94 protein-coding genes and 1 CRISPR repeat array are annotated in these 94,015 nt (G+C 27.5%); of the genes, 21 read left to right on the top strand and 73 right to left on the bottom strand.

Annotated features, from left to right (window positions below; all coding sequences use genetic code 11):
- Nucleotides 1-40: 40 nt before the first annotated feature.
- A CRISPR array of direct repeats spans nt 41-894; the repeat unit is 36 nt; unit sequence ATCTACAATAGTAGAAATTAAAATATGCTTTCAAAT.
- Between the two features lie 154 nt (nt 895-1,048).
- From cas2 to pnp, 16 genes are all read right to left on the bottom strand, one after another.
- The gene (gene cas2 / locus IMK15_RS01135) at nt 1,049-1,321 is read right to left on the bottom strand and encodes a CRISPR-associated endonuclease Cas2 (protein ID WP_046328601.1); all 273 of its coding nucleotides are present in this window, start codon (nt 1,319-1,321) and stop codon (nt 1,049-1,051) included.
- A gap of 4 nt (nt 1,322-1,325) precedes the next feature.
- The gene (gene cas1, locus IMK15_RS01140; protein ID WP_192941580.1) at nt 1,326-2,318 is read right to left on the bottom strand and encodes a type V CRISPR-associated endonuclease Cas1; all 993 of its coding nucleotides are present in this window, start codon (nt 2,316-2,318) and stop codon (nt 1,326-1,328) included.
- Nucleotides 2,315-2,872, bottom strand: coding sequence for a type V CRISPR-associated protein Cas4 (gene cas4, locus IMK15_RS01145; protein WP_192941581.1), 558 nt, complete (start codon nt 2,870-2,872; stop codon nt 2,315-2,317). The genes cas1 and cas4 overlap by 4 nt, the downstream gene beginning before the upstream one ends.
- 3 nt (nt 2,873-2,875) lie before the next feature.
- On the bottom strand, nt 2,876-6,622 hold the full coding sequence (cas12a, locus tag IMK15_RS01150) for a type V CRISPR-associated protein Cas12a/Cpf1 (RefSeq protein ID WP_192941582.1): 3,747 nt from the start codon (nt 6,620-6,622) through the stop codon (nt 2,876-2,878).
- A gap of 150 nt (nt 6,623-6,772) precedes the next feature.
- Nucleotides 6,773-7,861: a M20 metallopeptidase family protein gene (locus IMK15_RS01155; protein ID WP_192941583.1), complete on the bottom strand. Its 1,089-nt coding sequence runs from the start codon at nt 7,859-7,861 to the stop codon at nt 6,773-6,775.
- 62 nt (nt 7,862-7,923) lie between these two features.
- Entirely contained in the window at nt 7,924-9,228 is a 1,305-nt protein-coding gene (locus IMK15_RS01160; protein WP_192941584.1) for an aminopeptidase C, read from the bottom strand.
- A 12-nt stretch (nt 9,229-9,240) separates the two neighbouring features.
- Complete coding sequence (gene tgt, locus IMK15_RS01165) at nt 9,241-10,389, bottom strand: tRNA guanosine(34) transglycosylase Tgt (RefSeq protein ID WP_046328551.1); 1,149 nt, start codon at nt 10,387-10,389, stop codon at nt 9,241-9,243.
- Nucleotides 10,390-10,396: 7 nt separating this feature from the next.
- Nucleotides 10,397-12,544 (bottom strand): RelA/SpoT family protein, encoded by a 2,148-nt coding sequence (locus IMK15_RS01170; RefSeq protein ID WP_226869148.1) that lies wholly within the window; start codon nt 12,542-12,544, stop codon nt 10,397-10,399.
- A gap of 5 nt (nt 12,545-12,549) precedes the next feature.
- A complete protein-coding gene (locus IMK15_RS01175) occupies nt 12,550-13,296 on the bottom strand; it encodes an IclR family transcriptional regulator (RefSeq protein WP_046328549.1) in 747 nt (248 codons plus the stop codon).
- A gap of 107 nt (nt 13,297-13,403) precedes the next feature.
- Nucleotides 13,404-14,273, bottom strand: coding sequence for a prolipoprotein diacylglyceryl transferase (gene lgt, locus IMK15_RS01180; RefSeq protein ID WP_192941586.1), 870 nt, complete (start codon nt 14,271-14,273; stop codon nt 13,404-13,406).
- The gene (locus IMK15_RS01185) at nt 14,270-15,112 is read right to left on the bottom strand and encodes a D-alanyl-D-alanine carboxypeptidase family protein (protein WP_192941587.1); all 843 of its coding nucleotides are present in this window, start codon (nt 15,110-15,112) and stop codon (nt 14,270-14,272) included. The genes lgt and IMK15_RS01185 overlap by 4 nt, the downstream gene beginning before the upstream one ends.
- Nucleotides 15,105-16,019, bottom strand: a complete 915-nt coding sequence (locus IMK15_RS01190) for a tetratricopeptide repeat protein (RefSeq protein ID WP_192941588.1) — start codon at nt 16,017-16,019, stop codon at nt 15,105-15,107. Before IMK15_RS01190 ends, IMK15_RS01185 begins: the two co-directional genes overlap by 8 nt.
- Complete coding sequence (locus IMK15_RS01195; protein WP_192941589.1) at nt 16,016-18,631, bottom strand: cation-translocating P-type ATPase; 2,616 nt, start codon at nt 18,629-18,631, stop codon at nt 16,016-16,018. The genes IMK15_RS01190 and IMK15_RS01195 overlap by 4 nt, the downstream gene beginning before the upstream one ends.
- A 10-nt stretch (nt 18,632-18,641) precedes the next feature.
- A complete protein-coding gene (locus IMK15_RS01200; protein WP_046328545.1) occupies nt 18,642-19,166 on the bottom strand; it encodes a hypothetical protein in 525 nt (174 codons plus the stop codon).
- Nucleotides 19,159-19,716, bottom strand: coding sequence for a CDP-diacylglycerol--glycerol-3-phosphate 3-phosphatidyltransferase (gene pgsA / locus IMK15_RS01205; RefSeq protein WP_046328544.1), 558 nt, complete (start codon nt 19,714-19,716; stop codon nt 19,159-19,161). Before pgsA ends, IMK15_RS01200 begins: the two co-directional genes overlap by 8 nt.
- Nucleotides 19,700-21,895, bottom strand: coding sequence for a polyribonucleotide nucleotidyltransferase (pnp, locus tag IMK15_RS01210; protein ID WP_046328543.1), 2,196 nt, complete (start codon nt 21,893-21,895; stop codon nt 19,700-19,702). Before pnp ends, pgsA begins: the two co-directional genes overlap by 17 nt.
- A 159-nt stretch (nt 21,896-22,054) precedes the next feature.
- Here pnp and uppS point away from each other — a divergent pair, with 159 nt between their 5' ends.
- The 5 genes from uppS to IMK15_RS01235 are packed head-to-tail and all read left to right on the top strand — an operon-like array spanning nt 22,055 to nt 28,384.
- Nucleotides 22,055-22,756, top strand: coding sequence for a polyprenyl diphosphate synthase (uppS, locus tag IMK15_RS01215; RefSeq protein WP_192941590.1), 702 nt, complete (start codon nt 22,055-22,057; stop codon nt 22,754-22,756).
- Complete coding sequence (locus tag IMK15_RS01220) at nt 22,743-23,531, top strand: phosphatidate cytidylyltransferase (protein ID WP_192941591.1); 789 nt, start codon at nt 22,743-22,745, stop codon at nt 23,529-23,531. Before uppS ends, IMK15_RS01220 begins: the two co-directional genes overlap by 14 nt.
- Complete coding sequence (locus tag IMK15_RS01225) at nt 23,516-24,823, top strand: hypothetical protein (RefSeq protein ID WP_192941592.1); 1,308 nt, start codon at nt 23,516-23,518, stop codon at nt 24,821-24,823. The genes IMK15_RS01220 and IMK15_RS01225 overlap by 16 nt, the downstream gene beginning before the upstream one ends.
- 1 nt (nt 24,824) lies before the next feature.
- Nucleotides 24,825-25,898 carry a hypothetical protein gene (locus IMK15_RS01230; RefSeq protein ID WP_046328540.1) on the top strand — a complete coding sequence of 358 codons (1,074 nt, stop codon included), beginning with the start codon at nt 24,825-24,827 and terminating at the stop codon, nt 25,896-25,898.
- Nucleotides 25,899-25,915: 17 nt separating this feature from the next.
- Complete coding sequence (locus IMK15_RS01235; RefSeq protein ID WP_192941593.1) at nt 25,916-28,384, top strand: glycogen/starch/alpha-glucan phosphorylase; 2,469 nt, start codon at nt 25,916-25,918, stop codon at nt 28,382-28,384.
- An 8-nt stretch (nt 28,385-28,392) separates the two neighbouring features.
- On the opposite strand, the gene IMK15_RS01240 is transcribed toward IMK15_RS01235, so the two are convergent.
- A complete protein-coding gene (locus IMK15_RS01240; protein WP_192941594.1) occupies nt 28,393-29,292 on the bottom strand; it encodes a nucleoside hydrolase in 900 nt (299 codons plus the stop codon).
- Between the two features lie 152 nt (nt 29,293-29,444).
- Between IMK15_RS01240 and IMK15_RS01245 the strand changes: the two genes are divergently transcribed.
- Nucleotides 29,445-30,710, top strand: coding sequence for a hemolysin family protein (locus IMK15_RS01245; protein ID WP_237224003.1), 1,266 nt, complete (start codon nt 29,445-29,447; stop codon nt 30,708-30,710).
- Here IMK15_RS01245 and IMK15_RS01250 read toward each other — a convergent pair.
- From IMK15_RS01250 to IMK15_RS01410, 33 genes are all read right to left on the bottom strand, one after another.
- The gene (locus tag IMK15_RS01250) at nt 30,703-32,244 is read right to left on the bottom strand and encodes an ATP-binding cassette domain-containing protein (RefSeq protein WP_192941595.1); all 1,542 of its coding nucleotides are present in this window, start codon (nt 32,242-32,244) and stop codon (nt 30,703-30,705) included. The two genes, IMK15_RS01245 and IMK15_RS01250, sit on opposite strands and share 8 nt — an antisense overlap.
- Nucleotides 32,231-33,622, bottom strand: a complete 1,392-nt coding sequence (locus IMK15_RS01255; protein WP_192941596.1) for an ABC transporter ATP-binding protein — start codon at nt 33,620-33,622, stop codon at nt 32,231-32,233. Before IMK15_RS01255 ends, IMK15_RS01250 begins: the two co-directional genes overlap by 14 nt.
- Before the next feature lie 252 nt (nt 33,623-33,874).
- Nucleotides 33,875-34,153: an HU family DNA-binding protein gene (locus tag IMK15_RS01260; RefSeq protein WP_046328534.1), complete on the bottom strand. Its 279-nt coding sequence runs from the start codon at nt 34,151-34,153 to the stop codon at nt 33,875-33,877.
- A 26-nt stretch (nt 34,154-34,179) separates the two neighbouring features.
- Nucleotides 34,180-34,380 carry a preprotein translocase subunit SecG gene (locus IMK15_RS01265; RefSeq protein ID WP_046328533.1) on the bottom strand — a complete coding sequence of 67 codons (201 nt, stop codon included), beginning with the start codon at nt 34,378-34,380 and terminating at the stop codon, nt 34,180-34,182.
- Nucleotides 34,381-34,388: 8 nt separating this feature from the next.
- Nucleotides 34,389-35,141 carry a triose-phosphate isomerase gene (gene tpiA / locus IMK15_RS01270; RefSeq protein ID WP_192941597.1) on the bottom strand — a complete coding sequence of 251 codons (753 nt, stop codon included), beginning with the start codon at nt 35,139-35,141 and terminating at the stop codon, nt 34,389-34,391.
- Between the two features lie 92 nt (nt 35,142-35,233).
- Nucleotides 35,234-36,034 (bottom strand): Cof-type HAD-IIB family hydrolase, encoded by an 801-nt coding sequence (locus tag IMK15_RS01275; RefSeq protein WP_192941598.1) that lies wholly within the window; start codon nt 36,032-36,034, stop codon nt 35,234-35,236.
- Between the two features lie 15 nt (nt 36,035-36,049).
- Complete coding sequence (locus IMK15_RS01280; protein WP_226869149.1) at nt 36,050-36,820, bottom strand: LCP family protein; 771 nt, start codon at nt 36,818-36,820, stop codon at nt 36,050-36,052.
- A gap of 52 nt (nt 36,821-36,872) precedes the next feature.
- Nucleotides 36,873-37,421, bottom strand: a complete 549-nt coding sequence (locus IMK15_RS01285; RefSeq protein WP_192941599.1) for a PTS transporter subunit EIIB — start codon at nt 37,419-37,421, stop codon at nt 36,873-36,875.
- A gap of 16 nt (nt 37,422-37,437) precedes the next feature.
- The gene (dnaN, locus tag IMK15_RS01290; protein WP_192941600.1) at nt 37,438-38,547 is read right to left on the bottom strand and encodes a DNA polymerase III subunit beta; all 1,110 of its coding nucleotides are present in this window, start codon (nt 38,545-38,547) and stop codon (nt 37,438-37,440) included.
- Nucleotides 38,534-39,367 carry an RNA polymerase sigma factor RpoD/SigA gene (locus tag IMK15_RS01295; RefSeq protein WP_046328529.1) on the bottom strand — a complete coding sequence of 278 codons (834 nt, stop codon included), beginning with the start codon at nt 39,365-39,367 and terminating at the stop codon, nt 38,534-38,536. The genes dnaN and IMK15_RS01295 overlap by 14 nt, the downstream gene beginning before the upstream one ends.
- A 9-nt stretch (nt 39,368-39,376) precedes the next feature.
- Nucleotides 39,377-40,372 (bottom strand): NAD(P)H-dependent glycerol-3-phosphate dehydrogenase, encoded by a 996-nt coding sequence (locus tag IMK15_RS01300; RefSeq protein WP_192941601.1) that lies wholly within the window; start codon nt 40,370-40,372, stop codon nt 39,377-39,379.
- Nucleotides 40,373-40,380: 8 nt separating this feature from the next.
- The gene (gene plsY / locus IMK15_RS01305; protein WP_046328527.1) at nt 40,381-40,971 is read right to left on the bottom strand and encodes a glycerol-3-phosphate 1-O-acyltransferase PlsY; all 591 of its coding nucleotides are present in this window, start codon (nt 40,969-40,971) and stop codon (nt 40,381-40,383) included.
- Nucleotide 40,972: 1 nt separating this feature from the next.
- The gene (gene rlmD / locus IMK15_RS01310) at nt 40,973-42,331 is read right to left on the bottom strand and encodes a 23S rRNA (uracil(1939)-C(5))-methyltransferase RlmD (RefSeq protein WP_192941602.1); all 1,359 of its coding nucleotides are present in this window, start codon (nt 42,329-42,331) and stop codon (nt 40,973-40,975) included.
- Nucleotides 42,325-43,485, bottom strand: coding sequence for a M20 metallopeptidase family protein (locus IMK15_RS01315; RefSeq protein ID WP_192941603.1), 1,161 nt, complete (start codon nt 43,483-43,485; stop codon nt 42,325-42,327). Before IMK15_RS01315 ends, rlmD begins: the two co-directional genes overlap by 7 nt.
- Before the next feature lie 76 nt (nt 43,486-43,561).
- On the bottom strand, nt 43,562-43,963 hold the full coding sequence (locus IMK15_RS01320; protein ID WP_192941604.1) for an ImmA/IrrE family metallo-endopeptidase: 402 nt from the start codon (nt 43,961-43,963) through the stop codon (nt 43,562-43,564).
- Nucleotides 43,960-44,343, bottom strand: a complete 384-nt coding sequence (locus IMK15_RS01325) for a helix-turn-helix domain-containing protein (protein ID WP_052727659.1) — start codon at nt 44,341-44,343, stop codon at nt 43,960-43,962. Before IMK15_RS01325 ends, IMK15_RS01320 begins: the two co-directional genes overlap by 4 nt.
- A gap of 79 nt (nt 44,344-44,422) precedes the next feature.
- Nucleotides 44,423-47,434 carry a pullulanase gene (locus tag IMK15_RS01330; RefSeq protein WP_192941605.1) on the bottom strand — a complete coding sequence of 1,004 codons (3,012 nt, stop codon included), beginning with the start codon at nt 47,432-47,434 and terminating at the stop codon, nt 44,423-44,425.
- Between the two features lie 198 nt (nt 47,435-47,632).
- Nucleotides 47,633-47,956 carry a hypothetical protein gene (locus IMK15_RS01335; protein ID WP_192941606.1) on the bottom strand — a complete coding sequence of 108 codons (324 nt, stop codon included), beginning with the start codon at nt 47,954-47,956 and terminating at the stop codon, nt 47,633-47,635.
- Between the two features lie 5 nt (nt 47,957-47,961).
- Complete coding sequence (gene rsmH / locus IMK15_RS01340) at nt 47,962-48,876, bottom strand: 16S rRNA (cytosine(1402)-N(4))-methyltransferase RsmH (protein WP_046328523.1); 915 nt, start codon at nt 48,874-48,876, stop codon at nt 47,962-47,964.
- Nucleotides 48,877-48,884: 8 nt separating this feature from the next.
- Nucleotides 48,885-49,319 carry a division/cell wall cluster transcriptional repressor MraZ gene (gene mraZ / locus IMK15_RS01345; RefSeq protein ID WP_226869150.1) on the bottom strand — a complete coding sequence of 145 codons (435 nt, stop codon included), beginning with the start codon at nt 49,317-49,319 and terminating at the stop codon, nt 48,885-48,887.
- Between the two features lie 127 nt (nt 49,320-49,446).
- On the bottom strand, nt 49,447-49,893 hold the full coding sequence (locus IMK15_RS01350) for a GNAT family N-acetyltransferase (RefSeq protein WP_192941607.1): 447 nt from the start codon (nt 49,891-49,893) through the stop codon (nt 49,447-49,449).
- A gap of 43 nt (nt 49,894-49,936) precedes the next feature.
- On the bottom strand, nt 49,937-50,311 hold the full coding sequence (gene rplQ / locus IMK15_RS01355) for a 50S ribosomal protein L17 (RefSeq protein WP_046328520.1): 375 nt from the start codon (nt 50,309-50,311) through the stop codon (nt 49,937-49,939).
- A gap of 22 nt (nt 50,312-50,333) precedes the next feature.
- Nucleotides 50,334-51,290, bottom strand: a complete 957-nt coding sequence (locus tag IMK15_RS01360) for a DNA-directed RNA polymerase subunit alpha (RefSeq protein ID WP_046328519.1) — start codon at nt 51,288-51,290, stop codon at nt 50,334-50,336.
- A gap of 47 nt (nt 51,291-51,337) precedes the next feature.
- Nucleotides 51,338-51,925 carry a 30S ribosomal protein S4 gene (gene rpsD, locus IMK15_RS01365; RefSeq protein ID WP_046328518.1) on the bottom strand — a complete coding sequence of 196 codons (588 nt, stop codon included), beginning with the start codon at nt 51,923-51,925 and terminating at the stop codon, nt 51,338-51,340.
- 26 nt (nt 51,926-51,951) lie between these two features.
- Entirely contained in the window at nt 51,952-52,338 is a 387-nt protein-coding gene (gene rpsK / locus IMK15_RS01370) for a 30S ribosomal protein S11 (RefSeq protein WP_046328517.1), read from the bottom strand.
- Between the two features lie 22 nt (nt 52,339-52,360).
- Nucleotides 52,361-52,726 (bottom strand): 30S ribosomal protein S13, encoded by a 366-nt coding sequence (rpsM, locus tag IMK15_RS01375; protein WP_046328516.1) that lies wholly within the window; start codon nt 52,724-52,726, stop codon nt 52,361-52,363.
- Between the two features lie 157 nt (nt 52,727-52,883).
- Nucleotides 52,884-52,997 (bottom strand): 50S ribosomal protein L36, encoded by a 114-nt coding sequence (rpmJ, locus tag IMK15_RS01380; protein ID WP_046328515.1) that lies wholly within the window; start codon nt 52,995-52,997, stop codon nt 52,884-52,886.
- 13 nt (nt 52,998-53,010) lie between these two features.
- Complete coding sequence (infA, locus tag IMK15_RS01385; protein WP_192941608.1) at nt 53,011-53,229, bottom strand: translation initiation factor IF-1; 219 nt, start codon at nt 53,227-53,229, stop codon at nt 53,011-53,013.
- A 101-nt stretch (nt 53,230-53,330) separates the two neighbouring features.
- Nucleotides 53,331-53,816 (bottom strand): deoxycytidylate deaminase, encoded by a 486-nt coding sequence (locus IMK15_RS01390; protein ID WP_192941609.1) that lies wholly within the window; start codon nt 53,814-53,816, stop codon nt 53,331-53,333.
- Nucleotides 53,816-55,003, bottom strand: coding sequence for an exodeoxyribonuclease VII large subunit (xseA, locus tag IMK15_RS01395; RefSeq protein ID WP_192941610.1), 1,188 nt, complete (start codon nt 55,001-55,003; stop codon nt 53,816-53,818). The genes IMK15_RS01390 and xseA overlap by 1 nt, the downstream gene beginning before the upstream one ends.
- The gene (uvrB, locus tag IMK15_RS01400; protein ID WP_192941611.1) at nt 55,003-56,964 is read right to left on the bottom strand and encodes an excinuclease ABC subunit UvrB; all 1,962 of its coding nucleotides are present in this window, start codon (nt 56,962-56,964) and stop codon (nt 55,003-55,005) included. The genes xseA and uvrB overlap by 1 nt, the downstream gene beginning before the upstream one ends.
- Entirely contained in the window at nt 56,964-58,226 is a 1,263-nt protein-coding gene (locus tag IMK15_RS01405) for a glycoside hydrolase family 10 protein (RefSeq protein WP_192941612.1), read from the bottom strand. The genes uvrB and IMK15_RS01405 overlap by 1 nt, the downstream gene beginning before the upstream one ends.
- Nucleotides 58,223-58,831: an O-methyltransferase gene (locus IMK15_RS01410; RefSeq protein WP_192941613.1), complete on the bottom strand. Its 609-nt coding sequence runs from the start codon at nt 58,829-58,831 to the stop codon at nt 58,223-58,225. The genes IMK15_RS01405 and IMK15_RS01410 overlap by 4 nt, the downstream gene beginning before the upstream one ends.
- 104 nt (nt 58,832-58,935) lie before the next feature.
- On the opposite strand from IMK15_RS01410, the gene IMK15_RS01415 reads away from it, so the two are divergent.
- From IMK15_RS01415 to IMK15_RS01480, 14 genes are all read left to right on the top strand, one after another.
- The gene (locus IMK15_RS01415) at nt 58,936-59,142 is read left to right on the top strand and encodes a helix-turn-helix transcriptional regulator (protein ID WP_046328509.1); all 207 of its coding nucleotides are present in this window, start codon (nt 58,936-58,938) and stop codon (nt 59,140-59,142) included.
- A 9-nt stretch (nt 59,143-59,151) separates the two neighbouring features.
- On the top strand, nt 59,152-61,056 hold the full coding sequence (locus tag IMK15_RS01420) for an alpha/beta hydrolase family protein (RefSeq protein ID WP_192941614.1): 1,905 nt from the start codon (nt 59,152-59,154) through the stop codon (nt 61,054-61,056).
- 17 nt (nt 61,057-61,073) lie between these two features.
- Entirely contained in the window at nt 61,074-61,550 is a 477-nt protein-coding gene (tpx, locus tag IMK15_RS01425) for a thiol peroxidase (RefSeq protein WP_192941615.1), read from the top strand.
- A 118-nt stretch (nt 61,551-61,668) separates the two neighbouring features.
- On the top strand, nt 61,669-62,295 hold the full coding sequence (locus IMK15_RS01430; RefSeq protein ID WP_192941616.1) for an ABC transporter ATP-binding protein: 627 nt from the start codon (nt 61,669-61,671) through the stop codon (nt 62,293-62,295).
- Entirely contained in the window at nt 62,292-63,227 is a 936-nt protein-coding gene (locus IMK15_RS01435) for an L-lactate dehydrogenase (RefSeq protein WP_192941617.1), read from the top strand. Before IMK15_RS01430 ends, IMK15_RS01435 begins: the two co-directional genes overlap by 4 nt.
- A gap of 53 nt (nt 63,228-63,280) precedes the next feature.
- On the top strand, nt 63,281-64,606 hold the full coding sequence (glmU, locus tag IMK15_RS01440) for a bifunctional UDP-N-acetylglucosamine diphosphorylase/glucosamine-1-phosphate N-acetyltransferase GlmU (RefSeq protein ID WP_192941618.1): 1,326 nt from the start codon (nt 63,281-63,283) through the stop codon (nt 64,604-64,606).
- Between the two features lie 19 nt (nt 64,607-64,625).
- Nucleotides 64,626-65,603 carry a ribose-phosphate pyrophosphokinase gene (locus IMK15_RS01445; protein ID WP_046328505.1) on the top strand — a complete coding sequence of 326 codons (978 nt, stop codon included), beginning with the start codon at nt 64,626-64,628 and terminating at the stop codon, nt 65,601-65,603.
- Nucleotides 65,596-66,192, top strand: coding sequence for an L-threonylcarbamoyladenylate synthase (locus tag IMK15_RS01450; protein ID WP_192941619.1), 597 nt, complete (start codon nt 65,596-65,598; stop codon nt 66,190-66,192). Before IMK15_RS01445 ends, IMK15_RS01450 begins: the two co-directional genes overlap by 8 nt.
- On the top strand, nt 66,179-66,637 hold the full coding sequence (locus tag IMK15_RS01455; RefSeq protein ID WP_192941620.1) for a viral A-type inclusion protein: 459 nt from the start codon (nt 66,179-66,181) through the stop codon (nt 66,635-66,637). Before IMK15_RS01450 ends, IMK15_RS01455 begins: the two co-directional genes overlap by 14 nt.
- Nucleotides 66,638-66,659: 22 nt before the next feature.
- Nucleotides 66,660-67,694 (top strand): GspE/PulE family protein, encoded by a 1,035-nt coding sequence (locus IMK15_RS01460; RefSeq protein ID WP_192941621.1) that lies wholly within the window; start codon nt 66,660-66,662, stop codon nt 67,692-67,694.
- Nucleotides 67,672-68,268 carry an HAD family hydrolase gene (locus tag IMK15_RS01465; protein WP_192941622.1) on the top strand — a complete coding sequence of 199 codons (597 nt, stop codon included), beginning with the start codon at nt 67,672-67,674 and terminating at the stop codon, nt 68,266-68,268. Before IMK15_RS01460 ends, IMK15_RS01465 begins: the two co-directional genes overlap by 23 nt.
- The gene (gene truA, locus IMK15_RS01470; protein ID WP_192941623.1) at nt 68,259-68,978 is read left to right on the top strand and encodes a tRNA pseudouridine(38-40) synthase TruA; all 720 of its coding nucleotides are present in this window, start codon (nt 68,259-68,261) and stop codon (nt 68,976-68,978) included. Before IMK15_RS01465 ends, truA begins: the two co-directional genes overlap by 10 nt.
- Complete coding sequence (locus IMK15_RS01475) at nt 68,968-69,405, top strand: GNAT family N-acetyltransferase (protein WP_192941624.1); 438 nt, start codon at nt 68,968-68,970, stop codon at nt 69,403-69,405. Before truA ends, IMK15_RS01475 begins: the two co-directional genes overlap by 11 nt.
- Entirely contained in the window at nt 69,405-70,013 is a 609-nt protein-coding gene (locus IMK15_RS01480) for a class I SAM-dependent methyltransferase (protein ID WP_192941625.1), read from the top strand. The genes IMK15_RS01475 and IMK15_RS01480 overlap by 1 nt, the downstream gene beginning before the upstream one ends.
- A 32-nt stretch (nt 70,014-70,045) precedes the next feature.
- On the opposite strand, the gene ybaK is transcribed toward IMK15_RS01480, so the two are convergent.
- The 3 genes from ybaK to IMK15_RS01495 form a co-directional block, all read right to left on the bottom strand.
- On the bottom strand, nt 70,046-70,513 hold the full coding sequence (ybaK, locus tag IMK15_RS01485) for a Cys-tRNA(Pro) deacylase (protein WP_192941626.1): 468 nt from the start codon (nt 70,511-70,513) through the stop codon (nt 70,046-70,048).
- Complete coding sequence (locus IMK15_RS01490) at nt 70,510-71,379, bottom strand: metal ABC transporter solute-binding protein, Zn/Mn family (RefSeq protein ID WP_192941627.1); 870 nt, start codon at nt 71,377-71,379, stop codon at nt 70,510-70,512. Before IMK15_RS01490 ends, ybaK begins: the two co-directional genes overlap by 4 nt.
- 126 nt (nt 71,380-71,505) lie before the next feature.
- Nucleotides 71,506-72,819, bottom strand: coding sequence for a Na+/H+ antiporter NhaC family protein (locus tag IMK15_RS01495; protein ID WP_192941628.1), 1,314 nt, complete (start codon nt 72,817-72,819; stop codon nt 71,506-71,508).
- 412 nt (nt 72,820-73,231) lie between these two features.
- Here IMK15_RS01495 and IMK15_RS01500 point away from each other — a divergent pair, with 412 nt between their 5' ends.
- Nucleotides 73,232-74,542, top strand: coding sequence for an NCS2 family permease (locus IMK15_RS01500; RefSeq protein WP_192941629.1), 1,311 nt, complete (start codon nt 73,232-73,234; stop codon nt 74,540-74,542).
- Nucleotides 74,543-74,605: 63 nt separating this feature from the next.
- Here IMK15_RS01500 and IMK15_RS01505 read toward each other — a convergent pair whose 3' ends face one another.
- From IMK15_RS01505 to IMK15_RS01600, 20 genes are all read right to left on the bottom strand, one after another.
- Entirely contained in the window at nt 74,606-75,193 is a 588-nt protein-coding gene (locus tag IMK15_RS01505; protein WP_192941630.1) for a dihydroxyacetone kinase subunit L, read from the bottom strand.
- A 9-nt stretch (nt 75,194-75,202) separates the two neighbouring features.
- Nucleotides 75,203-76,189, bottom strand: coding sequence for a dihydroxyacetone kinase subunit DhaK (locus IMK15_RS01510; protein ID WP_046328492.1), 987 nt, complete (start codon nt 76,187-76,189; stop codon nt 75,203-75,205).
- 12 nt (nt 76,190-76,201) lie between these two features.
- A complete protein-coding gene (locus IMK15_RS01515; protein WP_046328491.1) occupies nt 76,202-76,858 on the bottom strand; it encodes a class II aldolase/adducin family protein in 657 nt (218 codons plus the stop codon).
- Nucleotides 76,855-78,189 carry a PTS galactitol transporter subunit IIC gene (locus IMK15_RS01520; protein WP_046328490.1) on the bottom strand — a complete coding sequence of 445 codons (1,335 nt, stop codon included), beginning with the start codon at nt 78,187-78,189 and terminating at the stop codon, nt 76,855-76,857. Before IMK15_RS01520 ends, IMK15_RS01515 begins: the two co-directional genes overlap by 4 nt.
- A 13-nt stretch (nt 78,190-78,202) precedes the next feature.
- Complete coding sequence (locus IMK15_RS01525; RefSeq protein ID WP_046328489.1) at nt 78,203-78,481, bottom strand: PTS sugar transporter subunit IIB; 279 nt, start codon at nt 78,479-78,481, stop codon at nt 78,203-78,205.
- 12 nt (nt 78,482-78,493) lie between these two features.
- Entirely contained in the window at nt 78,494-78,949 is a 456-nt protein-coding gene (locus IMK15_RS01530; protein ID WP_046328488.1) for a PTS sugar transporter subunit IIA, read from the bottom strand.
- Nucleotides 78,950-78,963: 14 nt separating this feature from the next.
- Nucleotides 78,964-80,991, bottom strand: coding sequence for a BglG family transcription antiterminator (locus tag IMK15_RS01535; protein WP_192941631.1), 2,028 nt, complete (start codon nt 80,989-80,991; stop codon nt 78,964-78,966).
- Between the two features lie 145 nt (nt 80,992-81,136).
- Entirely contained in the window at nt 81,137-82,426 is a 1,290-nt protein-coding gene (locus IMK15_RS01540; protein WP_285162442.1) for a ClC family H(+)/Cl(-) exchange transporter, read from the bottom strand.
- The gene (locus tag IMK15_RS01545; RefSeq protein ID WP_192941632.1) at nt 82,423-83,370 is read right to left on the bottom strand and encodes a transglutaminase domain-containing protein; all 948 of its coding nucleotides are present in this window, start codon (nt 83,368-83,370) and stop codon (nt 82,423-82,425) included. The genes IMK15_RS01540 and IMK15_RS01545 overlap by 4 nt, the downstream gene beginning before the upstream one ends.
- An 18-nt stretch (nt 83,371-83,388) precedes the next feature.
- Entirely contained in the window at nt 83,389-83,850 is a 462-nt protein-coding gene (locus IMK15_RS01550) for a COG2426 family protein (RefSeq protein ID WP_046328486.1), read from the bottom strand.
- Between the two features lie 49 nt (nt 83,851-83,899).
- A complete protein-coding gene (locus IMK15_RS01555) occupies nt 83,900-84,886 on the bottom strand; it encodes a class II fructose-bisphosphate aldolase (RefSeq protein WP_046329245.1) in 987 nt (328 codons plus the stop codon).
- A 107-nt stretch (nt 84,887-84,993) separates the two neighbouring features.
- On the bottom strand, nt 84,994-85,728 hold the full coding sequence (pflA, locus tag IMK15_RS01560; protein ID WP_046328485.1) for a pyruvate formate-lyase-activating protein: 735 nt from the start codon (nt 85,726-85,728) through the stop codon (nt 84,994-84,996).
- 62 nt (nt 85,729-85,790) lie between these two features.
- Nucleotides 85,791-88,025, bottom strand: coding sequence for a formate C-acetyltransferase (gene pflB / locus IMK15_RS01565; protein WP_192941633.1), 2,235 nt, complete (start codon nt 88,023-88,025; stop codon nt 85,791-85,793).
- A gap of 185 nt (nt 88,026-88,210) precedes the next feature.
- On the bottom strand, nt 88,211-89,578 hold the full coding sequence (locus IMK15_RS01570; RefSeq protein WP_192941634.1) for an ATP-binding cassette domain-containing protein: 1,368 nt from the start codon (nt 89,576-89,578) through the stop codon (nt 88,211-88,213).
- Nucleotides 89,571-90,266 carry an energy-coupling factor transporter transmembrane component T family protein gene (locus IMK15_RS01575; protein WP_192941635.1) on the bottom strand — a complete coding sequence of 232 codons (696 nt, stop codon included), beginning with the start codon at nt 90,264-90,266 and terminating at the stop codon, nt 89,571-89,573. Before IMK15_RS01575 ends, IMK15_RS01570 begins: the two co-directional genes overlap by 8 nt.
- Nucleotide 90,267: 1 nt before the next feature.
- The gene (locus IMK15_RS01580; RefSeq protein ID WP_192941636.1) at nt 90,268-90,861 is read right to left on the bottom strand and encodes an MptD family putative ECF transporter S component; all 594 of its coding nucleotides are present in this window, start codon (nt 90,859-90,861) and stop codon (nt 90,268-90,270) included.
- Between the two features lie 162 nt (nt 90,862-91,023).
- Nucleotides 91,024-92,226, bottom strand: coding sequence for a dicarboxylate/amino acid:cation symporter (locus IMK15_RS01585; protein ID WP_192941637.1), 1,203 nt, complete (start codon nt 92,224-92,226; stop codon nt 91,024-91,026).
- A 70-nt stretch (nt 92,227-92,296) separates the two neighbouring features.
- Nucleotides 92,297-92,971, bottom strand: a complete 675-nt coding sequence (locus tag IMK15_RS01590) for a DNA alkylation repair protein (protein ID WP_046328479.1) — start codon at nt 92,969-92,971, stop codon at nt 92,297-92,299.
- Between the two features lie 37 nt (nt 92,972-93,008).
- Entirely contained in the window at nt 93,009-93,515 is a 507-nt protein-coding gene (locus IMK15_RS01595; protein WP_046328478.1) for a GNAT family N-acetyltransferase, read from the bottom strand.
- 109 nt (nt 93,516-93,624) lie between these two features.
- On the bottom strand, nt 93,625-93,885 hold the full coding sequence (locus tag IMK15_RS01600) for an ATP-binding protein (RefSeq protein ID WP_046328477.1): 261 nt from the start codon (nt 93,883-93,885) through the stop codon (nt 93,625-93,627).
- Nucleotides 93,886-94,015: the final 130 nt, after the last annotated feature.

The raw sequence follows: 94,015 nt of genomic DNA on the forward strand, positions 1-94,015 counted from the left end.
ATATGCTTTCAAATGTTTCATTTGAAATGGGAGAAGTAATATCTACAATAGTAGAAATTAAAATATGCTTTCAAATCCATATCTTAACTCACGATTAGTATTATATCTACAATAGTAGAAATTAAAATATGCTTTCAAATTTCCCTTAACTTAGGTAGTAATGCTCATCTACAATAGTAGAAATTAAAATATGCTTTCAAATTCAAGCCCATACAACTATTTTTTAGCAAATCTACAATAGTAGAAATTAAAATATGCTTTCAAATCTGCGACTTGTGAAGCAACATTTCCCAATCTACAATAGTAGAAATTAAAATATGCTTTCAAATTTAATCTTTGTTGTAAATCTTTAGCAATCTACAATAGTAGAAATTAAAATATGCTTTCAAATTTCCTTCTTCTTTTTCGTACCAGTCCAATCTACAATAGTAGAAATTAAAATATGCTTTCAAATGTTATTACTATTAATAAATCTATTTTCATCTACAATAGTAGAAATTAAAATATGCTTTCAAATAGGTAGAACAACATTAAGATACTACTAATCTACAATAGTAGAAATTAAAATATGCTTTCAAATAAACACTTATAATGAGCGAAACAGTACATCTACAATAGTAGAAATTAAAATATGCTTTCAAATCTGGTAGTTACAATTTGCTTTTTATTATCTACAATAGTAGAAATTAAAATATGCTTTCAAATCTTTTTGCTTATTTAACCTTTGTGTGTTATCTACAATAGTAGAAATTAAAATATGCTTTCAAATAGCTGAAATCTCGGCTCAGTGATAACTATCTACAATAGTAGAAATTAAAATATGCTTTCAAATAGTTGATATTTTAGCTATATTTTTTAATCTACAATAGTAGAAATTAAAATATGCTTTCAAATCCTCCAATGTGATACATCAATAATTACTTGGCTTACACGACACATATTTGCAAACCTTTTTTTTTTGCATTTGAGAGATTTGATTTTTTCGCATTTTAAAAATATTAACACCTTGATTTACAATTTTGAAAGCACTAATATATTATAGCACATATCAGACAAAAAGTATTGATTTTTCATCATTTTCTGCATATCCATATCTAAAAATTTTACAATTTTTAGATAAATTAAATATGTAAACCGAATCTGACTGGTCAAACATTTTCTTATATTTATTATTTATTTCTAAAATTATATTATTTAAAACTGATTGTGCATTATCAATTTCAAACACAGAATACTGAATTCTGTGTCCAAATTTACCTAAAAATTTTGAAAATACTCTTCTTTTTTTATCATTTGATATATCATAACTTATTATAACCATACTTTTATTTCCTAATTATATATTTGGTATATTCTTCTATACTTTTTTCTTTCATAAATGATCTATAAAAACTTTGTATAAAATAAAATATACATTCTTTTTCTTGATCTAGTAATTCATAAAATACTTTAATATATTTTTTATTGCATTCAAATTTTAAAATATATTTATTATCAATTTTTTTAAAATCTTTTTCACTAAACTGTTTTAAATGTATAGATTTTTTTATTTGTGAATCAATTAACGGTCTAAATGGCTCAATTAAATCACATATCAGTGATTTTCGCATATAAAATTGTCTATGTAAAAACCCAAAATAAGTATCAAATCCATAAATCGATACAATTGAATCTATAAAATTAAATAGTACTGTATATCCTATATCTAATATACTATTGATGTAGTCTGATTTAATTCTAGGCATTCTTTTTGAAAAATCTAAATCCTCAAATAAATACTTAAAATATATTTTAGAAACACTTCCTTCATATCCCATAAGAATATTTATTTTACTTAATTCTATTTCATTATTTTTTATATACAATTCAGATAACTTCATAAGTATTTTATCCATATTCTTTATATCTTTTTTCATTTCATCTGATTTTTTTCTAAAACTTTTTAATATACTAATTTGATTTTCAATTTTATTAATTATTAACATCTTGCCTATATCTATCTTATCATACAAATATTGCTTATTCTTTAATTGAGTATTACCTTCTATACCGAAAGAAATAATTGAATATATTTTGAATGTAATTGTCATTAAAACTATATGAAATCCAAACTTTTTAGTTGCTTTAATTAATGGTGTGGTTAATGTTGTATCCCCTATAATATATATACAAAATATATTATAGCAACTACATTGAACTTTAACTTTTAAATCTTTATCTTTTATAACAATATTAGAATTTAAAATACTTATTTTATCTCCTTCAGTTGAAAAAACAAAAATAGTCTTTTTTGCATTAAATATTGGAAAACTTATCATAAAAGACTCCTATCGCATGAAAATGAATATATACATTTTTCACATTTGCTTTTATTATTCGGAAAATATTTTCCCATTTCAAATGAATTTATATTATTTACAATCTCTTCAAATTTAGAAAACATTTCAACATCATCTTTAGGAAGTTTAATATCATATTTCTTATTATCACTTATTGAATATATTTGAAGTTTTTCAACTTTGTAACCCATTTCAATCATGCAAAAATATTGTGCATATAACTGAAAAATATATCCATCATAAATTTCTGAAACTTTATTTTTTCTCTCAATTAATATCATTTTACTCTTATCATAAATATCAATTTTCCCAGTCAGATTATATTTTTCTGAATATACATCTAGTGATGTTATTACATCCTTTCTTGTGGAATATGTATTACTATCTATTGTTTTATGAGCAAATTTACCATTAATTTGATAGTCCATTTGATACATTATAGTGTCCATATCTCCATATAAATTATGAAAATATATGGAGATAGGACAAAAAATATAATCATTTAAATTGGATATTTTTATTGCATTTTCCATTTTTTATCTTCCTTGAATAAATTTCAACCAATCTTCATTACTTAAAAATTTAAATTTACCGTTTTTGTTTAAGTTATCAATCATCAATTTACCTTTTAGTGCAATATTATATGCACCATTTAAATCTGCATCTTTTGGAGTTAGCTCATTAGATTCTTGTGTCATAAAGAATTTGCCATCTTTATTTAATACTGGAGATATAATATAATCAACATCTTTATTTTCATTTCTCATTTTATTTGCTAATTCAAATATATAATAAACTTTTTTATATATTTTATTTTCTAATATATCTTGTTTTAGATTATCAATATTTAAATAATCAATACCACTTTTACTTAAAATATCTTTCATTTCTTGAGTTATGTCTAATGTAATATATTTTTTATCTTTATATATTATTCTTTCACCATTAGTATATATTCTCCATTCTTTCTTTGTGACATTTTTTACTGTCAAATTAAAACTACTCTTTGATAAATTAATATCAAAATAGAACATATCTTTTTCTTTATCATAAGATATTTTATCAATAGCTTTTACTATAGATTCTTCATTATTATTTGATTTTTTTATAATATTTGCATAACCTGTAGTAGGATCTATTTTAGAAGTATATGCTGGATTAGTATAAATTATTATACCTTGTTGAGATACAACTTTAGTAACATTTTTCAATTCTGGTGTTAATTGAAATGCATTTCTAAGTCCTCCCTTTTCATTTTTATCATAATTTTTAAATATTAAGAAATTCAATTTTTCAATTAAAGCTCTTTCGAATTTTTGATATATTTGTTTATCAACTTTTTTTCTTGAATTCTTAAAGCCACCATTTAAATCTTCTAATGTTATGACAGCATTATATTCAATAGCAAGCTTTACTATTTCATGAACTACTGCTGATAAATACCCTGATTTCAAATCCTTTATTTTACCAATTTCACTCCAATTTTTCTTCGCATTATCTCTTTCTTTAGATTTTATTTCTAATTTTTCATTATAATCAACGTTATATTTATCTGATGACTGTATAACGTTCATTTCTTTTTGTAATATAATTTCTCCATTTTGATTTATTATACAAAGACTTATTAAATTTCTTTCACCCCTATCTATACCTATCACATTATATTCATTACAATCCTTTATTTCATTTATAATATTTTTATTAACATTTTTATTTTGTGTTTTTTTATTTAAAGTTATTGGTAGATAAAATAGAAATTTATTTTCAAAATATCTTTTATCCTTTACTATTTCATGGGTAGCTACTTTTATTTCAAGATTTTTTATATTATTTTCTTCAAGTAATTTTGAATAATCTTCATTATTTTTTACTTTTTCGCAAATTTCAATATATACACTATCTGGTATAGTTTTTCTTATACCATTATCCAAATATGTTTTATTTACTAATTTTTCTCCTTTATTGTGAACTATTTTAGGTTTAGATGATGCTATTCTATAAAAGACTTCTGTATTTCCATTTAATTTAAAAACTGGTTTCTTTAAATTTTCATCTGTAAATAGTTCTTCAAAATACATAGTATGTAAATTTTTATTCCCTGTACTGTATGCTGAAAAATCTTTATTATATATTTGGAATAAATATAGATTTTTTTCTTTAACAAGTTTTTTTATTTTATCTTCATCTATATTTACAAATTCTAAAAAGTAAGCTTTTTCCTCTGCATCAGAATAAAATTCCTCTAAATTTTCATACAAATTACTTTCTTTTAACTTTAAAATTTCTTTCTTTGCCTTTTCAAATGATTTATATTTAAGTAAAAATTCTTTACAAAAATCTATCCATTTTACTAAAGATTCTTTTTTAAACTTATTCCCTTTTTTATGTTCCTCATTGTTGTACAACTTTCTTATTTCTGGTGTTATCTCTAAAGGTTCATTGAAATTTTTGCTATCATTTAAAATAACGCTTTCATTTTCTGAAGCATTTTTTACACCATTCATACTAACACTGCATCCAGTTATTGTTTTACTTAATGAATTTTGTGCATAATAATTCATTTTATAGAATCCTGTATCTACACTTGACAAATACTCTTTTTCTTCTATTTTAGACCCATGCTTTAAAATACCTAAATAATATATCCATCTATCACCATTTCTCTTTCTAAACAAAATAATACTATAATCTTTTTCTTTATTTTTATGCCATCCTTCTCCAAGTTGATAATTAGAAAAATTTAATTTCATCTTGTTTTCTATAACTTCTTTTTTTGTAACAAAATTTCTTACCTTATTTAAAACTTTATATGAATATTCAAAAATTTCAAAATTTTTATTTAATATATTATAGAATTCATTATTTATTTCAATTTCATCAGTATTAAAGTCTTTTATAAGTCTACATAAATCATTTATTGATTCTAACATTCCTTTTATTTTCAAAACTTTTTCTTCATTATTTTTAAATTCTATTTTATTATCAATATTTCTATATTTTTCTATAGTTATTTTCACATTTTCTACGACACTACATATATTTTCTCTTATGTAATCTATAATAAGTTCTTTATGTTCTTTTGTTAAATTCTCAAAAATAAAGCTTAAATTAAAACTTTTAATTCCTTTTTCTTTTTCTTTATTTTCTAAATTTGGAATTAATTTTTTAATTTCTTTTTTACTTAATATACCTTTTTCAGTCAAAGATTGTTCAATCAGCATATTAATTGAATTATAATCCCCCAATTTTCTATTACTAATCTCGTTTAATTTCTTTGTTGATATATATATACCTTCAAAATTTTCTAAACTAATTTTTAAAAATTCTTCTTTTAATTCTTCAATATTATCCATACTAATACTATCTATAAAATCATCAATTATTTTTATTACAGATTCAGGTGTTGATAATATTTCATCAACAAATGATTTTGTATCTTCTTCAGTCAAAATTTGTTTGTATAAAGAATTAAATACATTTAGTTTATATTTATATTTTTGATTTATTTCATTTATTAATTCATTTAATCCTTTAACTTTTTCACCATTTTCTTTTGAATAACCTGATAATAAAGTATTATATTTTTCTATATCTACCTGCTTTAAATAACTATTATATTTACTTACATCAAATAAATTATCCATAGTTTTTTCATCAAATTTATTTTCATTTAAATATTTCATTATTTTTTCATCTTTTTTTAATTTTTCGTATAATTCAACATTTTTTGAATATTTTTTAAAATTGTCTATTATCCTATAAATTGCTGATGCACCTTTACCTTCTACTTTAAATATATTTTCTCTATTTTTAAAATATGTTGTAAAATATGTTGTTTTTTTGTTAAATTTTTCTACTTTTCTTTTGTCATCTTCATTAAAATCTGGGCTTTCTTTTATCTTTTCTATAAATCTTCCTGAAAATATACTCACTTTTTTGTCTTTATCTTTAATTTCTGTATGCTTTAAAAAAATTTTCTCAATTTCTTTTTGTAATAATTTAATCTTTTCTTCTATTTCTTTTTTTTCCCTATTTAATAAAGCACTATATAAATCCTTCCAATCAACACTTATTTCTGATAAGATTTTATCTAAAACTTTTAAATAATATTTATTCATTACTTCTTTTGCTTCAAAACTACTATCATACAAGTCTTTATCTTCGTCATAAATAGATTCCATAAAATTTTTTAATGTATCTCCTTGTGGTTTTAATTCAAATCTTAATGTCTTCATTAAAGGAAATTCGTTTTTTATATTTTTTAATTCAAATTTTTTATTCATATTTTCCTCCTATTTTTTTCTTACACATATTATACCCCATTCTCCCCTTATTTCAATACTTTTATGTGTTTTTGTAAACTTTTGAATAAACATTATAATATATAATAAATAAAAAGACCTAGAATCCTTTAAAAATTCTAGGTCACATTTTTATCCTTTTGCAATACATTTAAATAGCCTTATTCCATCCTCTATTACATCATCATTAAATTTGTAATTTTCGTTGTGTATACTTGGACCATCTCCTGTCCCTAACATGAAAAATAGTGATGGACAAAATTTCTTGTAGTATCCAAAATCTTCACTCGCTCTAATAGGCTCGCTCATTTGCATATACTCTACACCATATTTATCTAATACTTTTAAAGTCTTGTTGCATAGGTCAACATCATTATTTGTTTCTGGAAAATCATCATATATTTCATATGTATAGCTATAGCCATCTTCTTTCATTTCTTTAATCTTTTTAATTATTTTCTTCATATCTTTATCACTTGCTGCACGTATAGTTAATGATATTTCACCACTCTTAGGTGAAACACCAAAATTAAGTTTACCCATAGATAAATTAATGATAGTAACTAATACTAAAGATTCAAAATCTAGATCTTCAAATTTACTACTTTTAAATCCAATATACTTTGATAAAGGCTTAACCCTTTCAATGATTTTTGAAATTGCATAGCTGGGATTTAATCCTTTTTCAGGTTCTGATGCATGGGTTTGTATACCGTTTATTTTAATTCTAAGACCTAGTGATGCACATTGTATACATCCTTTACGGTAATATGCTACACCTTTTTTGAAATTAGGCATATTATGTAAACCATATATTTCATCTATGGTATTATCTTTGAATAACTTATCGCATAATTTTGCTCCACCACCATTTTCTTCAGCTGGTTGAAACAAAAATATCACATTATTTAAAGGTCTATCTTCTTCTAGTGCCATAATAGTACCGCACATAATTGCTGTATGACCATCATGTCCACAACCATGAAACATTTCATTTTTTGAATTCATAATAGCATCATGGTCCGATCTAAAAGCAATAGTCTTAGTAGGATTTAAACCTTTCATTTTGGCATAAAACCATCCATCTTCTTCTACAATTTCAACATTTGTATTAGCACGTAAAAAATCCTTGATTAATTTTTGTGTTTTGACTTCATGATGTGCAATCTCAGGACATTTATGTAATTCTTTTCTAAATTCAATTATTTTATTAATATCCATCATTACCTCCAAAAAAATGCTAAAAAGCTAGCAAACTTACATTTACTAGCTAATTTAATATATTAACCTAATGGATCAAAGTAATCTAATTTTATTACTTCCTTATCCAATCCATCTTTAAATTCATCTGAAATATATTTCTTATCTACAACAACTGAGTAATTGTGATCATCAAACCATTTATCTGACATAGAGAATATACCTTTTTTACCTACTTCATCTCCCCAGCTATTTTCAACTTCCCACATTAATGGCTTACCTTCATCATCTAAGTCTACACCAACAAAAGTCATAGCATGTGTCATATATGCTGAATAGTTTAATAATCTATCTACCTTAGAAAATTCTCCTAATTGAGTTAATGTTTTATCATAATTGTATAATTCACTGTCTAATATACCTAATTTTCTATCTGAACTTTGTCCAACATCGCAACCAAACCATACAGGTGCACCATCTTTAATTGATGCTATTGTGACTTTTTTTAGCTCGTCTATAGTTACATTTAGGAATTTACTTGGACCATATTCTATTACTGAGCAACTATATGGTAATTCATACATTCTTCCCTTCATATGTTCTTCTCTAGGATCTGCTACCAATTCAACCTTACTTAACAAATCATCTTTTGCATAAAGTTCCATAAATTCTTTAGGAGTAACATCTTTTATTCTAACAAATTTCTTGTCCTTATCTCTATATTCATATGTAAATTTCTTAGGTGGCATTCCTAATGCTTTAACACAAATATTATATACTTGGTATAGAGTATTATCTTTAATCTTAGATATTTCTTCAGATGTTTTTGCTTTTCTAATTAAACAAGCAGCCCTTTTTAATCTAACATCTAATACTTCATTTAATATATCAGTATTTGATGAATGGAAAGTTTCTGGCATAACACTTTTTGGTACTACACCATACTTAGTAGCTAATCCTACAAAAAAGCTCCAATATCCTCCATCAGATACACACATACTCATAATATGTTCAACTAATCTATCTCTTACAGGTAAATCTTTTGTTTCAATAATATATTCTAAGTATGTATTAGCCTTTTCCATTTTATCAAAAAATTGTAAATATGCTTGTGAAAATTCAAATGTTTCTACATTTAACTTTTCCATAGTATTAACTCTTAGAACGTTTAATGCTGAGAACATCCAACATCTTCCTGATCTTTTTTGATTTGTAATTTCACCTTTTTTAGTTTCATCTGAAAAGACAAATTCATGTTTTTTTACAACTTCTTTTCTTAAACTCGCTTCATTTATACCAACATTAGTAATTGCATCTTGTATTACTAAGTTTGCTTCATTTCCAAGGTATTTACCTTCAAATTTTTCTAATAATTCTTTATTTATCATATTCCCTCCTCATTATTTTACAATAGGTTTAATCCAGTCACTATTAGACCCCATAGTATAGTTTTTAATAAATTCTTCCTTGTATTCCTTAAATCTACCTTCTTCTATGGCTTTTCTAGCTTCTTTTACTAGGTTTAACAAGAACCATAAATTATGGTATGTTGCAAGTCTTTGTGCAAGGACTTCATTAGCTTTAAATAGATGTCTAATATATGCTCTAGTGTAATTTTTACATACATAGTTATCTGAAATATCTAGTGGTCTTGGATCTCTACTATATTTTTCATTCTTTATTACCAATCTACCATATTTTGTAAATACTGTACCATGTCTTCCTATTCTTGAAGGATGAACACAATCCATCATATCTACACCATGTTCAATTGCTTCTAACATATCTAGAGGCTCTCCAACACCCATTAGGTATCTTGGCTTATCTTTTGGTAACTTAGGAGTAATATATTTTAATATTCTATACATATCTTCTGTAGGTTCACCTACTGCTAATCCTCCTATTGCATACCCTGAAAAATCGTCATTTGTTTTATATAGTTCATTGAAGCAATAGTCTCTTAAATCTTCGTATATACCTCCTTGAACTATTGCAAATAGACCTTGCTTATCCTTATTTCTATTTGCATCTATACATCTTCTAGCCCATCTAACTGTTCTATTAATAGAGGGTTCTAGATATTCTCTTGTTGATAACCCTGGTGGGCATTCATCTAGCACCATCATAATATCACTCCCCAGATTATTTTGTATTTCTATAGATTTTTCTGGTGAGATAAAATGCTTTGAACCATCTAGGTGTGAGCTAAAATATGCTCCTTCTTCTGTTAACTTTCTTCTAACCGCCAAACTAAATATTTGAAATCCCCCACTGTCAGTTAGTATAGGTCTATCCCAATGCATAAATTCATGTAATCCACCAAATGTATTAATCAATTCATCTGTTGGTCTTAAATGTAGATGATAGGTATTTCCTAATATTATTTCTGCTCCAATTTCTTTTAGTTCTTCTGGTGTCATTGTTTTAACAGTTGCCTGTGTTCCAACAGGCATAAATATTGGAGTTTTAATATCTCCATGTGGTGTATGTATTATTCCACATCTAGCATTCCCATCTGAGTATAATAATTCGTATCTTACTGGTAACATAACTCTCCTATATTACTTCTACTACATCTTTTATAGATAGTAGATTCTTTCTTAATTTTTCAAAATTATCTTTATTTTTTATCATTATTCTAATAGTCATTACAGCATAATTCTGTCCATTTTCTTCTTTAGAAACAGTTTGCATAAAGACTATATCTAACTTATGTTCGTTAATAATTCTAATTATATCGTAAAGTAAACTTTCACGATTTATTGATTTAACTTGGAATGAATATTCATATTTGCAATTTGAAACTTGTAAAAGTTTTTCATCCCAATATACATCTATTTGTCTATCTGGATCTTTTTTTATTAGTTCAATAATATTCTTACATTCCTTATTGTGTATAACAATACCTCTTGTTTTTGTAATATATCCTGCAATTTCTACACCTGGTAATGGATTACAGCATTTTGCAAAATTAAACATAGTATTGTCTGAACCTGATATTTTAACACCAGATTTATTTTCATTTTTTGTTGCATATTTATTTGCGTTTTCTATAACCTCTTCGACAATATTTTCATAGTCAGTATCGTCATTTTTAGGTTTAAATTTTTGAATAAAAGTATTTAAATTAAGACTATTTGTTGCAAACTTATAGTACAGATTATCAATAGTAGATATATTATACTTTTTCATGTATAAATACACTATTTCATCATCTTCTAATTCCTTGAATTTCAATCCTATCTTTGAAAATTCTTCTTCTAATAGCTCTTGTCCTTCTTTTACTTTGTTTTTAAATTCTAAATCTTTGAACCATTTTTTTATCTTAACTTTAGAGCTATTATTATTAACCATATTAATCCAGTCTTTTCCTGGACCGTTAGTTGCTTTTGATGTTAGTATTTCTACCTTATCTCCATTTTCTAACTTTTGATCTAGTGGCACTATCTTATCATTAACTTTAGCACCTATTGTCCTATATCCTATTTGTGTATGAACTTGAAATGCAAAGTCTAATGCTGTTGAATCTCTATCAAGTTCCATTACATCACCCTTAGGTGTAAAGACAAATATGGTTTCATTTAGGACTTCCCCAGTTACTTCATGGGCAAAATTACCATCTATTATCTTCTTTACAGCTTGATAATACTTTTCATTTTTATCCTTAGTTTTCTTTTCCTTATACTTCCAGTGTGCAGCTACACCTTCTTCAGCAATTTCATGCATTTGTTTTGTTCTGATTTGTATTTCGACTTTTTGGTCTTTTGTATACTCTATTGTAGTATGTATAGATTGATAACCATTAGTCTTTGGTGCTGCGATATAGTCTTTGAATCTACCTGATACTGGAACAAATTTACCATGTACTATTCCAAGAACCATGTAACATTCTTCATCTTTTTCAACTATTACTCTAATTGCTATCAAATCCATCAATTCAGCAAATTTTTTATTCTTTTCTGTTATCTTTTTATATATGCTATATAGATGTTTTGGTCTACCAGTTACCTCAGCTTTAATATGATATTTTTCAAGCTCCTTTTTTATTACTTCTATAATTTCATTAGTTATTTTTATTCTTTCAGCTCTTTTAGTATTAACTAACTCTTTCATTTCATAATATGCTTCTGGATTTAAGTATCTAAAACTAATATCTTCTAATTCAGATTTTATCTTAGACATACCTATTCTATGTGCAATAGGTGCAAAAACATCAAGACATTCTTTTGATTTTTCTATTTGTTTTTCTGGTGTTTGATATTTCAATGTTCTCATATTATGTAGTCTATCTGCTAATTTAATTATGACTACACTAATATCTTTTGACATTGCAACAACCATTTTACGTATATTTTCAATTTGTTTACCTTGCTTTTTAGGTAAATTTCTTAATTTTGTTACACCATCTACTAAAAGTGCAACTTCTTTCCCAAAACTATATTCTATATCCGTTATCGTAATTAAAGTATCTTCAACTACGTCATGTAAAAGTCCCGCTACTATCGTATCAGTATCCATTTTCAAATCAACTAAAATTTGAGAAACTTCCAAAGGGTGTATAATATATTCTTCACCACTTTTTCTATATTGTCCTTTATGAGCTTCTCTTGCTAGAATATATGCTTTCTCTATTTTGTTCATATCTAATTCTTTGTTTAGTTTACATTTTTCACAAAGTATTTCATATGCATCTTTTTGTAACATAATGATCATCCTTCTATTATAGTTGATATTTCTTCCTTACATTGTTTTAATTTTTCAACATAGTATGCTTTACCTTTGGTATCATCTAATGGTATAGATATACTAATAGCTCCTACAATTTCGCCACTTAACGTATGTAGTGGTACACCTATACAATATACCTCTAGCTTGTATTCCTCATACTCTGTAGAATATCCATTCTTTCTAATTCTTTTTAAATCTTGTAGCAATGTATCATAATTAGTAATTGTTCTTGATGTGTACTTTATTATCTCAGTATCGTTCCAAATTTTTCTAATTTTTTCTTCTGGTAAATATGCAAGTATTGCTTTACCTGATGCTGTACAGTACATTGGTGCTCTTTTACCTATTTTTGTTTGACTCATTACTTCACCATTTTTTAGTGGTGTATATTTATCTATATACAAAATTTGCGAACCATCTTGTATTACAAGATGAATAACTTGTTCAATTTCATTTGCAAGTTTTGTAATTATTCGTTTTGCTTGAGTTATGAAGTCAAATCTTTGTACAACTCTATTACCTAATCTAAACATTTTAAATGTTAGTGCATATTGTTTGTTAGGCAGTTGTTTTATATATCCATTTTCTTTTAAAGCTTTTACTATTCTAAATACAGTTGCCTTATTAAGCCCTGTTTTTATGCTAATCTTAGTCAAACCTATAGTTTCTTGTTGCGATACTACTTCTAGTATACATAATGCTCTGTCTAGACTTTGTAATGAAGACATAGTTTGATCCCTCCAACGAATTACTTACCATTACAATATCATAAAATGACTAAAAATGCAATAAAAATAGGAGCAAAAGCTCCCATATACTCTTCTAATATTTAATACTATTTTGATTTTTTTCTATTTATTACACTTATTCCTATTATTCCTACTATTATCATTATTATACTAATAATATATGGCATCTTTATACCACAAAGCATTAAATCTTCTGCTCTAAATGTACTTACAAATATTCTAATTACTGCGTACATTATTAAGTATATGAATGATAATATTCCTTTTTTATATCCTTTTTTTCTAAAATAGAACCATAGTAGGAAAAAGGCAATAAGGTTAAGGATTAATTCATATAGCATAGCTGGATGTAGTGGACAAGTAGGAAATTCCATACCTGCTGAAGTATTTTCAGGAAATACTACACCCCATGGAACGACTGGTTTAAACTTCATTTGTTCTTTTAAAGGTAAGCTATTATACATTTGCCACCATTTTGTAAAAGTACCAGTAAATATTACTTTTAATGGTGTAAATGTAGGTACACCATGTATTTCTCCATTTGCAAAATTTCCTATTCTACCTAATGCTTGCCCAAGTATAAGGGGAGAAACTGACATATCAGTTAGTGCAAAAAAAGATTTTTTCTTTATTTTACTAAATATCATTATACCTATTAATCCACCTATTATGCCACCATGTATAGCAAGTCCACCTTTCCATACAGCTGGTATATCTAATAGATTATTACGATAGTATTCAAATCTAAGTAATACATAGTATATTCTAGCACCTATAAGGCCTGAAAATAGGGCAGTAAATGCAAAATCTTCTACTAATTTTGGATCATCTATTCCTCTTTTTATAGCGACATCATCTCTTTTTGCAAGGAAAATTGCTGTGAATAACGCTAATATATACATAAGACTATATATCCTTAATTCAAAACTTCCTATTCTAAATAGATATGGTCTCATTTTAATCCTCCTAATTCTTTAAATACAGCCCTTGTCAAATCTATTCTATGACTTGGTTTATCTGAACCTAATATTATTTCATATAGTTCTTTTTGGTTGTTGTTATAGTAAATACAAATATTATACTTTGAAGCATTATGAAATCCTGTTTTTATACCCTTTACATTTTCTATTACACCTAGTAAATTATTTGTATTCTTTATTTTCTTATCCCCTACTTCATCATACTTTCTTGACACTATATCTTTTAATATTGGATAATTATTTATTAAATATTTTGATAATACATACATATCTCTTGCACTACCAACGTCCATACCCGTATTTGTATACTTTGGTGGTAAACCATATGATGTAAAATATGTAGTATCTTTTAAACCAATTTCTTTTGCTTTTTTATTCATAAGATCTATAAAGTTTGGAGAAACATAGTCTTGTAACGCTTTAGCTGCTGCATTAGTTGATCTAATTAGCATTAGTCTTAATAAGTCATATACTGTGTATTCTTCATTTTCTTTTAGCTTTACACCATAAGGTATTTGTGAAACTTCTTTTGTAATACAAACCTTATCATCTAAATTTTTAACATTATCCATTACAACTATTGCTGTCATCATCTTAGTTAATGATGCTAAAGGTATTTTTTTATCTATATTATCACCTACTAGTATTTTATCATTATCTGCTAATAGATATGAAAAATATATATCATCATTTTCCATTTTTAGATATGATAAGCCTTCAGTATATTTACAGCTATTCTTATCATATAGGTCACATCTCAATTTAGAATATGAAATAGTAGACAATATGACTAAAAAACATATCCATTTATTCAACGTTATAACTTCCTTCTCTATTATTATTTATTTCTTTAATAAATCTTTTTGCTTTAGCATCTCCATTTTTTACAGCAATATTTAGCCACTTATTTGCTTCATCATAATTTTTAATATTTGCATAGCAAACTCCTATGCTTATAGCGACTTCCTTATTACCTCTAGCATATTGTTCTTTTAAGTGCTTGATTGCTTTTTGAAAGTCCCCAGTGTTATATGCTATAACGGCTAGCTCATAATTAGCTTCTTTTTGCCCATTGCTATTAGCAATTTCAAACCACTTACTAGCATTTTTTATATCTCTTAACTTTACATATTCATATGCAGTATACAAAGATGCTGATTTCATACCATTTTCATATGCCTTTGAAAAATTATATGATGCTTTTTGATGATCGTTTTTTTCACTAAATTTAGCAGCTAGTTTGTAGTAGTAAATTGCAAGATAATCTCTTTTCTTAGGACTTTCATTTAATTTATCTATATACACCTTAGCCTTATCAAGCATATTCTTGTTTAATAACTCTACTATTTTTAATTTTAAAACCTCGTCTATATTTTTCTTTAAACCTAAATCTATATATTTTTCCATTTCCTTGATATTATTTTTGTCCTTATAGTATTTAATAGACATTAGTATAGCCTCAGAATTTCCAGTCTTTGCAAGATCTAAAAAGTTTACTTTTTTATCATTTGTTGGAACTTCTTCTTTTTTCTTACTTTCAACATTTTCTTCTTTTTTGTCATTAGTTAAACTTTCGACTACTTTTGACTCCATATTTCCATTTTTTAAAATTTCAACTGGAACAACTTTTTTATCATCTTTTGGTACATCACTTTTATCATCATATTTTTTACAACCTACTATGAAAAATATCAGTGATGCAATAAATATATATTTTCTCATCTTTCTTTTTGAACCTTTTTTATTATTTCATTTAATATTAATGGTATTATTACAAATAGGACTACAATATCAAAATCAAAGAAGTTTAAATTTGTAACACAAAATGCTTCAGCTAAAAATGGTATTTCAGTTAAGGCTATTTGTAATACTATCCCTACAATTAGAGAAATATTTAAATATTTATTCTTAAATATTCCTACCTTTAGTACACTTTCTCTGTCACTTCTCATTGTAAATGCATAACATAATTGAGAAATTGTAAGGACTATAAACGACATTGTTCTTGCATACGCTAAATGATTGTATGGTATAGAATTAATGTCCGATAATATATTTAAGTCTATTCCCTTTTCTTTTAGACCTATATAAAAGGCTAATAAAGTTAATATCCCTATAGACATACCTCCTACTATTGTTCTAAGTAATGCCCCATGTGAGAAAAAGTGTTCATTTTGTGGTCTTGGTTTTTCACACATAACATCTGTAGATGCTGGGTCTACACCTAGTGCCAATGCTGGAAGCGTATCTGTAATTAAATTTATCCACAATAACTGTGTTGCAATAAGTGGTAGTGGCCATCTTAATATTGTCGCTACAAAAATAGAAGTAACTTCTCCTAAATTACATGATAATAGGAAGATTATAGCCTTTTTAATATTGTTATATATATTTCTACCTTCACTAATTGCAGTTACTATTGTTGTAAAATTATCATCGGTTAATATCATATCACTAGCACCCTTAGCTACATCAGTACCTGTTATACCCATACTTACACCAATATCTGCTATTTTTAAAGAAGGTGCATCATTTACACCATCACCTGTCATAGAGACAATATTACCTAATGATTTTAGTGCTTTTACAATTCTTACCTTATGTAATGGTGAAACTCTTGAATATACCTTATACTTACTTACAATTTCTTTCATTTGTTCATCTGTATACTCATCTAATTTTTCACCCATTATACATTCATCTATATTACTTGCTATACCTAATTCTTTCGCTATTGCAAAAGCTGTGTTTTTATGATCTCCTGTTATCATAACTATATTTATACCAGCTTTTTTAGCTTTGATTATAGAGTCTTTAACTTCTAATCTTGGTGGATCTATCATACCAACTATACCTACTAATACTATATCTTTTTCAAAATCTGAAGCTGGTATTTTTTTATCGGTCTTTTTGTATCCACTTGCTAGAACTCTTAATGCCTTGTCAGACATCTCATTTGACTTATTTACTATTCTTTCTTTTATATCTTCTGTCAACTCTTCTTCTCTACCATTTATTAGAACTTTAGTTGATACTTTAAGCAAGCTATCTAATGCTCCCTTAACATATACAACATAGCCCTTATCTACAGTATTTAAAGTAGAAGCCATTTTTCTATCTGAATCAAAGCTAAATTCATCTATTCTTTTTTCTTCTTTTTCTAATTCTTCTTTTATCTTTTCATTCTTTATACCATATGCAATTAATGCTACTTCTGTTGGATCTCCAAGTTCTTTACCGTCTATAATAGTTGCGTCTGAAGATAATACCATAGATTTTATTAACATATCTTCAGTATTATCAAAAGTAAATGTATCTACTACTGTCATCTTATTTTGTGTTAATGTTCCTGTTTTATCTGAACATATATAGTTAACAGAACCTAGTGTTTCAACAGCAGGCATCTTTTTAATTATTGCATTCTTCTTAGACATTCTTGTAACACCAAGAGCTAGAACTATTGAGATTATAGCGACTAAACCTTCTGGTATAGCAGCTACTGCTAAACTTATTGAAGTTATTAGCATATCAACAATATTTCTGCCTTGTATTGTTCCTATTACAAATATTAATATGCATATTATTATCGCAATATATCCAAGATATGCACCTAATTTATTCATTTTTTTCTGTAATGGTGTTTGTTCTTCTTTTACTTGTAACAATTTTGCTATATGACCTATTTGTGTGTCTGTACCTGTTTTAACTACTACACCTTTAGCTCTACCATAACTTACTAATGTTGACATAAAAGCCATATTTGTAATATCTGCTAATTGTGTATTTTCGCTTAAAATATCATCAGCATTTTTTTCAGCTGGAACTGATTCTCCAGTAAAACTACTTTCATCTATTTTTAAGCTCATAGTTTCTATTAATCTTAAATCAGCTGGTATAACTCTACCAGCTTCTAATAATACTATATCTCCTTTAACCAAGTACTTTGACTCAATTTCTACTAATTTAGAATCTCTTAAAACAACAGCCTTAGGGCTAGTCATTTCTTTTAAAGCATTTAATGACTTTTCTGCTTTTAACTCTTGCACTACACCTACTACAGCATTAATCAAAACGACTATAAGGATAATTACTGCATCAGTTATTTCCTTATTCACTACTACAGTAATGACAGCAGAAACTAGCAATACATAAATCATTACATCATTTATTTGTTCAAATAAAAGTTTAAGTATAGATTTTTTCTTTTCTTCTTCCAGCTTATTATATCCATATTTTTCTAATCTAAGCTTGGCTTCATCACTTGTTAAACCTGTATTTTCATTAGTTACAAGTTCTTCTAAACACTTATTCTTATCTAAATTAAAATATTTCAACTATATCTCCTTAATTTTCTCTAAAAATCTGTATTGTTTCTAATAGGTTAATTAAAATATATGGAATTATATAAAATGTAGTTATACCTAATACTGATGGTGTTAAAAGTACTAGTATTGTTCCTAAATATCCAAACCCTATATTTATTCTAGTATACGCATCTTTTACTTCTATTCCATTATTGGCTAATAGGACTTTTTTACCTAATTTTAATAATATTGTTGCAATTAGTATAAAATATGCAAATAACCATACTTTTTTCATAGCAACTAGAGGTAATAATATACAAAGTATAATCACCTTATCTGATAAGTCGTATAGCATTTGGTCATAGAAATTAACAATATTTCTTTGTAAAATATTCATTTCTTCTAATACATATACAACACCAGCATAAAGTAAGTATAGGATTGTAAAAATTCCAACAATTATTCTTGTTGATGAGAATATAGTATATGTTGATACAAAGTCTAACATTACTATAAATACTGGTAATAGTATTAAATCTATCAATTTAAATATTTTACTATCCATTTATCTCTCCTTTTAAATACTCAGTTGCTTTAATATGATAATCTATTCCTGATATTACAGTTAATATCATAGCTGGTATCATCAATATATTATTTACTACCTTGTATGCAGGTAATATTATTATTAATACAATAGTTACCATTACAACTACTGTTTTAATCTTTCCTAACATAGATGCACTCATTACACCGTAATTATTCTTAGCTAATTGTAATCTTTCATATGTTACTACTATTTCTCTTATTAACATAACTAAAACAATTAATGAACTTAACTTACCATATTTAACTGCTACGAATAAGAAAGAGAATGTTAATAGTTTGTCAGCTATTGGATCTGTTAATTTACCAAAATCTGTAACTGTATCAGTTTCTCTTGCAATTTTTCCATCAAAATAGTCTGTTATACATGCAACCACAAAGATTATAAGGGTTAGTATAGCAAAAATAATTGAAAAAGGAAAATTTAATTTAAATCTTAGTGAAGCATTAATAATTAATGGTATTATTAAAATCATTCTAAGACATGTTAACTTATTTGCTAATGTCATCAGCTTCCAACTCCTTATTTACTTTTTTCATACTTAAGCTAAATTTATCATTTTCAATGTTTATAACCTTAACATTTACAATTTGTCCTTCTTTTAATACATCTTCAACATTTTTTACGTGCTTATCTGAAATTTCTGATATATGTAATAGTCCTTCTTTACCTGGTGCTATTTCAACAAAGGCACCAAATTTAGCAAGTTTAACAACTTTACCTTCATATTCTTTATTTAACTCAACAGTCAATGTATATTTCTTAACTAATTCTAGAGCTCTATTCATCATATCCATATCTTTTCCAAATATGCTTACTCTACCATCATCTTCTATATTAATATCTACACCAGTTTCTTCGATAATAGCCTTAATAGTTTTACCTGCTGGTCCTATTAATACAGCAATTGTACTAGGATCTATTCTTAAATTAATTATCTTAGGTGCATTTTCTGCTAATTGTTTTCTTGGTTCAGGTATTTCTGCTTCCATTATGTCTATAATATTAAATCTTGCTTCATGTGCTTGTTTTAATGCAATTTTCATTATATCTTTTGTTATACCCTTAATCTTAATATCCATTTGTATTGCTGTAATACCTTTTTTTGTACCTGCAACCTTAAAGTCCATATCTCCTAAGTGATCTTCTAATCCTTGTATATCAGTTAATACTGTATAATTATCTTCTTCCTTTATTAGTCCCATAGCAATACCTGCAACAGTTCCTTTAATAGGTACACCAGCTGCCATTAATGCAAGACATCCACCACAAATTGATGCTTGTGATGATGAACCATTAGATTCTGTAATATCTGAAACAACTCTTACTGTATATGGAAATTCATCTTCTGTTGGCATAACAGCTTTTAATGCTCTTTCAGCTAAATTACCATGTCCTAATTCTCTTCTTCCTGGTGCTCTCATAAATCCTGCTTCACCTACTGAATATGGTGGGAAGTTATAGTGTAATATGAATTTCTTTCTCTTTTCTTCATCTAGACCATCAACTATTTGTTCATCATCTTTTGAACCTAGTGTTACAGTAGCTAATGATTGAGTTTCACCTCTTGTAAATAGTGCTGAACCATGTGGTACTGGTAAAACATCTACTTGTGCACTTATAGGTCTGATTTCATTTATTTTTCTTCCATCTGGTCTATATTTTTCATAAATTATTAAGTTTCTAACTATTCTTTTTTCCATTTCATGATAATATTTACCAAATTCTTGTTCATAATATTCTAAATTCTTTTCATTGTCTTTATTTAACAATTGGTCAATTATGTCCGATAATTCTTTTTCTTGCATTTTTTCATTTGCAATTTCTCTTGCCATTTTTTCTCTAAAAATTCCTAGCAATTCTTCACCTAAATTATCTACTGCTTCTTGTTTTTCTAATTTACCTGGAACTAATATAGCTTTTTTTAGTTCTTTTTCATAACCATCAAGAAATTCTACAACTTTTTCATCAAATTTAATTTCTTCAACTTCAAGTTTTTCTTGACCTATTTCATCTATTATCTCTTTTTGTCCCTTACATATTTGCTTTATTTGTTCATGACCAAACATTATAGCATCCAACATTTCATCTTCACTAACTTCATTTGACCATGCTTCAACCATGGTAATAGCATCCATTGTACCTGCAACAGATAAATATATTTTACTTACTTCTTGTTGTTCTTTATTTGGATTTAATACATATTCTCCATCTATATATCCAACAGTAACTCCAGCAACTGGTCCTTCAAATGGTATATCTGAAATACCTAGTGCAAGTGATGCACCTATTGTTGCTAGATTTTCTGGCATATTTACTCCATCATATGAAACAGTGTTAATAACTACATGAACAGCATTTAAAAAGCTTTCTGGAAATAGTGGTCTTATTGGTCTATCTACTAATCTTGAAATTAATATTTCTTCTGTTGATGGCTTTGATTCTCTTTTTACAAACCCTCCTGGAAATTTACCAGATGCATAAAATTTTTCAATGTAGTCAACAGTTAGTGGAAAGAAATCTTGACCTGGTTTTACATCTTTTGATCTTGTTGCAGTTGCTAATATTGTTGTCTTACCACAAGTTAATAGCACTGCTCCTCCAGCTTGTCTTGCAATTCTTCCTGTATTAACTTTTAATACCTCGTTTCCTAATTTAATTTCGAAATTTTTTTCATTTTCAAACATTTTTCCTCCTTCTTTCAGGGGCGTAGTAAATAACATTGCAAGCCTTGAAAAAGGATTCCAAAATTACTTACTACATACAACCCCTTATATTGCATTTTATCATATTTCAACTAGCAAATTCAATATTTTTTTGCTATACTACAGTGAGGAAGTGAGATAATGGAAAATTTAAAAATACCAACTAGTATAGCTATAATTATGGACGGTAACGGTAGATGGGGATTACTACATAAAAATAGTAGAACTGAAGGACACAAACAAGGTGTAATTGCACTTGAAAATATTATAAAAATCTGTATAGAATTAGGTGTAAAAACTTTAAGTGTCTATGCTTTTTCTACTGAAAACTGGTCTAGACCTAAACTTGAAGTTAATACATTAATGTTTTTATTTAAAAATTACTTGATTAACAAAAAAGAAACTTTGAATGAACAAGGCATTAAACTTTTAGTTAGTGGTTCAAAAGAAAAAATCCCTAGCTATTTACTAGAAACCATAGAAAGTACATGTAAGTATTTAGAAAACAACGAAAAACTTACACTAAATATTTGCTTTAATTATGGTGGTAGACATGAAATAGTTGATGCAGTTAATTCATTATTAAACGATGGTTATACAAAAATAACTGAAGATGATTTATCAAATAGAATGTACAATAACATAAATAGCCCTGATCTTGTTATACGAACTGGTGGTGATTTTAGAATAAGTAATTTTATGCTTTGGCAAATTGCATATTCTGAACTTTACTTTACACCTTGTTTATGGCCTGATTTTGGTAGAGAAGAATTCTTAAAAGCTATTTATTCTTATCAAAAAAGAGACAGACGTTTTGGAGGTTTAAGTAATGAAAAAAAATAGAATTTTACTTTTTCTTTTTATACCTTTGCTAGTATATATACTGCTTTCCAGTAAAATACTATTTCTAATTTTCACAGAAATTGTTGTTTGTTGTGCTTTATATGAATTATATAATATGTTCTTAAAGAAACAAAAAAACGTATATTTCTATCCTGGACTTATAATCTGCTTTATATTCCCAATATTAGTGTATTTTAATTTTATGACAAAAGTTAGTTTAACAGCTTCAGCATTTATTGTAGCAGTTTCAGGTATGCTAATAGATAATGAGAAAAAATTTACTGAAAAGCTGTCATTAACTTTTTTTGGTATAATGTATATACCTATACTATTCTCTTATGCACTAAAAATACAACAATTTAAATTTGGTGGTTTAATTATTACATACGCCTTTTGTTCTATTTGGGCTTGTGATACATTTGCATACTTGGTTGGCTCTAGAATAGGAAAGCATAAATTCACAAAAATATCTCCTAATAAGTCTATAGAAGGGGTTATAGGGGGATTCTTTGGAGTTTTAATAATTAGCTACATATTTAAGTATTTTGTACCTAAAATATTTTTTGGAACTAATTTAGCTATTTTATCAGTACTACTTACAATCGTTGCTGTCTTCGGTGACTTATTTGAATCGAAAATAAAAAGAGATTTAGATGTAAAAGATTCTAGTACTATACTTGGTGGACATGGTGGTTTCCTTGATAGATTTGACAGTGCACTATTCGTAATACCATTTGTTTACTATTATTGGAGGTTAGTATGCTTTACAAATTAACCATAACTTTCAAAAAAGATTATGATATAGAGAAAATAAATATATTGGACTTCTTTAAGAATATAAAGGAGTCTTTTAATGTTATAAGCAAGGAATATGTTTTTTTAGATAATAATGTATCATTTAATGACTATGTTCCCGATAAAATAAATTGTTTTCTAGAGTTTATCATTTCATTTGATGGTAATAATATTGATGAACTTATTAAAAAATTTTTATCAGACTTTGACTTTATACTAGACTACATCCTAATAAAATTATCTGAAGTTGAAAGTAAAAAAGATGAGTTTTCAATAAATTCATCACAGATAAATAATCTGGTTAATAATATAGACAAACTTTTCTACATTAGAAAAGACTTACAAGAAATGAGTAGATTTATTCGTAAAGATAAAAAAGATGAGTATTATAGACTTATTAAAAACCTTTCACTAACAAAGTATTATCTAAAAGATGAAACATTTAATCTACGTATGATTAATGTTACAAATGAACTACAAAATATACAAAGTCGTTTGGTAGAATATGCAAAAACTTTTGGAATAGACTTTCAACTTAACTATGATATTAACAATACTATTACTATGGATAAAATACTATTTTTTGCTATTAAACCCTCTCTTATATCCCTACTTTATGCTTTTATACATGAAGAAAATGAAAAAAGACAAAGAAATATAGAAAAAAAGGAATTTATAGTCTCTATTAACTTTATACAAGATTTTAACAAGATAAAGATAATAATCAACAATCCTAATATACAATACAATCTTGCATATACTAATATTGCAAAAAATGACTTCTATTCTATAAAAGAAAATGAACTAGAATTATCATTTTTGAACTATAAGCATATTATAGAATCAAAAGATGGACGTTTATACATAGATGAAGATTCAAATATAGTAACAAAACTTCCACTTAACTTTTTAACACTTAATTGCTATATAATAAAAACAGCTCTAGGATATTTTGCAATAGATAAGACTAAAGTAATAAATGTATTTAAATATAATAAGGATAATGTTGTATCAATAAACAACGTAAAGTATTTTAAAATTTCTTCATTTGAGATGCCAATTTTAAATTCAGTTACTAATCCAAAATTTGCTATACAAATTTGTATAAAATTGCAAAATTTCATACTTTTAGTTAACGATGTACTTTATGAAGAAAAGATATTTGTACGACCTATAGAAAACGATAATAATAACTTTATAGGTGAATGCCTATTAAAAGATACTAAAAAAGCGTATATATTAAATCTTGCATCATATCTAGAAAGAAGGTAATATGGATAACAAAATATCAAATACTATATCTAAAGATCTTTCTATTATAAAAGAAATCTTAGAATTTTTACTACATATTAATTCTATTGAAAAAGAAGACTTTCAATTTTGTGTTAAAAAATTAAATGAACTGGAAAATGATACATTCTTTTTAAAAAATATTTACGATATTGATACTATAAGCCTTTTAAAAAAGATTTTTTCTATTATCGATAGAAATAAAAAGACATATTATGAGTACAAGAATAATATATTTAAATGTTTTAAAGCATTTGAAAATCTATATATTGCCTACTTAAAAACTGGTGTAAATGAAAAAAAGAATAATATAGTTAATATAGAAAATGAAATTCATTCTATTACAAAAAATATACAAGATATACTAAATAAAAAAAATGAGTCTAAAAACTACTATTACATAAAACTAACTTTAGATAGTACTGTACCATATTTTTACTTATCTAGAAGAACTATACTTAGATACTTACTACAATTTGGTAATCCATATAATTATACACCTGATATATTAGATGACGACTTATACACCTACTTCATAATGGACTATAAGGTCGATAAAAATGTAGATGTTGAAAATATATTCAAGTATCTAAAAGAAAATGATGCTGCTATAAAAAAATATGAGATATATAAAATACATATAGATCACAATATATATAATCTAAAATTTTACATTAATGAAGAAGTCAATGAAAACTCTTGTCTTTTCATGCCTAATTTTAATTTTTTAGACATTGTTCATTATAGAAATTACTATGATACATATATAGAATCTAAAAACCAAAGATATTTGCTAGAACCCTTATTAAAAATGAAAGATAAGAATATAAACCTTGTTACCATAAAGAAAATTAGTGATAGAGAAGTAAGAATTTTCTTGCCAGCTGGTCTTAATTCAAAAAACATTACAAACATTAAGAAAATAATAGGTAGTATTCTAATAGATAAAAACATTTCTGAGATTTTATACTCACTAGATATTGACTTTTTAGGCTTACAAATGTTAGAATATTTAAGACGGAAGTATAACATTGAATTTGGAAATGTATTACAATGAGTTCGGAGGTAAATATAATGCAAAAAATCACTAAAGAGCAATTAAAGGAAAAAATTAAATTAGCTCTAAGACGTCAATACGGCAAAACTTTTGAAGAAGCTAAAAATTATGAAATCTACTACGCTGTTTCAAGTGCTGTTATGGATGACGTTGTTGAAAAATGGTACAACACTAAAAAGACTTATGCTAAAAAACAAGTTAAGCAAATGTACTACTTCTCAGCAGAATTTTTAATGGGTAGATACTTAGGAAATAATTTAATAAACTTACAATATGATAAGATTATTAAAGAAGTGTTAGATGATCTTAATATAGACTTAAGCTTAATTGAAGATAAAGAAATGGATACAGGACTTGGTAATGGTGGACTTGGTAGATTAGCTGCTTGTTTCCTTGATTCATTAGCAACTCTTAGCTTACCAGGACATGGTTATGGTTTAAGATATAAATATGGTTTATTTGAACAAAAAATAGAAAATGGATTCCAAGTTGAATATCCTGATGATTGGACAAAATTTGGTACTCCTTGGGACATAAAAAGACTTGATAGAACATTTGAAGTTAAATTTGGTGGTAATGTAGAAATCCATAAAGACGAAGTTGGAAAAGAATACTACAAGAGAGTTAATACTGAAAATGTAAAAGCTATTGCTTATGATGTTCCAGTTATAGGATATGGAAATGGTGTTGTAAATACTTTAAGATTATGGGAAGCACAATCTATGGAAGGATTTGATTTACAACTATTCAACGCTCAAAGATATCTTGCAGCATCAGAAAAAGAAATAGAAGCTGAAGATATATCAAGAGTTCTTTATCCAAATGATACTGAAAGAAGTGGTAAATGGTTAAGATTAAAACAACAATACTTCTTCACATCAGCATCATTACAAGATATAGTTAGAAGATATAAATCAATATATGGTAATAACTTTGATAAGTTTAGCGATAAAATTGCTATACAATTAAATGATACTCACCCAGTTGTAGCAATACCTGAACTTATGAGAATATTATTAGACTATGAAAAATTAGGTTGGGATGAAGCATGGAATATTTGTAAAAAAGTATTTGCTTACACTAACCACACAATTTTATCAGAAGCACTTGAAAAATGGGATATCTCATTAATTCAACCTCTATTACCTAGAATTTATCAAATAATAGAAGAAATCAACAGAAGATTTGTAAATGAATTAAGAGAAAAATATCCTAGTGACTTTGATAGAATAAATAGAATGAGTATAATTTCTAATGGACAAGTTAAAATGGCATGGCTTGCAATAGTTGCATCACATACTGTAAATGGTGTTGCAACATTACATACTGAAATATTAAAACATCAAGAATTAAAAGATTGGTATGAACTATACCCTGATAAATTCCAAAACAAGACTAATGGAATTACACAAAGAAGATGGGTATTAAAAGCAAACCCTGAATTATCAGAATATATTACAAAATTAATTGGTTCAGATAAGTGGATAACAAACTTAAGTGAATTAAAGAAATTAGAAAAATATATTGATGACGAAAAAGTCCTACATGATATTATGGAAATCAAGTTAAATAACAAGAAGAAATTAGCAAAATATATACTAGATACAACTGGCATTGAAGTTGATCCTACATCAATATTTGATATTCAAGTTAAAAGATTACATGAATACAAACGTCAATTGCTAAATGTATTCCATATAATGGACTTATACAACAAATTAAAGGAAAATCCTTTATTAGATGTATATCCAAGAACATTCATATTTGCTGCTAAATCAGCTCCTGGATATAGAAGAGCTAAGGGTATAATTAAATTAATAAACTCTATTGCACAAGTTATTAATAATGATGCAAGTATCAATGGAAAGATTAAAGTTGTATTCCTTGAAAACTATAGAGTTTCATTAGCAGAAAGAATATTCCCTGCTGCTGATATATCTGAACAAATTTCAACAGCTGGTAAGGAAGCTAGTGGTACTGGTAATATGAAATTCATGGTTAATGGTGCAATTACATTAGGAACTATGGATGGTGCTAATATCGAAATAGTTGAAGAAGCTGGTAAAGAAAATGAATTTATATTCGGTCTAACAGCTGATGAAGTTGAAAGATTAAATGAATATGGTAAATATGATCCTATGGAAGAATACTATGTTGTAGATGGTCTACAAAAAGTTGTTGACCAATTAACAGATGGTACATATGATGATAATCATACAGGATTATTCAAAGAAATTCGTGATTCTATACTTTATGGTGTAGATGGAAATAGACCAGATGTTTACTATGTCTTGAAAGACTTCCCACAATATAGAGCTACACAAGCTAAAATATCTAAAGCCTTTGCTCAAAAAGAAAATTGGGCTAAGATGGCATTAAAGAATATTGCAAATGCTGGTAAGTTCTCTTCAGACAGAACAATTGAAGAATATGCAAATGATATTTGGAATATTAAACCTTGTAAACCTGAAAATTATATAAAATAAAATTGTCGCTATTGCGACAATTTTTTTATAAGCCAATTTCTAAATTCATTACTATTTATCTTAAGTGCGACTGTAGTATTAGGTTCTTTTTTATACACCCCATTTAAATCTACTACTGTTGCTCCTCTTGTATACTGTCCTTGTATCTCTATATCCACAAAAAGCTTTCTAGTTTCAAATAAATTAGGATTAACTAAATAGGCTACTGCTGTTGCATCATAAATTGATGCCATTTTACCTATCTTCCCTCCCCTATAATCCACTATTGCTTGATAACAAAACTTACCTATTTCTGTCTTTGAATCTTTTAAATCATCTTCACTAATTCTTGCATCATCGCCCATTTCAAGACCTATCATAGTAATATCTATACCCTCATTAAATACTATTTTAGCTGCATCAGGATCTGCCCCTATATTAAACTCAACTAATGGACTCATATTACCTCTTCCAATAGCTCCACCCATTAATACTATCTTTTCAATATTCTCTTTTACACTTGGATATGACTTTAATAGTAAGGCGATATTTGTTAATGGTCCTAAAGCAATTATACTAATCTTTTCATTACTATTTAATATTACATTTTTCATTTCTTCTACTGCATTATCTTTTGCCTTATTCAATGATTCTTTTAGTACTATACTCCCAAGTCCACTTTTACCATGAAATTCACTTCCATCTACAAATTTTTGTATTAGTGGCTTACTAGAACCTCTTGCAACCTGTATATCTGGTCTACCAAAAAAACTAACTAAATTTAATGCATTTCTTGTTGTATTTTCTATACCCACATTACCAGCTACTGTTGTTATTAACCGTATATCTAGTTTAGAACACTTAATTGCAAGTGCTATAGCTATTGCATCATCAATACCTGGATCTGTATCTATTATTACTGGTATCATACTCTCACCTCATTCTCTTTTTGTATATTATACACTTTATTTCAAAAAAAAGCACTCTAAGTAATACTTTATTTATATATTGAATTTACAAATAAATAAATTGATGGTAAAATATTTATATCAATATTAATGGAGGGATCACATTGGACATAGTGCCCAAATTGATGCTAATATTTTTCCTTATACTTGTTAATGCATTTTTCTCATGTGCAGAAATTGCAATATTTTCAGTGAATAAAAACAAGATATTAGCATTAGTTGAAAATGGAGATAAAAGAGCAAAATTATTACTTAAAATGATAGAAAGTCCTAGTAAACTTTTATCTACAATACAAGTTGCAATAACACTTGCTAACTTCTTTGCATCAGCATCTGCTGCTATTAGCTTATCTAACAAGCTAGAACATTCATTAACTAATTTACCTTATGCTCGTGAATTATCTGTTGTTATAGTAACACTTATACTTTCATATCTTTCATTAGTTCTAGGTGAATTAGTACCAAAAAGAATAGGTTTACAAAAATCATTAGGAATTTCTCTATCATTAGTTGGAATATTAAATATATTTTCAATAATTTTTACTCCTCTAATATTTATACTAACTGTATCTACAAATGCTATGGTATTTATTCTAGGATTTAGTAAAAATAAGGAGAGCGATGATTTAAGTAAAGAAGAAATGATTGCTGTTTTAAATAATGGTAATTTAGAAAAACCTGAAAAAGAAATGATGGAAAATATTATAGACTTTGATGAATTACTTGCTCGTGAAGTCATGATTCCAAGACCTAATATATTTGCAATACAAAAAAATGAAACAATAGAAAGCTTATTGAGTAAAAAAAATATTACTACATACTCTAGAGTCCCAGTCTATGACGAAGACCTTGATGATGTTATAGGGATACTGCATATTAAAGATTTACTTCTATTACAAGATAGATCTGTTACTGCAGAATCACTTATGAAAGAAGCATATTTTGTACCTGATACAAAAAAAGTAAGTCAACTTTTCATGGAAATGAAAACTAACAACAATCATATGGCAATATTAATAGATGAATATGGTGGTGTTTCAGGAATTGTAACACTAGAAGACCTACTAGAAGAACTTGTAGGTGATATTACGGATGAATACGATAAGAAGATATATAATATAGTTGAAATAGGGAAGAATAAGTATCTTGTAAATGGTGATTTATCAATTAATGACTTAAATGACTTTTTAAAGACAGATTTTTACTCTGAACACTATGATTCTGTTGGAGGTCTTGTAATAGAGCATATAGGCTACATACCTGATGATAATGCCAATATCGATGACATCTACATAGATGGTGCTTGCTTTAAAGTGCTAAAGGTAAAGAATAAGAAGATTCAAAAAGTATTAATAAAAAAAGATGCCCAATCTAATTAAGATTGGGTATTTTTAGTTTATAATCATATTTAATATTATCGTTAATATGGTGGGTTATATATAGTAAAGTTAAAGGTTTTGAGTTTATATATTCAATAATATTACTTCTATTTTCAGCGTCTATATTAGCTAGTGCTTCATCTAAAATTAAAATATTTTTTTGATTGTATAAAACTCTAGCTAAATTTATTCTCTGAATTTCACCAGTTGAAAGAATTGATTCATCTAAGGTCTTATCTTTATCTATATGTTCTAATTTTAAATTTTTTAATATTTCATCCATTTTATTTTTATCATATTTTGAAAAAAGAGCTATATTATCATAAATATTTGCATATATTATTTTATTTTCATCACTTATATATGTAATATTATTATATATGCTTTTCATATTAAATGTATTTATATCCTCGTCATTTATTTTAATAACACCGTCATATGTTATTAGACCTAAAATACTTTTAATTAAGCTAGATTTTCCACTTCCACTTTTACCTAAAATTATATATTTTTCATCTTTATTAATTTTAAATGAAAAATTTTTAATAATAGTTCTTTCTTGAAAGCTCAAACCAAAATCATCAAAGGTAATGTTATCTATCTTTTTAACATCCTTCTTTTCTACTAAATCACATACTAATTCTTTATCAAATTTATTTAAGATTGACTTACCTACCTTTATTTTCGCAATCAAAGAAGAAAATGAAATTATTGACTTATTAAAATTATTAAATACATCTGTTATAGCTGTAAATAGTCCTAAAGATACGTAGTTATAGTAAATCATTATATATACTATGGCGTATAGAATTACATTGGATAGTGCAATAACAAAATTAATAAAGACATTATACTTCTTATTGAACTTGAATGTTTTAAGGTATTCTTCCTTTAACTTAGTACTAGTTCTATCTATTGCAAAAATGAAGTTATTTTGCTTATTAGAATAGATAAAATTCATGATACCGTATAATATATTTTTTATCTTCTTTAAATATATGCCCTCTGCAGTATTAAGATCTTTTTGTTTCTTTTCTAGAGTTTTAACGAATAATTGGGGGATATAGTAAGTAAATATTGAAAGTATTACACAAGCTAAAAATAGTACGTAGCTATAGTATACTAGTGTTATAACAGAAAATATTATTAATGATATACAACCAACTATTTCGCATATACCACCTATATAGTTATTAATAATATCCTCAACATCGTTTATAGTCCAAGATAATACCTTATTTTTATCTATGTCTTTTGCTTTTTGATCATTTATTTTCAATGCTAAGTTATACTTTATTTCATTTTTAATTTCTTCTTTTATTTTAGCATCCGTGTTATTTAACACATTATTATATATTACATACATTATGTATCCCATAAGCTGTATAACAAGTAAAATCATTGCCATCTTATATTCTTTTTTAACAATATAGTTGAATATATTTACAAAAAATAAGGGCAAAATAGCTTTAATTAATGATTCTCCAGCATATATAACTGATAAATATGTAATCTTAATTTTATTCATCTTCATATTGTACTACCTCACCTTTTTTTAAATATATTACCTTATCAAACTGTTTTAAATATTCATCATCATAATGATGTGTTATTAAAATTAAAGTCTTATCTGAATTAATTAACTTGTTTTCTATATTATATCTATTTTTTCCATCTAAATTTGAGGTAGCTTCATCTAATATTACTATATTTTTTCTATTATAGAATACCTTAGCTAGATTTAATCTTTGTTTTTGACCTAATGATAAATTATCATCTTTTACTTCTTTATCAATTGTAGAAATTTCTAGTTCATTTAAAATACTATTAACTAATGCCTTATCACAATTTTCATCGTATATTGAAACATTATCATATATATTTGAATAAAAAATGAAATTTTCTGAATTTATATACTCAATTTCAGAATAAATCGAATATTTATCAACACTTTTTATATCCTTAGAATTTATTAAAATTTCCCCACTATAATTAGAAATATTTTTTAATAATAGATTTATTATTGTAGATTTACCACTACCTGATTCTCCAATTATTAAGCACTTATCTCCTTTATTTAGTGATAAATTAAAGTTATTTATTATTCCATCTAAACAAACTTCCTTAAATTCTATCATAGATATATCTGATATTTTATCATAGCTTTCTTCTAATTCTATTTCATTATCATATTTTTCATAAACCTTTTTAGAATTTTTTAATGATATATATTTTCCCACAATTTCATTTATGGTGTTACAAAAATATGCACAGAATGTACAAATAGGGAAAAATGCTGATATAGGGAGTTTATTGTTTATTATATACACAGTAGTTATACTAGCATTTAGTATCTGTATTAAAACACTTAATATTGTTAGTTCACTTATTACCAAATGAAATTTTTTGTTTAGGTTATAATATACTTTAAGGTATTTATTATTATATTCATTTTGTTTATCTGCAAAATTTTTTATTTTATTCTCAAAGAAGAATTTATACACATTTTCATATAAATTAGTAACATACTTAACATTTTTTTCTTTTTCTTTTGAAATGTCATATTGTATTGTTTCTATTTTTGAAGACAATTTATCCGAAAATTTAAACATTAATGCAAAACCTATTAAGTTAAATATGAAAATATATACATTAAACCATAATATCATACTTCCAGTAAAAAGAACTATTAAAACATCGTATAAAAATATATATACATTTTTAAAATATTCTTCTTTTATACTATTCATATCATTTACTAGCCATGATATATACTTTTCTTTTTCTTTTAATTTGGAGTTTTTTTGATTAATTATTTTATGGGAAAGATCATTAATAATAGATAATTTTATATTTTCTAAATATCCTTCTCTTAATACAAGATATGCATAATCAATAATGGCAGATAGCATTATTACAAAAAACTCTATTGCAATATAAAAGACTGTCCCCTTAAATCCTTCTTTAAAACATTATTTAGTATAAACATACCTAACATTGTTTTAAAGATAAATAGGAATGCTTTTAAAAAGATGAAAAAACATAAGCTTATCTGCTTAAAAATATTCTCCTTAAAATATGATTGTAACTCTTTCAATATTTCCTCCTTATATAAAAAAAATCGGCATAATTACAAAAATATTTAATTACACCGAATACTTCACTTATCTTGCACTTACTGCGTCAGCTAATTTCTTACCAACTTTAAATTTAACAACTGTTTTAGCTGGTATTTCGATTTCTGTACCGTCTTTAGGGTTTCTTCCTTTTCTTGCTTCTTTATCTTTAGTTGCAAATGTTCCCCATCCAACAAATTGTACATCTTTACCTGCTACTAAACTTTCTTCTACTAATTGTAAAAATTCATTTACTAATTCTTCAGATCTTTTTTTACTTTCACCTGTTTTAGCTGCGTATGCTTCTACAAATTCCTTCTTTGACATCTCTTTGTATCCTCCTAAAAATTATTTTATCTAATAACGCTGTAAACTACTGCTGATACTAAAAATAATACTGCTACATATTCTGTAAATTTTTCTATTCCGTCTTTTTCTTGGTCTAAGATGCTTTCAGTCTTAGCAACAGTTTGACTTTTATCTGGTTGCATTAATATTACAGCTACTAGTATAATTGATAAAACTACCATGAATGCTACGAATAAACCGTTCATATATCCTCCTATTTACCAGCTTTAATAAGCTCAATAAATGATTCTGGGTCTAAGCTTGCCCCACCTATTAATCCTCCATCTATATCTTCTTGAGCTAATAAGTCAACAACATTTGCTGGTTTCATTGAACCACCATATTGTATTGTAACTTCATTTGCTACTTCTTTTGAGTATAGAGATTCTAATAGGTTTCTTATAAATTTATGTACTTCTTGAGCCATTTCTGGAGTTGCTGTTTTACCAGTTCCTATAGCCCATATTGGTTCATATGCTATAACCACATTTAACATTTCATCAGAACTTAGTCCTTTTAAACCTTCAACTATTTGTTCTTTTACAACGTCTTTAGTTATTCCTTTTTCTCTTTCTTCTAATTTTTCACCTATACATAATATTGGTTTAAGTCCATGTTTTAAAGCTGACTTAACTTTTTCGTTAATAAATGCATCTGTTTCGTGATAGTATGCTCTTCTTTCAGAGTGACCTAAAATTACATATTCTACACCTAAATCAGTTAACATTAAAGGTGACACTTCTCCTGTATATGCTCCACTTTCTTTTGGGTTCATATTTTCTGCTGCTATCTTAATTATGCTACCTTTTGTCATTTCAACTGCAGTTTGTAGTGATGTAAATGGAACACCTACTATAACATTTCTATCTAATCCTTTTACAAGTGGTAAAAGTTTTGTGAAAAACTCTTTAGTTTCTGAACAAGTTTTGTTCATTTTCCAATTTCCTGCAATAATTGTTTTTCTCATCATCATGCCTCCAACTATCTATTTTACTTGTAAAGTGTATCATATTTTTTCCTTAATTGCAAGGATTAGTATAATACACACTAAGTAAAATATTAGATTATAAATTTATCTATAACATCTGCTAGAACACCATCTTCATTAGTAACTGCTGTATATTTACATTTTTTCTTGATATCCTCATTAGAGTTACCAGCTGCAACAGGTAAACCAACCTCTTCTAACATTGCTAAATCATTGTATGAATCTCCACAAGCTATTACATCGTTTAAATTAATATTTATTATATCACATAATTTTTTTATTGCTACCCCTTTACTTATATCTTTATTAGCTATTTCAATAAAATGTGGATCTGATATTGCTAGATAGTATTTATCACCTATTTCTTTTGCTAATTTTTCATAACATTGTTTTATATTACTTTCAGATGATATAAACATACATTTTACAATTGCACTTAAATCAAGTTTATATATATCTTCTATTTCCTTTAATTCTAGTTTTGTTATTCTTGACTCTATTTTACTATATTCATTAATGCAATCAGTATAAATAAATTTATCTATATAAGTAACTATTGTTACACCAAGTTTTTTTGCTAAATTATAGAAATAGATTACATCTTCTCTTGATAGACCCTTTAAGAATATTGTTTCTTCTGTCTTACAATCAAATATTTGACCTCCATTAAAAGCTACTATATATCCTTCATAATCTTTCATTTTTAGTTCTTTTGCAAAAGATTTCATTGCTTCTATAGGTCTACCGCTAGCCAATGCAAACTTACATCCTTTTTGTTGTGCTTTTATTATAGCATTTTTATTATTTTCAGGTATCAAACTTTTATTTGTTAATAAAGTTCCATCCATATCTGTTGCAATCAATTTATACATAAATCCTTAATCCTCCTATATCATTATTTTAAATTTACCTTTTATGTCATTTACACTATCTTCGTTTGGTACAAAGTAGTATATTCCATTCTTTCTAGTAGATTCTCCTTTTATTTCGTATTGTTGTATGTTTAATAAACCTAAAAATGATGGTAAAATCTTTAAAGGATTATAACTAATTTGCATATTATTGTATGCATAACTAAATACATTAGGTATCTTTTTCACTCCACTTGGACTTATTAACTTGAATATTATACTCTTCATTAATTGTCTTTGTCTTTCTTCTCTCTTAAAATCACTGTCTGATTTTCTATGTCTTGCATATGCTAAGGCACTATCACCTTTTACTGTATATTTTTGATCTTTCTTAAAACTCCATCCATCTTGCACAAATGTATGGTTTGATACTATATCAACACCGTCTAATATATCTGTAATATTTACTATATCTTCAAATCTAAATACTACGCTATAGTTTACACGAGTATCTAAGAAATTTTCAACAGTCTTGATACTACATTCTCTACCACCAAAAGCAAAAGCATGTGTTATTTTATCATATTTATCTTTACCATAAATACTTACATATGAATCCCTTGGTATAGAAACCATTTTTATTGTAAATAATAACGGTATAACTTTTACTAAAACTATTCCATCTGTTCTTGACCCTTTTAAATTTTCAGTTCTTGCGTCACTTCCTAATATTAATATATTATATGGCAACATTAGCCAAATAAATAATATAACTATTAATAATAGGACTACTCTTCTTATTTTCAACTACTTGCCCCCTAACATATCAAGAAAAAATATAGCACGCTTGTGCTATATTTTATATTTGTTTTCTCATTTCATCTGCTACTTCTTGTACATCAGACCCTATTATTACTTGTACTGAATGTTCATCTACTACAACAGTGTCAACTGCTCCAACTTGTTTTAAGACTACTTTATCAACTAAATTAGAATCTCTTAATTCCATTCTTAATCTTGTTATACAGTTATCAATTGTAATAATATTTTCCTTTCCACCTAATCCTTTTATTACTTCACTTGCAATTTCAGAAAAGTCCTTCTTACTTGTAGATTCAGTTTCGATTTTTGAAGAACATGCACATTCTTTCTTTTTCATTTCTTCAGCGATAAATTGTACTTTAGGTCCAATAATAATTTGAACTGAATTTTTATCTTGTACTATTACTTCAACTGCACCTGCATCTTTTAACTCATCTTTATTAATTTTAGCAGTTTCATGTAATTCTAATCTTAATCTTGAAACACAGTTGTCAATTGTGATAATATTTTCTCTTCCACCTAAACCCTTTACAATCTTGTCAGCAATTTCCTTGTAATCTTCTTTCTTATTACCAAACTTAAACATATATTCTCCTTTCAAATTAAATTTTAAGCGGCATTGTTAAGTATACATTATTGTTCTTATTACCATCTTCCTTTATTAACACTGCTGATATTTCATCAGACATATTAATTTCTAATATATCTGCATTTTTTACAGATGCTAAATACTCAATTATGAACTTAACATTTAAATAAATTTTAATATCTGGACAATCTTTAACAATCAACACATCTGAACTAGTGCTACCATATTCTCCAAAACCTGAAATTCTTAATTTATCTCCTGTAAACAAAAATTCTGCTACGTCTTTCTTTTCTTTTTTATCTCTTACAAATATTTGAACCTTTTCTAATGCTGTATGTAAATCGGACTTGTTGATCTTAACTTTTTTATCCACCTTTACATTATTTAGTATACCAACATAATCGGGAAATTGCAATTCAGTAACTTTTGTTATTACTTCTATATCATCTAATTTGAATAATACTCTAGTCCCTTCTGATCTAAATATCACTTTATTTAAAGTTGTTTCTCTAAATATCTTAAGTAATGCTTGCGTAATTTTTAATGGTATACTTACACTAATATTTTCATTAGTGTCATTTTCTAAAATTTCAACTTCTCTGTACATTAATCTATATGAATCAGTTGCTACTAATTTTAATGTTTTTTCTTCAACATCAAATTTAATACAATTAATCTTTGGCTTTTCAATATCTGATGAAGCTGCAAATTGAGTATTTTCTATATTTTCTAATAATGTCTTCTTATCTAATGTATATTCTACTCCATTTATTATATCTATATCTTGTGTTTGTTCATATTCTATCAGACTATAATTTGAAACGCTATCACTAGTGATTAATTTAATCTTTTTATTTTCTTCTTTTATTTCAACTTCTTCATCTTTAACCTTACGTAAGAATTCTTCTATTAATTTATGCTTAATTAATATTTTACCTTCGTTTATAATAAAAGCATCACAATAACATTTAATAAATAAATTATACCCTATAGCTTTAAATTCTAACTTATTATCCTCAGTAGTTTCAATATATATACCACCCTTACTATCATCAGTTATGGCATTTTCAACTATCCTTATAGCTCGTAAAAAATCTTTAGTTTTTACTTTAATATCTAACATCTTCCACTCCTTTATCTTTTTCAAGGTGACGCTTTAATTTTGTTATTGCTTTCTTTTCTATTTGTCTTACACGTTCTCTTGTAATATTTAATATTTCTCCTATTTCTTTCAAAGTATGCTTAGTATTATTTAATCCATATCTTAATTCTAGAATTTCTCTTTCTCTATCTGTCAATATTGTTTCCAATAGGTCACGCATTTCATGTATTTGTTCTTCTTTAATGATATTATCTTCTACATCATCTTCTTTTCCAATCACATCTTCCAAGAAGATATTATCACCTATTGTTTCATTAAATGATATTACATCTTGAAACTCATTAAGTAGAAGCACAACTTTACTTGTCTTTAAATTTAACTTTTTAGCTATGTACTCTACAGGTGGATTTTCACCATGTTCTGTTGTATATTCATTTATTAATTTATTAACCTTAGCCAATTGTTCATGTTTATATGACGGTATTCTAATATCACGTCCCATGTTGATTATAGACTTCTTTATCGCTTGTCTTATCCACCAAACAGCATATGTACTAAATCTGTGACCCTTATTACAATCAAATTTTTCAATTGCTTTAAGCAATCCTAAATTCCCTTCACTTATTAAATCTATTAATGGTAATCCACTACCAGAAGATTTTTTTGCAACTGAAATTACAAGTCTTAAATTCGATAGTATTAGCTTATTTTTCGCCTCTTCGTCATTATTCTCTTTTATGCGTCTTAAAAGTTCAAGCTCTTCATCTTTATCGAGTAAATCATGTTTTCTTAAATCTGATAGATATAAGGAAATTAAATTTAACTCATTTTGTTCTTCCATAATAACCTCCTAGAATTCTGACCTTAAATTTCTATTCATAAATATTTCTGTTATTGTTGATGTAGATTGATTATTATACAATATGTTATATAACTCAATAAAAATTGGCGTTCTTAAGTTATTCTTTTCTATAATTTCCTTTAAAGCCTTTATTGTATATGCACCTTCTGAAACCATCTTCATATGACCCATGACTTCATCTACACTCATACCACTACCAATCTTTTCACCTAAATATCTATTTCTACTGTATTTACTTGTACAAGTTACAACTAAATCACCAAACCCTGTTAATCCTATGAAGGTCTTAGGATCTGCGTTATAGAACTTACCTATAATCATCATTTCTCCTATACCTCTTGTCATAAGTGCAGCTTTTGTATTATCTCCATAGCCTAAACCATCTGATATACCAGCAGCTATTGCAATGCAATTTTTTAATGCTCCTGCAAGCTCAGCTCCTATTAAATCTGTTCCTGTATATACACGTAAATATGATGTACTAAACATATTTTGTACTTTTTTTGCTATTTCTTCTTCTTCACAAACTGATACTATCGCTGATGGCACCTTATTTGATACTTCTTCTGCATGTGTTGGTCCTGCAAAATGAACATAATGATAATTTTTTTCTTTTAATTCCTCACTTACTATTTCTGATATTCTCTTTAAACTACCAATTTCAAGACCCTTTGCTACATTTACTATTATCTTACCTGGTTCTAACTTTTTTAAATTCTTTAAAACTGGTCTAATAAATTGTGTAGGTGTAGCAAGTAAAATAACAGAACATTCATCACAAAATTCATTAAAATCATCTATTACGTGAATATTGTCTAATAATTTATGATTTGGTAAAAATGTCTTATTTTCCCTATCCTTACGCAACAATTTTCTATTTTCTTCATCATGCTCCCAAAGATAACATTCATACCCTTTAGAAGCTAATAATATTGTTAATGCTGTTCCCCAACTTCCAGCACCTATTGTTAAAACTTTCTCCATATTACTCCTTATTTTTTCACCCTATCAAAAAATTTTGCTTCCTTATGTTCTAATAAATTCTTTATATTAGATTTATGTCTATATATAACTAAAATTCCTATTAACAAGGAAAAAATAACCTCATAAATATTACCTTTATATAAATAAACTGCTATAAAAAGTAAAGACGCTGATACCATAGATCCTAGCGAAACATATCCACTTATTATTGTAACTAATAAAAAGACAACTAATAGTGTCAATATTGAAAATGGTGATATTACGATAAAAACACCAACAGTCGTTGCAACTGCCTTACCACCTTTAAATTTCAAAAATATAGAATAGGTATGTCCAATTATTGCTAACATTCCACATAGTATTCCTATATTACCTCCAAACTTATATCCCAAATATGTTGGAATTAGTCCCTTTAATATATCTAATACTAAAGTCATAATACCATATCTATATCCCAATACTCTTGCTGCATTAGTTGAACCAACATTTCCACTACCATATTGTCGTACATCCACTTTTTTAAATACTTTACCTATCCATAATGCATTAGGTATGCTACCTAAAATATATGAAAACACTAATAATATAACTTTAATCACTTTAATCCTCTTTCTTTTTTTCTATTAATGCTACACTTTCAATATGATGTGTATTAGGAAACATATCTACTGAAGCAATTCTTTTCAATTCATATCCTAATTGTCTAAAGATATTCAAGTCTCGTGCAAATCTTGATGGTTCACATGATATATAGACTATTTGTCTAATATTATTACTACATACCTCTTTTATTACACTTTCTTCTATACCTTTTCTAGGTGGATCAAAAACTATACTATCTATCTTATCTTTACTTAAAATACTAGCTATACTTTTTTCCACTCTATTACATATGAATTCTATGTTCTTTATATCATTCTTTTTAGCTGTCTTTTTTCCAGATAATACTGCACTTTTAACACTTTCTATACAATATACCTTATTTACATTTTTAGCTAATATCATTCCTATAGTTCCAGTACCACTAAAAGCATCTATAACATTAGATGTATTATCTAGAAAACTTATTGCAAGCTTATATAGCTTTTTAACTTGCTCTATATTTATTTGGAAGAAAGAATCAACATAAATTTTAAAGTCTATTGAAAATATATTTTCACTTATATATTCATCCCCAAATAAATGTATATTTTTTTCTCCAAGTATTATATTATTCTTTTGATTTTTTACAGACACATAAACAGATTTAAGAAAATCTACCTCATCATAAACCTTTTTTAAAACTACTTTTAATTTATCAAGTTCCTTATTTTTATTTACAACTATGCAAACCATAGCTTCGCCCTTAGTGTTGTTACGGATTATAAGGCATCTTAGAAAACCAGTATCAGTATCTTCGTTATATACTGTAAACTTATTATCATTTAATTCTTTTAATATTATTTCCTCTATTTTACTTGCAACTGTAGACTTTAAATAATCTTCTTCTATACTAAATTTTGTATGCGATTTTCTTTTGTAAAATCCTACTTTTATCTTTCCATCTTGTATGAAAAATGGTGTTGCCACTTTATTTCTATAATTCGTTACATTACTTGCACCTATAATATTTTCATATATACTAGATACATCAAGTTTTGATATACTCTTTAGCATGTCTTTTAACATAATATCTTTATACTCCAATTGCTTTTCATACTTTATATGATTAAAATCACAACCAGAATTTTCTTCAAAACTTATCTTATTGTGTTCTTTTCTATCTTCTGATGGAACTAACACTTTTTGAATTAAAGCTCTTACATATGTTTTTTTAACTGATATTACTTTAACTTCTAATTTATCTCCTATACATGACATGGGTACAAACACAACTATATCCTCATATCTAGAAAGACCTTCACCACCAAAGACAATTTTTTCAATAGTTACTGTTATTACATCATTTACTTTTAACATAGATACTCCAATGCATTTTTTAATTGTATTAATAAGCCTGTTCTTAGAGCTATTTCATCGACCATAAAGTTAGTTGTATGCAATTCAGTAAACTTGTCACCTGCAACACCTAGTCTATAAAATGAACCTGGTATTTCTTCTAGGAAGAACCCTATATCTTCTACATCCATTCTTGGAACACTAATTAATTCAATATTATCTTTTCCTAAAATATCTACTGCATTCTTATACAAAAAATCTGTAAATTCTTTATTATTAATAACAGGTGCATAGCTATCTCGTATATGAAGTTCTAATTTTGCACCAAAAGATTCAACAAATTTTTTTAAATCTGTTTTAAATATATTTAATATGTATTGTTTCATATCTTGTGTTAGGGTACGAACTGTACCTGTAAGAGTTGCCTTTTCTGCTACTATATTCTCAGCAGTACCTGCTTCAAACTTACCTACAGTTATTACAGCACAATCTCTTGCATCTATTCTTCTTGAAACTATTGTTTGAATATAGTCAACTACCTTTGCACCAACTACTATACTATCTATACCATTAAAAGGTAATGCACCATGAGTTGCCTTACCTAAGATATCCATAGTAAATACCATAGATGTTGCGTGTAATTTATCGTATTTTACTCCTATCTTCCCTGCTTTAATTTCTGGTGCACTATGAAAAGATATTAAATTATCAATTTTTTCTCTATTTGCACCTTCATTTAGCATTCTTTTAGCTCCTCCAACTGTTTCTTCTGCTGGTTGGAAGAAAAAATGAGCTTCACCCTTCCATAAATTCTTGTTTTCTACTAATGATTTTATAACCCCCATTTGTACTGCCATATGAACATCATGTCCACACGCATGCATAACTCCTTTGTTCTTAGATTTAAACTCTAGGTTATTGTCTTCTACTAATGGAAGTGCATCCATATCTGCTCTAAATGCTAATTTACGTCCTTTACCATTTCTTATACGAGCATATATTCCTGTATTAGCTATCTTTTCATACTCAATATTATAACTTTCAAGGAAATCAATTATATATTTTTGTGTATTAAATTCTTCTTCACTTAATTCTGGGTATTCATGTAAATGTCTTCTTGTTGATATTACCCAATCTAAATTTTTTTCAACTATATAAAATATTTTTTTATTCAACTTTTTACTCCTAAACAGTTATAACTTATTATACTAAATAATTATATTTTTTTCAAACTAATATCAAAAAAGAATGCTAAATTACTGCATTCTTAATTACTGATATAGTTGAATTTATAGTCCTATTAATTCTAGTACTATTATCCATAAAATTTTCTAGATTAAGGAATATGGTAGCAAAAATATTAGCCTCTATTTCAAACCTGTCTGTACCCATAATATTACTAAAACATCTATTTACTTCATCATGCTTTAGTATATGATAAAATTCATGACATAAAACAAAGTTATACTCTATTTCATCTAAATTCTCGTCTATTACAATAATATTTTTATCCCTAATCTTTATGGTATATGAAACTATATCTCCTATCTCATCTTCTATTATGCTTACACCCTCATCTTTTAATATACCTACTATACTTTTACCGTGAGTCTTTTTATACTCCAGTGAAAATTCTATAGTTTCTTTTATCATAATTCGTTATTATCCTTCAACATATTAATATATACCTTAGTAATAGAGTTTTTTAGCATTTCATAGCTTTCTTTACTACTCTTATTCCCCTTAAAAAACATAATATTATTAGTTGATAATATTAAATCTAATTCTTTTAATTGACTATCTGATAACATACTTGTATCAATATCATTTTGCACTTCTTCAAAGCCTAATAAATATTGTGGACTAACATTCAATGCATGAGCTATCTTTTCTAGCTTATCACTAGGTATATTAATATCATTTTTTTCATAACGTGAAATTGTAGATTTTTTTAAACCTATCTTTTCACCCAATTCTACAAGTGTTAATTTCTTTTGTTTACGTATTTTCTTTATTCTTTCCCCTATATTCACTATATCACCTACTTTCCTATACTTTACTATATTTTTTACTAAAAAGCAACTTTTTTAAAAAAGTTGCTCTTCAGTATACTTATTTAATTTTTAATATTGTTCCTGTTAATGGTGCTAGTATAATCTTATCACCTTTAATTTTTACACCTTTTGGATTAATAATTCTAGTTGTACCTGCACTATTTTGATCAGCTAATACTTTTGCATTCTTTAACTTATCATATTTAAATTCTCTTTCTACATTATCTGCATTAACAAATACAACAAAGGTATCTTTCTTTCCTTTAACTTCATAACCTATTGCATTATCAGTTGTTCTATTTGCAATTAATTTAACATTTTTATCTACATCTTTCTTAGTTGTTAATCTAAATGCATCACTTGATTTTCTTATCTTTATTAACCCTTCTACATATGGAACCATTCTACTATCTTTTATTCTTTCCCAATCTATATGATTTATTGCATCTGGTGCGTTATATGAATCTTTGTTAAAGCATGTATATTTAAATCCTTGTACATAGAATAATTTTTCTATTGAATTTTTATCTGGTACATTTACCTTATATTGCTTTGTTCTTCCATATTCTTGTCCTGCATGTATAAATGGTATACCTTGTGAAGTTAATATTATCATATTACCTAATAAGGCTCTTTTTTCTATTTCAGCAAAATCTTCTTTCTTGCTTGGATCTTTCATAGTTGATACAGCTATTGTATCGAATAAAGTTAAGTTATCATGTGCTGCTATGTATTGAATTACATCTCCTGGATCATCTGCTAAAAAGTTAGTAGGATTTGCTTTAATATTATTAAACACACTATTAATATTTTCTTTTTTACCTGTTAAAAATGCTGGTTTACCTTCATCAGGAAATCCTGATTTTAAAGCATTTCTAATATCATCTGAGAACACTGAAACACTATTTGTTTCATTCACAAATCCTTGGTCAGATGGTTTAACTTTTATACCATCATCACCAACATAAGTTTTCCATCCTTCTCCTAGAATCAATACATTCTTATTTATCTTTGTAGCTTCATCTGCTATTTTTTCCATAGTTAATGCATCATGATCACCCATCATGTCAAATCTAAATCCATCAACCTTGTATTCATTCATTAAATATTTTATCGAATCTAGCATTAGTCTTCTTGTCATATAGTGTGTACTTGCTAATCTTCCACCACCATAATTTGTTTTTGGCTTAGAATCTTTTGTCATAAAATGATAATATTTTGGTTCTAAGTTTTCAAAAATATCTACATTTGCTGTATGGTTATACACAACATCTAATATTACACCCATACCTCTTTTATGTATTTCATTTACAAGATCCTTAAATTCTTTTATACGTGTTTCTGGATTATCTGGATTAGTTGAATACATTCCTGATAATGAGAAGTAGTTTTGTGGATCATATCCCCAGTTATAGTTTGCTTTCTTTTGTAAATAATCATCTGATCTTTTTCTATTTGATTCATCTATATTATAGCAACTTAAAACTGGTAGTAATTGTATATGTGTTACACCTAATTTTTTTAGGTAGTCTAATTTTTCTATAAACGCCTTAAAAGTACCATAAGGTGCTTTTAATTTAAGGTTATTATCTGAAGTGAAATCTCTTACGTGTACTTCATAGATTATCGCATCTTCTCTATTTTTATATCCCTTTATTTTAGCAAAACTTAATTTAGTACCAATTTTATCTGGATTTACAAAGGCTGCTTTTGCAAATTGTTGCTTACTGCTTTTATTCCATGCTCCTAAAGATTTTGCATATGGGTCTAATGCCATTACCTTTTCATTACCTCTAGTTATTTCATAGCTGTATAAATAGTCTGTATAATTACTTATTTCCTTATTTGAAGTTAATTTTTTGTGCCATACTCCTCTTTTACCTTTTTCAAGTTCTACACTTTCAACTAACTTATTTACATCTTTTTTATCATATATTAATATTTTTACACTATCAGCACTAGGTGACCATAGATATGCATCTACTACACTACCATTTTTAGATAAGTATGTTCCTAATGGTCCATCATAACTATACATATTATCTTTAAATTGCCAACCTTTTTCAGATTTGATACTATTATCATCATATTTTACTGTGTATGGACCAGTTTTATCATTAAATTCACCCTTTATTACACAGTTATTACCTTCTATATCAATATCATCTATTTTAACTTCTTTACCATTTTTATTAAATACTTTTAACTTATCCTTAATATCTTCACGTCCAGTATTTTTTAATGTTGTAAAGGCTAAATTAAGTTTAGTTTCACTTAATTGATTAACTTTTAATAATCTTACATCGCTGATATAGTAATGGTTATTGTAAATATTTTTATCTAAATCTTTAATAAATATTTGTTTTGTATTTTCTACATCTTCAAATTTAAAGTCATCACTAAAGACTTTGCAATTATCATCTTTTTTCTTTCTATCTAGTATTAAAAATCCTATCTTTTTAGCATCTTTTTTTAATTTTACATCTACATAAATTTGTCCATTACCTTGTTTAAAATCTAGTCCATTTGGCCATTCACCTAACTTAACATCTACATCGTCCCATACCCATAGTTGTATCTTAGAATAATTTTTGTCAGCTCTTTTATAGTATATTCTAAATATATTCTTTTCTTTAAGTGGTTCATCTAGATGTACATTAAAGTTACTATCAACCCAAACTTCATTTATTTTTTCACTAGGTAATTTTATAGTCTTATCATTTTCGTGTACCTTATTACCTCCACTTAAGACAATAAAGCCTATATCTTGTAATTTAGCACTCTTTTTAACATCTATATATTGACCATAAGCATCTTTTTTACTATAGTCAAACTTTAATTGACCATTAGGCCAATCATTACTTGGTTTATCGACACCACCCCAAATCCATAAACCTGTACCATTTTTAATATTTTCAAAATGTATTCTAATATATCCTTCTTCTATTTTTGTAGATTTATTATTAGTAATACTTTGAGTATTAGCTACATTATCTGCATATGAAATGTTTGTAAAAAAAACATTAGATGCTAATAAAAGAGATATTACAGCAAAACCAAACTTTTTCATCTGTTTACTTCCTTTCAATGTTTTTGTATCATACATATTTATTATATCTTGAATTTAAAAAAAGTACATTATTTTAGTCTTTTCTTGTTATTTATTATTAGTAAACTTTTTAATAAAAAGTTTATTGACAATGGAATTTTTTTGTTGTATAATCCTTATATAGAACAATGAGAGTAAAAAAAAAGTAGATATTGAAATCTACTTAACATAGTTAACAGAATTATTATGAACAAAGCCAAGTGATTCTGCTTTATTTTGTATTTCTTTAATATTAACTATATTTGCCTTAGTTTCTTCTAAACTAGAATTTTCTTTTTTAAGTGCTACTAATTGTTCTTTTAGCATTTCATTATGTCTAGCACTAGCATATAGTGAAGAGTATGACAAAATATTTACTGTAACAAAAAATAATACTAATAGTACACTAATACTTATTTCTTGTGCTGTTGCTGGTACTGCAATACCAAATACCCTTAATACTTTTCTACTTCTTACTCCATTTATTGTTCTAGTTCTATACATAACTCTCAAATCCTTTCAAATATTCTTAATTGTGCACTATGTGCCCTGTTATTTTCCTTTAATTCTTTTTCTGATGCACATATTGCCTTTTTATTTATTATTTTCCCCATAGGTTTCTTGCCACATACACATATAGGTATATCCTTTGGACATATACATGGGTTTTCATAATATCTAAATCTTTCTTTTACTATCTTATCTTCTAATGACTGAAATGTAATTATTAACAACCTTCCACCTGGATTTAATAATTCTATCGCATCATCTATTGTTTTTTTCAATACATCTAATTCACTATTAACAAATACTCTTAATGCTTGAAATGTTCTTTTAGCAGGATGTTTTTTCATCTTTTTACCGACTGCCCTAATTACTATATCTGCTAATTGTGTAGTTGTTTTTATTTCTCCCTTTTGTCTTTCAAAACATATATATTTTGCAATTCTTCTTGCTTTAGGATCTTGTCCATATTTGAATATGATATCAGCTATCTCCTTTTCAGTAAAATCATTAATTACCTCATAAGCAGAAACTTTTAAATCTTTATTCATTCTCATATCTAGCCTTGCTTCATACTTGTATGAAAATCCTCTTTTAGCATCATCTAATTGATATGATGAAACTCCAATATCCATCAAAATTGCATCTACTTTTTCATATCCTGCCATATATACTACATACTTAATATCTTTAAAATTATTCTTAAATATCTTAAGTCTGTCTTTATACTCACTAAGTCTTTTAGTAGCATATTCTATTGCATCGCTATCTTGATCTATCGCTATTAAATAGCCTTTACTTCTTTTAAGTATGCCCTCAGAATGTCCTCCACCACCTAGTGTACAATCAACATATGTCATATATTTATCATTTACAATATTTTCCATAACTTCATTGTAAAGTACTGGTTTATGATACATTCTTCCTCCTATAAGTCAAGCTCTTGTGCAATATCTGCAATATTTTCTAGTGAATCGCTCATAAATGAATCCCATCTACTCTTAGACCATATTTCCATTCTACCATTTTGACCTATAACGACTACTTCTTTTTCTAGTTCAGAATAAGTTTTTAATGATTGAGGTATATTTATTCTACCTTGTGCATCAAAATCTAATTCAGTAGCTGCAGATAAAAGAAATCTAACATAGGTTCTTTGTTTAATGTCAGTAGTTTTAATGTTTTCTAATTTTTTCATTTTTTCATTCCATTTGTCCATAGGGAATAAGTCTATACACTTATCAAGACCTCTAGTAATGACGAAATTTTGACCTTCTAATTGTTCTCTTAGCTTAGCTGGAAATGTTATTCTTCCCTTACTATCTATCTTACAATTATATTCACCCATAAATAGCATCGTCATCACCTACTTCCTCCACAATTCACCACTTTCATCCACCTAGTAAAGTTATACTACATTTTTTTTTAAAAATCAAGTCTTTTACAAAAAAAATAGCGACTTTTTTTATCATCGCTATATTTTTTATATTTCATCTATCAATTATCATTTGCATATAGTTAAGATATTCAAATCCTAATCTTTCGTATAACTTTCTTGCTCTATAATTATCTTCCACTACTTCTAGTCTAATTCTTCCAAATTTTTCATATTTATCAAATAAATATTTGAATACTTTTGTTGCTACACCTTTTGATCTATGTTCTTCTACTATGTATAATTCTTCTACTAATAGGACCATAGATGCAGCTTCTTGTGAATATGTCTTTGATATCATACAGTAACCTATAACCTCATCATCGCATTCTATCATAAATAGTTCTGCATATACTTTGCTATGTAGCATAAAATCAAATGATTTTTCAAAATTTTCTGCTGGCACTGTATGTAAGCATGCACTAGAATTATAGAAGGTATCTGCAAATTGTAAATAAAGTGGTCTGTCACTTTCTTCAATATTTCTTATACTTACTTGCATTATTCCTCCAAAAAAAAGTGCCTCATTCGAAGCACTTGTATAATTAAACTAATTCGATTATTGCCATTTCAGAAGAATCTCCACGTCTAACATCAGTCTTAACTATTCTAGTATAACCACCGTTTCTTTCCATGTATTTAGGTGCTATTTCCTTGAATGCTTTAACTACAGCTTCTTCATTTCTTAAAAATGCAAATGCTTGTCTTCTTAAATGTATTTGTTTTGCAACTTCATCAGTTGAATTAAATTTCTTTCCTAAAGTTATTAATTTTTCTACAAATTTTCTTAATTCTTTTGCTCTTGTTACAGTTGTTTCGATTCTTTCAGCTTTTATTAGAGAAATTGTCATATTTTTTAACATTGCTAATCTGTGATCAGTTCTTCTCCCAAGCTTTCTGTATGATTTTCTATGATTCATCTACTGTCTACCCTCCAATCTCTTATTCGATGTTAAAGCCGTATTCCTTAAGCTTTTCAATAATTTCCTTTAGTGATACCTTACCTAGATTTTTAACTTTTTCAAGTTCAGCTAAACTCATCTTAGATAAATCTCCTATAGTATTTATTTTAGCTCTCTTTAAACCATTACTTGCTCTAACAGATAATTGTAATTCATCTATTCTTAAATCTGCATAAGAATTTATTTCACCTCTTGGTGCAACTAATTCTTCTTCTTCGTCATCTTTTCTATATTTAGACATTGAATTTCCAATATTTGTAAATGGATTTACGTGTGTTATTAATAGTTCAACTGCATATGATAGTGCATCATGTATTTCTACACTTCCATCTGTTTCTATTTCAAGTATTAACTTATCATAATTAGTTACACGTCCAACCATTGTATCTTTTACTATATAATTTACTTTTTTTATTGGTGTATATATCGCATCAATTGCCAAGAAATTTATTTCCCAACCTTCTTTATCAATTTCATCTGAAACTACGAATCCTTCTCCAGAATCTACTAAAAATTCCATATTGAATTCTCTGTCAGTTGTTAAAGTTGCTATAACTTGATCAGGGTTTATTATATTTATCCCCATTTCTGTTTTTATATCTGCTGCAGTTACAACTTTTGGACCCTTAACTGATAACGACATTCTTTTTTCACCGGGTTCATCAAGCTCTATTATTATTTCTTTAACATTTAAAATAATATCAGTAACAGCTTCTTTTACACCATCTAAAGTTGTGAATTCATTTAAAACACCATCTATTTTAATACCCTTTATAGCAGATCCAGGTATTGACGATAATAAAATTCTTCTTAAAGCATTTCCTATTGTATTACCATATCCTCTATATAAAGGTTCTAATGTGTAAATTGCTGAGTATTGATTTACCTTTTCTTCCGTTAACTTAATATTCTTAGCTATCTTTTCTATATTTAACAAGCTAAATCACTCCTTGCATTGATTTAATAAACTAACTACACAAACTATCATCTAGAATAGAATTCTATTATCATTGCTTCATCAACTTCAAAATCAACTACATCTCTAGTTGGATCTTCTAAAACTCTTCCAATCTTCTTAGTTTCATCAAGTTCTAACCAACCAGGTATAGTTCTCTTACCTATTGCTTCCTTAATTACTTCTAAATCTTTAGAGCTTTCTCTAACTTCGATAACATCTCCTTGTTTTACTCTATATGATACAATATTAACTTTTTTACCATTTACTAATATATGTCCATGGTTTACTAATTGTCTAGCTTGTCTTCTTGTTGACCCTAAACCTAATCTGTAAACTACATTATCTAATCTTCTTTCAAGATATTGAAGTAGTAACTCACCAGTAACTCCTTCTTTTCTTGTTGCTTCTTCATATAATTTGTAGAATTGTTTTTCCATAACTCCATATACGAATTTTGCCTTTTGTTTTTCTCTTAATTGTGTTCCATATTCTGTTAATTTCTTATTTGCATTTGGTCTAATATTTCTATTTGATTTTTTATTTACTCCTAATGCTACTGGATCTAATCCAAGTGTTCTACATTTCTTTAGAACTGGTTGCATATTTCTTGCCATCTGTTTATTTTCCTCCTTACCCTAAATTATATTCTTTTCTTAGGTGGTCTTGCACCATTGTGAGGCACTGGAGTTATATCTACTACTCTTGTTACCTCTAATTCAGTTGCTTGTATAGATCTTATTGAAGCTTCTCTTCCAGATCCAGGCCCTTTAATCTTTATTTCGATTTTTTTCATTCCATTATCTATAGCCACTTGTGCTGCTTGTTCAGCTGCTATTTGTGCTGCAAATGGAGTTCCTTTTTTAGTACCTTTAAATCCTGAAGTACCTCCTGATTTCCAAGCTATTACTTTACCTTCTGTATCTGTAATAGTAACAACTGTATTATTGAAAGTTGAATGTATATATGCAATACCATTAGGTATGTTTTTTGCTTTTTTCTTCTTTGAAACTACTGTTTTCTTAGCCACTTACGCTTTCCTCCTGTTCCTTTTATTTCTTCTTAGCTACAGCCATTCTTGCTGGACCTTTTCTTGTTCTTGCATTTGTCTTAGTCTTTTGACCTCTTACAGGTAATCCCATTTTATGTCTTAGACCTCTATAACATTTTATATCTGTTAATCTCTTTATGTTAAGTCTAATTTCTTTTCTTAGTTCACCTTCAATTTTGTAGTCATCCATTATTTTTCTGATTTTACCTAAATCTTCTTCAGTTAAATCCTTAACTTTAATGTCTTTGTCTACTCCAGCTTTTTTTAATATTTCATTTGAAGTACTTCTACCTACACCAAAAATGTATGTAAGTGAGATTTCAATTCTTTTGTTTCTTGGTATATCCACTCCTGCTATTCTAGCCAAATTTTTTCCTCCTTTAATTTCGATATTACCTTCTTCAATATGCCTTATTACCTTAAATAATCAGCGATAAGAATAAGCTCTACGGCCAAACATATCTTTACAATTTTTATATCTACTAGGTATGTATAAAAATTATCAATAATGTTTTTTAATATTACTATCCTTGTTTTTGATTATGTTTACGGTTTTCACATATTACTCTAACAACGCCAGATCTTTTAATAATCTTACATTTGTCACAAATACATTTAACAGATGCTTTAACTTTCATCTGAAAACCTCCTTTATTTTTTTCTGTATACGATTCTACCACGCGATAAATCATACGGTGATATTTCTACAGTTACCTTATCACCTGGTAAAATTTTAATGTAGTTCATTCTAATTTTACCTGATATATGTCCTAACACTGTATGCCCATTTTCAAGTTTTATTTGAAACATAGCATTTGGAAGAGCTTCTAATATTTCTCCTTCTAGTTCTAGAACATCTTGTTTAGCCATTAAATCACCTCGAATCATATAATATAAAAACGTTACATATGTATGCAACTTTTACAGTATATCACACATATCAAAAAAAATCTAGTGTTTTCTAGATTTTTTTAATCACAAAATTTTATTAAAATTTCTTGATCTCTTTCTTCATACTTTTGTATTTCTATTCCTGCATTTTCCATTATTATTGTAGAAGCCTTTGTTAACTCGTGATGTTTATGCTTATCAGAATAATATACAACCTTACTTATTCCAGATTGCACTATTGCTTTTGCACATTCATTGCATGGATAGTGTGTTACATAAATAGTACTTCCATTTAATTTCATTATACTATTTAATATAGCATTTAATTCTGCATGAACTACATAAGGGTATTTAGTATCTAAAATATTATCACTTGTTTTACCCCATGACAATTCATCATCATCACTTCCTTTTGGAAAACCGTTATAACCTATACCTATAATCTTCTTATCTTTAACTATACAAGCACCAACTTGTGTAACAGGGTCTTTGCTTCTTTTTCCTGATAAAAAAGCTAATCCCATAAAGTATTCATCCCATGAAATATATCCTTCTCTTTTATACATTATTTCACCTCACTAATAACTTCATCATTTGAACTAACTGTCTTTAAAATGCTCCCCTTTTTAACTTTCGTATCTTTTAATAGTTTACCGTCTATATAAGTTACAGTATACCCTCTTTTTAATATACTCATATTATCGTACTTTTCTGTATTAAGTCTTATCTTTTCAAGTAAAACTCTTTTTTCGTATAAATATTTTGAGATATTATCATCTAATTTAGAATTAATTTCATCTAGTCTTTGTTGTCTATTTAAAATAGTGTTTTCATAGAATTTTTGTATTATATAGCTTTGTTCTATACTTTCTAACCTAGTTTTCATTAATTTTACTCTTTGAACTAATAAACTATCTAGTCTCTTTTTATACTCATTTAATTTTTCATCTATGTCTTTTCTATTCTTAATTAAACAATGAGGTGCATGTGTGGGTGTAGAAGCTCTTTTATCAGCTACTAAGTCTGATAACAAGTTATCTGCTTCATGTCCTACTGCTGAAATTATAGGTAAACTTGATTCATGAACAGCCTCTATTACAGCTCTTTCATTAAAGGCCCATAAATCTTCTATACTTCCTCCACCTCTTCCTATTATTAGGCATTCAACTTCTAATTCTTTATGTTTATTAAAAAACTCTATTCCTCTTGCTATGCTATACTCTGCATCCTTACCTTGAACTTTTGCTGGGTACAGAATTATCTCTACTTTAGGATCTCTATTATGTGTATTTCTAATAATATCTCTTATAGCATCTCCTGTATCTGATGTAACAACTCCTATTCTTCTAGGAAAACTAGGTAATTTCTTTTTTATACCTTCATCAAAATACCCTTTTTCTTGATATTCTTTTTTTAATAGTTCTAATTTTTTGTATAACTCACCCAGCATATCCTGTTTTTCTACTCTTTTAGCTATTATTTGTACACTTGCATCAACTGAATATACATTTATATCACCATATACCTTAACTTTATCTCCTTCTTTTAGATCTAATGGTATATCATTATATCTATAACTAAAACAAGCACATTTTATTCTAGCATTACTATCTTTTAAACTCATATACATATGTTTTAATTGATATGTAATATTTGATACTTCTGCTTCTATACATACACTTCTAAAAAACTCATTGCTTTCTACATAGTTTTTTATAATAGCATTAATTTGACTTACTGTATATACTTCCATTACATCAACTCCATTAATACATTCTTTAAATACTTAATTTCATCTCTTACTTTTATTGCATTTTCAAAGTCTAAATCTTTTGAAAATTCCTTCATACGCACTTCTAATTTCTTTATACGACTATTTATTTCTTCTATACTATTAAATTCTTGCTTAGTGTCTTCCTGTTCAATAATACCATTTAGAGAGTCTATTTCACTATTAATAGTATTTTTAGGTATTATTCCATTCTTTTTATTATATTCTTCTTGATACTTTCGTCTTCTTTCTACCTCTTTAACCGATTCTTTTATAGAATCTGTCATTATATCTGCATAAAGTATACAACGCCCATCTACATTTCTTGCTGCTCTACCCATTGTTTGTATTAAAGATCTTCTAGATCTTAAAAAACCTTCTTTATCTGCTTCTAATATTGCAACAAGTCCTACTTCTGGTATATCAAGACCTTCTCTTAATAAGTTTATACCAATTAATACGTCAAACTCTTTTTTTCTTAGTCCCTTAATTATTTCCACCCTTTTTATTGTATCTATTTCTGAGTGCATATACTTAACTTTTAAACCATATTCTAAATAGTATGAAGTTAATTCTTCAGCCATTTTTTTAGTTAGAGTTGTAACTAGTACTCTTCTCTTATTTTTTATCTCATACTGTATTTCATCTAATAAATCATCAACCTGATTTTTAGTTTTTTTAATAATTATCTTAGGTTCTGTTATACCTGTAGGTCTTATCAACTGTTCAACTATTTCATTTTTAGCATGACTTAATTCATAGTCACTCGGTGTAGCTGAAACATACACAACTTGACCTATTCTATCAAAGAACTCTTCTTTTTTTAATGGTCTGTTATCAAAAGCAGATGGTAGTCTAAACCCATTTTCTATTAAAACTTGTTTTCTTGCATGGTCTCCATTATACATACCCCCTATTTGTGGTACTGTAATATGTGATTCGTCTATGAATAGAAGAAAGTCTTTTGGAAAATATTCTAGTAATGTATCTGGTGCTTCACCTTGTTTTTTACCACTTAAGTATCTTGAATAATTTTCTATACCTTTACAATATCCAATTTCTTTTATCATTTCCATATCGTATTCAGTTCTTTGCTTTATTCTCTGTGCTTCCAATATCTTATTTTCTTTTTCAAAGAAGTTAACCCTATCTTTTAGCTCATCTTTTATTTCATTAAATATATCTTCTTTATCAAGAACTGATAAATAGTGTGTAGCAGGCATTATTGTAATTCTTTTTACATTCTTAATTTTCTTACAACTTATTGCATTTATTTCAGAAATACTCTCTAAGTCTTCATCAAAAAAAGTAAATCTATAGGCTGTTTCTTGATATGGAGGTAAAACATCTATTACTTCTCCTTTAACCTTAAATTTACCTCTTTCTAAGACTACATTATTTCTCTCATATCTTAAATCTATCAATCTTTTAATAAAGTCACTTCTTTTTATACCAACACTAACATCAATGGGTATAGAGTTTTCCTTATATGCCTTTTTAGAACCCAACCCGTATATAGCAGAAACGGATGCAACTATTATTACATCCCTTCTATTTAACAGTGCTGCTGTTGCAGCATGACGTAGCTTGTCTATTTCATCATTTATACTAGAATCTTTTTCTATATATGTATCTGTGCTTGGTATATATGCTTCTGGTTGATAATAGTCATAATATGATACAAAATATTCAACTGCATTTTCTGGGAAAAACTTTTTGTACTCATTGTACAACTGTGCAGCTAAAGTCTTATTAGGTGCTAGGATTAATGCTGGTCTATTTAACTTTTCTATTACATTTGCAATAGTAAAAGTCTTCCCACTACCCGTAACACCTAATAAGATTTGCTCATATATACCATTTTTTAAATTTTCACATAAAAACTTTATAGCCTTAGGTTGATCACCTGTGGGCTTAAATTTTGAATGTAATTTAAAGTCCATTATCGTATATCCTCTACTATACTAGGATTTTTCTTAAGTACTCCATATCTAAATAGTATGTATCCATCTACATTAGGAGTTCTCTTTCTAACTTCTCCATGTCTTTTAACTTCACCTTTTGGCCATGTATCTTCTTTATACACACCTTCTCCTATGTATAAAGGAGTATCAGTCTTTCTTGAAATATTTGACCACCAGTTAACTAATGTAGTGTAATCGGCTGTTTTATTTCCAATTTTCCAATATATTTGTGGTGCTACATAGTCTATCCAACCATTTTCCATCCATTTAACTACATCTGCATATAGTGTATCATATGTTTGAAGTCCAGATGTAAATGATCCTCTTTCGTCACTAGAAATATTTCTGTAAATTCCAAATGGGCTTATACCAAATGATAGTCTTGGCTTTATTTTATGTACTGAAACTGATAAATTCTTTATTAATTCATCGACATTTGCCCTTCTAAAATCTCCTATTGTTGCATATTTATTTTGTGCTTCAAATTCTTTTCTATCAAATTCTGGTAATTTTTCACCATTATATGGGTAAGGATAGAAGTAATCATCTAAATGTAATCCATCTACATCATAGTTTTTAACAATTTCTTCTATATTTTTGTATAATCTTTCAACAACTTCTCTTTTAGCTGGATTTAAATAATATTTTCCACCATAACTAAATACCCAATCCTTGTGTAAATTAGCTACATTTTTACTAGAAACTTTAGATAAGTCTGTTGTAGGAGTTGCTCTGTATGGATTTAACCATGCATGTAGTTCTATTCCATTTTCATGTGCTTTAGTTATGAAATATTGTAATACATCATAACCAGGATCTGCTCCCTTATACCCTGTTATACTTTTATCAAAAGGATGTTCTTTTGATGGATATATTACAGAATCAAAAGGTTTAACTTGTAGGAATATTGCATTTAATCCCCATTTTTTTGTATTTGCTACTATTTCATCTATTTCTTCTTTTTGTTTTTGCATATTATATGGAGTTGTATGTGGGAAATCTAGATTAAATGCTGTACTAACCCACACCCCTCTTAAATTCTTATTGACATTTCTATACTTTCTGTCAAATACCTTACTTTCTAATTCTTTATCATTTAATATTCTATTATTTTCTAAACTAGAAATATTTTCTGTTTTTCTTCTTCCTACTATTTCTACTAAATCAGGTTTTGTTGTAGAACAAGACATTAAAAACATCAATATCCCTATTGAAGATAAAATTTTTATTTTATTTTTCATTTCTCATCCTTTCTTACTAATCCTACACCATCACCAAATGGTAATAGTACAAAATTATATTCTCTTAAATATTTAATAAATTCTTTTAAATTTCTAACAATAGTCTTATATCTCTTAGGATAATCATCCCCCGTTACATAACCTCTGAATAATAGGTTATCTATAAATATGAGACCATTATCGCTTAATTTTTCATAGCAAAGATTAAAAAAATCCTTATACTTACCTTTTGCAGCATCAATAAAAATAAAATCAAATTTTTGATCTATACTAGGTAAAACTTCTAAGGCATCACCTAGATACATATCTACATTTCTACCTTTTAAGTTTTCTTTCGCTATATTATATCTTTCTTCATCAATTTCTATTGTTGTTGTCTTCATATATTTTGATAAATAGTACGTTGAATAACCAACAGCTGTACCTATTTCTAACCCATTTTTAGGTTTTAATAACTTTATCATATATATCATGTAGGCTAATACCTCATCGGTTATTATAGGGACATTATCATCTAATGCTTTTTCTTTAATACTTAGTATTTCTTCATCGTCAATAAAAAGCTCTCTTGCATAAATGCTAGCTTCTAAAAAATTCTCTATCACGTTTTTTTCTCCATTCTTAATAAATTATATCACACATTTAAAAGAATTTGAAAATTTTTTGTATTTATAATATAATTATGGTAAAAAAACGAGGAGTGATTACATTGAACTATGATTTGATTTTAAAAAATCGCATAAAGTCTGCTAGAGTTGAGAAAAAGATATCTCAAGAACAATTAGCTCATATTGTGGGTGTTTCACGACAAACTATTTGCTACATAGAAAATGGGCAATTTAATCCATCTGCTAAATTAGCTTTATTAATCTGTAGAGCTTTAGATTACAAATTTGAAGAATTATTCTTTATTTGAGGCAATAGTATGGAAAATATTAATTTAGAATTACTTAATGACTTTAAATATATTTCTGGTTTACAATCAAATCCTAAAAAAGATGCTTTTGCATATATAGTGAAAAATGTTAATTTAGATAAGAATGCGTATGATACTAGCCTTTATCTATATAAAGATAAGAAAAATATATGCTTAATTGAAAAGCAATCTTTTAATTTTCATGATTGGATAAACGACAAAAGTTTATTAATCTCAAAAAATGATGAAAAAGATAAAAATATTACACAATTCTATAACCTTACACTAGGTGAAGGTGAATCTAAAAAGATATTTAGCATACCCTATCCAGTAAATAGTATAAAAAAAATATCAGATACAAAATACATTTTATCAATTGAAAAGACATTAAAAAAAGATGAAGATTTTAGTGTTGTTATAGAACAAATACCATTCTTTTCTAATGGTGCTTCTTATACTAACTACAAGAGAAATCAACTCTTTGTATATGATAGTACAACTAATGAATTAAAAAAGATTTCAGAAGATGACGACTTTAATGTTATAGATTTTGATGTTGATAAAAATAGTATGAAGGTTGTTTATCTTGGTAATATTTTTAAGAATAAGATGAAACTATACTCTAATGTATATGAATATGATATAGAAAAAAATACAACTACAACTTTGTATCGTGCAGATATATCATTTAATTCTTGTAAATATCTAAAAGATTATATCCTTTTATTTGGTTCAGATATGAAAAAATTTGGTATAAATGAACTTGAAAAGGTATACTACTTAGACAGAAAAACACACGAACTTAATATTGAGATAAATGAAGATATAGACTATGGAAATTCAACTGGAAGTGATGCAAGACTAGGTCATAATGAAACTGTTCTTGTTAATTATAATGACAATAGCTTTTACTTTGTACAAACTGTAGAAAATCATACTAGGTTATCTTTGTATTCAAATAAGAATATTACTACGATACTAGAATTTATGGGTTCTATTGATGGTTATGTGTATATAGACAACACACTTTATACACTATCTTTTGTAGATGGTAAAATAGCTGAAATATATATGGGAACTAATTTAGAAAAAATTACTTCATTTAACGATGAAGTCTTTAAAAACAGATATATTTCTAAGGCAAATGAAGTAGACTTTATTTCTAATAATGCTAAAATTAAAGGTTTTGTACTCTTGCCACAAAATTATGACAAAAACAAGAAGTATAAGGCAATATTAGATATACATGGTGGTCCAATGACAGTTTATTCACCTATTTACTATCACGAAATGCAAGTTTTAACTAGTCTTGGATACATTGTTATGTACACTAACCCTCATGGTTCATCAGGTCGTGGTAACTTATTTGCAGATATACGTGGAAAATATGGTTCTATTGACTATGAAGACCTTATGAACTTTGTAGATGCGGTTATAGAAAAGTATAGTATAGATACTGAGAATATAGGGGTTACTGGTGGCTCATATGGTGGATTTATGACAAATTGGATAGTAACTCATACAAATAGATTTAAATGTGCTGTAACACAAAGGTCTATTTCAAATTGGATATCTATGTATGGTGTAAGTGATATAGGGTATTACTTCAGCGACGATCAAAATAAGACAAAATTTAATGACGAAAACTTTTTCAATGTATTATGGAATCACTCGCCACTAAAATACATAAAGTCGTGCAAGACACCATTATTAATTATTCATTCTGACTGTGATTATAGATGCCCTATAGATCAAGGATACCAAATGTTAACGGCTCTACTTGATATGGGGATAGATGCTAAAATGGTCGTATTTAAAGGTGAAAACCATGAATTATCAAGAAGTGGTAAGCCTAAAGCTAGAATATCAAGACTACAAAATATGGTAGATTGGTTTAATAAATATTTAAATTAAAGTAAAGGGGAGAAATAATGAAAGTAGAATTTTTGGGTAACCCTGTTACATTAACAGGCACAAGATTAAAAGTTGATGATGATTTCCCAGATTTCAGATTAATTGATAGTAATTTTAATAAAGTAACTTTAAATAAAACGCATGGAAAAAGAATTTTTTTAACTATCCCGTCGCTTGTTACAGATACATGTTCTACTGAAATATCAAAATTTACAAATTATCTTAAAGATAAAGAGATTACATGCTATATTATATCGCTTGATTTGCCATTTGTATTTACAAAGCTTTATACTAATATAAATGAAAATATACACTTTTTAAGTGATGTGAAGTACAAGAACTATGGAAAGGCTACTGGAACATACATTAAGGAATTAGGTATTTTAACTCGTTCAGTAATAATAGTTGATGAAAACAACAAGGTTATATATACAGAATACCTACATGAAGTATCTGATGAACCTGACTATGAAAATGCTCTTAAATTCATTTAAAGGTTTCAGTGTATGAGAAAACTTATTAAAAGCTAGCTTAAAACTAGCTTTTTTTCATATATATTTAGCTTTTCACTAGATTTTTTAACTATTTTATTGTAAAATTTGAAGTGGTAGTATGATTTTAAAACTAGAAAATGTAACAAAAAGATATGGTCATGAAACTATATTTTCAAACCTATCTTTTGAAGTAAAAAAAGGTGAAATTTTTTCTATAGTCGGTAGATCAGGTATTGGAAAATCCACCATTGCAAAAATTATATTAGGTATTACTAAGCCTAGTTCTGGTAGAATTCTATTTGAGAATAAAGATCTTAATTTACGCAAAATATCTGATATACAGATGATTTTTCAAGATCCATATAGTGCACTAAATGAAGAAATGACTGTTAATGAGATTTTATCTGAGCCATTAATAGTTAATAAGCAGAAAGATATTTCTAAAAGAGTTGATGAAATGTTAGAATTTTTAAAATTAACTCATTTTAAAGATAGATATCCTAGTGAACTATCTGGTGGTCAAAGACAAAGAGTTATAGTCGGTGCTGCTATGATATTAAAGCCAAAACTTGTTATTTGTGATGAGCCTATAGCTTCTCTTGATTTAACTATACAAGAGCAAATCATAGAATTAATAAAGTTTTTTAATGAAAGATATATGACAACATTTATTTTCATATCGCACGACTTACAAATAGTAAAAAAGATTTCAAACACAATATTAAAAATGGAGGAACATATATGAGTATGAGAAAAACAAACAAAGTATCAATTATAGGAGCAGGATTCGTTGGATCTGCTACTACATTAGCAGTTGCTGAATCAGGGCTTGCATCTCACATTGTACTTGTGGACATTAACAAGGATAAGGCACAAGGAGAAGCATTAGATATTGCACATGGTGCTGCATTTATGAAATCTGTTGAAATAACAGCAGGTGACTACAAAGATACTGCTGATTCTGATATAGTAATTATTACAGCAGGTGCTGGTCAAAAACCTGGTGAAACAAGACTAGATCTTATTGGTAAAAACTTATCAATATTTAAGCAAATGATTCCTAAGATTGTTAGATACTCACCTAACAGTATCCTATTAGTAGTTGCAAATCCAGTAGACGTTTTAACTTACTTTACATACAAGTTATCAGGTTTCCCTGCAACTAGAGTTATAGGTAGTGGTACAGTTCTTGATACTTCAAGATTAAAATATACACTTTCACAAATTTTTGATATAGATGCTAAAAGTGTTCATGGTTACATGATAGGTGAACATGGTGACAGTGAATTTCCAGTATGGTCTGCATTAAGTATTGGTCCTTTATCTATAGACGAATATTGTAAACGTGAAAATGTTGAATTAAATGAATTAAAAGAATCAGTAACTAATAGCGTTAAAAATGCTGCATATGAAATAATTAATAAAAAGGGATATACTAACTATGCAATAGGAATATCTGTTAGAAGAATAGTTGAAGCAATATTAAGAGATGAAAAATCTATCTTAACTATTTCTACTTACAACCCTATTAGTGATGTTTACTACTCAGTACCTAATATAGTAGGTAGACAAGGTCAAATAATGAAGATTTGTCCTGATTTAAACGAGGAAGAAACTCAAAAATTAGATGCATCTAAAAAAATATTAAAAGAAACTATAGATGGTTTTTCTCTATAATTTCGTATAATTTTATGGTATAATATATGAAATAATTTTTTTTTGGAGGAAATATGTTATCAATAATTCTTGCAGCTGGAAAAGGTACTAGAATGAAGTCTAGTATTCCTAAAGTATTGCATAAAGTTAATGGCGAAAAAATGTTACAAAAAGTTATTAATACAACTAAAGATTTTGGTGATGTTCTACTTATATTGGGTTATAAGAAAGAGGAGATTATAAAAGATTTTCCAGAATATGACTATGTCGTTCAAGAAGAACAATTAGGAACTGGTCATGCTATAAAAATAGCAAAAGACAAATTCAAAGATTCAGACTTAGTTCTAGTAACTTATGGTGATGGTCCCTTATTATCAAAGTACACAATAGAAAAAATGAAAGATAAATTTATAAAAAATAATCTTGATTGTTTACTTTTAACTTGTAAATTAGATGACCCTATGGGTTATGGTAGAATAATAAAAAATGATATGGGCAAGGTCATTGACATAATAGAAGAGAAAGAAGCAAGCGAAGATATAAAAAAAATTAATGAAATTAATGTAGGTGTTTACTTATTTAAAACTAAGGCACTACTTGATGTTATTGATAGAATTGATAATAAAAATAGCAAGGGCGAATACTACTTAACTGATGCTATAAAAATATTAAACAATTTAGGTTATACATCTGATAGCTTATTACTTAAAGATAAAAATGAAATGATAGGAGTTAATTCTAAAAAAGATTTAGCCCTTGTATCAAAGATATTAACCTTAAAAAAATTAGATCAATTAATGGAAGATGGCGTTAATATCATAGATCCTAATAATACTTACATAGAAGAAAATGTAATTATTGGATGTGATACTACTATTTACCCAAATACAATAATAAAAGGAAAAACTATCATAGGGCAAAATTGTACAATATTTTCATCAAGAATTGAAGATAGTACAATAAAAGATAATGTTAAAATTGATAATAGTGTCATTGAAAGCTCTATTTTAGAAGATGAAGTTACAATAGGTCCTTTTGCACACTTAAGAAAAGGAACTGTTCTTAATAAGAAAGTGCATATAGGAAACTTTGTTGAAGTTAAAAACTCAACACTTAATGAAGGTGTAAAATCTGGACACTTAACATATTTAGGAGACTCTGTTATAGGAGCAAATACTAATATAGGTGCTGGAACTATTACATGTAACTATGATGGTGTTAATAAGAATAAGACCTTCATAGGAAAAGATGCATTTATTGGAAGTAATTCAATATTTGTAGCACCTGTAAAAGTTGGAGATAATGTTCTAACTGCAGCAGGTAGTGTAATTACAAAAAATGTAGATGATAATAAAATAGCATTTGGTCGTGCAAGACAAGTTATAATTAATAAAAAATAGAAAGAGAGTGTTAGAAAAGATGAAAGAACACGAAATAAAAATTTTTGCTGGTACATCTAGTGCTAAACTTGCAAGTAAAATAGCCGATAAATTGGGTACTAAGCTTGGTGATAGAGATATCATAAGTTTCGCTGATGGAGAAACTTTTGTTAAAGCCAATTGCACTGTTAGAGGTTGTAAAGTATTCGTAGTGCAATCAACTTCAAAACCAGTAAATCAAAGTTTAATGGAATTATTAGTGTTTATAGACTCATTAAAAAGAGCTTCTGCTTCTGAAATAATAGCAGTTATTCCATACTATGGTTACGCAAGACAAGATAGAAAAGCTAGTCCTCGTGAACCAATCACAGCTAAATTAGTAGCAGATTTATTAACAACCGCTGGAGCAACAAGAGTTGTTACAATGGATTTACACGCAAAACAAATACAAGGATTCTTCGATATACCAGTTGATCATATGGAAGCTTTACCTATATTTGCAAAGTATTTTATAAACCAAGGATTTACACCTAACGATACTGTAGTTGTATCTCCAGACGTTGGTGGAGTTAAAAGAGCAAGAAATCTTGCTACATGGTTACATACACCACTTGCCATAATAGACAAACGTAGACCACAAGCTAATGTTTGTGAAGTAATGAATATTATAGGTAATGTTGAAGGTAAAAAAGCAATAATAATAGATGATATAATCGATACAGCTGGTACTATATGTAACGCCGCTGTTGCACTAAAAGAAGCTGGTGCTACTGAAGTTTATGCATGTGCTACTCACCCAGTATTCTCTGGACAAGCTGTACAAAGACTAAAAGATTCTGCTTTTAAAAAGATTATTGTAACTGATTCAATTCAATTAAAAGAAGAACAATTATTTGATAAATTATCTATAGTTTCTGCTAGCACAATGTTTGCTGAAACTATACATAGAATATATAATGAAGAACCTATAAGCGACCTATTTGCTCTTCCTCATGATATAGATGAATCAAATGAATGAAAATAAGATAGAAGATGGTATTAAGTTATTACTAGAAGGTCGTTGTATAATAGTACCAACTGATACTGTTTATGGTTTAGGTGCAATACCTACAAAAAAAGCAATAGAACAACTATATCTCTTAAAAAAAAGAGATAAAAATAAAAAGATTTTGGCTTTAGTATCTGATTATAATGATTTTTTTAAATTAACAGATGATATTGACTTAAATCTTATCAAACATTTTCTACCAGGTGCATTAAGTATTGTATGTAAGACAAAAAAAGAATTTGTTGACTTACTAGGTCCTACTGTTGGGATCAGAATACCTGATAATGACTTAACAAGAGATATTATACGAAGAGTTGGTGGAATACTTATGACTACTAGTGCTAATATATCTGGCGAACCCCCTGTCACAAATATTAGCAATATATCAGATGAACTTTTAAAAAATGTTCCTCTAATAATCACAACAGATAAAAATTTATCTGGAATTCCCTCAACAATAGTGTCATATCTTGATGGTAAATATAGTTTGATAAGACAAGGCCAAATTAATTTTGAAGAAATACTTAAGATTGGAGGAGAAACTAATGAAAATGGTTAATGCTAACAAAATAAACGACATGGACGTATTTAACATGAAACAACAAATGAAAATGGCTTCTGCTGTTCAAAAAATTGGTAAAGGTAAAAGAAAAATAGAAGTACACCTATCTAAAAGTTCACAAAGATACCTAGATCAAGTTATAACTGAACTAAAAAAACAAATGGAAGCTAACAATGCAGTTTTACCTAATATTCAAAGCTTTTTTGATTATATAAGAAAACAAGTACATGTTGAAAAAGGACAAAAAAGAGAAAAATTAAAGACTTTTAATCTTTCATATGAAGAACAAGATTTCTTAGTTTTACAAATTAAATCTATGATAAAAGAAGTTGAAAATCAAAAACAACAACTTAAGTTCTACAATATAATAAAAAAAGTATTATTTTCTTCAGTTAAAGCACAAAATGAATTATTATTAAAAGAAATTTTGAATAAAAAATAACAATTTTAAACGGGGGTATATAATGGGAAATACTACAACTAAAGACATTGCTTCTAGCAATGTCTTTATAACTCACAATATAATTTTAGAAGTAAATGATATAATTCGAAGAGGAATTGCATTAAAAGCAAGTGATATACACATACAAGATTATTACGGAAAATGCCTCATAGAATATAGGGTAAATGGGGTAATAAAATTAGATAATACTTTAAACAATGCGAGTGAATTAATATCACGTATAAAGATAATGGCTAAAATGAATGTTGCTGAAAAAAGATTACCACAAGATGGTAATATTACATTTGAAAATCACGATTTAAGAGTCTGTGTAATGCCTAGTATAACAGGTGAAAATGTTGTTATTAGAATACTAAATTCTAACTTATCAGATATATCATTAAAAACATTGGGCTTTAATGAAAATAATATTTGTAAGATAAAAAAGGCATTATCTAAATCACATGGCTTAATCCTTGTAACTGGTCCAACAGGTAGTGGTAAGTCTACCACTCTACTATCCTTTACACATCTATTAAATACAGGTAATAAAAAGATAATAACAATTGAAGATCCTGTAGAAAATAAGGTAAATGGTATAATACAGGTACAGGTTAATGAAGAAATAGGCTTAAGTTTTCCATGTATTTTAAGAAGTTCACTAAGATCCGATCCTGATATAATAATAATTTCAGAAATTCGTGATGAATTAACAGCAAAAATTGCAATTCGTGCAGCTCTTACTGGTCACCTTGTACTTGCAACTCTACATACTAATGATTGTATTACAAGTTTTGCAAGACTTATCGATATGTCAATTCCTAAATATTTACTACTAGATTCTGTTGTGATGATAGTATCTCAAAGATTACTTTGTTCAAATGATAATAAATTAATAAAAGATAGAATAATGATAAATGAAGTCTTATACATGCAAGAGAAAGAAAAAGATATATTTTCAAGATATACATTAAACTCTGATATACTACATGAATTAAAAAAACTAGACTTTAAAACAATGATGGAGGACTGTAATGAAAAAGGCTATAATCTATGACTTTGATAAAACAATATACAGTAAGGAAACAAGCATGGCTTTTATGTTTTTTTTCTTAAAACGTCATAGATACCTTATACCAAAATTCATATTAAACCTTACCATAATACTTTTTAATATTAAAGATTTAAAAAAAGTAAAAAATATATTTTTTAGTATATTTAAAGGGATGGATATAGAAAATGATATTAATTTATTCTGGGAAAAGGAAATTAAGAATATTTATCCATATTTTTTTGAAGAAATAAAGGAAAATAGAAAGGATGCCGACATATTAATCCTAATATCTGCATCTCCCGATTTTTTACTAGAACCTATTTACAAAAAATTAGGCTTTGATATATTAATATCAACAAAATATTCAAACTTCACTCTTATTGGAAAAAATTGTAAGAAAAATGAAAAACTAAAAAGGTTAAATGAATTAGGAAGTTTTGATGTGCTTTGCTTTTATTCTGATAGCTTATCTGATCTTCCCTTATTCAACATAGCAAAAAAGAAAATTAGTATAAATAAAGGGAATAAGGTGTTGGGCTTACCTAAAAAGAATGGGTGGTTGGATAGATGGATATAAGGATGGTATACTCTTATGATGGAAGTAAATTCTATGGTATGCAAAGACAAAAGAATAAGATTACAGTTCAAGGTGAAATAGAAAGAGTAATATTTGAAGTTTTCAATGAGAAAATAAACTTAATTAGCTCTGGAAGAACTGATAGAGGTGTACACGCATTAATGCAAGTATCAAATTTTAAAATATCTAAAACTATCCCTCCTATTGCTATTAAAAAGCAAATTAATAAAGCTCTTTATGGTAAAATAAAGGTCTATAACATTGATATTGTAGATAAAGACTTTAATTCTAGATATATGGCTACTTACAGAACATATTTATATAGATTGAAATATATTGATGATATATCACCTTTTGAAGCTTCATATATATCTGAAATACGAAAAACTATTGATATTGAAAAAATAAATAAAAAACTAGCTTTATTTGTTGGTGAGCATGATTTTACACTTTATTCTAAATCTGATAAAGACCAAAAAAATCCAGTCAGAAAGATTTATTCTGCTAATTGTGTAAAAATTAATGATGAGTTTCAGATTATAATAAAAGGTAATAGTTTTTTAAAATCTATGATAAGACTAATTGTAGCTTCTTGCATATATGAAGATGAACAAACTATAATAAATAAGCTTAATGGTATGGGCAATGGACCAAAAAAAATATTATCCCCTAATGGTCTATACCTAAAAGAGGTATGTTATGATAATTAAAAAATTAGATGCTACACTTGATAGGGATATTCTTAAAAGAATATATCTGTATGAAGAAAAAATATTTGGAACTGCTGGTGTTGGACAATACAATATATCACCCTTCACAAAATACGGTAGTACTTATGCGATTTTTAATGATACAGATATTATTTCAGTAATTGAAGTTATTTTTTCTAAAGATAATATAGCCTATATATATGGTGTATCAACAAATGAAAAATATCAAAATAAGGGATATGCTAGAATGTTAATGAACTTCATGTTTTCTGACTTAAAAGATATTTTAATTTTTGAATTAACTGTTACTTGTAGTAATACTTATGCAATAAGACTATATAGCTCTTTAGGATTTAAGATTACAAAAAACTTAGATAATGAATATTTTGATAATGAAAAAAGATTTTTAATGAGAAAGGAAAAATAATGCAACATTACTTCAGTGAAAAACCTGATACAATTTCAAAAAGAAAAGATATATTTTTAAATTTTCTAGATAAAGATTTTATCTTTACAACTGATAATGGTATATTTTCAAAAAATCATATTGATTTAGGTACACTAATCTTATTAAAAGAAATCATTAAAAATTATTCTAATAAAGACTTTAGTGTACTTGATATTGGTTGTGGATATGGTGTTGTTGGGACTATAATAAAGACATTTTATCCTACATGCACTGTTACACTATCTGATATTAATGAACGTGCACTTGATTTATCTAGTGTAAATTTAGAAAAAAATAATATTAATAAGTTTAATATTACTAAATCAAATCTTTATGAAAATATTTCTGATACTTTTGATTTGATCATATCTAACCCTCCAATTAGAGCTGGTAAAAAGCTAATATTTGAACTATATCAAAAAAGCTATGAACACTTAAATGAAAATGGAGTATTTTTCTGTGTTATTATGACAAAGCATGGAGCAAAATCAACTGAAAAAGAATTAAAAAATATATTCCAAGAAGTTAATTGCCTTAATATATGCGAGGGTTATAGGGTATATATGGCAACAAAAAAAGGGTTATAAAAAAATCTCTCAAAAAATTGGGAGATTTTTTCTTATTTTACTATATCTTCATATTTTCCATTAGTTACTTTTAATATATCATCTGGATTAATCTTTACTTGAAGTCCTACCTTGCCACCACTAACAAATATATATTCCTTGCCTTTGGCACTTATATCAATAAATGTTTTAAATAGCTTTTTCATTCCTATAGGTGAACAACCTCCATGTACATATCCTGTAAGATTTAGTAGTTCTTTTTGTGGTAACATATCGATCTTTTTTGTTTTTGCTACATTTGCAGCCTTTTTTAAATCTAATTCACAACCTACTGGAACTACAAATACAAAGTATTCTTTATCTTTTGAATATGTAACTAGTGTCTTGTAAACATTTGCAGGATTTTCACCTGTACTTATTGCAACATCAACACCAGATATACCTTTACTTGTGTCATATTCTATTTCATCATACACTATCTTTTTAGAATCTAAAATTCTCATTGCATTTGTTTTTTTCATTTTGCTACCTTTTGTATTGCGTTACATACTGCATTCATATTTTCTCTTAGTGCTTTTTCAAACGCATCCTTTTTGTATGCTCCATTTGTCATATGATTTAATACAGCTATATGTACACCAGTTTCTCTTTGTATAGTATTTGCTAATTTATGGTTTGAAACTTGTTCATCAAATAGGATTTTAACTTTATTTGACTTCATCTTATTAATTGCTATCTTAGCATCTGTCAAACTTGGACTTTGAACATATGAAGGTTCTACAACAGTAGTAACACTTAGACCAAATTCGTTTAATAAATAGTCATATCCTCCATGTGTTGTAGCAATTCTAATATTTCTTGATTTACCTTTAACTTTTCTTAATGCTTCTGTTTTTATACTTCTTAATTTTGCTATATATCTTGAAGCATTTTGTCTATAATATCCTGCATTTTTTGAATCTATTCTTGCTAATTCAGATGCGATATAATTTACTTGTTGTATACTTTGTGTAACTGAAATAAATGTATGTGGATTTACTATACCACTTCTTCTTTGCCCTGCTATGTGCATAAGTGTTGTTCTTTTATTTGCATTAATTACTGGTATATTTTTTCTAGTTGCTCTTAACATTTTGTTTAAAAACATATCATGCCCTACTCCATTTGCAACTACAACATTTACTGTATTTAATCTCTTAATATCTTGTGCTGTTGCATCATAAGTATGTGCATTAACATTTGCTGGCACTAATGGAACTACATCCATTTTATCTCCAACTATATTTGATACAAAACAATAATACGGTAACATTGTTATACCAACTCTTAATTTTGAAAACCCTGTAAAACTTATTAACATGCATAAATAAACTAATATTTTTTTCATCTTTTAACACCTCTTTTAAGATACTAACACGATAAGACTTTTTTTTCAATAAACTTTATTAGGGTATAGAAAAATAGAAGGTTTATAACCTTCTACTTATATAGCTTAATAATTAATTTAATTTTTTCAGTTATTTTTTAAATTAGAATATGGTATGTAGATCGATAAAATAGCAAAAACTGCTAGTATAAACTGATACCAGAAATATGGTATTAGTGCAAAGGGACTAAGCATACCCTTTGTTAGACTTGTTGCTATTAATATTTGTGCTCCATATGGAATTAAACCTTGGAATACGCATGAAAATACATCTAATAACGATGCTACTCTTCTTGGATCCACATTATATTCATTTGATATTTCTTTTGCTACAGGTCCTGCTATTATTATAGCAACTGTATTATTTGCTACTGCAATATCTAGAATTGAAATTAAAGCTGATATACCTAATTCTGCTGTTTTACTACCTTTTAAGCACTTCTTTGCTTTTTCTATGATATAGTCTATACCTCCTTCTTTTCTAACCATATATGCTAAACCTCCTGTTAGAAAAGATAATAAGAAGATTTCAAACATATTATTAAAGCCTTCATATATTTTAGAACAGTATCCAACTACACCAAATACATTAGTGCTAATCCCTATAATCCCGCAAAATACTGTTCCTATAGTCAATGTTACAAAAACATTTACTCCTGATACAGCTAGTACTAATACTAATATGTATGGTACTACTTTAATAAGACTATAATTTACAGAACCAATATTTACAGTATTTATATTATTTAAACTAAACATATATATCAAAAATGTTATTATAGCTGCTGGTAATGCAATTTTTAAATTCATTTTAAACTTATCGCTCATATTAACATTTTGTGTTCTTGTTGCTGCAATGGTTGTATCTGATATTATTGATAAATTATCACCAAACATTGCTCCTCCTACTAGAGCTCCTAGTACTAATGGTAAATATATGCCTGATTTTTCAGATAAACCTATAGCTAATGGTCCAACAGTTACTATTGTTCCAACAGATGTACCTGTTGAAATAGATATAAATGATGCCATTAAAAATATCCCTGCAACTAAATATTTAGCTGGAATAATACTCATACCTAAGTTAACGGTTGATTCTACACTACCTGTTGCTTTTGTAACACTTGCAAATGCTCCTGCTAATAGATAGATAAGACACATTATTAAAATATTTTCATCTCCGCAACCCTTTATTAAATTATTAAATTTACTTGATATATCTCCTTTAAAGAGTATAAATGCTGATATTATACCTAGTATTACAAATATAGGGGAATTTACTTTGTAAAACGCTAACTTCTCTCCTGAATAAGTTAAGTAAAATCCTGTAAAAAGATACATTCCTATGAAAATAATAAAAGGTATTAGTGCTTTTCCATTTGATTTTATCTTATATTTCATGTTTACCTCGTCTTTTTCTTTTTTTAATATTATATATCTTATCGTAAATAAAAGCTAGTTGTTTTTCATAATCTGAAACTTTTTAATAGGTATTAAAATTTTTATTACATATATATACCTATATATGCTATTTTTGGCAAATTCTTAATACCTACTTATTTATCCTTGACAAATACTTTTTTCTCTGCTATCATTTACTTGTTAATGAATAATAAACTCAAAAGAGAAAGTGTGTCTAGGGTTCTTTCATGTGACCGAGCGACACAGGTGCATATATATTTGCACTACACCTAAAGGATAAAAGCCTAGGAGGTAGGTTTCGCTTGAAGCCTACCCTTCTAGGCTTTATATTTAGTGGACAAGTTTCCTTTTGAGTTTTTTTTTAAGAAAGATCTATAGGAGGATTTGTTTTATGAAAACATTTTTAGAAAATTTCTTTAAACTTAAAGAAAATAACACTACTGTTAAAACTGAAATTTTAGCAGGTATCACAACTTTTATGACTATGGCGTACATTTTAATCGTCAACCCTGCAGTATTATCTGATGCTGGTATGAACCATGGTGCTGTATTTACTACAACAGCTATTTCAGCTTTTATTGCCACTGTAGTTATGGGTGTATATGCTAATTATCCATTCGCACTTGCTCCTGGTATGGGACTTAATGCATACTTCGCATATACTATCGTACTTGGTAAGGGTCTAAGTTGGCAATTTGCACTAACAGCAGTTTTAATTGAAGGTTTAATTTTCATAGTTCTTACAATGACTAAGGTTCGTGAAACTATAGTTAACTCTATACCTATGTCATTAAAGAATGCAGTAAGTGCTGGTATTGGTATATTTATTGCCTTCATTGGTTTAATTCAATCAGGTTTAGTTGTTCCTGCAAAGGGTATACCTTTAACATTAGGTAATATTATGAGCCCTGTTGCAATACTTACAATTTTTGGAATATTTATTACTTTATTCCTATTAGTTAAAAGAATACCTGGTGGAATATTATTAGGTATGTTAATTACTACTTTACTTGCTATACCTTTTGGTGTTACAAAATTACCTAGTTCAATAATCGGTTTACCATCAAGTATATCACCAATATTCTTTAAGTTTGAATTTCATAATATATTAACATTTAATATGGTTATTGCTGTATTTGCATTCTTATTCGTAGACTTATTTGATACAGTAGGAACATTAGTTGGTGTTGCATCAAAAGCTGATATGTTAGATGAAAATGGTAACTTACCTAAAGCAAGACAAGCTTTACTTGCAGATGCAATAGGTACATCAATAGGTGCTTGCCTTGGTACTTCAACTGTTACTACATTCGTTGAAAGTGCAGCTGGTGTTGCTGAAGGTGGTAAAACAGGTTTAACTGCAATAGTTACAGCTATATTGTTTATAGTAGCTCTAATATTTGAACCTATATTTGCAATCATACCTCCATGTGCTACAGCATCAGCATTAATAGTTGTTGGACTTTTCATGATAAGTAATATCTTGAAAATAGACTTCTCTGATTTCACTGAAGGTCTACCAGCATTCTTAGCAATAATTATGATGCCTTTATCATACTCTATTGCAAATGGTATAGTATTCGGTATAGTTTCTTATGCTGTTATTAAATTAATAACTGGAAAAGGAAAACAAGTATCATTAGTTGTTTATATATTAGCAATAATATTTGTATTAAGATATATTATCGAAGCATTTATTTAGTCCATAAGCCCTTTTATATAAATAATTTGGAAAAAAAAACTAGGATTTTAATCCTAGCTTTTTTTATTCGGAAATACTCTTAAATACCAAGTATGACACATAAGCTCCACCATCTATATGACCTAATGTTTTTTCTCCATGATACTTTGCTCTACCTTGATTAGAAATCATATTTTTTGTTTCTTCCATTCCTTCTTTTGCACTTTCGTATGCCTTTATTTTATCCTTAGTTTTATTAAATTCTACAATAGCTGGTTCTAATGAGTCTAAAATTGTCTTATCACCTAATTTAGTATCTATTTTAGATTTCAAGTATTCTAATCCTTTTTGTAATGAATATATATATTCTTCCTTTGTAGGATCAGTCTTACCTTTTAATTCCCTTGCCATTCCCATGAAAAACATAGAAATTATTGTTCCTAATGATGAAGGTGCTGCTTCGTTAAATGTACTGCTTATATTCTTAAATAATATACCTTTATCAGCTATTTCATTTTTTTGTACATATTCACATACTGCACTAAATCCTTCATCCATAGTTAAACCTAAGTCTCCATCTCCAAATTCTTGATCTAATTTAATTAAATATTCTTTATTAGTATGTATATTGCCATAAATTTTTTTTAATATTTCTTTTATATCAACGCTCATTATTATGCCTCATTTCATAAATGTTAATTCATCTTCACTTAAAAGTAATTCTTCAGTTTCATTATCCAACTTAAATACTGTTATTGATAATCCTGCCATTTCCATTGAAGTTGCATATTCACCTATAAGTGGTTTTAATATATTAACACCTATTTTGCTATATCTGTCATATATTTCATTATATACTATATATAGCTCATCTAATGATGTAGCACCTAAACCATTAACTAATACAGAAATTTTATCTCCTTTTTCTAATTTTATTTCTGTTTCTATTTTATTTAGTATAATATCAACAATTTCTTTTGCTGTTTTCATATTAGTAGTATTAATCCCTTTTTCACCATGTATACCCATACCTATTTCCATTTCATTTTCTAAGATGGTAAATGTAGGTTTTCCTACTTCTGGAACTATGCATGGTGTTAGTGCAATACCCATAGTTCTAATATTTTCTAACGCTTTTTCTGTTTTAGACTTTACTTCTTTTAAAGTATATCCTTTTTTAGCTAATGTCCCTGCTATCTTATATGCATATACTAATCCTGCGACTCCTCTTCTTGATTTTTTATCATTTGATGAAGCAATATCATCACTAACTATTACTTCTTCAACTTCAATATCATCAAAACTACTTTCATCTCTTGCCATAGAAAAATTCATCTTGTCTCCACCATAGTTTCCATATACGCATAATACACCTTTTCCTGAGTCAACGTACTTTATTGCTTCATACATCTTTTTACTTGATGGTGATGCAAATACATTACCTATAGCACAGGCATCCAACATTCCTTCTCCTACATAACCTAGAAACAATGGTAAATGTCCACTTCCACCTCCAGTTACAAGCCCTACTTTATCTTGTGATTTTTCCTTTTTAACTAAAATCCTAAAATCATCGTTTAATAATTTTACTTTATCACTATGAGCTTTTACTATTCCATTTACCAACTCTTTAACGTAGTCTTCTTTTTTGTTTATTATTTTTTTCATCACACAACCTCTTTATTTTGAAAATTTTTCTGGATATTTCCACTTGTTTAATTCTTCAACTGAAAATCTTGGCGGTTCAACTCCTTTATTTATCATTAATGTCATATAGTATATTTCTGCTATTTCTTCTACATATTGTGCTTTTAAAAATGCATCTTTTATATCGCATCCTACTGCTACAACTCCATGTTTTTCTAATAATACCATATCAGATATTCTTATAGGTTCTATTACAGATTTAGATAATTCAACTGTACCAGGTCTTGCGTATTTTGCAACTGGTACATAACCTTCTTTTAAGCCTAATGTTGCTGCTTCGAATATTACACCTGGTATAGGTTTTGCTAATACAGCAAATGCTGTTGCCATTTTAGAATGTGTATGAACTATAGCTTTTACATCTTCTCTTTCTTTATATATTTCCAAATGCATCATAGTTTCACTTGATGGCTTAACTCCTTCTTTATGATAAAGAACGTTACCATCTAAGTCCATTATACATAAATCATCTTCAGTTAATTCTTCTCTATCAATTGCAGATGGTGTAACATATAGCTTATTTGTTCCAGGTATTCTAACACTAAAATTACCTGATTTATGTTTACATAAGCCTATTCTTTGTGCTTGTCTTGCAACTTCTAATAATTCTTTTTTTAATTCTTCGTTCATTCATTTTCCTTTCTCATTGTGATATAGAATACTGCGTATAGGACTATAAATATAACAACACCTAATAATCCTTGCCATCTAAGTGCTAATCCATTTGCTAACACCCATCTAAATATTGGAGCTTCTACACCAAAGTAACTAATCATTTGTCCACTTGGTATATCAATAGTTCCTACTTGTCTTGCAAGTTCTGTAACATAAGGTGCAAAACTTGATGATACTATTAGATATGCTGGTGTAAATATTACACTTAATATGAACATCTTTATTAAATTCTTTTTACTAACGATCATTGCTGGTACAACAACTATTACATTTACTATACCTGCTAGAGGTAATATTGTATTTAGATTTAATTTTGAAAATACTAATGCTAGTACTATTGATACTGGTACTATTAAGATAGATATAACCCATAATTCTGCTTGTCCTGCTAAGAATGGCCAGTCTAGACCTATATATATTTCTCTATCTTTATATTTATTCTTCATGTATGCACCTGCTGCATCTGCAATTGGTGCTAATGATTGCATGAATAATTTTGCTACCATAGGGAATAGAACTAATGATGCAGAAACCTTAATTGCTATTTGTAATGTTTCACTTACTGAGTATCTTGCAACCAATGCAAATAAACCACCTATTATGAATCCCATAACTGAATTTTCACCAAATACACCTATTTTTGATTTTAATTTTTCTGAATCAAATGTACTGTTTTTTATTGCAGGTATTAAGTCTAATACCTTATTAATTGGTTCCATCATTGCACATTGTAATGTCATATAGTGTGTGCAAGTTACACCAGGAATACTAGTTATTTTATATATTCTCTTTTGAGTAACTTCTGCTGTTTTTAATTCTAATATTATTTGTATAACTGCAGCTACAAATCCTAATATTAAGCTATGAGTTATAGCTATAACCATTGTTGCTGTAAAAATTTTACCCCAAACATTCCACATATCTACATTTAATACATTTGTAAAGTTAAATCCTAATAGTATTAGATTAATAACTATTTGAATAGGGAACATTAATAATGCATATGGCCATGCCCAAGCTATTGCTGACATTGGTGCCCATCCTACATCTACTGTATTTAAATGTATACCAGTTGTTTCAACGAATTTTGCAGCAACTGGGCTTATTGTTTCAAACATGAAACCTAGTATCAATGACATTCCAGTAAATGCTATACCTAAAGTTATACCTGCTAAAATTGCTCTTTTAATTTTCATTCTGATTATTATACCAATTATTATCATAATTATTGGTAAAAATATTGCTGGACCTAGTCCTAAAATATAGTCTACTACTTGTTTTAACATAAATACTCCTCTTCTACTTTGCAATTAATTCTTTTAATTTTTCGTATTCTTCTTCCATACCTAGACCTGTTAAAAATTTAATACCATTTATTGTTGGCTTACCATATGTTTCTGATCCTGGAACTATTGTTACATAAATATCAACTTGTGATATAATATTTTCTAATGCCTTTATATCAACAGATTCTACTGTTGCACTAATCCCATCATCTTCTAACATTGAATTAATCTTTGATGCAACTGTTTGTGATGTTGCTATTCCTGAACCGCATGCTACTACTATTCTTTTCATATATACCTCCCATTATTTTCCATATTTATTTACTAATATGTTATATACTTCTTCTTTATCTTCACTTTTTTCTAGTGTATTATAGCAATCTTCATCGCCTAAAATTTTCATTAAGTTTAATAAGACAGTTACTTGTTCTTCACCTTTTTTGATTAATAAGAATAAGACTACTTTAACTTTTAATTGTTTTTCATTTGTACCCATTTCTCCAAACTCAACTTCATTTTTTAACCTAACAAACACTATTCTTTGACTATTTATTAATGAATATGTTGTATGAGGTATTGCAACGAAGTACTTTTCAAAATTTAATCCTGTTGGATAATTTTTTTCTCTCTCAATTAATGATTCTTCATAACCATCTTTAATATATCCTTGTTCTTTAAAAATTTTGGACATTTTTCTAATTAGGTCTTCTCTATTTTCTGCTTCTACATTAAAATATATATCTTCTTTATTAAATAACATACCAATCTCCTGTTCTATAGTTTATAATTTTTTAAATATTCTACTATTTTATATTTGTTTTTCTCATTAAGTATTTCTTTAAATTCACTCTTAAATACCATATTTATTAAATTACTAATAATGTCCAATGATTTCTTTTCATCTTTTATAGAAAAACTTACTACTGTATCTATCATTTCACCCGTTTCTTTTATATTAACAGGTTCTTTTAAACTTATTATTGAAACTCCCGTCTTATGAACATTATTATTATTCTTTGTATGTGGTAATATCAAGCCGTTATATCGAATGATATGTGAATTATTTTTTTCATATATACTTAATATATCTTTTGTATAACTCTTATCTGTAAATTCTCCTTCTAATAAGCTGCATCCTTTTTCTAAGGCATCATAAATATCTTTTGCATCATAGTTAAATATGATATTTTCTTCTTTTAAAATATTTTCATACTCATCTAATATTTCTATATCATTAACTATCTTGTCACCAAAATTATTTAATAACTCGGATATAAATTTTTCATAATCTAATTTCTCTGAACTTCTTCTTACTATATCTACTATATTTGATAGAAGTATTTTATTAATATTGCTCTTAAAACCTAATTTAAGTAATGTTTGCCTTTCTTTTTCAGTTATAACTGGGCTTATATTAACAATAATTTTATCTTCATATTCTTTTTCATCTAATTTTACTGTAGTCAATATATATTTAATATTTAAATTATTTTTTAAAGCCTTATTAAAGTTATATATAGATCCTACATATGATACTTTTATATAAAATCTATTTTGTATATTATCTACTAATATTTTATTACTACCACTTCCAAATGATGTTATAACCGCAACTTCTACAGGTTTTAATTCTAATCTATTTATACGTTCTATTGATGCTAAAAAATGTATCTTCAATAAGTGTATTTCATCATCATCAATTTTTTTATTTAATACATTATTTAATAACCCCATAGAGTCTTTTATAATATAGAAGAAAGCATCTTTCTTTTTATAGCTTTCATCTAATGTTTGTGCATCAAGCATATATCCGTTATCTATTCTGCTAATTAGTGCATTTACATGTTGTAATAAAAATTCAAATAATAATTTATCTTTTGTTATATTCTTATTTATCTTAGCTTCTACCTGACTAATTATACTTTTAACCACTACACCTATATTTACATCTTTTTCCTGATAATTATCACTTTGTTTTATCCATGCTACAAGATCTATAATTTGCTCTATCATTTGTTCTGTTACTTTACTAGTTAAATTTAATAATCTTAGTTTATTCAAAACATATTTTTTATCAGACTCTTTTATCACATACTCTTTTGTACTTTTAGATTTTTCGATAAATATAATTAGAAAACGAGTAAATAAAATTCTGTAATTTATATCATTAACATTTAATTTAAAATCGCTTATTATCTCATCTATAAATTGCTTAATGGACTTAAATGTATTCTTGTCTATGTTTTGAAATATTATTTCGTTTAACTTGACAGAAATCTCATTATCATCTTCTTTATAAATGTACTTTATATCATCAAACAATATATTGAATCTATAATTTTCTAAATTTTCTCTATCCCCTTTTAAATAAAGACCATTATCATTTTCAATTTTTATTCCCTTTACTTCTAATCTTTTCTTTAATTCATTCAGGTAATTTATTATTGTACCCCTTGATAAATCAAAATATTTTGTTAAATAAGTTATTGTTATTTTTTCTTTTGAGAATAAGATTAACCACTGTATAATTGTTATTTTTTTATTTTTATCCAAAGGTTCTAATTTTTTTATTATCTCCAATATCTTGTTTTCTTTACCCTCTATATTTAAAATTATTGTACCTTTAGAAGATTTTTTTATAGGTGATATCCTAATAAAGCTCAATACATCATTTATTCTATCTATGTTATAACGTATCATTCTTTCTGATACATTAAATTCTTTTGCTAACTCATATATGCTAAGTTCTGATTTGTTATAGAATTTTTCTAATATTTTTATTTCACGCTCATTTAAAATCATTTTCTCACCTTCTTTTATACTATTATATTCATTAACAACTAAGTTTCAATATATAAACCTTATCACTTTTTTATGAAAGGTTTTTTACTGTTTTTTTGGAAATAATTTGTACAAAAAAAAGCATGCCATTGCATGCCCAAATTATTTACCTGTTTCCTAGCATTCTTTCGTATAAGTCTTCATAGAATGGCTTCTTACCTAAGGCTTCTGCTATTGTATATGCTAATAAACTAACTATTGCAAGACTTAATAGATATTCAAATGAACCACCAGTCATTTCAAGTATTAGTATTATTCCAGCAATTGGTGCTCTTACTATTGAAGAAAAATGTCCACACATTGCAAGCATTACAAATACTATTACCATACTAGGTGGTATTATACCTAAAGTACATAAAATACTTGCATAAAAATTACCTAGTAATGCTCCTATTACCAATAAAGGAACTAAGCTTCCTCCAGGAACTCCTACTGCAAATGATAAATAAAGTAAGAATATTTTTAATAGGTACAACACTACTATTTTTTGTATAGAGTAACTACCATACATATTCATAGATAAAAAATGTTCACCTGCTCCAAATGTTGTACCATCAATTAATAATATTATTGCAGTTACAACAAAGGGAACTAAAAACTTAAAATATTTATTCAAAGGTAATACTTTATTGAATACATCTTTTCTGTCTATTATTATATAATTAAACAACACACCTGAAATACCAGATAATATACCTATTAGTGCAACATAAATGTATGTGTGCATATTTAATGCTGCAATTTTTGGCATATCTACTAATGTAGGGTGATTACCTAATAATAGATTTGATGTTATTACTGCACAAAATACTATTACAGATGCACTTAAAAACACCTTTCTATTAGTCTTTTTAAATATTTCTTCCACTGAAAAAAGAACCCCTGTTATTGGTGCATTAAATGCAACTGCAAGCCCTGCACCTGCTGATGCACCTACATAATATCTTTCATCTTCTTCACTTTCTTTTGAAAGCTTATGTACAGCTTCTCCTACAAGCCCTCCTATTTGAACAGATGGACCTTCTCTTCCTAATGTCATACCTGATCCAACTGTTAATATGCTTGATACAAATTTATACACCAAAGTCTTTTCCCAATTAACTTTAAATTTAGCGTCTATAATACCATATACTACTGGTATTCCAGAACCCTTTATCATTGAATCTAAATTATTCATAAAATATATTACTGTACCTAATACAATAAAGGTTAAAACGAAACATATCTTACCATATATTGTCTTGTTACATACCTTTAAGTAGGATAGCATAAATTTTGCAAAATGATTTATACCCAATTTATACATTGTTATTACAAAACCACATATTATACCTGTTATAACAAAAAATAAAAGAGATCTCATGCTAATTTGTATCCATTTTCGCTTATTCTTCACTTAGAAACATCTCCTCTTAAATTTATTTCAATGTATTCATAATCATCAAAAATCACTTTTCTAACTGTATATCCTTGACTTATAATATCTCTTAATTTCTTTAAGTCAAAAGTACCACCATAATTTATCTTTATTACACCTTTACGGATATTTTTATGTATATATTTAATAAGGTCTTTTTCATTTTCTATATAATTACCTATTATCTTCTTTCTATTATAATCTGATGGTGCAGGTTTTAATCTTTTATCTGTCAATTCATGATTTTTAGAAAAGTACTTATTGCTTCTTAAAAAATATGAATAATTATTACCTCTATCTCCTAATGGATCATCAAATGTTACATCCACATTATACCATTTTCCATTAATTTTTACTTGATTCCATGCATGTCTTAGTCCTCTAGACATTCCTGCTAATATATTAACTTCTAACTTTGATTTTTTTGCTAATTTATAGAATAAATTTGCATATCCTTCACAAGCAGCTTTTTTATCTAAAATACCACTTATATAAGTTCTAGTATCATATTTACCAGTACTACTATATGTAATATTTTGTATAATATAGTCATGTATTGTCTTGGCTTTATCATAATCACTCATATTTTTTTTAATATTCTTCTTAGCCCACTCATCTATTTTCTTTTCCGCTAATATGTAGTCTTCTTTTTTTACTGAATATTTAACATGTATATTAGCACGTATATTCTCTTTATTTTCCTTTACTTCTATACTAGTACTAACTAAAAGATTCTTTATATCATCCTCTTTCATTACTTGTTCTACATCTGAATCTATCTCATTAGGTGATATATTATCAGTAAATACAAACTGTATATCAGTATCAAAATTCAAAAAACTTTGCCTTATTTTCTCTTTTAAATTTAATGTATTTGAAAATATATTAATAGACAAAAAATATATAATTAATAGTTTCTTCACTCTTTTTACACCAACTTCTCATATTAAACTTCTAAATCCTATGCTAACACAGCTCATTATTAAAAAAGCTAATACTACCCCAAATAGAACTGAGATTACTGTCTTTTTAAAATCAAGATCTAATAAGCTTGCGGCTAAAGTACCTGTCCATGCTCCAGTACCTGGTAATGGTATCCCAACAAATAAAAATAGGGCAACATAAACACCGTATTTTGAACTAGATTCTAACTTTTTACCTGCATTATGCCCTTTTTCTAAAAAATACTTAAATACCTTACTAGTATATTTAAATTCTTTACCCCATTCTAAGACTCTTCTTGCAAACAAGAATATTATTGGTACAACTAGCATATTACCTATAACGGAAATTATCATTATTTTCATTATATCTAATTTAAGTGCTACACCGTAAATAACAGCACCTCTTAACTCTATCAATGGAACCATTGATATTAAAAATACACATATATATTTTAACATTATTATTCCTTATACTAAAAGAGTCGCATAAGCGACTCAATTATTTATCTTACTTTCTTTCTTTACCTTTTTTGTAAGCTCCTTCAGCTCCATAAACATCTACTATCTTTTCTTTATAGTATTTCTTCATGAATTCTCTACCCTTAGCTAAGTATTTTCTTGGGTCAAATACTGTTGGATCGTCAGCAAATGCTTTTCTAACTCCTGCTGTGAATGCTAATCTTCCGTCTGTATCTACGTTTATCTTAGCAACTGCAGATTTAGATGCCATATGTAATTGTTCATCTGGTATTCCTAAAGCATCTTCGATCTTACCACCGTTTTCATTTATGATTCTAACATATTGTTGAGGTACTGATGATGAACCGTGTAATACGATAGGGAATCCTGGTATTCTCTTTTCAATTTCTTTTAAGATATCTAATCTTATATGTGGATTGTCACCTGGTTTGAACTTGTATGCACCATGTGATGTTCCTATAGCGATAGCTAATGAATCTACACCTGTCTTAGATACGAAATCTTCTACTTCTTCTGGACGAGTAAAGATATGTTCTTCAGCGTGTACTTCGTCTTCTATACCAGCTAAAACTCCTAATTCAGCTTCAACTGTTACATCATATTTATGTGCAAAATCAGCAACTTTCTTTGAAATTGCTACGTTTTCATCATAATCATATTTAGATGCATCTATCATAACTGATGAGAAACCATTTAAAATACAGTCTTCAGCTATTTCGTAGCTTGGACCATGATCAAGGTGTAATGCAACTGGTATATCTGAACCTGCTGCCTTAACGTATTCAACTGCTGCTCTACCTAACCAAGGAATCATGTCTCTACCGATATAATTTCTTGCACTTGATGAAACTTGAAGAATTACTGGTGCTCCCATTTCAACACATGCTTCAATTATAGCTTGTAATTGTTCTAAGTTATTGAAATTGAAAGCTGGAACTGCATATCCTTCTTTATTTGCTTTAGCAAACATTTCTCTAGTATTAACTAAACCGAAATCTTTATAGTTATACTTCATTTCCATGTTTTAAATCCTCCTATATTCTATATATATAATTTTAGCACAAAATACGCATATTTTTCAACACTTTTATTTAAAAAATCGTCCTGTAAAAGACGATTTTTTTATCTATTGGTTAATCTTACAGGTAATCCATAAGATTTAAATATATCTTCAGCTTTTCTTACTTGTTCTGGAGTTGGTGTAGGATTATTTTTTAAGACATAAACCCTTTTCATCATTTCCCATTTGGGTGCTCCCATTTGGTGAAATGGTAATACATCTACTCTTTGTACATTTGTTAATTTTGAGCAATATTCTCCCCATTTATGGAGATCTTCTTCGCCATCAGTATATCCAGGCACTAATACATATCTCAACCAAACTGGCTTATTTATTTCCTTTAGATATTCTGCAAACTTTAATGTTGGTGCTAAATTTACAGATGTTAATATCTTGTACTTATCAGGATTTATATGCTTGATATCAAGCAATACTAAGTCAACGTATTCTAATACTTCTTTTGCTCTTTGTGTAAAAATATATCCAGATGTATCCAAAGCTGTATGAATACCATGTTCTTTACATAATTTAAATACTTCTTTTATGAAATCTGGTTGAACAAGTGGTTCTCCACCTGATATTGTTACACCACCTGTACGTATAAATCCCTGAACTTTTTCAATTTCGTGAAATACTTCTTCTGGTTCCAATATCTTTTTTCTATCTTTAATATTCCATGTATCCACATTATGACAATATAAACATCTCAAAGGGCAACCTTGCATAAATAATACAAATCTTATTCCTGGTCCATCCTTTGTTCCAAAACTTTCAAACGAATGTATAAAACCCTTCATAAAATATTCACCCCTTATAATAAAGGTGCAAGAGAAATCTTGCACCTAAATATATAATATAACTACATCTTGTCAGATATTGTTCTGTTTATAACATCTAATTGTTGTTCTCTTGTCAATCTTACAAAGTTTACAGCATATCCTGAAACTCTTATAGTTAATTGTGGGTATTTTTCTGGGTGTTCCATAGCATCTTCAAGTAATTCTCTACCAAATACGTTAACATTTAAGTGGTGTCCTGTTTGATGCATATATCCATCTAATAATCCTACTAGATTTTCTTGTTTTTCATCTCTATCTTTTCCTAAAGTACCTGGTGTAATTGCGAATGTGTATGAAATACCATCATTTGCATCTTCAAACGGTATCTTAGCAACTGATGCTAATGATGCAACTGCTCCACTAGTATCTCTTCCGTGCATTGGGTTTGCACCTGGTCCGAATGGTTTACCAGCTAATCTACCATCTGGTGTATTACCTGTCTTCTTACCATATACAACATTTGAAGTTATTGTTAATACTGATTGAGTAGGTATTGCGTTTCTGTACATCTTGTGTGTTCTTATCTTGTTCATGAAGATCTTAACTATATCTACTGCAAATTGGTCAGTTTCGTCATTGTTATTACCGAATGGAACGTAGTCTTCCCCTTCGTTCTTATAGTCTATTGCAACACCATTTTCGTCTCTTATAACTCTAACTTTACCATGTTTAATAGCAGCTAATGAGTCAGCAACAATTGATAATCCTGCGATACCAAATGCTTCTGTTCTTTTTATCTTAGAATCATGTAATGACATTTCAAATGCTTCATATGAATATTTGTCATGCATATAGTGAATGATGTTTAATGCTTTAACATATGTAGTTGCTAACCAGTCTAGCATCTTATCATATTTTTCCCAAACTTCTTCGAAGTTTAAGTAGTCTCCTTTAATTGGTTCAAATTCTCCAAGTGGTGTAACTTGAGTTCCTTTAACTTCATCTTTACCACCGTTTATAGCATATAATAATGCTTTTGGTAAGTTAACTCTGGCACCAAAGAATTGCATTTGTTTACCTATTGTCATAGGTGATACACAACATGCGATACCATAGTCAGTACCAAATTCTGGTCTCATTAAATCGTCATTTTCATATTGTAATGATGATGTATCGATTGAAACTTGAGCACAGAATTTCTTCCAAGGTTTAGGTAATTTTTCTGACCATAATACTGTTAAGTTTGGTTCTGGAGCTGGTCCTAAGTTATATAATGTATGTAAAATTCTGAATGAGTTCTTAGTAACTAATGATCTTCCATCTCTTCCTATACCACCGATTGATTCAGTTACCCAAACTGGGTCTCCACTGAATAATGCATCATATTCAGGTGTTCTTAAGAATCTTATAATTCTTAACTTCATAATGAAGTGGTCTATATATTCTTGTGCTTGTTTTTCATCTATTATTCCTTCTTCTAAGTCTCTTTGAATAAAGATGTCTAAGAATGTAGAAGTTCTTCCCATACTCATGGCAGCACCATTTTGGTCTTTAGCAGCTCCTAAATATCCAAAGTATAACCATTGTATAGCTTCTTTAGCTGTTGTAGCTGGTTTAGAAATGTCAAATCCATATCCTTCAGCCATTCTCTTTAATGCTTTTAATGCAGCTATTTGGTCAAATATTTCTTCTCTATCTCTAACCATATCAGCTGTCATGTCATTTCCATCTATCTTATCGAAGTCTTCTTGTTTCTTTTCAATTAAGTAATCAACACCATATAAAGCAACTCTTCTGTAGTCACCTATTATTCTTCCTCTTCCATATGCATCTGGTAAACCAGTTATAACACCTGCGTGTCTTGCTAATTTAATATCTTGTGTATATGCTGAGAAAACACCGTCATTATGTGTCTTTCTGTATTTAGTATAAATTTCATTTGTTTCATCATCTAATTTATAACCAAATGCTTCTAGACTGTTTTTAACCATTCTTAATCCACCATTAGGGAAGATTGCTCTTTTTAATGGTTTATCTGTTTGTAGTCCTACTATTTGTTCTAAATCCTTTTCAATGTATCCAGGACCATAAGCATCTATTTGTGATGGTTTCTTTGTTTCTGCATCATAGATACCTTTTTCTCTTTCTTCTTTAATCATAGGCATTAATTTATCCCATAATTTCTTAGTTGCATCAGTTGGTCCTTCTAGGAAACTTCCATCTCCTGTATATTCAGTATAATTTAATTCAATAAAATCTGCGACATTTATTTCTTTGTCCCATTTACCGGTCTTAAATCCTCTCCAAGCGTCCATATTCGCCCTTCCTTTCATATATTAATATTCTTTACACTTATATTGTACTCTCTTTTATTTTTTTATCAATAATATTTTATTTATTATTTTATTAAAAAAAATATATTCTTTCATGAATATAGCTATAATCGTGCTTATGACAATCATTGTTTACAAGAAAAAATATATTTATTTATTTTGTTTCATTATACGAAACGAAGAATTTGCCCATCACAAAATTTTATTAGTTCTTTGTCATGCGTTATAACTAATATTAGTTTATTATCTTCCCTCATTTTCTCTATATATCGTATAATTTTATTCATTTGCATCTTATCAAGACCAGAAGTTGGTTCATCAAATATTACAATAGGTTTCTTACTAACAATAGCTTTAGCTATCATTAATCTTTGTTTTTCACCACCTGATAATATTTGTGGATGATAGTCTTTTTTATCATATAAATCAAATTCTTTTAGTACTTCTATTTTTTCTTCTTTGTTTTCACTTACAATAGAAATTTCTGACCACACAGAATCTGTAAATATTTGATAATTAACATCCTGCATAACCATAGAAATATATTCATACTCTTTCTTTATTTTTTTATCCATATAAAAAGTTTGACCATACTTATTTTTTAATAGGCCCGCTAATTTTCTAACAAAACTTGTCTTACCTACACCATTTTTTCCTGTTATAAAAAAAGTGCCATTATTTAATGAAATACTTGTATCTATAACAACATTTTTGTTATAGCAAACATAATAGTCCTTACAAACTAAGCCTTCATTGTCCCCTATATCTCTTTTTTTATGTAGGTCTATTTCTTTTACTTCTCTGTCTATACTTAAATCAGAAAAACTTCTTAATTGATATTTTTCAAAGTCTATAAGTGGTATTTCTTTTTTTGTATAAGTTTGTATCTTTTCATCTTGTATTATTAATAACTTATCCATTATGTCTTTTAAATAATATAGTCTGTGTTCTGCAATAATTACTATTTTCCCCATTTTTTTCAATAATAACAAGGTATTTTTTAACCATTCTACACTAGATTCATCTAAGGATGAGCTAGGTTCATCAAATAGGTATATAATATTATCCATGCACATACAAGCGTTAATCGCAATTAGTTGCTTTTGTCCTCCTGATAGCTTAAATATATCCCTATCCATTAAATCTTCTGTTTTTAATAATTTTGAATAATATTTTATTGTACTTTTTATTTTATCCTTACTAACATTCCTATTTTCCAATCCAAACGCTATTTCATCAGTTGTATTTATGCAATAAAACTGTGTCTTGGGATTTTGAAAAACTGTTGATATATATTTTGATCTTTTTGTCATACTTTCTTTTAATATATCAATGTCATTACATCTAATATTACCACTTACACTAGCTGCATTGAATTCAGGTATTATCCCATTTATCACTTTTAATAAACTACTCTTACCTGAACCTGACTTCCCTGTTATAACTATCAATTCTCCCTCGTTAATATTTAAATTTAATCCAGTAAACAAAGTCTTTTTTTCATACTTTATGCTTAAATTTTCTATACTAAGCAATTTGACCTCCTATCTGATAAATTAATAAACTAGTTGTTAAGAATAATAGGACATAGTCAACAATTCCAAATTTAACATCATAAATACTAGATCTTTTACCTCCTACTTCAAGTCCTCTTGTAATAGCAGAAATTGTAACCTCATCAGCTGTTCTTGTTATACACATCAAAAGAGGAACAACCCTATATTCAAATAATTTTAAGGGATGAAATATTAACTTTTTAACACTTAGACCATCTAAAAACATAGCATCTTTTATTTGACCATAATCTATTAGTATTGTGTAATAGAATCTTGCCATAACAGAAATAGGTATTATTAACTGATCTGGAAATTTCATTTTAGTCATGCTAGCTATAACCTCACCCATATCTGTAGTCATAACAGAATAACTTCCCATAGCGATACCAGGAATTATACTTAAAAATACTGTGTTCATAAATAGACACACGCTTAAAAGTATTGAATTTTGTATATTAAACATATATATATGAAGAATGAAGGAAATAACTGTTAGTATTATTCCCTTCAAAGCTATTTTAATATATCCCGATAACATAAATAATATGTAGGGTACAAATAATATTACTAGCATTAAATACATATTTCTAAATAAAACCTGTTCCATCATAGCTACGTATGATATAACTACGGTCATAAAAAATTTTGTTCTAAAATCTAGCTTCATATTATTTTTCCTTTAACATACCTGCCTTAACAAAATGTTTTTTCAATAAATGTATACCTATAGTGCAACCTATAAATCCACCTACTGCTGCTAGTAAAATACAAGGAACTATTACTTTGTATGACATAGCATTCATGAACTTATTAGCAAACTCAACTCCACGATGCATTACCAATCTTTGGTAAACCTTATCTCTTGAAATTAAAAGTGGAACAAAATTACCTATTACACCCATAGGAGTAATACTAAATGCTATTCTTTTTGCATTTAAATTTGTATAATTATCTTTTCTTATAACAAATTCTGCTATTATCGCACATATCATAAGAGTTCCTATTACAAATATTCCATGACCTGTTGCTAAAAATACTAATCCTAAAACAAATTGTTGTATTATTATCATACCTGGTTTAGTGATTTTAGTTGAATATAGCATATATATTGGTCCTGTTACAACACCAATTAAAAATGGTAAAAATGGCATTGTTACAGGAGAATGTGCAACCATTCCACACACAAAAGTAAAGAATAAAATTAGGACACTAAATAATCCTACATTAATCAAATCTTTAACATTTAAAATCTTATTTTCCATCAGTACTCCTTATTTAACTTGATTAGCCTAATTCTATCACTAATAATCACATTTTACAATATAATATAAGCATAAATGTCTAAATGAAACAAGTCTAATCGGTATAATTTTTTAAACAAAAAAAAAGAAGACTATAAGCTTTAATAGCCTATAGTCATATGTCTACTTATCTTTTTTTATAAATCTCTTATAGAACTCATCTACATAAATAGCTATTGCATTATCACCTGATACATTTATTGCTGTACCAAAACTATCTTGTGTTATATACAACGCTATTAGTAAAGCTCCTAAAGCTCCTTTTGAGTCTATATTAACCATATACAAGAATGGTAATGCACTCATAATAGCTCCACCTGGTGCACCAGGGGCAGCAACCATTGCAATTCCTAACATTGCTATAAATGGAAGAACTAGTGATACTGAATAATTCATTCCAGTCATAATTAATACACCCATTACACAGCTAGTTATTGTTATCATAGATCCTGATAAGTGTATTGTTGCACATAGAGGAACAACGAAATTAACTATTTCTTCAGATGTTTTGTTATTTAATCCACATTGTATATTTACTGGTATAGTTGCAGCAGATGATTGTGTTCCAACTGCTGTTAGATAACCTGGTATTTGATTCTTTATTAAATTAACAGGATTCTTCTTAGATACTGCTCCTGCTATGCTAAACATAACTAACATATATATGTAGTGCATAGCAAAAATACATAGGTATATCTTGATAAATAGTTTAATAATGGCAAAAACTTCACCAGTATATGACAACTCACAAATTATACCGAATATGTGTAGTGGTAATAATGGGATTATAAAATGTCTTAATATTCTTGTTACTATCATTTCAAAATCATTAAATAAATTAAAAGTTGTTTCACCTGTTTTTTTCTTTCTCATGTAACTTATTGTAATTCCAACCATAAATGAAAACACTATTGCTGCTGTAACATCTAGTACAGGCGAAAGTGGAATGGTAAAGTATGGTGAAACTACCATCATTTTATTAGATATTGTATCTTGTAAACTTTTAACTAATTCACTTGATACTAAGCTTGGATAAATATTTGATGCTACTGTGTATGAGAATAGTCCAGCTATAATAGTAGACACATATGAAATACCTGCTGTCAATGCTAAAAGTACACCCGCACCTTCAGACAATCTAGCAATCCCTATTACAACAAACCCTATAATCATAAAAGGAATAAAGAATGATAAAAAACTTCCAAAAAATGTACTGAAAGTTTTAAATACCCTTACAAAACCTAAAGGCACAAAAGTTCCAAGTAATATTCCTAGAAAGATTGCAATAATTAATCTAGGAACAAGTCCAAATTCAAGTTTTTTCATAAAAACCTCCAAATCGAAAAAAATATATTACTAAATTATACCCAGTTTTTAATTTTTTTCAATTCTTTTCTCACTTCTTGAGTAATTTTAAATATTCTTTTTGTTCTGGAGTAATACGTTTACTCTCACATGCTTTTTGTATTGTCATATTGTGAATTATTGTATCTAACCTATAATCTTTAATGTATTTTATACTATCATCCCATTTCTTTGCTAAAGCCGTTGCAAAAAACCACGCAACCATCATTTGAACATAATACTCTTTGCTATGAATAAAAGTTGGTATTTCTAAATACTCAGGCTTAAAATCATCATCAAGAAAGTAAGACATTAACATCTCAATTCCAAAACGACAAGTATATGTCTTTTCTGATAAAGACCATTCTTTGATTTTTTTCAAAAGTTTTGTCTTATTCTTCTTAAAAATCTTAGGCGACATAATATCACAAACAGCCCAATTATCTACAAAAGGCAAAAATTTATCTATTTCAGTAATACATATATCGTAGTCCTTCATTTCAGAAAGAATAAGTCCATGAAGCATATTTTCATCATAGTATTTATGTGGTAGTTCTTTTAAAAATTTAGATACTTCCTTTTCCTTTACAAGTCTTTTTGCAAGCTTTCTTACTTCCGGAACTCTAACACCTATAATACTCTTTCTAGAAATTCCTGGAATCAATTTTGACTGGAAATCTCCATATGAAATATCCTGTAATGAAAATAGTTCATCTTTAATATTCACTTCTTACACCTCTTATTTAATATTTTTATACTTTTTCCTATATATTAATCCAATACCTTCTTGTTGTAACATTCCCTCTTGGTAATATATTTTTCACTTTGTTTTCCAAAATTCCGCCATTATTTTCTATAACTTTTATTGATCCAATATTGTCATCATCACATGTAATCAAAACTTTATGTAGATTCAAAGTCTCTTTACAATATATAAGTGCCATAGAAAGCATTTTTGTTCCATAGCCCTTCATACATTCAGATTGTCTAATTTCGTACCCTATGTGGCCACCATAGTTAAGTAAAAAAGAATTTAATTCATGTCTAATATTAATTTCACCAATAAATTTTTTATTATCTATCAACCAAAATGTAGTAGATCTAACATAATTTATAGGTAAATTTATACCATGTTCCATATTATATGAACTTTCTATAATTGTCTCATAGTTTCTAAAACGTCTTTCTGCATACGGTCTAAAAATTTCATCTTCTTCATTTGCTTCTATATAACTTTGAATATATTTCTTATCTGGTCTAATTAATTTCATAAGCCCTCCTTTATTAATCATATTCCTTCACTCCACTTACAATACACCCATGAGGAACTAAAGAACTAAGTCAAAGTTCCCTAATATTAATTTTTATAACTACATTATCTTACTTTAACAACCACTCAATTATATCAATAGACTGAATTCCATCATATTCGTCATCAATAACTTTATCTAGAGTAATAACCATTTTTTTATAATTATTATGGATTTTTTGTAACGGTTTTAATTCTCTTTCTCTTACAGATTCATTTTTCATGCTTTCTGTTACTTGAACATACATTTTTTCATTTGCATTTGTGACAATAAAATCGACTTCTAAATTGTTAATTTTCCCAATTGCTACATCAAACCCTCGTCTTAACAAGTGAACTACCCATAGTCTAAAGCCTATGGGCTTCCTGCTTCGCTACCTTGTAACCTACTATCTCCACAGGCGTTAATTCGGGTAGTCCCTACCCTATATTTTTTTTATTACGCTATTTGTCTTAATCCTT

The organism is Sneathia sp. DSM 16631 (assembly GCF_014892235.1).
Taxonomy (GTDB): Bacteria; Fusobacteriota; Fusobacteriia; order Fusobacteriales; family Leptotrichiaceae; genus Sneathia; species Sneathia vaginalis.

Bases quoted from the DNA above. Each gene is read 5' to 3' on its own strand.
- cas2 (WP_046328601.1), bottom strand. From the start codon at position 1,321: ATGGTTATAATAAGTTATGATATATCAAATGATAAAAAAAGAAGAGTA.
- cas1 (WP_192941580.1), bottom strand. From the start codon at position 2,318: ATGATAAGTTTTCCAATATTTAATGCAAAAAAGACTATTTTTGTTTTT.
- cas4 (WP_192941581.1), bottom strand. From the start codon at position 2,872: ATGGAAAATGCAATAAAAATATCCAATTTAAATGATTATATTTTTTGT.
- cas12a (WP_192941582.1), bottom strand. From the start codon at position 6,622: ATGAATAAAAAATTTGAATTAAAAAATATAAAAAACGAATTTCCTTTA.
- IMK15_RS01155 (WP_192941583.1), bottom strand. From the start codon at position 7,861: ATGGATATTAATAAAATAATTGAATTTAGAAAAGAATTACATAAATGT.
- IMK15_RS01160 (WP_192941584.1), bottom strand. From the start codon at position 9,228: ATGATAAATAAAGAATTATTAGAAAAATTTGAAGGTAAATACCTTGGA.
- tgt (WP_046328551.1), bottom strand. From the start codon at position 10,389: ATGTTACCAGTAAGATACGAATTATTATACTCAGATGGGAATGCTAGA.
- IMK15_RS01170 (WP_226869148.1), bottom strand. From the start codon at position 12,544: ATGTTACAAAAAGATGCATATGAAATACTTTGTGAAAAATGTAAACTA.
- IMK15_RS01175 (WP_046328549.1), bottom strand. From the start codon at position 13,296: ATGTCTTCATTACAAAGTCTAGACAGAGCATTATGTATACTAGAAGTA.
- lgt (WP_192941586.1), bottom strand. From the start codon at position 14,273: ATGAGACCATATCTATTTAGAATAGGAAGTTTTGAATTAAGGATATAT.
- IMK15_RS01190 (WP_192941588.1), bottom strand. From the start codon at position 16,019: ATGAGAAAATATATATTTATTGCATCACTGATATTTTTCATAGTAGGT.
- IMK15_RS01200 (WP_046328545.1), bottom strand. From the start codon at position 19,166: ATGGATAGTAAAATATTTAAATTGATAGATTTAATACTATTACCAGTA.
- pgsA (WP_046328544.1), bottom strand. From the start codon at position 19,716: ATGACATTAGCAAATAAGTTAACATGTCTTAGAATGATTTTAATAATA.
- pnp (WP_046328543.1), bottom strand. From the start codon at position 21,895: ATGTTTGAAAATGAAAAAAATTTCGAAATTAAATTAGGAAACGAGGTA.
- uppS (WP_192941590.1), top strand. From the start codon at position 22,055: ATGGAAAATTTAAAAATACCAACTAGTATAGCTATAATTATGGACGGT.
- IMK15_RS01220 (WP_192941591.1), top strand. From the start codon at position 22,743: ATGAAAAAAAATAGAATTTTACTTTTTCTTTTTATACCTTTGCTAGTA.
- IMK15_RS01225 (WP_192941592.1), top strand. From the start codon at position 23,516: ATGCTTTACAAATTAACCATAACTTTCAAAAAAGATTATGATATAGAG.
- IMK15_RS01230 (WP_046328540.1), top strand. From the start codon at position 24,825: ATGGATAACAAAATATCAAATACTATATCTAAAGATCTTTCTATTATA.
- IMK15_RS01235 (WP_192941593.1), top strand. From the start codon at position 25,916: ATGCAAAAAATCACTAAAGAGCAATTAAAGGAAAAAATTAAATTAGCT.
- IMK15_RS01240 (WP_192941594.1), bottom strand. From the start codon at position 29,292: ATGATACCAGTAATAATAGATACAGATCCAGGTATTGATGATGCAATA.
- IMK15_RS01250 (WP_192941595.1), bottom strand. From the start codon at position 32,244: ATGAAGATGAATAAAATTAAGATTACATATTTATCAGTTATATATGCT.
- IMK15_RS01255 (WP_192941596.1), bottom strand. From the start codon at position 33,622: ATGCTATCTGCCATTATTGATTATGCATATCTTGTATTAAGAGAAGGA.
- IMK15_RS01260 (WP_046328534.1), bottom strand. From the start codon at position 34,153: ATGTCAAAGAAGGAATTTGTAGAAGCATACGCAGCTAAAACAGGTGAA.
- IMK15_RS01265 (WP_046328533.1), bottom strand. From the start codon at position 34,380: ATGAACGGTTTATTCGTAGCATTCATGGTAGTTTTATCAATTATACTA.
- tpiA (WP_192941597.1), bottom strand. From the start codon at position 35,141: ATGAGAAAAACAATTATTGCAGGAAATTGGAAAATGAACAAAACTTGT.
- IMK15_RS01275 (WP_192941598.1), bottom strand. From the start codon at position 36,034: ATGTATAAATTGATTGCAACAGATATGGATGGAACTTTATTAACAAAT.
- IMK15_RS01285 (WP_192941599.1), bottom strand. From the start codon at position 37,421: ATGTTTAAGTTTGGTAATAAGAAAGAAGATTACAAGGAAATTGCTGAC.
- dnaN (WP_192941600.1), bottom strand. From the start codon at position 38,547: ATGTTAGATATTAAAGTAAAAACTAAAGATTTTTTACGAGCTATAAGG.
- IMK15_RS01295 (WP_046328529.1), bottom strand. From the start codon at position 39,367: ATGGAAGAACAAAATGAGTTAAATTTAATTTCCTTATATCTATCAGAT.
- IMK15_RS01300 (WP_192941601.1), bottom strand. From the start codon at position 40,372: ATGGAGAAAGTTTTAACAATAGGTGCTGGAAGTTGGGGAACAGCATTA.
- rlmD (WP_192941602.1), bottom strand. From the start codon at position 42,331: ATGTTAAAAGTAAATGATGTAATAACAGTAACTATTGAAAAAATTGTC.
- IMK15_RS01320 (WP_192941604.1), bottom strand. From the start codon at position 43,963: ATGATAAAAGAAACTATAGAATTTTCACTGGAGTATAAAAAGACTCAC.
- IMK15_RS01330 (WP_192941605.1), bottom strand. From the start codon at position 47,434: ATGAAAAAGTTTGGTTTTGCTGTAATATCTCTTTTATTAGCATCTAAT.
- IMK15_RS01335 (WP_192941606.1), bottom strand. From the start codon at position 47,956: ATGTATAGAACTAGAACAATAAATGGAGTAAGAAGTAGAAAAGTATTA.
- rsmH (WP_046328523.1), bottom strand. From the start codon at position 48,876: ATGTATCATAAACCAGTACTTTACAATGAAGTTATGGAAAATATTGTA.
- mraZ (WP_226869150.1), bottom strand. From the start codon at position 49,319: ATGACGATGCTATTTATGGGTGAATATAATTGTAAGATAGATAGTAAG.
- IMK15_RS01350 (WP_192941607.1), bottom strand. From the start codon at position 49,893: ATGCAAGTAAGTATAAGAAATATTGAAGAAAGTGACAGACCACTTTAT.
- rplQ (WP_046328520.1), bottom strand. From the start codon at position 50,311: ATGAATCATAGAAAATCATACAGAAAGCTTGGGAGAAGAACTGATCAC.
- rpsD (WP_046328518.1), bottom strand. From the start codon at position 51,925: ATGGCAAGAAATATGCAACCAGTTCTAAAGAAATGTAGAACACTTGGA.
- rpmJ (WP_046328515.1), bottom strand. From the start codon at position 52,997: ATGAAAGTTAAAGCATCTGTTAAATGTATTTGTGACAAATGTAAGATT.
- infA (WP_192941608.1), bottom strand. From the start codon at position 53,229: ATGGCTAAACAAGATGTTCTAGAACTAGAAGGAGAAATATTAGAAGCT.
- IMK15_RS01390 (WP_192941609.1), bottom strand. From the start codon at position 53,816: ATGTATAAAAGAGAAGGATATATTTCATGGGATGAATACTTTATGGGA.
- xseA (WP_192941610.1), bottom strand. From the start codon at position 55,003: ATGGAAGTATATACAGTAAGTCAAATTAATGCTATTATAAAAAACTAT.
- uvrB (WP_192941611.1), bottom strand. From the start codon at position 56,964: ATGGACTTTAAATTACATTCAAAATTTAAGCCCACAGGTGATCAACCT.
- IMK15_RS01405 (WP_192941612.1), bottom strand. From the start codon at position 58,226: ATGAAAAATAAAATAAAAATTTTATCTTCAATAGGGATATTGATGTTT.
- IMK15_RS01420 (WP_192941614.1), top strand. From the start codon at position 59,152: ATGGAAAATATTAATTTAGAATTACTTAATGACTTTAAATATATTTCT.
- tpx (WP_192941615.1), top strand. From the start codon at position 61,074: ATGAAAGTAGAATTTTTGGGTAACCCTGTTACATTAACAGGCACAAGA.
- IMK15_RS01430 (WP_192941616.1), top strand. From the start codon at position 61,669: ATGATTTTAAAACTAGAAAATGTAACAAAAAGATATGGTCATGAAACT.
- IMK15_RS01435 (WP_192941617.1), top strand. From the start codon at position 62,292: ATGAGTATGAGAAAAACAAACAAAGTATCAATTATAGGAGCAGGATTC.
- glmU (WP_192941618.1), top strand. From the start codon at position 63,281: ATGTTATCAATAATTCTTGCAGCTGGAAAAGGTACTAGAATGAAGTCT.
- IMK15_RS01445 (WP_046328505.1), top strand. From the start codon at position 64,626: ATGAAAGAACACGAAATAAAAATTTTTGCTGGTACATCTAGTGCTAAA.
- IMK15_RS01450 (WP_192941619.1), top strand. From the start codon at position 65,596: ATGAATGAAAATAAGATAGAAGATGGTATTAAGTTATTACTAGAAGGT.
- IMK15_RS01455 (WP_192941620.1), top strand. From the start codon at position 66,179: ATGAAAATGGTTAATGCTAACAAAATAAACGACATGGACGTATTTAAC.
- IMK15_RS01460 (WP_192941621.1), top strand. From the start codon at position 66,660: ATGGGAAATACTACAACTAAAGACATTGCTTCTAGCAATGTCTTTATA.
- IMK15_RS01465 (WP_192941622.1), top strand. From the start codon at position 67,672: ATGAAAAAGGCTATAATCTATGACTTTGATAAAACAATATACAGTAAG.
- truA (WP_192941623.1), top strand. From the start codon at position 68,259: ATGGATATAAGGATGGTATACTCTTATGATGGAAGTAAATTCTATGGT.
- IMK15_RS01475 (WP_192941624.1), top strand. From the start codon at position 68,968: ATGATAATTAAAAAATTAGATGCTACACTTGATAGGGATATTCTTAAA.
- IMK15_RS01480 (WP_192941625.1), top strand. From the start codon at position 69,405: ATGCAACATTACTTCAGTGAAAAACCTGATACAATTTCAAAAAGAAAA.
- ybaK (WP_192941626.1), bottom strand. From the start codon at position 70,513: ATGAAAAAAACAAATGCAATGAGAATTTTAGATTCTAAAAAGATAGTG.
- IMK15_RS01490 (WP_192941627.1), bottom strand. From the start codon at position 71,379: ATGAAAAAAATATTAGTTTATTTATGCATGTTAATAAGTTTTACAGGG.
- IMK15_RS01495 (WP_192941628.1), bottom strand. From the start codon at position 72,819: ATGAAATATAAGATAAAATCAAATGGAAAAGCACTAATACCTTTTATT.
- IMK15_RS01500 (WP_192941629.1), top strand. From the start codon at position 73,232: ATGAAAACATTTTTAGAAAATTTCTTTAAACTTAAAGAAAATAACACT.
- IMK15_RS01505 (WP_192941630.1), bottom strand. From the start codon at position 75,193: ATGAGCGTTGATATAAAAGAAATATTAAAAAAAATTTATGGCAATATA.
- IMK15_RS01510 (WP_046328492.1), bottom strand. From the start codon at position 76,189: ATGAAAAAAATAATAAACAAAAAAGAAGACTACGTTAAAGAGTTGGTA.
- IMK15_RS01515 (WP_046328491.1), bottom strand. From the start codon at position 76,858: ATGAACGAAGAATTAAAAAAAGAATTATTAGAAGTTGCAAGACAAGCA.
- IMK15_RS01520 (WP_046328490.1), bottom strand. From the start codon at position 78,189: ATGTTAAAACAAGTAGTAGACTATATTTTAGGACTAGGTCCAGCAATA.
- IMK15_RS01525 (WP_046328489.1), bottom strand. From the start codon at position 78,481: ATGAAAAGAATAGTAGTAGCATGCGGTTCAGGAATAGCAACATCACAA.
- IMK15_RS01530 (WP_046328488.1), bottom strand. From the start codon at position 78,949: ATGTTATTTAATAAAGAAGATATATATTTTAATGTAGAAGCAGAAAAT.
- IMK15_RS01535 (WP_192941631.1), bottom strand. From the start codon at position 80,991: ATGATTTTAAATGAGCGTGAAATAAAAATATTAGAAAAATTCTATAAC.
- IMK15_RS01550 (WP_046328486.1), bottom strand. From the start codon at position 83,850: ATGTTAAAATATATATGTGTATTTTTAATATCAATGGTTCCATTGATA.
- IMK15_RS01555 (WP_046329245.1), bottom strand. From the start codon at position 84,886: ATGAAGTATAACTATAAAGATTTCGGTTTAGTTAATACTAGAGAAATG.
- pflA (WP_046328485.1), bottom strand. From the start codon at position 85,728: ATGAAGGGTTTTATACATTCGTTTGAAAGTTTTGGAACAAAGGATGGA.
- pflB (WP_192941633.1), bottom strand. From the start codon at position 88,025: ATGGACGCTTGGAGAGGATTTAAGACCGGTAAATGGGACAAAGAAATA.
- IMK15_RS01575 (WP_192941635.1), bottom strand. From the start codon at position 90,266: ATGAAGCTAGATTTTAGAACAAAATTTTTTATGACCGTAGTTATATCA.
- IMK15_RS01580 (WP_192941636.1), bottom strand. From the start codon at position 90,861: ATGGAAAATAAGATTTTAAATGTTAAAGATTTGATTAATGTAGGATTA.
- IMK15_RS01585 (WP_192941637.1), bottom strand. From the start codon at position 92,226: ATGAAAAAACTTGAATTTGGACTTGTTCCTAGATTAATTATTGCAATC.
- IMK15_RS01595 (WP_046328478.1), bottom strand. From the start codon at position 93,515: ATGAAATTAATTAGACCAGATAAGAAATATATTCAAAGTTATATAGAA.